This is a genomic window from Spirosoma foliorum (genome assembly GCF_014117325.1).
In the GTDB taxonomy this organism is placed as follows: domain Bacteria; phylum Bacteroidota; class Bacteroidia; order Cytophagales; family Spirosomataceae; genus Spirosoma; species Spirosoma foliorum.
The window spans coordinates 6,282,000-6,397,342 of the sequence record NZ_CP059732.1 but is presented as its reverse complement, the minus strand read 5'-3'; the positions used below and the strand labels follow the sequence as shown (position 1 = coordinate 6,397,342).

Genomic DNA, 115,343 nt, shown 5'->3' with positions numbered 1-115,343 from the left:
TGTCATTGTCGTAGAAGATTGGTTGAAAATCCAATAGGGCCTTTAGCGACCCTCATAGCCTTATAGTTTAGGCTATTACTTCAATAGACAGCGAAGTGCTTAGGCAGGCCTTAACGAAACCTTAGAATTTGGTTAGAAGCAGTTGTGGACTAAGGATCTGGTGCTTACGACCAACTTTTCACCAACTGCTTGTACAGGATTTGCACGCTTGTCTTCTCATAGTCGGTGGCTAGCGTCTGGTTGGCGTAGGTTCGTAATAATTCCGCTTGCTGACGCAGGATGGGTTTGCGTTCGTCGGAACAAGTTGCCACGTAAACCAGTGACAATGCCCGAAGCAATCGCCGAAACACGGCGTGGTTGCCTTTGGCATTGATGCGAGGCAAATCAAACGACAGTCGGATGTAATCCTCGAAATCCGTACTTCGCACCAATACACGCAGGTGCTGTCCATCTGAGCGCAACCGTGCCGGAAATTCACGGCGGGCCAGTCGTTCGCCAACCGCGCCGAGGTAATCAATCGCCATAATAGCGGTTGTGGTATCGTTAATGCCGGGAGAAAGGGCTTTCAGGGTAATGTCAACTAACTGCTGAATACCGAATGCGACGTCCTGCTCCACATTACGATGTCGCCCGATGCTGACATAGTCCATTAAGTCATTGGGCCAGTCGGCTTCGTCGGGTTCATCTCGTTCCATACCACTCCGAACACTAAAGAGTAAAGAACCTTCACCGATAAACGCGCCCATCTCTTTCTCGATCCGTAACACAACCCGGTGCCGGGTTGCCCAGCTCAGTAAACCGTTCGTATTAATCTGTTGGAGATAGCCCGTCTGCTTTGCAAAAACGGGTCGCCAGCCCGTTTGCTCGTCGGCGTAGGCAAGGGCGGCTTTGGCTTTTTGGGGATCATCAATCGGCTCCCCAAACTGATCGGGGAACAACGCATCAATAGCTTTATTGGTTTCGTGGAAAATGTGCTGGACAATCGTGCCGGTCTGGAGTGATTCGGCAATATGATGAATAAAGAAAATCAGGGCCGCCACGCCCCCTAAAGCCAGCAACAGACCCGCCAAAACCGCCGTTGACGGCACAAACTTCACTTCATCGGTTCCTCGAATCGTACCCAGCACAATCAGACAGTACGAAAACACCCCGACAAAATAGCCCATAACGACCTGATTGACCCGGTCGCGCATGAAGTTGCGCAGCACCCTGGGTGAATACTGGCTACTTACCTGGGAAATCGTGGATAGTGTTAGCGAGAAGGCCAATGCCGCTACCGTCAGCATAGAGCCCGAAATGGCCGATAGCATCCCTCGGGCCCCATCGGCACCAGAAGCGAATAAGAGCGGGAATTGCTTTTCGCCGTGCCAACTGGTGTGCGTATCAAACGCCACCAGGCCGTAAGCCAGCCCGAAGGAAGCCAATACCATCAGGCCCGGTACAAACCAGAGGGATTCCTGTAACTGCTGCCAGTATTGGCGAAGGCGGGTAGGCATAAAAATGTACAATGCAACTAGGTCGACATGGACAAGTCATTATCGAACAATAGGTCCTTTAGGCGAGTCGCGCTGGAGTACTTTGTTGATGGAATAGACTACCCCGTTTGTGGCTCTGACATCGGCCTGAATTACATCGGCGACAGTGCCCCGTCCGTCTTCCACGGTGATCTCATTACCCTGTTTATGAATAGTTAAAATCTGACCTGTCAGGTTGGTTAGCGTCTGGCCGTCTTTCAACTGGTCTGAGGTTATCCGACCTTTGATAACGTGGTAAGCGAGTAGGTTGATAAGCCGATTTTTGCTTGATGGTAGCAATAGTTCGGACAACGAAGGCTCTGACAGCGCCGAAAACGCGCCGTTGTTGGGGGCAAATACGGTATAGGGACCCTTGCCTGATGCTTGCTCAAGTAAGCCCGACGCTTTTAGCAACTGGAGCAGGGTCGTGTGGTCGGGAGACTGGGCCGCACTGAGTGCCAGATTGGCCCCCGTCTTCACGCCACTAGCCTTCAGGGTTGCACCAGGCATTGTGGATGAGGGATTGGTCTGTGCCGCCGTGGGTTTAGTCAGGGATAGTAACAGGCCCGCAGTGAGGTAAAAAATAAGCGAATATGTACGTTTCATAATCAACCAATTTTGGTAGGTTAGAACTGGGCAAACCAAAGGGTCGGCTATCGTTTTAACCTTGTGGCAGGTTGATTGTTTTTTTTAGTTGAATGACTAGTTAGGAATTCATACTTAACACAAACAATGGCTAAGGCAATTGTGACGTTACGTTTACTACCCTGTTGATTTAGCTCTTTTTAGCGAAAACTAACTGGTTATTTTTGGGTTCTTCATATGACCTACAGCCTCATTACACACTACACCCGATTAATCTGTATAGAATCGACTCAACAATGTTTTTCGTATATTAATCAGTGCTAACCGAATTCTATGGAAACCTATTACAATCCCGAAGACCTCAAAAAATTTGGACAAATCGGTGAATTTCAAAAAGAGCTTGCCGATAAATTTTTCTCCTATTATGGCTCTGTATTCGCCGAAGGGGCGTTGACGGCTCGCGAGAAGTCGCTGATTGCGCTGGCAGTAGCGCACACAGTACAGTGTCCCTACTGCATTGACGCTTATACGACTGATACGCTCGAAAAAGGCTGCTCGGAAGCCGAAATGATGGAAGCGGTTCACGTCGCGGCTGCTATTCGGGGTGGTTCGTCACTGGTTCATAGTGTCCAGATGATGAACAAGGCAAAAGAAATATCCATGTAAGAATAGGGGAGGAACGGGAGGAGAAGGACGAGGGGGAAAAGGGAAACTCCATCCTCCCCCTCGTCCTTCTCCTCCCGTTCCTCCCTTTGTTTATGAAATCCCTTAAAGCCAGCGGACATCCCTTAGCCAACTCAGCAGTTCAGTTACAGTCGTTACAGAGCGAAGTGGCTGATACATTGCAACTGCCGTCGTTTCATCAGAAACTGGCAGGGGCCGGGCTGTTTCCATTACAGCCACTCGAACCTGCTGTTTTTCAGGTTAATGTGGGGAAGATGTGCAATCAGGTCTGCAAACATTGCCATGTCGATGCCGGTCCCGACCGTCAGGAAATCATGACCCGCGAAACGATGCAGCAATGCCTCGATGCGCTGGCCAGAACGACGATCCCAACGGTCGATCTAACGGGTGGCGCGCCCGAAATGAATCCGGATTTTCGTTGGTTCGTGGCCGAAATTCGGAAGCTGGGACGGAAGGTGATGGTCCGTTGTAATCTGACCATCATCGTCGCTAACCCTAAATACCAGGATTTGCCCGAGTTTTTTCGAGAACATCAGGTCGAAGTGGTTAGCTCCCTGCCCTTTTATAATGCTGATAAAACCGACCGGCAGCGGGGCAAAGGCGTTTTTGATAGTTCGATTCGGGCAATGCGGATGCTGAATGCCGTTGGGTATGGACAGCCTGATTCGGGTTTGTTACTTAATCTGGTGTATAATCCCAACGGGGCGTTTCTGCCTGGTTCGCAGGAGAGCCTGAAACGCCAGTTCAAGCGGGCGCTACTGGATGAATTCGGTATTGTGTTTAACGACCTATACGCCATTACCAATATTCCCATTAGCCGGTATCTCGATTATCTGATTTCGTCGGGTAACTACAATAACTACATGGAGAAGCTGGTCAACAGCTTTAATCCGGCTGCGGCTGCAGGCGTAATGTGCCGAAATACGCTCTCCATTAGCTGGGACGGCTTTATCTACGATTGCGATTTTAATCAGATGCTGGATTTAAAAGTCGCCAGCCCGGTGCAGCACGTACGGGATTTCGATGAACGTGCATTGAATCAACGGTCTGTTGTAGTTAACCAACACTGTTACGGCTGCACGGCAGGAGCGGGGTCGAGTTGTGGGGGAACAACCGCCTGAAAAACCTATGAAACGATATGATTTGCTGGTCATTGGTACTGGTTCGGGCGGTCTAAGCATTGGCCTGACCATGCACGAACTGGGTTTTAAGGTGTTGTTCATCGAAAAAGATGCCCAAAACATCGGGGGCGAATGCCTGAATACGGGCTGCGTACCCAGCAAAGCCCTGATTCACGTCTCCCGGCTGATCCATCAGGCAAAAGAGGCTCAGGAGTTTGGCCTAACAAGTACTGGAAAACCAGATTTCGAGCGGGTCAAGCAGTACATCCAGGAGCGAATTGCGCTGATCCGAAAGCACGAAAATGCAGATTTCTTTCGGGAGCAGGGTATCGACGTAGTGATCGGTACAGCCCGCTTTACGGGAAAGGACCGTGTAGAAGCGGCTGGTGTAACCTTCACGGCCAGGCGGATTGTCATCGCCACCGGTTCGCAGTCCGTTCCGCTTCAGGTTCCGGGCGTTGAGCAGGTCACCTTGCAGGATAACCAAACTATTTTTTCGATGGATACCTTGCCGAACCGACTGCTGGTCGTTGGGGGTGGACCGGTTGCCATGGAATTGAGTCAGGCGTTTCATCGGCTTGGTTCGCAGGTAACTGTCGTACAGTCGGGTGAGCGGATTTTAGACAAAGAAGCGCCAGAGGTATCTACCTTATTGCTGGATCGCCTGACCCATGAAGGGATTGGGATTAGACTACAAACAAAGGTTATCGCCTTTGAATCGGCTACCTGTGCCATCCTGGAAGATAAAGCCGGTACAAAAAGTAAACTTGCCTTCGATGCGGTGTTAGTCGCCATTGGCCGTCAGGTCAACGTGGATGCCTTAGAGCCCGAAACCGCCGGTATTAAGACCGAATCCGGCAAGCTAAAGCTGAATGATTACCTGCAAACAACGAACCCAAGGATCTATGCCATCGGCGACGTAACGGATCAGCTTTATTTTTCGCACACCGCCGAAATGCAGGCACCCATTCTCATCAATAACTTCCTGTCGCCCTTCAAGCAGAAAGTTTCCTACAGGCATTTTTCCTGGGTAACCTTCACCGATCCCGAAGTGGCCACCTTCGGCCTTTCGGAACAGCAGCTTACCCAGCAAGGGATTGCTTATGAAAAGATCGACTACGGATTTGCCGAAGACGACCGGGCAGTCATCGACAGTTATACGTATGGCAAACAATGGCTTTATCTGGCCAAAGGTAATAAGCTGTTTGGTAAGCGTAAGATACTGGGGGGTAGTGTTGTAGCTCCTCTGGCGGGCGAAATGATTCAGGATTTGATTCTGGCCAATACGTCCGGGTTGGGGGCTGGGGCTATTCAGAAAAAAATCTATCCATATCCGGTGGCGTCGCGTGTCAGTAAGTCAGCTTTGTTAGAACAGTTAAAAGGCAATATTCCGGTCTGGGCGAAGGCTATTCTTCGGTGGTTGTATTGACGTTTGTTTGCCGAACGGGTTTCGCACCGTTCGGCAGTTTCCAGTCCCGCTGTTTGCCAAATGGCATACGAAACAAGTACCACAACGTCAGTTCCTTTTCATCTCGATAGGCCGGAACACCCAACGTAACGTCTTTCTGGGCAATGTCCATTCGGTGGCTTCCGTGGAGCCGATCCCAGATGGAAAAAAGCGTTCCCCAATTTGAATTGAACTCATCGCGGACAATGGAATGGTGAATACCATGCATGCGAGGAGTTACGAAAAGAGTATTCAGGCTACGGTCCACTTTAGCGGGCAAACGCCAATTGGCATGATGAAACTGGGCCGCAGTGTCAAAAAACACTTCGTATACGATGGCTGACCAGAAACTAATGCCCATCACCCCAACAAGTGCGACTCGAAAGAGAACGCTCAACAGTAATTCGCCAACATGAAAACGAACGGCTGTTGAGACATCCATGTCCAGATCAGTATGGTGTACATTGTGAAAACGCCAGAGCAACGGTACCTTGTGCGTGGCAAAATGCCACCAGTAATAGGCATAATCAAAAGCCAGAAATCCCAGCACACCGCCTACCCAGGCCCCAATGCTATTGGCAGGAAGCAACCAGTTTAGTAAACCCACCTGATGATTATGCGCCCAATGGGCAGCCAGTAGCGGAATTGGCAATAAGGCCAGCCGGAGGACAACAAACGTAGGTAAGGCAAGGCCAATGTTTCGAATCAATCGGCGAAGGAGTTTAAAATGTAGCCGACGTAATGGATGACGCCATTGCAAAAGCAGCATGAGTGCGAAAAACAGAACCAGTAACGGTGAGCCGATGGAGTCGAAGAAGGGAATTGTGGCCATTATCGTATCGGCAATCTATTTGTCGCTGTTATACCCGCTGATTATGGCAATAAATTCACCAATGATCTGCGCTTTGTAGGGGTTCTGTTCTTTTAGAATTAATGCTACGGGGTATTTTTCTCCATCAATATTACGAATGATGTCATCATATTTGACGAAGTCATCCTTTACAAAAAAGTAAAACCAGTAGTTGAATTTTCGTTGCCGGGTCAGTTGCCGACCATCGGATGAGTCGCAGATATAAATCGTGATTAACTCATCATTTTGCTCATAAAATTCAGTGAAGATTGCCGCCACTGTATACGAAGTGCGCTCATCAAAGATTGGCTCTAAATCGGTTGGGTTATCGGCGACAAGGATTGAAAATTCATACACATAGGAAGCAAACGGGCTAGCTTCATCAAACAGATAAGGTGTAGGTATGAACTTTACTTCATAGACGATTCTATTGATGGTTTGAAAAACGTAGCTGTTTTCTGAGCCACCCATAAAATCAAATTCATAATTCATTCTTTTCCGGTATTATAATGCCTTTTGCCGCGTTTCGTTCGCGTAATTTTTTTAGAATATCCTGGTATTCAGGGGTTCTAACTCTGGCTTGTGTTTCTTCTTCGGATAGCTTCTTGCGCTCCTTCCAGCGGTCAATCAACTTCGAGACGTTGGCCTGACGTTCTTCTGGCGTTAGGTTCGGCTGATGAATGAGTTCCATATGTTCCACGATTTATAACGTACTCAAAGTTAGTGTTTTCTATTCATTTCACCGATTGGACTCAGCTGAGTTGTTTTCCTACCGAATATCTTCGTACAACTGTTTCAGCTTCTCAGCCGAGTAGCCAATACCCCACAAAACACCTACATAAAGAAAGAGGGCGTTGGCCCGCCAGAATCCCCATTTGACCAATCGCCTGTCCGACGATTCGACCACGCGGTTTACTTGCCGGATTCGCCCGAATCGCACCAGACGAAGCAGCATATCAGCTTCTTCCATAATGGGTAACTCGTCAGAATAACCCCCACAGTCAAGAAACTGCTGCCGTCGGCAAAAAATAACCTGATCGCCAAACAGCAATCGGGCACCCTTGAAAAAGAATAGATAGGGACGGAAAAAGAGCGGGGCGTAGTAGGTTTTAATGAAGTTGTGAAACGACGTAATCCAGCGGGTTCGCAGGGGGCCGCGCATCAGGGAAATAAAGCCGCCTGCTGCAATGTTGGGCTGGGCCAATGTTTCGCGGATAACCAGTAATGCATCATCGGGCAGTGACGTATCGGCATGCAAAAAACACAGGTACTCGCTGGTAGACGCCTGAACACCCAGATTCATTTGGTAAGACCGCCGGGCTACCGGGCTTTGTATCAGGTTGATAGTTGGATGGCCTGCCAGCGCTGTTTGTTGCTGGATTTGCTGTTGAATGATCGAAATCGTTTGATCTGTACTGCCTCCATCGACCACAATCAATTCGTCTGGTACAGGGTGCAATTGCCGAAGCTGCCGGAACGTTCGGGCCAGTGTCCGTTCTTCATTAAAGGTTGGAATAATGATGGCGATACGTGTCACAAGCTGTTTTACCGAATAACTGTTTTCCCGATCAGAGAGTTTACCTTGTGCCTGACCTGAAACGGGTCCCTTGCCCCAGAAGACAACTATGTTTCGCTTTATACCCAATGTGCTGTTAAAGCAGCTCTATACCCGCAGTAGTTTACAAAATACGCCAACTGGATTTACCTTTTCGCTGAAGAACCGCCTGGCCGACGCTCAGTTTACGGGTCTGACGCAGGTTCGTATTGACGGACAAACCTACCCTGCCGATGCCTTTACCCTGGAACTGGATGGGCAGGAAGCTATCAGGGTCAGTGCCATATCCACCAAAAACCCACTCAAATTTCCCCTTCGCCGGAAGGTCAGGGTTCAGGCAATTGCCGCGCCCTTGGCACCCGGTCGTCATACCATTGAGGTGATTCTGCAGTCCCATCCATTTGGTACGTTAACGATTACGATTGACGATGAGTTACAAGGCGGTCCGGATCAACTTCAGGAGGAATCAATATTGAAAAATACCACTATACCGCGTCATCCGGTCGATGATATGGTGCCGGAAATTATTCAGGAACGGCAGGATTTTCTTCGCCAGTATACCCAAACCTCGCCTAAGTACCTGACCAACGTTGCGTTTGATCCAACTCTTGTCCGGGGGAACTGCGAGCAATTTGTCGGCGTCGCGCAGATTCCCATTGGTCTGGTTGGCCCCCTACGTATCAATGGCGAACACGCTCAGGGTGATTTCCTGATTCCGTTAGCAACTACTGAAGGTACATTGGTAGCGTCGTATAATCGGGGTATAAAGCTGCTCAATCAGTGTGGTGGCGTTACCTGTACGGTGATCGACGAGGGTATGCAACGGGCGCCAGTCTTTGTGATGCGGGATGCCCGAGCCGCTCGTGATCTGGCCCGCTGGGTAGCCGATCATGAATCGGAGCTACGCCTAGAAGCCGAATCTACATCGCGTTTTGCCAGACTCAAATACATCACACCTTATCAGGCAGGACGCCTGCTTTTTCTGCGGTTTGGCTTTACAACGGGCGATGCCGCGGGTCAGAACATGGTTAGTAAAGCAACGCTGGCGGCCTGCAATTTTCTTCTACAAAAGGTTGAAGGCATCGAGCATTTTTACCTGGAATCCAATATGGCAACCGATAAGAAACCGTCGTTTGTCAATACATTGCAAACACGGGGTAAGCGGGTAACGGCCGAGGTTACTATTCCCAAAGAGTTGCTGCTTCGGGAATTACAGGTTGAGCCCGAACAACTCGATCGGCACGCCCGTATCGGTAATGTGGGTGCGTTTATGGCTGGAACGAACAATAACGGCCTACATTCGGTCAATGGGCTGGCGGCTTTATTCATCGCTACCGGTCAGGATGTAGCTTGTCTGGCAGAATCCTCGGCGGCTATTACGACTTCCGAGGTATTGCCCAACGGCGATTTATACGGCTCCATTACGTTGCCTTCGCTCATTGTAGGCACTGTGGGTGGGGGTACCGGTCTGCCAACCCAGCAGGAATGCCTGAGCATACTGGGTTGTTCCGGTACGGGCCAGGTGTATAAATTCGCCGAGATTGTGGCAGGTGTCGTGGCGGCAGGCGAACTGTCGCTGGCCGCTGCCATCTCCTCACTGGACTGGGTATCGAGCCATGAATCAGCCAGACAGTCGAAAAATTAAGAATGACTGAAATGGGGTTTTTCCTCATAGCCGATCAAGCCGACCGCCATCAATGCGCACCTCCGCTCCCTGTACAAACGCGGCATCATCCGATGCCAGATAAGCAATTGTAGCCGCTACGTCCTCTGGTTTACCGACGTCTGTCCGATCAATTTTTTCCACCCCTGATTTTACGTTTGGGTTGCTCCACAACATGGGCGTATCAATGGCACCAGGCAGAACGGCATTGATACGCAGGCCTTTGGGTTTTCCTTCCAGCGCTGAGGAGCGTGTCAGCGATAATACCGCAGCCTTGGCCGCTGCATAGGGAGCCACCAGGGGTTCGGTTTCTAGGGCGTGAATACTGGCCACATTCACAACCGTACCGCCGGGTTTCATATGCAGAAATGCCTGTTTGGTGAAGTAAAACGCACCCAGCAAATCGACATTCAGGATGCGTAGCCAGTCCTCACCCGTCAATTCTTCCAGCGCCTTGAATTGCATAAGCCCGGCATTGTTGACAATCACATCCAGCCTGCCAAAACGCGTCAGTGCTCCCTGTACGGTGGCTTCTACCTGGGCTTCGATGGACACGTTGCAAACACTGCCCCAAACATCAGGCGCGCCAGCTGCTTTTACATTGGGCAAGGCTTTCGTAAGGTTATCTTCGTTTAGATCGGCCAACACCAGCCGGGCTCCCTCCGAAGCCAACCGTATGGCTATCGCCAGGCCAATCCCGCTGGCCCCACCTGTAACAATCGCTAATTTATCCTGAAATCGCATTGTATTACGTGTCGCTTTGATTGGTTTTAGAAACAGTGTTAGCCACATTCTGACGAGCTACTTTGGCATCGTTCTGCTTCTGGTGAGCCCAGGGTTGCTCACTCTCACTGGGCATGATAATCGGCACCTCCAGACAGACACTCTGGGCGGGCAGTACCTGCCTCCAGTCATTAATAAGCTGTTTATAGGCCTGGCCAACAGGGCGAATCTGTCGGTTGAGATCGCACAGACCCAGCGGGTTGACGTTGCCGTTGTTTTCCCGCAAGGCCGAATCCCAGTCAACCTGGTCGGTGAGCGAATACCAGGTAAAACCCACCATCGGCACGCCATCATTGCGAACCCGTAATACGTTGGCCCACTCCTTCCAGAGCCAGTTCACGGCTTCGTCGCCGTTAGGCCCCTGCCATAGATTAGTTTCGGTGTGCATAACGGGTAGTCGATATCGGTCGTGGTATTGAGTCGTAATGACGTGATAGCCAAATACTTCCCCTGAGCCTCGGGTACTTCCATCTGCCGATACCCGGTGCTCATTGGTCTGATAATAATCATTGCCCATAATGCAATACTGCTTCAGGTTATGACCCATAAAGAAGTGATACTCATCGCGGGTCATGCCGTTGTCCATCAGGTATTCGTACATCTCCGAATCGACCCGGCGGCCATAATTAAGATCGAGCGACAGAAAACGTTTGGCATTCAGGATCTCGGCGGGTTTGATAGCCGCTGGATTTTCGGCATGAAAATACTCCGACGATTCACTCTGAATAAACAGAGCATTGGGTCTTACTTCCAGAATGGCGCTCATGGCCAGTACGTTCGCTTTAACAATATGCTTCAGGGCCCTCACAAAAGCGGCATCACTCCGTAGTTGCTCATTCCACCAGCCATACAGAGCCGAAAACTCAGCGCAGACGTACATTTCATTGACGGGGGTATAGAGTTGAACCCAGGGAAACCGCTTCGCGAAAGCGTGAGCATAGTCGGCAAAAAGAGTGGGAAAATCGGGATTCTGGAAATTGCCAATCCAATCGGGTACACCAAAATGACACAGGTCTACAATGGGTACTATGTCGCGTTTTCGCAATTCGCCAAACGTTTCATCAGCAAACGACCAGTCGTATTTTCCTTCGCCCAGAAAAGTGGTATGGATAGGGGGGCCGTAGCGCAGAAAGTGAATGCCCAGTTCCTCGACCAGGTCAAAGTCCGTTCGCCAGTGCTGATAATGACCGCATTTCGCTAATTCATCCTGACGATAGGTGCCTCCCTGAATTGTCGGGTTGCTATTTTCAATGCCTGTGGCAAACATAAATTGAGTGACCATGCTAGAGGAAACTGAGGTACAACCAATGGATCTGGCTACTGCTGCGTAATTCCTTAACCTATTCTCGTTAGGAGTGTTTACTAAACAGGATTAAGAGGAGATTAAGCCCATAATCCTGATTTTTCGTTTCGTTAAGAGATCCTTAGACTAATCGATTCTTTACCAATAACATAACGTCATGAGTTTATTGCCCTGACCAGACGGGTGCCTTTAAATCTAATTCAACATGGAGCAGACTTCGTATCAGAATCCGCTGGTGGCTACAGATTTTCCGGATCCGTCGGTACTTTTCGTCAACCAGATGGGCTACTACGCCTATTTTAATTAACTGGTCGGAGCCAACCGGAGCGTTGGTAAATCCATTAATCACTTAGCTGACCAACCAATGCCTTCATGAGAGCCGTCAGCTTCGGTTCGGCAATACCTGCAGCCGCGATGATTTTGGTGATGTCAGCTTTTTCCAGTGAATCGGGTAAACACATATCTGTAATGACCGATGCGCCAAAAACGGCCATTCCCATTTGATTGGCCACAATGACTTCGGGCACCGTCGACATGCCTACGGCATCGGCTCCCCATTGGCGAAGCATTCGGTACTCGGCCCGTGTTTCGAGTTGTGGTCCTGTAACACTTACATACACCCCCCGCTGGAGAGGAATTCCCAGGTTAGCAGCCAGTGTAAACGCCTGATCGATCAGGGATTTGCTATAGGGTTCGCTCATATCCGGGAAGCGGTCACCGAATTCGGGTGGATTGGGGCCTACCAGTGGATTTTGGGGTAGCAACAGGCTGATATGGTCGTCAATAACCATCAAATCAGTCGTTTGGAAAGCTGGATTCAGGCCTCCGGCGGCATTGGACACCAGCAATGTCCGAACACCCAGCGCGTGCATTACCCGCACCGGAAAGGTGACCTGCTGCATGGAATAGCCCTCATAAAAATGAAAGCGCCCCTGCATCACCACAACCGGCTTGCCCTCCAGCGTTCCCAGAAGCAATTTACCCGAGTGAAACTCAACCGTCGATAGCGGAAAGTGTGGAATCGTTTCGTAGGGTAGCGTTGTTTCAATTGTCAGTTCTTTGGCCAGGGCACCGAGACCAGTGCCCAGAATAATCCCAATCCGGGGTGTTCGTTGTGTTTTTGACTGAATAAACTGGGTCGCCTGCTGAATTTGTTCAAGCATGGTAAATAGAGTAGTTGGCCTAACTTTTTCTGCAAGTTAACCGTTTGGCAGGTAGCCGCTGCTTGAAGCTCACGCATTTATTACCTAAGCGTATGACCGCCAACCGTCTTATTGTCTTTGTAAAAAATCCGATTCCGGGTCAGGTAAAAACCAGGATCGCCCGCACCGTGGGAGATGCCAGAGCAGTTGAGGTATATAGCCACCTGTTGGCCTATACTCAACAGCTAGCCCATTCCTTTGCAAACGAGTGCGTCGTTTATTACGGTGATTTTATCAACCCAGATGATGGCTGGAATCAATACCCAAAGTATCAACAAACGGGTGCTGATCTGGGTGAGCGAATGGCCAATGCGTTTCAGGAACAGTTTGCCACCGGCGCAAATAAGGTCATCATCATTGGCAGCGACTGTCTCGAGATAACCCCCGATCATATCAACCAGGCCATTCGGGTACTCGATACGGTAGACGTAGTCATCGGCCCGGCTACCGATGGGGGGTATTATTTACTGGGCATGAATCAGCTTCAGGCGTTTTTATTTCGGGACATGCCCTGGAGTCAGCCGGAGCTTTGCCAACTCACGGAACTAGCTATTTTGCAACATAATCTGACCTTCGCCCGACTCGGCGAGCTAACCGATATTGACGAATGGGCAGACTATGAACGGTATCTGTAATCCATCCATTACGAAGGACAACAGCTGATAGATGTGAAAGGCGACTTATCAGGAACGCTGCTGAATGCTAGTGCTTTTCCTGACGAGTCATTATGAATTTCCGGTGAAGTAGTTTGATGCCTTTATAGATGGTTACGTTTATGACCTGCGGCCTGGACATTTCCACCTCAGCGCTTAAAGAAATCCCAGTCTTTGGGTGAATTAAGCGTCCCCCAGCCCAAACCTCTCCATCGAAACGGAGGTCACGGATGAGAAGGCTATCTTTCATTAAGCCGAAGTTTTGCTCGCCTGCCTGGTCAACTTCGGCTACCCGGGCAAAGTAAAGACCACCTTGTCGGTAAATATCAACGCTAGACCCCTTGGAAGGGAATTGCCACCGGCCTATAATTCGGTCTGCGGGTTGGTCCGCTTTTGCACCAAGCAGGAAGAAAAGCAGTACAACAAACCATAGTGGACACCGACGGATGAATATAGCTTTATGTTCATTTGAATTGTTCACAATAATTTAGATTTGTTGACACCAGGTAAAATTATAGTTTTTTCGAGAGTATTCCGATCTACTCCCAACCGCCCCCCAACGCCCGGTACAAATCCGTCAGGGCCAGGAACTGGGACTGCTTGGTGGTGATGAGCGCCAGTTCGGCTTCCAGCACGCTCCGTTGGGCCGTGATCACTTCCAGATAGGAGGCATACCCACCCCGAAACAAATCGTTTGATGTCGAGACGGCCTGTTCCAAAACGGCTACTTCCTGCGCCTGCAACTCGGCCACCGAACGGTAATTCTCGACGCCCCGCAATTGGGTCGACACCTCGCTGAAGCCCGTCAGAATAGCCTGCTGATACCGATACAACGATTCCCGGCTCTGTGCCACCGTCTGCTGATAGTTGGCTTTCACGGCGCGTCGATTCAGGATGGGGGCCGACAAACCACCCAGCAAACCCGCAGCCAGGGACGCCGGGTTGAACAGCACCCCCGTCCGGAAGGCGTTTAGACCTAAATAAGCTGTCAGGTTCAGGCTAGGCAGAAACTCGGCTCGGGCAACGTCGATGTCAATATGGGCGGCCTGAAGATCAAGTTCTGCCTGTCGGATGTCGGGTCGGCGAACCAGCATCTGCGCCGGGATACCCGTCTGTACCTGGCCGGGAAGGTCGCGGTCCTGGAGGGATTTTCCCCGGGCAATAGGTTGCGGATAGCGACCCAGTAAGCGGTTTAACTGATTCTCATGATCGACAATCTGCTGGCGTACCTGCCCCTGCCGACTTCGGGTATTCAAGAGTTGGGCCGAGAATTGCTGAACGGCCAGTTCTGTGACCCGACCCGCTTCTTTCTGGATGCGGACAAGCTCCAGCGCATTCTGTTGATAGTCAATGTTTTTCTGGAGAATTTCCAGTTCACCATCCAGGGCCAGCAGGGCGTAGTAGTGCCGGGCAATTTCAGCCACCAGGGCGGTTATCACGGCATGGCGGCCCTTCTCCGACGCGAGCAGGCGCAGGTAGGCCGCTTTTTTTCGGTTGTGCAGCTTGCCCCAGATGTCGATTTCCCAACTGCTGCGGGCACCCAAAAAATAGTCGGGAGTAGGGTTGGGCGTTAGTTGCTTGCCCCGAATATTATCCGATAAATTGGTATCGTAATTCCCAACCCCGTTCATGGTGTACTGCCCGTATCGGTCAACTCCCGCCGACGCCACGGCATTGACCTGAGGGACCAGCGCCCCCTGGCTATACAGGAAGGACGCGCGGGCCATCTCGATCCGTTGGGTCGCGATCCGTAGATCCAGATTACTGGCTAAGGCGGTGTCAATCAGCTGCGTCAACTGGAGATCAGCAAAGAACGTCCGCCAGTTTTGCCGGGCAATCCCCGTCGAATCCGATTGGCCTGCAAAGGAAACAGGTAGGGGCCGGTTGGCGGACTGAAGTACAGTATTGGGTAACTGACAACCGCTTAGGAAGAGTAGACAGGTAACACTACACGGAGCCAACATAGCCCGTATTCGGTGTAATGGCTTGATTGCCGCGATATTACGTGTTGGCTTATTTGGGGATGACTTTTCCATTGACGTGCGTTTGGGTGGATAGTTCAATCATGTCGATTTCGGTCGCCTGCGCGTGATGATCCAGCGGGTCGTCATCAACTGGCGGCTTGGTTTGAAAGCGTTCGGCGAGTTTGGCGAAGAACACGTACAGACCGGGTACAATGACCAGTCCGAACAACGTACCCGTCAGCATACCCCCGGCCGCTGCCGTTCCAATGGATCGGTTGCCCAACGCACCCGCACCCGTTGCCAGGCAGAGCGGAATCAGGCCCGCGATAAAGGCGAAGGAAGTCATCAGGATCGGGCGTAAACGGGAAACCGCACCCTCGATGGCTGCTTTCACAATCGGTAAACCTTCCTTCTGCCGCTGGCTGGCAAACTCAACGATCAGAATGGCGTTTTTACCCAGCAGGCCAATGAGCATCACCAGTGCTACCTGCGCGTAGATGTTGTTCTGAAGGCCCATCAGGTAGAGAAAGAAAAAAGACCCGAATATGCCCGTGGGTAGCGACAGCAGGACCGACAGCGGCAAAAACACACTTTCGTATTGCGCCATCAGCAGAATATACACGAACACTAAACAGATCGCGAAAATGTAAATCGCCTGGTTCCCTGACTCGACCTCCTCCCGCGACATACCCGACCACTCATACGCGTAGCCTTTGGGCAACGTCTGAGCAGCTACTTCCTGAACAGCCCGGATCGCGTCACCGCTGCTATAGCCGGGGGCCGCATCGCCATTGATCATGGCCGAGGTGTACATGTTGTAACGGGTCAGCTGCTCGGGGCCGTAAACGCGCTCCAGGGTAACGAAGTTGGCATAGGGTACCATTTCGCCCTGGTCGTTCTTGACCCGCATGTTCAGCACATCTTCGGGTTTGGTTCGGTAACTGGGGGCCGCCTGCACCATCACTTTATACATCTGCCCGAAGCGGATGAAGTTGGACGCATAATAACTGCCCATCATCGTTTGCAGCGTACTCATGGCGTTGTCGATGGAAACGCCTTTCTGGGACGCTTTCTCCTGATCGACATGCAGCAGATACTGGGGGAAATTAGGATCGAAGCTGGTAAAGGCATCGCTGATTTCGGGCCGTTTTTTCAGGGCCGCTATAAAATCCTGCGCGGCCTTAGCCGTTTGATTCAGATCACCACTGCGGCCCCGATCCAGCATACGGAGCTCAAAGCCACTCGAATTACCAAAGCCAGGTACGGTAGGGGGCGGGAAAAACTGAATCGTCGCATCGGTAATCCCTTTGGTTTTTTCTTCCAGCGTGGCAATCAGTTCCTGCATCGACTGGTGGCGCTCCTCCCAGGGCTTGAGGTTAATCATGCCCATGCCATAGGAAGCCCCCGCCCCGTCGGTCAGCAGGCTATAGCCCGCCAGCGTTGATACGTTCTCAACCGATTCCTGCTCCGAGGCCACCGCTTCGATGGCATCCATGACTTTCTCGGTTCGGTCGACGGTGGCCCCGGCGGGCGTGGTCACGTTGACGTAAATCATGCCCTGATCTTCGGTCGGGATAAAACCGCCCGGCAGCACAATACTGATGCCCCAGGTGGCCACGATAAAGAGCAGTAACAGCCCCCAGGTGATAACGCTCCGGTTGGCCATCCGACGGAGTAATCCCTGATACCTACCCGCCAGCGATTCGTACCCCCGGTTGAATTTGGCAAAGAAGCGACCCAGCAGCCCTTTTTGCTCGCCGTGTACGGGGCGGAGCAGAATCGCACAGAGAGCGGGCGTCAAGGTCAGCGCATTGACACCGGAGATGACAATCGCAATGGCCAGCGTGAGCGAGAACTGCCGGTAGAAAATACCCACCGGCCCCGACATAAAGGCGACCGGAATAAACACCGCCGACATGACGAGCGTAATGGCCACGATGGCGCCGGCAATGTCACTCATGGCCGAAAAGGTAGCGGCTCGGGGCGTCAGGTGGGACTCCTCCATTTTAGCGTGAACAGCCTCTACCACCACAATGGCATTATCGACCACAATTCCGATGGCCAGCACCAGGGCAAACAGGGTGAGCAGGTTAATCGAGAAGCCGATCAGGCTCATAAAGGCAAAGGTGCCGATCAGGGCCACTGGTACGGCCAGCGCGCAGATCAGCGTGGACCGCCAGTCCTGCAAAAACAGGAACACGATGATAAACACCAGCACAAAGGCTTCGATCAACGTACGGACAACTTCATGAATAGAGGCATCCAGAAACCGCGACACGTCGTAGGCATAATTGTAGGTCATGCCGGTTGGAAACGAGCTTTCTTTCAGTTCGGCCATCCGCGTTTTTACATTGGCAATCACATCGCTGGCGTTGGAGCCGGGCCGTTGTTTGAGCATGATGGCCGCCGAGGGACGTCCGTCGTTTTTGGAGAGAACGCCATAATCCAGCGAGCCGAATTCCACGTCGGCCACATCTTTCAGGCGCAGGGGAGAGCCGTCGGCGTTGGTGCGCAGGATGAGGTTTTCGTACTGAGCCGGTTCAAAAAACTTACCCGTGTAGCGGAGTACATATTGAAGCGTTTGGGGATCGCGGTCGGCGCTTTCGCCCGCTTTACCCGGAGCCGCTTCGACATTCTGCTTGCGAATACCGGCGATCACTTCGTCGGGCGATACATCATAGGCGGTCATGCGGTCGGGTTTGAGCCAGACCCGCATGGAGTAATCCCGGCTGCCCATAATGGCCGCAAAACCCACCCCGTCAATCCGCTTCAGTTCGGCCAGCACATTGATGTCGGCGAAATTGTAGATGAATTTTTCATCCACTTTTGGATCATCACTGACAATATTGAGGTACAGCAGCATGCTGTTGACCTCTTTTTCGGTCACGACCCCCGCCTTGATGACTTCTTCGGGCAGCTCGTCCATGACGGTCGTCACCCGGTTTTGCACGTTTACGGCCGCCAGATCGGGATCGGTCCCCACTTTAAAGAACACCGTGATGAGGGTCGTGCCATCATTGCCCGAAATGGACGTCATATACGTCATGTTGGGCACCCCATTAATGGCTCGTTCGAGCGGGGTAGCCACGGCCTTGACGCAGACATCGGCGCTGGCTCCCGTGTACCTGGTGGTTACGGTGACCGATGGGGGCACAATGTCGGGAAACTGTGTAACGGGCAGCCCCGTCAGGGCCAGCACGCCCATCAGCACAATCAGGACCGAAATGGCGGTGGAGAGTAAAGGTCGTTTAACGAATATAGTAAACATAGGTATGGGGAGTCGTTACGAGTCATTTATTAGCGGGCCGACGCATAGAGGGCCTGTAGGCGTTTGGCGGGAAGTGCTTTCGGGACAATGCGCATACCATCTTTGAGGCTCTGAATTCCCTCGTAGACAATACGATCGCCAGGCTTTAGGCCCGATTGAACGATGTAAAACTGGTCGACCCGGCTGCTGGGGATAAAGCTTCGGCTTCGGACTTTATTGGATGCGTCAACGACATACACGAAGTTTTTGTCCTGCACTTCAAAAACGGCTCGTTGAGGCACCAGAATGGCATCGTCCACGTCGGTCTCCAGCCGAATTTTGCCCGTAGCCCCGTGCCGGAGCAGGCGTTTGGGGTTGGGGAAAGTAGCCCGGAACGCAATGGTACCGGAGTTGCCTTCGAAGACCGTTTCGGTGGTTTCGATTTTGCCTTTATAGGGATAAGGCGAATCATCGGCCAGCAGCAAGTCGACTTCCCGAACGGTCGTTTTTTCGGGGTCGAGCCGTTTTTTGATGAAGGATAGATATTCTTTCTCCGATACATTGAAATAGGCATACATCTCCCTCAGGTCGGAGAGGGTAGTCAGCAGAGCGCCCTCTTCAATCAGGCTACCCCGTTTGAAGGGAAGTCGGTTGATAACCCCGTCGAAGGGAGCCCGAATACTGGTCAGCGAGACATGAAACCGGGCTTTGTTCAGGGCGGATCGGGCTCCATTGATACCCGCCCGGGCGGTTTCCAGTTTCGATTTGGCCAGCTTTAGCTCAGAAGGCGAAATCACATTTTTAGTGACCAGCAGTTTCACCCGGCCCATTTCCACTTCCGCTGATTCGGCCTGGGCCATCGCACTCTCCAGACTGGACTGTGCCCGGTCTACTTCCACCTGATATTCAGTTGGGTTGAGTTGAAATAGCAGCTGTCCTTTATGAACGGGCTTTCCTTCATCGACCAGAATCTTATCCAGATAGCCCGCTACCCGGGCCCGGACCTCCACATTCTGCACGGCTTCCAGGTTGCTGGCATAATCGTGATCGAGGGTGGCATCCTGTTGGGTTAACTGAATGACCGGGAGTGTTGGCGCCGACTCCTGCTTTTTCTCGCTATGAGCTGAGCAGGAGGCCAGTATAATCGTACTAAGTAAGGCAAGTAGGCCTGAATAAGATTGCATAAGGGAAAGTGGTTGGTTAGGATGTAAATGATCCTTTTGGTATCGCTCTGCCCAGTTTTCTGACTGAACATAAGGATACCATCGGCAAATAGGCTAACACGATTAAAGGCTAGCTTAGAAATTTCTTAGAATTTACTTAGAATAACTGCCAGAGGACTGATGAAAAAGGCTTGGTAATCAATATTATCGTAATAATTATCTAATCTATATTAGAGTTTTCAGTGCGAGGTTGATGCAAAAAATAGGGCCTCCCGGCCCTTCATCGTTTTGATACGGATGGATTTTTATAGTTTGTTTTTTATATTTAGAGTATTTAATTATACTTTTGAAATGAAATAAAGGTTATTTATAGTAATACTAATATTTTGAAAAAATAAACTATGTATTTCTTTATACATACGATTAAAAGCAGCCTCTGGGTATGTATTTTCGGTTGTCTATATCTCATTGCAACTCTCGCTCAAGCTCAAACTAACTATGTGGAAAGAACAGCCAATTCGTCGTCTCCAAGTATTAACAATACGTTGATTGGGACTAATGCGGGGAATCTAACTATGACCGGCTGGCAAAATTCCTTTGTAGGTTATCAGGCGGGCTACAATAATACGACAGGTGTGCAAAATTCCTTTGTAGGTTACAATGCAGGTTATGCAAACACGACAGGCAGTGCAAATTCCTTTATAGGAACTAACGCTGGCTATTACAACACGACTGCTTGGCAAAATTCCTTTGTAGGCTACAATGCAGGTTATGCAAATACGACAGGCAGTAATAATTCCTTTTTAGGTTACCAGGTGGGCGCTTTCAATACCACTGGCTCTGGTAATTCTTTTATAGGAGCCTCCGCGGGCTTTTTTAACACGACAGGTGCTGCGAATTCGTTTTTAGGAGCCACTGTAGGTTACAACAATACGACAGGCTCACGAGATTCCTTTGTAGGATACAATGCGGGTTATGCAAACACGACAGGTGGTGATAATTCTTTTGTTGGTGCTTATGCAGGCACTACCAATACAACAGGGAGCTCAAACTCCTTTTTAGGAGTTAGTGCAGGCTATGCCAATACGACAGGCTATCAAAATTCGTTTTTCGGCTACCAAGCAGGTAAAAACAATACTACCGGTAGTAATAACATTATTATTGGTCCCCAATCCGGTACAACAATTACAACCAGTGACGACAACGTGCTCATGGGCTATAACACTCAGGCAGGCGATGGTAGCGGTGGGCATCATGTCATAATTGGTGGAGAGGCTGGGGCAGGTCAGTGGGCAGGAGTAAGTAACACCTTGATTGGTCACCAGACCCGTGCTGAATCTATGGTTCTGCACCATGCCACCGCCATTGGAGCTGGAGCTACCGTACGCGTGAGTAACGCAGTGGTGCTGGGAAATGAAGCTAATGTAGGTATCGGTACTAGTTCACCTACAGCCCGGCTCCATATTCGTAGCCCTAAGGACCACGAGTCAGGAATGCGTCTGGAACAGTTGACCAGTGGGAGTCCAACTATAGCATCGACCGACAAATTTCTGAGTGTCAATGAGCAAGGAGATGTGGTGCTGGCTCGCTATAAGTTGCGGATTAACCATCCCGATGAGTGGGCAGATCGTGTGTTTCATCCAGATTACAAGCTAATGCCATTAGTGGAGGTGTCGCGCTACGTTCAGCAGTGGGGTCATTTGCCGAGAATTTCCTCGGCAGAGCAAGTGCTTAAAGAAGGAGTGGATTTAACCAAGTTGAATGCTACTTTATTGGAGAAAATAGAGGAATTGACCTTGTATAGTATTAGGTTGGAGAAGACCAGTCAGCAACAACAGGCGGAATTTGCAATTGTTAAACGAGAGAATCAACAGCAAGTAAAGCGTATCGAGATGTTAGAGCAACAACAGCAAGAAATTGCTAAACTAAAACGGTTAGTGAAGCAACTAATAGCTAAATAAACGTTTTTGCGACCAACACAAAACCGCTACTAGAGATCATAGCTCTGGTAGCGGTTTGAATCGGCATGTTCAACTATGAAAAAGTAATGAGTTTATTGACTGTCTGCTTCAGGAGCAGCAATCTTGGCTAAGTCCTTATTTTCCGGGAATAATGAAAGGCCTTTCTTCAGCCATTCAGTTCGGGCATTATCGTCTTTGGTAACCAGTTCGTTGTAGGAAATCATATACTTGAAGGCCAGCAACAGGTCTTTCTTATAGCGATTCCGTTCTTCTTCTTTATCTGAAACCATGCTAATGAACTGCTCGAAGTAGGGCTTCGCTTTCCCATTCCGAACGGCTTCTTCGGGAGCGTAGGCATAGTAGTTCGCTTTGGCCCTGTACAACACCGTTGGGGCATAATCAGGGGAGGCTTTTTGCGCTAGTGCCAATGCCGAATCGGCCAGGGCGAAGCGCACCGTGTCTCGTACTAACTTCCCGAGACTATCCCGCTGAAAACCCAGCGTATAGTTACTCATCCCATAACGAAATAAATCCTGCACATCCGCTTTGAAGTGATGCTTTGCGGCCGAATCCAGGGTGGCTACTGCTTCGGGGTGTTTCTTGGCCCGGTAATAGTACTTGGCCATGACGCTATACAGATTCTCGGTCGTATCGAAGGGAGCAGCTTTGGCCAGATAAGTCACGCCAATGGAGTCATTGACTGCTTTTAGTGAATCACTGCCGGGATTTTCGATACCCATATAAGCCATGCCGAGGTATTTGTAATCGTCGGGCATAGCCTTTCCCGGTGCTTTTTCCAGGAACGTACTAATATTTTGAATGGCTTTTTGCGGTTCTTTCAAGGACGAATACGCCCAGCCTTCAATTCGGTACACAATAGGATTCTGGGCTAATGCGGTGCGGTTGCTATCGATCAGGTTGACCGCTCGCTGATAATCTTTAGCCAGAAAATGAAACTGAGCCTGCCGTAACAGTGTCTCCTGACGCTTATCGTTCGATACGTTCACGTACTGATCAATGTAGTTGGCGGCTTCTTTGTAGCGGTTGACCAGGAAATACAGTTCGGCTAACTGGTTGTAAGCAGGAGCGTAGTTGGCACTGGCTTCAATGGCTTTCTTATAGTTCTCCACGGCCAGATTCAGGTTGCGGCCCTGCCAGTAAATATCGCCGATCCGTTGGTACACCCGCGATGGGTTCATGCCCAGTTCAAGGGCACTTTCGTAGCGGGTGACGGCCGTACCCGCATCTTTGTTTAGATAATACGCATCGCCGAGGGCCAACTGGATAGCCGGATTTTTCTTGTCCCGATCGGCTGCCCGGTTCAGGTAGTCAATGGCTTTTGCGGCATTGACTGCTTTTGGATAGCGGGGCTTAATGGAGCCGTCGCCGGGGGTTAGATAGCCTGTGTAGGCTTCCCCAATTCGAAACAGAATGTCGGCGTTTTTGCCTTTACTCCGGCTGATGACTTCCTCCAGTTTAGGGTCGGCATTTGCATTATCGTTTTGTACGAGGTAGGTCAGGGCCGAGCCTGTTTGGTTTAATGGAATCCGTTTGTCATCCATCGAAATGCCTTTATAAAACCAGGCACGGGCCGAATCAGGTTTGCCTGCCCGGAGATAGCCATAGCCAGCGTCGAATATAGTTTGATCCGATGGGCTTTGCTGAGCCGTTCGACTCAGGACTTGGGCAGCTTCTTCGAAGCGCCCCAGGCTCATTAATGTATTGGCATCAGGTGTTGGCGTCTGGGCAGTAACGCTGCCCGCCAGCCCCGAGAGAAGTAATATTGATAGGTGCGTTTTCATGTTGCTTAGGATTTGTTCTTCAACCAGATGATTGTTTAGTGCATCTCTGAAGTCAGGGACAAATTACCACCCAGACCTAAGAAGGGGCTTAAAGACTGCTTAGAATTGGCTTAGAAAAAGACGAAATCCAATTGCTAAAAGAACCAGAAACTGTCCCGGAGTCGAAAGTCAACGGAGCCTAAATAGGCGTTTTTGGTGTAAACCGATGCCCGGTATATACCCGGCTTCAGGGTTTTGTCAGGCGTTAAACGGATCGAGATTCGTGTTGGCTTTCCAGTGAAAATCACCCGTTGAATGGCATGAACCGGTACAACTTCATTGACTGATTCCAGAACAACCGTTTCGGTACGTAAGGGCGGCATTACCGGATTGTGCTGAGGGTCGGTCAGGCTTACGAATACTTCCTGAATGGAATCTACTTGTAATTCCGGAGGTACATTGAGCGAAATAGTTACTGTATTTACCTTTTTTGCTTTCGCGGTTTCTTTATGATTTCCCTTGGTGGATTCAACCATAAACTCATCGCCTGTAATGGCCGAGCGAGGAACCTTTGTTTGTAAGGTCGTATTCAGATCATTTATTTTTTGTTGTAGCTCTTTTGCTTCTTTGAGTAGTAGCCCATTCGAATCAGTTAGCCAACCGATTTTATCATTCATGGCAGCCAGCTGGTTTTCTAAACTATCACGAATGGTTGTCATCGAATCCAGATTTCGATGAAGCCCATGAATGGTGCCTGTCCGCAGCCTGTTTTGCTGACGAAGTTGTCTCTCCACGGCATCCCGTTGGTATAATTGGCCATGTAAGGCACTGATGCGTTTACCTAGCGATTCGTTCTCACTAGTGGCCGTTTCCAGTTGACTCGTTAGGCTGCGAACGTCGCCTTCGAGTTGAAGTTTGACCGACAGGAGCGAATCGGCCCGCCGTTCTTCCTGATCAAAGCGGTCAACCAGGGTTCGGGTTTTATCCAAATACAGGCCACCAACCACACCAAGGGTGAGTAGCATGGCCAGAATAGCGGTCAGCGGTGTTGACGTTCGTGAAGTTGTTTCCATACGGATAATAATTTGTTGGCGTATTGGAGAATGAGACAAAGGTGATCCCCACTGGTTATAAAGGAATTAAAGACTTCTTAGAATTTGCTTAGACTTTGCGCTTCGCCTAATCATCTGCTTGCTCCTTACGTTATTATGACAAACTGGAACACATCATTACTGCATGGCGAATAGACCTTCTCGATACGCACAGGTACTGGCCTGGCTGGATCAGCACGTTATCAAGCGGTTATACACCGAGCGTGTGCGCCGGATTATACTCCAAAGCCTGCCGTTTTGGGTAGCCTCTCTGCTGACTGGTCTTGTTGCTGTTGGTTACGAAGAACTGTTTATATGGGCGGAGCAAACCAGTTTTACCTGGATTCAGGCTCATCCGATGCTCGTGTTTGTAACCACCCCGTTGGCCTTCCTGCTTGCGTGGCTGGTGGTCGCAAAACTGGCTCCGGCGGCACGAGGCAGCGGTATTCCGCAGGTCATGGCAGGTATTGAACTGTCAAATCCCAGGACGCATCACCGTACGAACTATTTGCTAAGTATGCGGGTAGCGCTCGTCAAAGTTCTCAGTAGTGTTGTCCTGCTGATCGGGGGTGGTGTTATTGGACGAGAAGGGCCGACTATTCAGATTTCGGCGGCTATTTTTCGGGCCATCAATCGACTGCAACCGGCGGGTTGGCCCCAACTGTCCCGACAAATTGCGCTCGTTACGGGCGGAGCCGCTGGGCTGGCGGCTGCCTTTAATACGCCACTGGGTGGAATTGTCTTCGTGGTGGAAGAACTGACCCAAACACATATTACCCGCTTTCGTACCGCTGTGTTTACCGCCGTAATCATTGCCGGGATGACCGCTCAGGCCATTCAGGGGCCTTATTTGTACCTGGGTTTTCCGAAAGTGACGGTTTCGACCGGCTGGTTTTTGGGCGTCGTTGTGCTGGTGGCGATGGTTTCTGGTTTAGCGGGGGCAGTGTTTGCTAAAGCGCTATTATGGGTCAATGCCTACCGGCGACGGTTCCGTACCAGTCGGGAGCAGGCTATATGGGTAGCAGCCTGCGGGCTGGTGCTGGCCGGTCTGGCCTACCTGGTTGGTACGGATGCCGTTGGTACGGGGAAGCCTATTATTAATCGACTCCTGTTTCAAAACGATCACCAGACACCCTGGTATCTGTTTCCAGTACGGTTCGCGGGTATGGCGCTCAGTTACAGCAGTGGGGCAGCGGGTGGGGTTTTCGCCACCTCACTAAGCGCCGGAGCCATCCTCGGCGATGCAATGGCCCGACTAATCCGGGTAACGCCCAGCGATACGAATCTGGTCATTCTGGTGAGTATGGTAAGCTTCCTGACGGGGGTCGTTCGCTCTCCATTCACGGCGGCTATTCTGGTACTGGAAATGACCGATCGGCATTCCGCTATTTTTCAATTACTGTTGGGTGGACTGATGGCGCAGGGAGCTGCATCGCTGGTAGATCCGGTATCGTTCTATGAGCACCTGAAAGCCGGATTTGTCCGCGAAACGATGGCGCAACCCTTTGTCAATGAGGTCAAGAGAAACGAAGTAGAAGCCGATTAGATTTTTTAATCGTGGTTAGGCTGGTTTTGCGAAAGTTTTATGAACTAAGTCGAAATGTATATTTAGGTTTGCAAATTTGCCCCTGTTTTATCGCTATACATTCGAAAAACTGTCATTATGTCGCTGCAAGTATGTGTTTATTGTGCCTCCAGCAATCAAGTTGCTCCTATTTATTTCGAGGCTGTTGATCAGTTGGCCATCAATTTGGTTAACCATCAGGCAACGGTCATTTATGGGGGTGGTGGTATTGGTCTGATGGGTAGGCTGGCCGATAGTGTCTTAAGTCGGGGAGGGCGTATAGTCGGTATTATGCCTGAATTTATGCGTACCGTTGAATGGGCTCATAAAGGGGTCAATGAATTTCGATTCGTAGACGATATGCATGAACGCAAAAAGGCTTTTCTGGATGGCACAGATGCATTAATTGCACTGCCCGGCGGCTGTGGTACTTTAGAAGAATTATTAGAAGCCATTACATTAAAGCGATTGGGACTATTTACCAAACCTATTCTGATTTTAAACACGAACCGGTTTTATGATCCTTTAATTGCCATGCTTGAGCGATGTATTGACGAAAACTTTATGGCTCCTGTACATCGTCAAATGTGGACAGTTATTGACAATCCGAGTCAGGCAATAGAAGCCATTCAGCAAGCTCCGATCTGGGATGCCGAAGCTATTAAATTTGCGACATTAGCCTAGTTGTGGTTTGTATGACTGGTATTCGATCCATTGTATCCGCTATCTATAAGGTTGTCACTAACCTTTATTATCAGGTGGGTACAGCCGCCGAATGAGCCGCTCCATGGTCAATCCCTGTACAATTACGGAAAACAAAACGACTGCATACGTAATCGTCACAATGAACTCTTTCTGTGGTAAGGAGCCATCAATGGACAGCGCCATCGCAATGGACAGCCCTCCCCGTAGCCCACCCCAGGTCAGCATAACAGGGGCATTCCTGTCGAGGTCCAGCCAGCGATGAGCCAGCGTAAAGGGAATGAGAATGGCTACATACCGGGCTATCAGGACCAGGAGCACGACTAGTAAATAAATGGACCATTGTGTTATCTGAAAATCAATCAGTAGCAGCTCAACGCCAATAAGCACAAAAAGTAAGGCATTTAGAATCCCATCAACCAGCTCCCAGAATTTGTCGACGTACTCCTCGGTGAGTTGACTCATGGCGTCCTGCCGACGGCTATGTCCACCCACCATAAGACCGGTGACCACCATCGCCAATGGGCCCGAAATATGAAGTTTCTGAGCAAGTAAGTACCCACCCATAACCCCGGCTACCGTGACAATCACTTCGGTCTGATAGTGGTTGATCGAACGTAAAACCAGGAACATCCCGTACCCTAAAGCAAGGCCAAATACTATACCGCCACCGGCTTCTTCGAGAAACAGCAAGGCGATCTCTCCAGCACTTACACTGTCGGCTCCGTTGAGGACAATTCGATAAATAGAAGCAAACACGACAACCCCTACGCCATCATTAAAGAGTGATTCGCCCACAATATTGAGCTTGACGCTGTCGGGTAGTTTGAACTTAGACAAGATGCCTAATACGGCGATTGGATCGGTGGGTGAAATTAAAGCCCCAAACAACAGGCAAAGCGGGAATGACAAAGCCAGGTCGAGATGTCTGGTCAATAAATAAAGACCTGAACCAACCAGAAAGGTACTTAGTAAGACCCCCACAAAAGCAAACAGCATAACCGAGCGTCGTTCAACATTCAGCTTGGCAGAATCGGTATGGAAAGCGCCGGCAAAAAGCAGGAAGCTTAACATCACATCGAAAAGCGCTTTACCAAAGTTAATGCCGGCAACAGTCTGACGAACAGAGGCTAACTGGTCAGGATAAATTGAGTTCAGGCCAAGTAACAGGACAGAGAAGCCCAGCGAGCAAACCATAATGCCAATGGCATCAGGAAGTTTAAGCAGTTTTGTGTTCAGGTAGGCAAACACTGCCGAAGCAACAATAAGTAAAGTAATGAGGGTAAATAGATCCATAATTGAGTAGTGGAATTGAGCAAGATTACATTAACTTTCCATTAAAACCGCATCTTGTTTTGTGTTAGTGACTAGTAACCGCATGCATAAAGAATGACTGTAGACGACCAAAATGAACCCCGATTTAATAAATCCAACCCCTTAACTCACTTCAGCTCCTTTCTGCGTGAGCGGTTTAGCCTGGAAGAAGATAAAGAAGACGAAACGGATGTCATACAGGCTATTAGTCGAGGAATCGAGTTTCGGGGCATTAATTTGTGGACACTAATTTTTGCCATATTCATTGCCTCTATTGGCCTCAATATCAACTCTCCAGCTGTTATTACTGGGGCTTTTCTTATCTCTCCTTTAATGGGCCCTATTATGGGTATTGGCCTAGGCGTTGGTATCAATGACTTGACGATGATCCAACGCGCGTTAAAGAACTTAGGTCTGGCTGTATTTATTAGTTTGTTAACTTCCACGCTCTATTTTTTCGTAAGTCCTCTGCACCTGGCTCAATCTGAATTGTTAGCTCGTACATCGCCCACCGTCTGGGATGCACTTGTGGCCTTTCTGGGAGGACTAGCTGGTATTGTTGCCGGTTCGCGACGGGAGAAAGTGAGCAATGTTATTCCCGGTGTAGCCATCGCCACCGCTCTGATGCCTCCCTTATGTACAGCAGGCTACGGATTAGCTACCGGTAATCTATATTATTTCGCGGGCGCATTTTACCTGTTCCTCATCAATGCGATATGCATCAGTATAGCCACATTCCTGATCGTCCGATTTTTGGGTTACCATCAGAAACAATACCCTACGCCTGAGGTTGAACAGCGCGTTCGGCATACGATCTGGTTCGCTGTAATCATTGTGGTGGTACCCAGTAGCTATCTTGGCTATCAAATTGTTCGCAAAACCATATTTGAAGAATCTGCAAAGCGATTTGTTGCAACGGAATGTAACTTTCAGTACCGACAAGTTATTCAGTACGCAGCTCGATTCAATCGTCAGCAGAGTACACTAGAACTCTCACTAGTGGGCGAGCCGCTACCCAAAGACTCGATCAACTTACTACGTTCCAAAATGCCTGCTTACGGCCTGGGCAATGCCAACCTGATCGTTAAACAAGGAAGTTTTAAGGATACCGAAATTGATGTGGATGCCCTGAAGAATACAGTTACCGATCAGGTCATTAAATACAGTCAGTCATCCATTGCCCGTAAAGACCACATCATTGACTCGCTGCGTCGCTACATTGACCTGACGCAAACGTCGCGGCTCCCAGTGGCCGATCTGCGAAACGAACTCAAGACACTGATGCCTGATGTACAAACCTTTACCGCTGCAAGATCGCTGGTTTTGAATGCGACCAGTAACAAACCCGATACGGTTATGCTGGTGTATGCCCGTTTTTCGCGCCGTCATACAGTGGGCGAAAAACAAAGGATTGAGCGCTGGCTGCAAAGCCGGACAAAAAGCAAAAAGATAAAACTGCTGGTTGAATAGCGTAACGGATGTCGCGCTGTTAATGCAATAGATTGGGAATATCAACCACCCAGGCAATCAGTAAGGTCAGGAGTACTAACGCACTGATCAACAAGATTAGCCAGTCTGGTTTGGGGGGCTTCTCATCGTAAAAATACCTTGATTTAGTGCGTCTTTCCGCCTTACTAACAGGCGCTGGGGGAAAGAACGGGGTATAGGTAAGCGTTTGGCTTTCAGTAGTCATCATGTCGGTCAGTTTATATTGCCTGGCAGGTTTCTTAGTTGCCAAAGATGCCCTGAGCGACTTAAGATTAACTGATAAACTCCTTAGAATCTGCTTAGAAAAGACGTACTTACCGTGGCAACTTGATCGTAAATAGCGTCGGCTGGCCAGGCATAGAGCTAACGCTGATCTGCCCTTGATGCAGGCGAATGATCCGCTCAACGAGCGATAAGCCGACACCGTAGCCGCGCACATCGGCCGTTTGTCGGCTCCGATAGAAGGGTTCAAAAATATAGGGCAGGTCGGCGGTTGGAATAGACTGGCCGGTATTCTGAATACTAATGTTCAGACTGGCGGGGTCAAAATTTACGTGGATCAGCGCCTGTCCGTCGTCAGAAAATTTGCAGGCATTTTCCGTCAGGTTTTTTAGCGCCGTGGCCAGTAAGGTTTTATTGCCCTGAACGGCTAGCTGGTCAGGATCATCAGGCAACGCACCCAGTTCTATGTTGACCTGATAACGGGGATTAATGGCCGTCACCTGGTCGCGGATATCCCATACGATTTCGTCCATCCGCACCGTATCGGTGAGTAGCCCAATGGCATCCTCCTGGTTGACCTGCGAGAGTTGCAGTAATTCGTGGGTGAGGGCCGCCAGGTCGCCTACGTCATCCAGGACGGACCGAATCGTTTGCCGGTAAGCGTCTGGTTCCCGCTGATTTAACAAACTGACTTCCAGTTGTGAACTGATTTGAGTGAGTGGGTTTTTCAGTTCGTGGGATACGTTGGCCACAAACATCCGCTGCAACCGAAAGGACTCCGCTACCCGGTCCAGCAATCGGTTAATCGTGGCCGACAATCGACTGATTTCATCATCGTCTTTAGTAACGACTAAGCGTTCATCCCGATTCCGCGGAAATATATCACTGACAATCTGGTCAATCTGCTGCATGGGTTGCAGCGCATCGCCCGCAAAAAACCAGCCTGAGAAGGCAGTCATACCGGCAATCAGGACAAATAAACCCGTTAAAGCCCACAGAAGACGCCGTAAAAATTCATCCCCGTAGCTATTTTCAGCGCTGGCAATGACCACGTACTGCCCCGAAGCCGTCATGAATCGGGTACCCGACAGATAGTACCCACCTTGCTGAAAATCCTTTTGTTTAGTCTGCCGAATATCAGCCAGCACAGATTTCGGTATCGTTATAAGCAGACTTTCGTTGGTAAGAAAAATGAGCGAATCCCGGCCATCGAACACCATGATTTTTTGATTCGGCAACTGATCTTTCCGGATTCGGCCCAATTGCTGAATGAGTTTAGCGTCCAGCCGATGGCGGATGAGCATATCCCCCGTTGTATTGGCTTTTCGGTCGAGTCGCCGGTAAAAATCGGAGGAAATAAAATACCAGCAGAAGGCATAGATACTCACAAACGCCAGTAGTAAAATACTGGATACCAGGCTTGTAAAGCGTAAGGTGAGTCGTTTGCGAATCGTCATTACTCTTCTTTAAACATATACCCCATGCCGAAATGCGTATGGATCAGCTTGGTCGGGAAGTTTCGATCGATCTTTTTACGAAGGTAATTAATGTAGACCTCCACGACGTTGGTGCCCGTATCGAAATTCAAATCCCAGACATGTTCAGCAATGGCTGGTTTCGATAGCACACGGCCCTGATTGCGCATGAGAAATTCCAGCAAGGCAAATTCACGGGCGGTTAGCTCAATCGGTTGCTCATCGCGCGTGACGGTTTTAGCATCCAGATTCATCTCAATACCCCCATACCGCAGGGTTTGGGCAGTCAGCGACACCTGCGTACCCCGCTTGGTAAGGGATCGCACGCGGGCTAGCAATTCGGCAAACTGAAAGGGTTTGGTCAGGTATTGATCGGCCCCGGCATCGAAGCCCGAAATTTTATCGTCGGTTTCGCCCAGGGCGGTCAGCATCAGAATGGGAGTGGTTAACCCCTCGGCCCGTAACTGTCGGCAGAGTTCATACCCATTCAAACCGGGTAAAATCAAATCAGTAATAATGGCGGCATAGTTATTTTTCAGGGCCAGTCGTTTGGCAATCAGCCCGTCGTAGGCGATGTCGACTTCGAACTGACTTTCCTCCAGTCCCTGCTGGATTGCCTGTAACGTTTTGGGCTCGTCTTCAACGACCAGTAGTTTCATACGTAGTAAAGCTAAAGGTATTTTGCTTGATTATAAGTCGGCTTATTTCAATGAAAAGTGAACCATGTTCACAGGTAAGTAAGCACATAATCAGCCTATTGTTTTGGTTCTAATCAAATTCTAAGGTTTCGTTAAGTTCCTCCTTATCACTTGACTATAGGTTGCCTGAATTAAGCGTGTATAAGCGCTTATTCATGCCATTGGCCCCTACGCCCACGTTCTCACTGATTGGGGCGGGTCAATGGTCATGAAAAAGTAAGCCCGCGCGCTCCACCATAAACCCGAACCAGGATGATGACGTTTTTTATTATTGTCAGTATAATTCTTGTACTAGGCGTGCTAAGTTATTTGACCAGTGCCTGGTATGGCGTTAAATCGTCCAATACGGACAAATTACCGCCTTATTACGAACATTTACTCCGACAGTTAAAAGAAAAAGAAAATCAAGCTGAAGGAGCCGAAGAAACGGTTAAAAAAGAGGAAGTCTCCAGTAACAGATAAACTAGTGAACTGATCATCCACAAGGAGTCAGAAAACATACCGATCAGTCAACGTAAAAGCCAGTCTAACGAAACACTGGCTTTTTTTGATGTACGGTAGGTAAGGAATCAGGCTTCAACCAAGACATCATTCATTCGTTGTAACAGCGCTTCTACGTCCTGTTGCCGGGCTAGCCGATACCGGGCAAACGATACGCCCGAACCCACTTTCAGGGTGTAAGCCCAGTTGGGCAGCTGCCGAAACATATCTTCGTCGGTGGTATCATCGCCAATGCTGATGATAAAGTCATACGGCTTTTGCTCGGCAATCGTTTGGGCTACCGTTCCTTTGCTGTGTTGAGCGGGTTTCACTTCCACCACTTTGTTGCCCTGAATAACGGTTAAGGGTATGGAGGATGCCACTCGCCGGAGTTGGGTGGCCAGGTCAATAGCCTGCCCTTCTACCTCCTCGCTCTCGGCCATTCGGTAATGCCAGGCAATGGCCGTTTCTTTACCCTCAATAAATGAACCCGGAAAACGATCCACAAAATGATCCATGGTTAAGCGAACCGGTTCGACCCAGTCATCAGCCGATAAGTCGAGTCGCTGCCAGGGCTGATCCGGTTTTTTCAGAAAAGCTCCGTGCTCCGCTACCAGATGAACGGGAATACGGGTAAAGGTCTTTTCCAGAAACGACCGATTACGACCGCTAATGACCACTACGTCACTGCTTTCGGCTAACTGGACAAGTATCGTTTGTAAAGAATCGGAAGGCCGGGCATCGGCGGGGTCATTCACAATAGGGGCCAGTGTTCCGTCGAAATCAACTAAGAGTAGTCGCTTTCTTGCGTCGCTAAAGGCGGTCATGAATGGCTGAATGGGCAAATCTGTTTCTAAATCGGTTGGGCTGGTTATCATATCGTTGAATGCAGTAAAAAAATCATGGCTCCACCGGAAAACATTGTGATTTTGCAGGTGCTTTCGCATGTGCCCTAAACGCTTTTCCTGTTCGGCCGCGGGCATGAGTAATGCCTGTTTAATGGCATCGGCCACTTCCTGGGTGTCGGTTGGATTGATAATGATGGCATCACGTAGTTCCTGAGCTGCCCCGGCTAATTCGCTTAAAATCAACACCCCTTTGAGGTCGTGTCGACTGGCGACAAATTCCTTACAAACCAGATTCATGCCATCGCGAATGGGCGTAATCAGAGCAATGTCGCAGGCGGTGTACAAGGCCAGCAGCTCTGTAAAGGTCAGCGACCGGTACGAATACACGATGGGTCGCCAGCCGATGGTGCCAAACAGACCGTTGATGCGCCCAACCGTTTCTTCAATCTCTCGTTTAAGTTCCTGATACTGTCCAATCTTATCTCGCGATGGCACCACCGTCATTACGAAGGTCACCTGATCATGCCAATCCGGATTCTGGATCAAAAATCGTTCGTAACCCTGTAATCGGGAGGTAATGCCTTTGGTGTAATCAAGTCGGTCAACCGAAAAGATGATTTTGTTATGCCGGAGCAGATTTTTGTAGTGTTGCTGGGTGGCAAAAACCTCCGTTTCCTGCCCGCTTTTATTGAATTTATTAAAATCAATGCTGATGGGAAAGGCGTTGACGCGAATTGAGCGGTCGGGCAAAACGATGCGCTGCCCAATAATGGGTAAGTCCAGCACTTCTGATACACTCTGCAAGAAATGCTGAACATAGTCGGTGGTGTGAAACCCCACGACATCGGCTCCCAATACACCCTGAATGAGTGCTTGCCGCCAGGTTCGGGGGAGCAGTTTTATAATCTCGTAAGTAGGAAAAGGGATATGAAAGAAGTAGCCAATCGACGTTTCCGGCATGGCCTGTCGGAGTAAATCGGGCAGTAACATCAATTGAAAATCGTGAATCCAGACGAAATCGCCGGGTTCGACCAGCGCGGTTAATTCTTCCAGAAAACGCGTATTTGCCTGTTGATAACAATCAAAATCGTGTTCTTTAAAGGAGGCATAGGAAGGGAAATAATGGAATAATGGCCAGATCAAATCATTGCTAAATCCTTCATAAAAGCCTTTATGCACAGCCTCATCCATAAAAACCGGATGCGCCACAAACGTATCATTTTCCAGGGCAGAGGAGTCGAGTTGTTGAAGGGACGAATCGCCGTGCCCGATCCAGTGAATTTTGGTGGCTGATTTTCTCTGATTCTGGCCCATCTGTTCAGCCATTGACAACACGGCTGAAACCAGACCACCTGAATTCTGTAGCAGTTCTGGACCTTGATCCGTTTGTTGTATCGTAAACGGTAGGCGATAGGAAACTATCAGTAATCGATTAAACGAGGAATTAAACGTTTTCATGGTGTTGATGCGCTACTGAACGCTCAGTGTAGACTAACAAATGACGCATCAACGACTTAGAGGGGGCTTAAACAAATCTTAGAAACTCCTTAGAAGAGCCTAATCAGGTGGAAAAGACCGAGAAATGGATTTGCAAAAAAGAGTTGTGTAAGGGAATAAAAATGGAATTTCGTAAAGGGTCGAAAAAGAGGTCAATACATAAAGGACAATTACTGAGCCTTACTAGTACTTTTCCAATTTAGATTCTATAGTTTCTGTAGATTCTATCGATTCTGATAATCAGGCATCTAGTATCAAAAGAATCTAGTAGAAACAATAGAATCTATTTTGGACGAGCACTAGCAATTAACGCTACTTTTTTAACTGATTGATTGGCGGACCTACTCGTTTAAATCCATGTTCCTCCCGAAACTTGTCCTGTTCGGCTTCACTCATCGTTTTGAGGGCTCCTTCGCTTACCTTTTGGAAAAACGCTTCCATTTTACCCGCTGGCTGGAACGTCATCAATAACCGGCCATCACCCGAGCCCACTTTGGCAAAACAATGCGGTACGTTTCGCGGGCCAAACACAGTATCACCCGCCTTTGCCTGGTGGATTACATCACCCACCTTAATTAAAAATTCTCCTTCCAGCACATACCACATTTCATCCTGATCAAAGTGAGTGTGAAGAGCAGGTCCTCCTTCTTTAACACGGCTGGATTCATAAACGTACAGATCCCCATTGGTATCTTTAGTGGATACTGTCGTCATAAAAGTATCCCCATCAAAAAGGGAAATGGCATGATTAAATCGGTCTTTCCCCGAATCGACTTTAAATCCTTTGTCAACACGGTAATTTTTTAGGGTCTCTGCTGCCCATAGGAAAGGAGAAGCCAGAAAGGCAACTGTTGCCAAACCGGCTTTCAGAAAGTTATTTCGTTTCATATCAGTTCAGGTTTTATTATCAAGATTAGGTCATTCCTACGAATAAACGAGTAGTTGCAACACCGATGGTAAGCTGTTTAGCCTACGGTCAATCAAGACGGGAATTAGTAACTGATACTGACTTTTGTAACAGCCACGTCATTATGATAAGCAAATTGAAATCTATATCTAGTTTGCTTAGTAAAGCTTAGTCTATCCCTTCGTTAAGCTTAGCGTTTTGGCCTGCGAATATGCGCCAACTGCCCTCTTTGTTGGTTAAGAGGATCGTTCGTCGAAACCGGAAGGTCTGGCCCGGATAGCGTTCATCTCCAGTTAGATCCGTGCGGACATGAACCAGGGCCATATCCGGTTTGAGGAAGGTTATGTCCTCAATGGAACGGGTGGTAAACTGAGTCGATTTGAAATAGGTCGAATGGGTGGTTTGATAGTGCTTTTCAATCTCAGCGCGGCCCTTATAATAGGCACCAAACCAGTTGACCCAGGTGGCATCCGTATGGTATTGCTCGGCTAAGGCTTTAGCATCATGGCGGTTCCACGCCTGTTCATAGTTGGTAATGACTGATTTGATGGCTTCCTGGGTTAGTGTCTGGTTGTCCTTTTGGGCACTAGCTAAGTGAGCGAATAAGCCCAAAAGGGCGATTAGGGCCAATACTATCTTTTTCATGATAAAATGAAGGTATATTTTTATTAGTAAGATGGATGAGACCAAGTTACTCTTGTCTGTCTACCATACTGTTCTCTTTTTATTCAAGGGTATAGGTTAATTGCCCCACCTTTCGATGGATATGTGCTGTTGTATACCCAATAACTGCCCACCCATAGGTCTAATCATTAAATAACTTACTTTCCTGTATACCAAACTGTAACCGGTATACTCAATTTGCTTCTACTGACTAGGTTGGGTAAAGAGCGACCTCACTACCTCTAAGCAATTTCTAATCAGATTGTAAGCCCATTCTTAGTCTGATCCATCAACTTGCCGAAACGTCAGCCCATCTCAATGGATTAGCCTGATAAGCCAGAACCGTTTCATGCCTTTTTTGCATACGGGCTACGGGCATGTAAAAATGAACCTTAATCAGACACACATGATGCCAACTACTAATATGGACCTATCCGATAATCTTCTCTGGTATAAAGACGCTATTATTTACGAATTACACATCAAAGCCTTTCGCGATGGCAACGGCGATGGAATCGGTGATTTTCAGGGCCTGCTCGAAAAACTAGATTACTTACAGGAGTTGGGCGTTACCGCCATCTGGCTGCTGCCGTTCTATCCGTCACCCCTGCGCGATGATGGCTACGATATTGCGGATTATTACACCATCAACAAGTCGTATGGCGATATCGAACAGTTTAAAACCCTGCTCAATGAAGCCCACCAGCGCAACCTGAAAGTCATTACCGAGCTGGTGATTAATCACTCCTCCGATCAGCACCCCTGGTTTCAACGTGCCCGAAGAGCACCCAAAGGAACACCCGAACGGGATTACTACGTCTGGACTGACGACCCAACCCAATACAAAGACGTTCGGATTATTTTTCAGGATTTCGAGAAATCTAACTGGACCTGGGATCATGAAGCGCAGCAGTATTACTGGCACCGCTTTTTTCATCACCAGCCCGATCTGAATTACGACAACCCACTGGTCCAGGAAGAAGTAGTCAAGATGATCGACTACTGGTGCGAGCTTGGTGTGGATGGGTTTCGGCTGGACGCCGTTCCGTATCTGTTTGAACGGGAAGGAACCAACGGCGAAAACCTGCCCGAAACCCATGCCTTTCTGAAAACGCTGCGGAAACACGTTGACGATCATTTTCCCGGTGTTGTCTTTCTGGCCGAGGCCAACATGTGGCCCGAAGATTCAGCGTCGTACTTTGGCGAGGGTGATGAATGCCACATGAACTACCATTTTCCGGTAATGCCCCGCCTGTTTATGTCGCTTCAGATGGAAGACCGGTACCCAATTACCGATATTTTTGACCAGACACCCACTATTCCCGGCAATTGCCAATGGGCTATTTTCCTGCGTAACCACGATGAACTGACCCTCGAAATGGTTACCGACGAAGAGCGGGATTACATGTATAAAACGTACGCTAAAGACCCGAAAGCCAAAATCAATCTGGGTATTCGGCACCGACTGGCCCCATTACTAGGAAACAACCGGAAGAAAATCGAACTGATGAACAGCCTGCTGTTTTCGTTGCCGGGCACACCTGTTATTTACTACGGCGACGAAATCGGGATGGGCGACAATGTCTACCTGGGGGACCGTGATGGCGTACGAACCCCCATGCAATGGTCGCCGGATCGGAATGCGGGGTTCTCAACGGCGAATCCCCACAAGCTATACCTACCCACTATCCTCGACCCGGAGTATCATTATGAATCGGTCAACGTAGAAACCCAGCGACAGAATACATCGTCGTTATTCTGGTTCATGAAGCGGATGATTACACTGCGCAAAAAACACAAAGCCTTTGGCCGGGGCGACCTGAACTTTCTGCCTGTCGAAAACCCCAAAGTGCTGGCTTTTACGCGAACCTATGCCGACGAAACCCTCCTGATCGTCATTAACCTCTCGAAGTTTTCGCAGCCCGCCCAGATTGAGTTAGCTGGGTTTAGTGGCTACGTACCGGTTGAAGCGTTCAGTCAACATTCGTTTCCCGTTGTTTCTGAAAATGAAACGTATTTTTTTACATTGGCACCCCACGATTATCAATGGTTCGTGCTGGAAAAAAAACGTACGGACATAATCCCTGCTTTCCAGTTGCCGACAATCAATGTAGCACTATGGGGACAGATTTTGAACAAGGGCACCCGCGAACAACTGGAAACAAAGGTTTTGCCGGATTATTTACGCCGAACGGACTGGTTTAGCGAGAAAAAGCAGCCCATGCGGAGCCTCTCTATTCTGAATCATGCCCCGCTTCTGCTCCCGGTCGGCTCGGCCTATATACTATTACTTGAGGTAACGTATGAACGGGATTTGCCCGAAATCTTCCAGCTAATCGTTGCCTTTGCCGGTGCGTCACAGGTTGCCAGGCTTACCCACGATTACCCACAGGCTATACTGGCGAATCTGGCGCTTGGCCATGAGTCGGGTATTCTTTGCGATGGGTTGTATCTACCTGAAGTTCAGCAGGCGCTTCTTAACAAAATGACTGAAAAAAGCAGGCATAAAGAAGGGAATCTGGCATTTCAGTGTACACCGGCGCTGGCCAGTTACGTTCGGGAACACAGCGCTATAAAATCAAAATTGGCTACGTCCAGCCATCATTACGCAGCCATCACCTACGACCACTGTTTCCTGCTGAAATTCTATCGGAAGGTTGATATGGTCATCAATCCCGATACGGAACTGACTCGTTTCCTGTCCGAAAACGCTGATTTTCCTTATGTTCCAAAATTTGCCGGAGCCATAGACATGTTTTCGGGTGGTGAGCCCATCCTGTTGGGCGTGATGCAGGAACTGGTTGCCCGGCATGGAGACGGAAAAACGTACGTACTGGAACGGATCAACAACTTTATCGAGCGTGTTCTGGCCCGCAATCAGCTCCAGTTAGCGACGGCGGTTGATAGCCCACGCGGAACCTTGAGTCAACCCCTTGCCCTTACCGACTTACCCATTGAAACACAGGAGTTGATCGGCCCACGGGGTGCTGAACAGGCCCGGCTGCTGGGTACCCGTATCGGGCAGATGCACCGGGCACTGGCTTCTGATCGTACGCATCCGGATTTTGCCCCGGAAGAATTCTCCCTGCATTATCAGCGGTCACTGTTTTCGGGTTTACAGTCGTTGGTGCGCGAAAGCTATCAGAGCCAGCAACGGAATCTACAACGTCTTCCTGACGATGTACGAGCGGAGGTTGAGCAGATGCTGGGCCGAAAGGAGGACGTACTGAGCCTGCTGAAGCGGATATACAGCAAAAGGCTGGACACCAGCAAAATTCGAATCCACGGCGATTTGCAGTTGGAAAAAATTCTGCTCACGGGCAAAGATATTGCCATCCAGGATTTTGGTGGCGATCCGACCCGAAGTTATAGTGAACGACGGCTGAAACGGTCGCCCCTGCGCGATGTTGCGGCCATGATTCGCTCTTTTTATTACGTAGGATACGAAGGTTTTTTGCGGACCAATCAGGTAACGGATGATGATCTGGGTCGTATTCTACCCTACGCCGAGTTCTGGGCGCATTATATGAGTGGTTTCTTTATGCATGCGTATCTGGAAACGGTTCAGGGGAGTTCGTTTATCCCAACCGACCCGGACGATCGGCAAATGATGCTGGAAACGTACCTGCTCGAAAAAGCCATTACCGATTTGAATCAGGAACTCAATCACCGTCCCGATTGGGTGCGTGTTCCCTTGCAGCTTATTAAATCCATTGTCAAAGCACCTGTCCCGATTGTTCTTGAACCGGAAGAGGTGTAAGTATGACCGAAGAGATACGCCCTATCTCCCGGATAGGGCGTATCTGAATAGGCCTGACCGATGAAAACGAAGTATGAAACTACCAATAAAACTGATTTTACCCCCTATCTTCTTTTTGTTTAGCCTGACTCCAAACTGGAGCCAGCAGGTCTCGAAAAAAAAGCATACGTTGTTACCCGGAATCTGGCTGGCCCCGATGAACAGTTTGGGGCTTTATTCGAGGCCGTTCAGATGAAAGCCGTTTTCCCGGACTCCAAAACCTTTGCCGATTGTACGCCCAAACTTCCACCAGAAACGATTCTGTCGAATTACGAAGTGGCCCGCCAGCGGAGTGATTTCAATTTGAAAGCGTTTGTGTTACAGAACTTTACGTTACCAATAAAGCCTGCGTCGGGCTACACCAGCAAAGCCGGGCAATCGGTTCAAGAGCATATTACTGATTTATGGCCCGTGCTCACCCGCCCTGCATCGCTAACGTCTAAAGCAGCTCAGCAGACCGGTTCGCTGATTCCGTTACCAAAGCCCTACGTAGTGCCGGGCGGACGTTTTGGCGAAATTTATTACTGGGACAGTTATTTTACGATGCTGGGGTTGCGGGCATCGGGCCAGACTAGTCAGATTCGGAACATGGTCGACAATTTTGCCTACCTCATCAAAACGGTTGGTTTTATTCCCAACGGCAACCGGACCTACTTTTTAGGGCGCTCGCAGCCACCGTTTTTTTCGTTCATGGTGAACCTGCTCAGCGAACTACGGGGCCGCCGGGTACTGATCAATTACCTGCCCCAATTGCAACAGGAATATGATTTCTGGATGGATGGGAAAGACCAGCTTACGGCCCAGCACCCGGTTCACCGGCGGGTGGTGCGGCTGGCCGAAGACGTTTACCTGAACCGGTATTTCGATGATAAACAAACACCCCGCCCGGAGTCATACCGGGAAGATGTACTACTGGCCCGACGCGCCAAAGATCCGAAACTACTGTATCGGCACCTTCGGGCCGGGGCCGAATCGGGTTGGGATTTCAGCAGCCGATGGTTGCGTGATGGCAAGAGGCTCCAGACAATCCATACAACAGATTTTATCCCGGTCGACTTGAACTCGCTGCTCGTTCATCTGGAACAAACCCTGGCCGAAGCGTACCGGATGAAGGGTGATGATGCCCAGTCGAAAAAGTATCTGCAACTGGCTCAGCAACGGCGGGAGGCTATTCAACGCTACTGCTGGAACGCGAAAAGTCAGTTCTATTTCGATTATGATTTTGTAGCCCGAAAGCCGTCGACGGTTTATTCACTAGCGGCTGTTTATCCGCTTTTTGTAAAAATAGCGACGCCTGTTCAGTCAATGGCCGTAGCTCGGAAACTGGAGCAATCCTTCCTGAAACCCGGCGGTTTAACCACTACGCTCGTCCGCACGGGCGAACAGTGGGACGCACCTAACGGCTGGGCTCCCTTACAGGGGCTGGCTATTCGAGGACTGCGAAACTATAGACAGCTACCACTGGCTACTAAAATTAAAATGAATTGGGTGACTGAGAACTTGCGCGTCTATAAAGCCAGCGGTAAGATGGTCGAAAAGTACGACGTTATCAATACAGCCACGGCCAAAGGGGGCGAATATCCCAATCAGGATGGTTTCGGCTGGACAAACGGGGTGTTGTTGAAGCTGTTAAGTGAGAAATAATCCATCAAATAATCAGCCTCACTCCACCCAGTTCCTCAACGCGGTACTGGAATCGCTGGCCGGGAGAGCCGATAAACATGAAGTTGGTTGGAATCTGCCATTTGGTGAATAACTCCTGGATTAATCCCCTTAGTGCCATACTCATATGAGTGGTCATCAGTAACGCGGGCTAGTATGGCGTAGAAGGTAAAGTAATCCTACACACGTTCAAACTTTTTGGGTCTTGTCGTAGTCAGTCAATTCATTGCGGAACCAGACTTCCTGTTGCCGGAATGGGATGGGTGTATTGACCGGTTATTAAATGCCTGGCTCGTTGGCCTTCACCAGCCAGTTGTCCATTTGCTTAGGAAGCCTGCAACTGGCCCTCGTTTTTTGCCTGATTTCAGGAGCTTCCTCAAACCAGCCCCACTCTTCTAGTCGGGCTAAAAAGACGTCAATCAGAAACCGTTTCCTGCGAGGGTTTGCTCTGTCCAGCAAGGGCTTAATAATGAGTGGATTGGCCACTACATAAACCTGGCAGGGGTGACCGATTTGGCCGAATCCTTCAGCTTCTAATCGGTAGGGTAAGCCGTATATAAACCTGGGGGGCTTCTGAACCCATTGATCAGATCCCAACTGACGGAAGTTTTGACGGGAGGGATTTTCGTACAGATGAAATCGAATCAGATAGTTCATGATGCGTATGGAATAGAACTAAAGTCAGAAATGCCCCAAAAATAGGATTAGCTACATGCCGCTTATACTAATGGCACCAGTCATGTATTGCTGAGTATTAGGGGCCGTTAAGCCGGACTAAATGCTGACGTTATGGCCTGAAAAAGTCCGTCTGCAGGTTGTTGCAGTGTACCAGCAATAGGTTGCGGTTTGATTGCTAATACAGGCACTTTAGCGTGATTGACAATCTGCTCAACAAACGGGCCGAATAAAGAAAATTTACTGGCCGTGTGGATGTCGGACGTAATAACGATCAGGTCGGCCTGTAGTTCACTTGCTTTTTGGCGTATCGTATAGGGAACTGAATCCGTTTCCACCAAAAGCATATCGCCGTTGATTTTATCAAGCGTTAACCGATTGTTCAACGTTGCGAGAACGCTTGTTAAGATTTCATTTTTCAGCTCATCATGGCGGTCAAGTAAACCAAGAACAGTCAGGTGTGCGTTATTTTTAAGGCTAATTGTCCGCGCAAGGTCATATTTGTCGATAGTGCCCGGAATTGGCCGAACCGGGAAGATGATTTCCCGGAAACTGGTCCATTTTTGGTGATTAGGAACCGTCAGTACGGGGCAAGCGGCTGCCTTAACAACCCGGTACGCTTCCAGCCCCATAAAATAAGAGCGCAAGCCAGACGTACCATGTGTGCCGATCACGATTAAGTCGGCGCTGAACTCAGCGGCTGCCTCCACAATTTTATCGCATACTATACCCGTTTTGCAGTCAAATGAACAAGATATAGAATGCGTAGTGGATATGGTTTCGGCGAGTTGGCGTAACCTCAGGATTTCTTTTTCACTCGGAGATTTGCTAAAACCATCCAGCAGATCACCATCTTCCCAGAGATAGTCATCCGAGTTCGATTTTGCCACGTGCGCTAGCCGTATTTCGGCATTATGACGCTGAGCCATAGCCACGGCTAAGTCTAAGGCATTAAGCGCTGTTTGGCTGTAATCAATTGGAACCAGTAGTTTTTTTATAGGGCTAGTTTGCATGGCTTTGAGGATTTAGATCGATTTAAACTAGTTGGTACTGAATCCAAGTTCCACCGCAATGCTTAATAACTGCTTAATGCCCGATTAGAATTTGATAAGAAAGTCCAGCTTGTTACGCAAATAGTTATGACCGCGCTTTATAAACCACGATCGATTCGGGCTGTAGAATGAGCGTGTCCTCATCCGAGAGAAAGTCTAGAGAAGCTACAGGACCGCTCCAAAGCGGGTCGGCCGAATCGAGTAATTTCTGCCAGTTTTTTCCCAGAGAAGGCAACGTAATCGGCTGATCTATCTGAGAAAAGTTTAGTAGGCAAAGTACGTGATTGTCTCTACACCAGCGGTGAAGGATCATCGTCTGCTGGTCTTGCCGGTGATTGATTTCTACCTGTTTTGGATTCAGATGGTAGAGTGCCGGTTGTGATCGGCGTAAGGCGGTAAGGGCCTGATAAAAGTGGTAGAGAGTTTTATTGGGAACCTGCTTCAGTAATTCCCACGAAAGGGGTTTGTTATCGGTCAATAGAGCTACTTTATCCGTAGCGTGAACGGCAGGAAACGCACTGGTTTGTAATGATTCCGAAAACGGATTCGTAGCCCCCCACTCTTCGCCCATGAAAATGGTCGGAATATAGGGGCTAACCATAATGGAGCCGGCCGTAAGTTTTAACAATTCAAGGCTAATGACCGCTTCTTCTTCAGGTAATTCGTGATGACCCGTCTGCTTATACTGTTGGGAAACTGTAAGCAAAGGCGCTACAGGTTCAGTTTTTGCCTGTCGTTCAAACAGTTCCTCAAGAATTGACGAAAAATGGGTATCATATGCAAAATCCTCCCGGTAGGTTTTTGCCTGGTGATCACCGCTTCTGTCGGTGAGGTAGTAACTCCGGCAATCGTCGTTGATCGTTGCTAACGGATCACTGCCAACTTGCTGACTCGTTGGACTATACATGGGTATTTCGGTCAGACCCTGTTCGATAAGCAGGTAGTACTGACGACCCGTTAGGGCTGTCAATTTATTGGTGTGTTCCCGAATTTCCTGTAGAATTCGCTCAGAATCACTAAATGAATCCCCTACATCCAGGCGAATAGCGTCGGCATGAAAATCACGGAACCACATCAAGGCATTCTCAATCAGGTAACGCCGATACGCGTTCTGCTGGATAGTAGTGAACTGAGTGGCTTTAGCCTGACTGGTACTTTGTTTTCTGGGAATATACGTGCTGATGTCCCGATTACTGGTTGCCCCCTGATCGATAGAATTTGGAATTATGTCCAGTATGACCGCAATGCCCTCATAATGACAGGCATTGATCAGTTGTTGCAACTGGGTAGGGCCTCCATACGAAGCCTGTACGGCATAAATAAACGATTCCTTATGTGGCTGGTTTGTTGACTCCGGAAAGGGCGCGACGGGTCTGATAACAAGCGCGTTGATGCCTAGTTTTTTCAAATGGCCCAGTTTGCTGATGATCGCCTGGAGCGTGCCATCGGTCGTAAAAGTGTGAATGTCGAGTTCATAAATAATGTACTCATTGAGGGGCGGGTTGATCCAGGAGGAATCTTCCCAGTAGAATTTGTCCGTATCTACCGCCTGAGAAGGGCCATATACGCCCTGAGGCTGCAACAGCGATGCCGGATCAGTATATTCCTTCTCATTGTCGAGCACAAACGTATACAAATCGCCAGGTTTGATTTGGTCAGTCTCCAACTGCCAATAACCTGAATGATCGTTTATTAACGGAAGGTGTACAGGCTGGTCATGGATAGCTACCGCCACCTGTTTGGCCAGCGGAGCCCATAAAACTACAGTCGCCTGCTGTTCTGTAGAAAAAGTGACCCCAAGGGTTCGTCTGTTTATATCGAGCTGATTCATCATAGGGTTTATACATAGATGCGGTAAGCAGATAGAGCTACTTATTAAAGCTCCGCTTAACCAGTCAAATTGAATCGCGCGTTGTTCATTAAGTACGACTAATACCGTAGAAATTCCCGGATGTCAATCTGTTTTCTGATCATCTAGGCGCGCTTCCAGACTTGAAAACCTAATACAATTACAGCTACAACTGAGCGTGTAAGAAGCGATCCTGTAAGACAAGTTATCATAAGCCTGTCATCGCATGGTTTAAGTTGATATAAATCAAAGAACGCAGGGGCAATTTAGAATCACCTTAAGCAAGTATTAGAAAGTACTTAGAGAATAGATTGACTGAATTGAGGATGCTTAATCACGCCATCCGGCTTTTTCTGTGAATCCTGACAGATAGTTAACGCATTTACTCCTGGGTAAGTGGCTCAAAATGGTGTGGCCGTTATGGGTACGGAACGGTTAGAATTTGGCTGTCAATTTACCCTCAACCCGTAAAGGGAGTTCAAGCTTGATTCAAATTAAGCTAAGCTCCCTTTACGGGCTGGGGGAGTGCCACATAAACAAAAAGGCTTATATTACCAGGTATTGAGTTTCGACGTCAACTGGTTTGTTTCCAATCTAATCATAAGCGGGTTTATCAATGCTCGGCTTGTTGTCTGGATTGCGATTCGGATTCATAACCCGCACGTTTTCGCCTGGCTCATCGGAGCCATCCATGTACTTATCCGTCAGTTCCTGATTGGGAAGTTTCTCGTCGGGTAAATCGCCGACAGGTTGCTCGGTACTTACCCCACTGTGCCCTTCCGCCGATTGGTTTTCCAGCCCATTGGGCGAAATGGCCTGTTTGGCCCGGATGATATCTTCTCTGTCTTCGCTTGCCATATCGTGATTGAATCGTTTAAATGTGTATTGATAGTAATCTGTACGTTATACCGCCCGTTCAATCAATTCATCCTCCGAAACGGTCTCTATGTTGACAGGCTGCTGTTTTTTTTGTGCCACGGCAATAGGGCTACCATAAAGATAAAAGAGCTTCTGTCGAAGTCCACGGGCTTTTCGCACGTCATTCACCATGTCGATGAACTCGTGAAAATTGATGTGTATTGGATTCGCTTTGTTGCCAATATTTGTTGTAATACCGTAGATCGGCGCTTCTTCTTCGGGCTGGTAGGTTCCTAGTAGCCGATCCCAAATAATAAACGTAGCCCCGTAATTTTTATCGATGTACTTCTCCTGCGATCCATGATGTACCCGGTGGTTAGAGGGCGTGGCGAAAATAAATTCGACCCAATTCGGCAATCGACGGATGTACTCGGTATGCACCCAAAACTGGAACAGGACGGCTACCTGGCTAACCGTAAAGAAAATGATGGGGTGAAAGCCGATCAGGGCTACGGGTAGAAAAAAAAATAACCTTCAAATTCTGAATCCAGCTCAGACGGAATGAAACCGTCAGATTGTAATGCTCACTGGAATGATGAACCACATGGGTTGTCCACCAGAATCGACGTTCATGCGAAATGCGGTGCGCCCAATAACTAAAAAAATCAAAGATGAGGTAACAGGGAATAAACGTCCACCACTGAAGTGACATGCGCCAGGGAAGTAGGTTGTAAAGCCAGACTACCCCATACAGCAGGCCGAGTTTCAGACTGGTTCCAATCACAACTGAGCCTAAACCCACTAAAATAGACCCAATCGTTTCCTGTTTATTATAATAGGGCTTCTCCTGTAAATGCGTAATCAGGATTTCTACTCCGGTCAGTAAAAACATGACCGGAGCTGCCCAGACAATAAGGTCTGGTGCCGCTTTTTCGACGGTCCACAGTCGCTCTAAAGGAATTACTGGTGCACCAAATAAGACTTCGTGCATACAAAAGAAAAATTAAGAATGTTGAGTTGACAGACGTTGCGGAGTTGTAACTAAAAACATCGGCTGCCCACTAGCAAGGCTCCCTAGGGAGAGAGTACGTTTAGTTTTTGCTAACTTATGTGAGGTCAACCCGCTTAGCCAGTGTTTGAACTGGTAAGCCGGATTGATCTATTCAGATTTCTCCCAGACTAGTTGTTATCGAGCCGGTCGCCAGCTTCGTCAAAGGCATTGCCAATGGAACGTCCTGCTTTCTTGAAGCCTGCTTTAACGTCCTGCCAGGCATCAGCTGTTGCATTTTTAGCCTTGTCAATATCTTTATTCAACTCCTCTCGCTCCGTTTTTAATTTTTCTACTTGACGGTTCATTGTCTTGTCGGCTTTGTTGCTTTTCTGGTCCAGTTTGTTACTTAACTCGTCGATTTTTTGATCGAGTTTATCCCGTTGTTCCTCTAGGTTAGCAACGACTTTATCCCGCTCGGTCTGAAAATTAGCGGACACTTCCTCAGCCGTTTCTTTGGTATCTGCCTTTATGGCATCCCCCGTGTTTTCTATAGCCTCTTCGGTTCGAGACTCCTCCGATGTACTATTGCAGGACTGAAGGCCGGTTAATGACAACGCAAGTAACGACGTGATTGTTAGGGACTTAAGTGTTCGTGTTTTCATGTTCATAACGTTCGAATTAATAAGGTGTACTAACTGGCTTCAAAGTACGACTTGTCGTCTTGGAATGAGCTTAGATAAACCTTATAAACTGCTTAGAATAAATCTTATTTGCAGTACATGTGGTGATTATGAACGCCTGGGGCTATGGCTCCACTTGTTTCAAATAGGCAGTTGGCGTAGAAATTGAAGATCGCTTAAAGCCAGTATTAATATGGAGTTCTCCAATTGTTGGCCAGTACCGATAAGTGTAAAATCAAAGTCGGCTTGGAAACGCTAAAAGGGCGCAAAACGCTTGCTCAGCTCAGCAGCGAATTCGGCATTCATGCCAATGCACAGTGGCCCTGTCAAATTACTTAGTGGAAACAACAAGTCCTGGAGGGCTTACCCAATCTGTTCAATGGTCCAGCAAGTCCGACAATTGCCGAGCACGAGCGAGGGCAGATCGAAGTTCCGCTGTTTCAACAAATCGGCTAACTCAAAGTGGGCAACGCCCCATTTAAGGAGTAGACAGATGAAAACTACTTCGTTTCAGGCGCGAGGGTTTATTTAGAAAATGAACCGAAGTCCTGATTACTATACAAAGGCTAAATAATCCGACTATCGTTTTAAACTCCCTTTCCTTCGTAAACACCTCCTTACCGATCCTATCTGAGTACGCTACGGTAAACGCTTTCTTGGATAATGATAAGTCCGGCAAGTTAGCCTTAGAGCGGCTTAAGAAAGAAGGTTTGAATGTTCGGGACTGCTCCCATTATTACCCAAATAGTAAAGACTTCAACGATCATCTAATGAATAATCACATTACCTGATATGTAGGTCTATACCAAAATAGGCTTTTCGATGGCTTTAGGCAGGCTTTTGGGAGGCTATAGACGGTATAAAGAAGGTCTATAAGATGACTATCGAATGACTAAACCAGTTCTTTCACAGATTTAACGCGTACATTGACATGAAGACAAACAATAAAATAAAAGAAGGTAAGAACGGGCTTCGTAACTACCAGTTTGAGCGAGTACAGAAGGGGAAACGGATATATAGTCAAAGGTGGCCCGGTAGCTATCAAGAATTCACTAATTTCTTCTATACTAAAAAATGCTTATACTGTAGTAAGGAGTTTGAAGGAAAAAGGGTTGATGCGACTTTTTGTTGTCAGGGTTGCCAGAAGGCTCATCTGAGATTGCGAAAAGCTATAGATAGCCTTACGAAAAAATAATATATTAGCTCATAGGTAAATTATAAAATGTATAATCATAGAAATGTTATGGCATTTCTATGATTAACAAATAACCCTTTGAACTTCATTTACATTTTTTAGATATGTAAAATATGCGCTTTTTGTAAAGTCATCCTCTATGAGTAGAAAAGTTTCAGAATTTACAAGCTCTATTATAAATTCAATTACCCAGATATTGTCAATTTTTAATGAATTGATAATGCTTATAAAGTATTTAAATAATAGAGGAACTTTCGCGAGAATCATTTTAAATTCATTAGAAACTTCATGATTGTTTTTCCAAGGATTAGTTTCTGAAAATAATAGTATCAAGAATTTGCTAATTCTCGCTTCGTTAGAAATATAGTTTACATTAACAAGATTTTTAAAATTTATTCTAGTCAATAATTCTTTTGTTGTTTTTATCGCTAATTCGTCACCGGCCAATAAAATATAGCCTAGTAAAATTATCGAATTATTGGCACAGTCTAGATTTAGAAAAACATTCAGAATGTCAACGAATTTTTTGTAAAAAATTTGATTTGGAGTTTCACTAAATAAAAAATGATAGAAATGTTCGAAATTGTCTAAATGAATTTTAGTGAAGCAATCATTTTGCTGTAAAGTCTCGTAAATTACTTGTTTGTTGCCATCTGTAATAATATAAAACCAACACAAAATAAAATCAGATTGATTGATAAATTTGAAATTTATGTTTTCATTTGCAAGAAGTCGAGTTATTAAATCAATATCTATTGCTTTAATTTTGGTTTTTTGAAATGTTTTATTTAGACCATAAATACTGATAAAAGAATTAAGAGTGTCGATATTCAGGTGGCCATGTTGTAGATTAAGTGCCTCAATAATTTTTTTTACTGAAGCATCACCTTCATCTATTCTAAAAGTCCTTGAGCTAGCTAGTTTTAGTTTAATATCGTCATTTGTACTAGTAATAAGATTATTTTCCATGTTTACAATATCTTCATCTTTGATTAAATTAATTTGTTGCAAATAGATATTTGTATTACTAAAGGTATTGTTGCTAGATTTCGTAATAAAATTAAATAACCAATCATTTGTAATAGTAGAAGAAAATTTTTCTTTTACTGGTAGACTTTCTAAATCCAATGAATTGAAAAAATTAATTAAATTAGATAAAGTTGGATAGAATAAGTAAGTAAAATATAAATATAGATAGGGTATATTATACTGTTCGCAAATATTTTTTAGAACGTATATGTTAAGTGTATTTTTGCTTTGTGTTAGTAGTAGAGTAACCTCTATATGGCCATAGCTAAGGAGAGTATTATTTTTGAAACAACCATATGTTATACTTTTAGACTGCCTAGTAGTCAAATAAATTGCTAATCGCTTATTTGCAATTTTCCCAACGATAGTGTTGACAATGTCTTTATTAAGCTCTTCCCTTGTATCTAGTGATATTAGTATAAATTCCTCAATAATCCTTTTAATAATAATATTTCTTCCGTTATTAATTTCTGTGTCAAGTAAATTAATAATAAATAATGACTTTCCAAGCTCTCGAATGATAATTTTCTCAAGACTTAACTTCGGATATTCGAGAAGGATTTCTGTGAATAAGGATATGAATCTGTCATCAATTTCTTGAAACTTGTATAGCTTGTCAATTAACACTAACTTCTGATTTTTATTCACCGAAGAATATAACATATCTTTTATTTGTATAGCTTTTTCACTACTTGAAGTAGCTAACATCATACAAGAGACTTCACAAATTGTAGAATAATATTGGACAGTATTTTCTTTACTAAGCCTCTTCTTGAGGAAAATATTAACTATCCAATCTTGCTTTAAACTATTATCTAGTTTATTGAACTTGGCGTGTTCATTAATTAAAGAAATATCTAATAGAGGTTCAAGAAGAGTTACAAATTTGTAGAGGAATTTTTTAGCATCGTTTATAATGCCTTCTGTTAATATATCTAATGAAAGCCAGGAACCACTTTTTATTGATGCCTTTATATTATTATAACCTGCTGGTAATCCTAACCCATTTAATTCCTCGCAGATTGCAAAAACATCGTTGACTAAATACTCTTTATTAATACGAAGATATCCAATTGAAAATATCAGTGTATTTCGCCAATAGGCACTTGTTGCAATGTTTAGGATGTTTGTGCGAATATTTTGCTCGCTAGTGTCCATATAGTAAATAGCGGCAAAAAATTCCTGTAATGACCTAACTACAAATCCAACTTTTTTATCTTGAACCTCAGTTATAAACACTAGCCTATGAGTTATTGTATTTTTAAAATCATTAATAAAAATATTTATTTCTTGATCTTTCCATGCCTCACCTTTTAGATACTCACTAATTAAATCTTCAAACTTATCTAAATCCATATTTGAATATAAATTGTTAGATTTCTCTGCATTTGATTGTAATTGAAATCCTAATAGATTATGAATTTGATTAATTTGTGTTTCATACGCATTAATTAACTTAGATACTTTTTTTTGTTTTTCTCTATTATATATAGTATCATAATATTTTTTAAATAACTGATATTTATTAATTGAAGGCTCTCCTCCAGAGGTTACAAGAATTGTCATTATTGTTGCCTGTAATGGAGTCCTCATTAACCGACCCGTAATGTCATTTTTTAAGGCATCACTTAAGGTTTTATAATAATCTTTTATAGCATCTGGTGATGATTCTATATTCTTCAATAATTTTTTTAAATATTCTAAGCAGGTCTCATCAGGCATTTCAACTAATGTTAAATGCTCATAAATATCTGCATTGAATTCTTTTGTGTAACCTTGCGGCCTAGTTGTAGATATTATTAATGAGTCGCATTGCGCATCTTCAAGTTCAATTTCTATGAAATCATTAATTTCTTTTATTACAATGGCTCTATTGGAAGAAGGTGGTACTTCATCTAAGCCATCGAAGATAAATATAAAAGAAAGTTTTTTTAATATATCTCTCAAATTGTATAAATCTATTTCTGCATCAGCAATATTGTTAATTCTATATCTTATATACTGTATGACTGAAATATTATTGTCGCCGGATTGCTTATCATTTATCCATCCTGCGTAATCTTTTAAAATTATCTTAATTGGAAATCTTAAACAATTTAATTCTGGCAAATTAGCTGTTCGACATTCTTTAAGGAAATTATCAATATTACTTATTCTCTTTTTAGTGTTGGATTTTAAAAAATGAGCAGTATAATATTGACTTATAAATTGAGTAATAGTAGATTTTCCTGCTCCCGCTCCACCTATTATTACAAATTTATTCGCCGAGTTTTGTGACCTATTTAAATTGTTTCCAGTTTTAAGTAAAAAATCTACAATTTTGATCTTTTGTTTATCATATGTGTTTGTAATCCTTTCTGCATATAGATCTACAAAGACATTTTCTAGATTTACAGTCCTTACTAAATCTCCAGCTTGTATTAATTTAGACTTCAATTCATTTGTGAATTCTTTTTGTAAGTATAAATTGATTAAATTTATACTACGCGCCGATTTATTAGATTCATATTGAAAGTATTCATAAACGGAAGATAAAATATCTCCAGATAAAATGAAACTAGAATATGAAGTGGCAACATCTCTATTATTGTCTAAGAATTTTGTTATCTCATCATATCCACCAATAAATATATTTGGAATCTTTTTTAGGTAGATCTTTTTGAACTCTTCTATCTTGTCTCTTCCGCCTGTAATGGCAACTGGCGTCAGTGTTGCATTTGTAAGAAATATATAATTATCAGGATATTTATATCCTTTTTTGCCAAACTTTTCAATATCTTTTTTGAGGTTTTTTTCTACCTAGGCATAATCATTCGTTCCATCATCCTTACTCTTATATTTTGCTTGGATAACCCAATAGCCATTCCATTGCTCCGTAGAATTAGGAAATGCGGCTTGGCCATTAAATGTAAGTTCCCTCGCCCCATCCTTTCCCGCTCCAAATACCAAGGCTGTTGTACCTAGAATCTTTTGCATTAATGATTGTACTAAATGCTCAAAATCATTGGAATTAAGGCCGTAGAGATTGTAGTTCATTATCTTGGTAAGAGTAAGTTGGTGTTTTTAACACTGCTAATATAGAATTTTGATTTATGAAGATGTGCATAAGATTCGTAGAACTGTCCTACAATATACTTTAGTTGATATATAGGTTTTATTAAATTAATCTTTGTAGTTAATTCATAAACCTATTAAAGACGTCGTTGCTTTAAAGAAGTATAAATATTCTTCCGAGCTGTAAGTGTTACAGGTTGTGACATATTAAAACAAAAAAGCCCCAAAACAGGCGTTTTGAGGCTTTTTGCTCCCGAAGCTGGGCTCGAACCAGCGACCCTCTGATTAACAGTCAGCAGATTATTGGTTTGATATGGTTTAATATGTTTTATAATGATCTGATTATTAGTAATTTATAAGGTATGTAATTTTATAATAAACCGTTTAAATACGGATTTCTTGTGCAAATCTTGTGCAAATTTTTTGTATCTTTAATTCATGAACACAAACGTCGTGATTTCCTTAGATACACGCCGTGCCAAAAAGGACGGCACTTTTCCGGTCATTATGCGACTAGGTCATAATGCCCAAACAACCTCTATCCACCTAGGGGTAAGCGTTGCTGAAAAGGATTGGGATGAGCAAAAACGGAATGTTAAGAAAACTTACAAGGGCGTAAGTTCTGCAACCCGATTGATCAATCAGATTGACAAGGCGAAGACCGATGCGATGGACATTATTTTCAAACTCCAAGAATTAGGCATCCTTCAAACCTTGTCGATCACCTCCTTGAAAGATCGGATCACACAGAAAGAAGCAAAGGATTCGTTTCTGCAATTCGCCAGTCAATGCGTAGATGAATTGATTAAGGCGCATCGGGTTGGTACGGCCAGATCGTATAAAGGCCTGATCAGTGTTTTGAAAGAATACCGCAAGGGTAAGGATCTATTGTTCAAGGAAATTACATACGATTTCCTATCAAGATTCGAGACCAATCATAAAAGTAAAGGCAATGGCGCTAATGGATTAGCTGTCTATATGCGGACAATTCGGGCCATTTATAACAAGGCTATAAAGTCTGGGGTAGCCGATAAAGAATTGTATCCGTTCGATGACTATAAGATTAAGACTGCTCCGACGGAAAAACGGGCTTTGGACGGAGAGTTTCTCAAAACGATCATTCAATTGGACATTCCTGCCAATCATCTATGCTTCAATACGCGGAATTATTTCGTTGCCAGTTATATGATGTACGGAATGAACTTCGCGGATATGGCCTATCTAGAAAAAAGTTCTGTAGAGAATGGTCGAGTCCGGTATCGCCGAAGAAAAACGGGCAAGCTGTATGATATAAAGATTACACCGCAGCTTGAAAGCATATTGGTTCACTACATGCAACAAACTCCCGATTCCAAGTTCGTCTTTCCGATCTTGAAACGGGACTCGCCAACCCTTCGTGAGAAGGACATCCAATGGGCCAGAAAACGATATAATAAAAAGCTGAAGCTACTGGCCTCACTATGTGGTATTGACTCAAACCTGACAAGCTATGTAAGCCGACATTCATTCGCGACCCAGGCCATGCTACATGATATTCCGCTTACGGCTATCAGCACTATGCTTGGACATTCCAGCGTAAAAACCACCGAAATTTACCTCAAAGGGCTACCGGTCAATATCTTGGACAATTACAATGAACGAATTTTGGGATGAGTTGATTATTAGTCCGTTAAATAAAACGGGCATGACTAAAAGTCAGTATTTAGGCGGTTCGTATAGCTTTTGCCGGTAGACTCGCTATTTTGGTCAAAAAAGCACAATGGAAGTTATCTGTCTACACGATGACGCTTTTTACGCCTTGATCGACAAGGTTCTTGAACGGGTTCACCAACAGCAAACTGTCAGGGAAGATAAATGGATTTCAGGCAGCGAGGCCATGAAGAAGTTGCGTATTCAGAGCAAAACAACTTTGCAGAAACTGCGCGATGAAGGAAGCATCCGGTTTTCGCAGCCTGAGAGGAAGATCATCTTGTACGACAGCGACTCTATTAACGATTATGTATCTCGCCACACTAAAGAAACCTTTTAGCCATGATAGAAGACGAAGAAGAGCCATCCCCTGAGTTTTTGAGAGGGTATAATCATGGCTATCAACTGGCCAAACATGAGCCGGAGCTATTAGAAAAACTTTTGAAGTCTTCAAACGACAATACTCCAAACGATTATAGTAGGGCTATGGTGCATGGGAAAACCCAGTATGAGCATGAAAAGCTCGTTGCTGAAATGAAAGCCATTCGTGAACGACAAAAGCAGACATTAAAGCGAAAACGCTGAATAAATTGAATGTTAAATAATTGGCGTTGTTGGAGCTAAGTACTGCTTATTTGTAATATAATCATCTACGTTTCTTAGTAAAGCTTCCATATATTTCTTTACATCTCTCTGCATAGTATTTAGCTGATCCATTCCATAAACTTTACCTATCTCATCAAAAGACTTATTACCATGAGCTAAATCATTTCTATTCGTTTTAACAGGAAGTAATTGGCTTCCATCTGCTCTAGGATTATTAAAACCATATTCCTTGGCCACATCTCTAATTCGGCGAGCATCCAAATTTCCAGAGAATAGATCATGCTTGTCAAACGTTTTGACCACTATATCAACTGAAAGTTTTGAGAAAGCAGGTAATATTCTATCAGGATTCGTTCTTCTCAAATTATTAATTACAATTCTCCGAACTTCATTCCGACAGGTGTCAAATTCAATAGCATTCGTTTCTAAATCATCGAATATTGCCTGAATGGCATTCTTAGTTGTAGATTCAATCAAGTTATACATTAATAAGAAGCAACTGGCTTTCAGAGTTTTAATCCAAGAGTCGCTATCTAAATCTGCCAAACTTGTTCCCGTAATTGGTACTATATTTATAGTATTTTCATCAAGTTTAGTAACATATGCGAAATAGTTCTCTATTTCTTTAACTCGATCCCTAAAATCGCGCATAACGTCACTCATCACTGGACTAGGCATGGATTACTGTATTTTTATATAACTTTTTGCCGAAAGTTATGCATTTGACTGTAATAATTTATCACGAACAAATTCAATTCGAGATATGACCTTAGGGCGGGAATTACTGGCATCAGAAGTAGTGAATTTTTTGAAATCAGCAGAGGATAACCAATTTACTGATTTAGGAGATAAAGTAGGATTCATTCTTAAAGCTAAGGCTGTTCCCACAGAAATAGCTTCAAATCTAATCCGAGGTGTGCGCGAGTGTTTGGCAGCTTTAGCAAATCCACTAGGAAAATATTGATCAACAAAAGTTAGCATTCGCTCGAATTCAGCTTTCATCTGCTGACCAATAGTTGGATTAAAACCTTGCTTTGCTTCATCAAGCCATTCGTCTAAAAATTCTCTTACAGAGCGATCAAATTTAGCATAGCGGTCAAGGTAAGCAAAAAAGCGCAGTACAAATTCTTCACGTTCGCGCCTTTTTTCTGATGTTTCAGAAAGTGGTGCAAGCTTTTTAAATAGCGGTAGGGCGGCACATTGTTCTATTAAAGTAATTAAAGGACCGCTGCTAACGCCACGGCGAACTTCCATGTCTTTAAGAATATCGCTGCCCGTATTTATACGTTCAAATATATCACGGCGAACCTCTTCATCGGCTTTATGGGTCAATTCAATCATTCGCATAGTTCTCCTGTTGAACCTTCGCTGCCGTGCAAGTGGTAAATCTGAAAAACGGAAGTTGTTTAAGTTGGTTAGCTTTTCAAGGCCAGTTAACACCAGTTCATTATTTAGAAAAGCGGCTAAGGTTCTGATTCGTTGCGATCCATCAACAATTTCGAGCCGACCTTCGCTATCGCTTAGATCAGCAACGAAAATGTAAGGGATAGGCAAGCCTATCATAACAGACTCAATAAATTTTGATTGACGCTTTGTATCCCAAGAGAAATCTCTCTGATAGTCAGGAACAAATAGCTCATTTTCATCTGTATCTCTGCCAGTCATGTATTTCTGCACAACTGTTTCGACCGGATATTCTTTTGTGTTGTAATCTACGATCCGTTCTTTCTCAATTATTTCCTTTTCGGCAATCTCTCTGGCCTCATCAGAAATTGGTGCTGTTGGCATTTTCAGGTATGGTTACAGTTGTTTGGCTTGATGTAAATTGCTTTAAATGATTCATGATTGTCTTTCCGACAACTTCACCAAGCTTAGGAGGAACAGCATTGCCAATCATTTTGCCAATAGTAGCGAAAGAAACATTCTGATTAGGGGCGGTAAATATATAATCATGTGGGAATGATTGGAGAATCGCTCCCTCTCTCAAGGAAATCGCTCTATCTTGGTCTGGATGACCAAACCTACCATTACCAAAACCAAAATATTGAGTTGTAATAGTAGGCGAAGGTTTGTCCCATTCCATGCGTCCATAAACACTTGGATAAGTAGCTCCACTTTTAGATCGATGGCAATCCGCTCTTAAATCAATGGGCCAATCTCGCCAACTACCCCCGGCTTTTGAGGCTCTAATACGCCGTAAATTAATAGGCGCTAGTTTAGAACTCTTATGAAACCTATCCTTTGGAGATTCATCACCAGCTCTTAAGGCTTCTAAATTTCCGATTGCACTTCTTACTGTTGGATAATTTTCTGAATGATATTCAGGTGGAATAATGCTAATAGGGCCTAAACGAGAAGCAAACAATACTAGCCTTTCACGTTGTTGGGGTATTCCATAGTCTGGGCAAAATACAATGGAAGCTGATATGCTGTATTGACTTTCATGCAACTTGAGCAGGAATTCATTATATACTTGATGACTAGCTAGTTCTGGAACATTCTCCATACTAACTACATCAGGTTTGATTTCCTGTATTAGGTCTGCGAATGATCTTACTAATTCCCATTTTTGATCTTTTGCAGATTTATTTTTGCGAGTGTATTTTGAAAACGATTGACATGGAGCGCATCCAACCAAAATTTTATAGTTATCTGGTGGATATAAATCACTAACCTGTTGAGCCTTTAGCTCACTAATATTTTGTTCAATAAATTTTGACCCTGGATTATTCTGTTCATAAGCGTATTCACAGTCTGTGTCTATATCAAAGCCAGTAGTAACGTTGATGCCTGCTTCTCGAAGGCCATAAGTTAGTCCACCCGCTCCACAGAAGAAGTCAATTGCTGTATTTTTAATTGATGTTAATACGGGGGAGGGCTGTGTAGCTTCGGCTAGTTCAGATATAATCATACCTGTTATAATAAATTTGCCACTAATCTAATGCAATACTTGCATAGTTATACATATCTTACTTAGAATATTTTAATAAATCATTTGAAAAGTATAAGTATTGTTGTTTTTTTCATAGATAGCCTTCTTCTACTATTCGATTTTATATTATGAATACATGATCATAATATAAATAAATTTAACAGTTATCGTCTAAAACCGCGCCGATGCTGTTGTTGGAATTTTTGCTCTCGTTTTTCACGGGTCTGTTGAGCTAGCCTTTTTACTTCATCTTCATCGACAGGCTGGCCTTTTATAGGCTGAGATCGTTTGACTTCTTGCCCTCCGCCCGTGCCTTGTTGACCCCCGGTTTGGGTTGAGGTTTGTTGCTGTCGGTAAGCCTTTATCATGTCAGCCGCCTTATCCTGGCTTTGAGAAATATCAGGTGATGGCTCCGGCGGGGTTGGCTCTCCTAAATATTCACGCTGTTCCTGAGCAAAACGGGTTTGTACATCTTTGACTTTCTTTTCGTGGAGTGTTTTGAGCCGATCTAATTGGCCATCATACTTGGCCTTATTGTAATGATCGTTTTGCAGTTGCCGGATCGTGGCCTGATCCGCGTAATACTCCTGATTGAGCCGTTCAAGTTCTTTGTCCTGTTGGGCTAAAAGATCGCTGTACGACATAGATATGCATCTTAAATGCCTGATTTGCAAATGTATGAATTTGTAAAGAGAACCGGTACATTAAGAATGATCTTGTGGAAGGCGAGCTCATGATTTTTGCTCATGCGTGTATTTTTCCTTCCAGTAGTTAGCCTCCATCTCAGCTTTATTTTTTTCTGATGTTAGCAGGGCGATGGTTAAGTTAGCCTTTTCCAATTGATGACGGAGTTCCTGCTCTGAATACACAATGTTGCCTGTGCCAACTACATTATTGTTTGTACAGTTACTAAAGATATTGGCAATTTGTTCTCCGTGGGAAAGCAGGCTGATGAGATCCATTCCTAGTACTTTGGCAATCTGCTCTAAGCGAGAATGACTAATATCAGTCTTATTCCGCTCTATGTTGCTATAAGCAATGGATGAGATGCCGATTAAATCGGCCATTGTCTCTTGCGAGTAACCTTTAATTGCACGTAGGCTCCTAATCTTTTCACCGATAGTCATGAGAGTAGCCATGTTAGATTATTATAAGTGTAGCTTTAAATTCTTAAAGTCAAAATTAGCTTAGATTTTGTCTTGTGCTTCTATTATTGCTAAAAAATTAGCCTGTTAAAGGCCAGACTAAAATCTAAACTTACTGCCATGACAACGATAAATCAACAAAGCCTCTTATTCGATGATGCCTCTGTCATCAAGCATCTCTTCGGGCAACATGAATTGACTATTCCATCCGCAAATGCCAATTGCGATTGTATCAGCTATTCTTCAACCGCAGACGATGATGAAGACATTAGTACCAATCAAATCACCACAACTGCTGCTTAGAGCTATTGATGATCAACATGCCTTTGTCGTCAATTGTGCTTATCCGAATTCACTGCGGATTCTCAGTCGAGCACAGTCTGACATTCTAGCGGCTATTGATAATCAGACTTCGGTATCAGCCCTAAGCGAGAAATTTGGTATTGCGGCTGATACAGTTGAGGACTTTTTAAATTTGCTGGCTCGAACCGAAATCATCCGGTTTGACCAGCAGTTTAGTTCACCCCGAAAACCGAGTAGCCCTAAGTCGCTCAACTTCTGGATTCACACCACCAATCGGTGTAATCTGACCTGTAGCTACTGTTACATCTCGACGCTCAACACCACGTCAGGCATGTTGGAGACGACCCGTCAGCAGTTGTTAAACAAGATGGTCGAGACGGTTCACAAACGGGGTCTCAAGTCCATCAAATTGCGCTTGGCCGGAGGAGAACCCCTCAGCCAGTTCAAAGCCTGGAAAACCTTTATTCCACGGGCCAAAAGCACCTTGCAAGATATAGACTGTCAGTTGGAGTGCTCGTTTATTACCAACCTGACCATTTTAACCGACGAGATATTGGCCTTCTCAAAGGAATATGGTATCAGCTATGGGGTTTCGCTGGATGGGTTAGATGTAGATCATGACAACACACGCACCTTTAAATCAGGAGCAGGGAGTTTTGCGCTTATTGATCGGAATTTGCAGATACTACTTGCTCATCAGCTTCCGGTATCGACCAATACGGTGGTGACCAACAACAACCTGACGGGATTGCCGCGTCTAACGCGTTACTTGATCGACCTGGACGTTCCGTTTCGTTATTCGATTGTCAAAGGTGAAGCCATTGACGCGGAATTGCTGGACAAATACCTGTCAGAATCCTATGGGTTGATGAAAGAGGCTATCGGGCAGGGCTGGCGTTTTTCTCACCGTCATCAATTCTGCGATCTCAAACCGAGTGAGTTAGGCTTTCAAACCTGCGCATCGGGTTTTTCCGGCGGAGCGATCTATGTGGATGGCACAGTCAATTATTGCCATGTCCATTTTGGCGATGCCACCCAGCTATCGTATAGCCTCTTCGACACGGATATGGATTTGGTGGATATGATCCAGCAGGGAAGCCATTATGAAGAGATGAAATCTCAAGATTGCCAGTTCTGCCGTTACCGGTCAGTTTGCACCAGTGGATGTCCGGTGTATCGGGTGAATGGCAAAGACCCCCAATGCAGCCTGTATCATCGGTTTATTCCCTTGATTTACGAATTGCAGGCGCGGGAACGATTGAAATTATTGCAGGATTATAGAATGATAGGCTAACCGGAAAGCATCTTTTGGTAAGAAGGTGCTTTCTGCATCATAAGCGTTTGCATCATGGGAGGCGAACTTGGCAATTTTGATTTCAGTGTTAGCATTGCTGGCCACATTTTATCAATTGTATCTACAACGGATTCATAATGAAAAGTCGCTTAAGCCGCTGGGACAAATTGTATTGGAAGACCAACGAAAGACACTTGCCGTTCATTTACGCAACAACGGATTAGGACCTTTAATCATCGACAAGCTGAGCTGTAGTAAGAATGGAGTGTTTCATGCCGATTTGGAAGAATGCCTTGCTCTGGCACCCAAATCCTATCTGTTTGCCCCAACCAATGACTCGGTTACGCGGGTTGTGTTGCCCAATTCATCGCTAACGATTTTTGAAACGCGCTTTGATGAATATGAAGATAACGCAGCCATTGAACATGCCCGTAAGCAATTGGCACCGATTACCTTGAAAGTGCAGTTCCGTGACATCTATGATAACAGAACAACACTTGAGCGTGATTTTCAGTGGTTTTTAAGGTATGCCAATAAATAGCAAAACTGTAATCAGCATAGAATTACAGCTTGTGTAAATGCTCCTGAATTTTGGCTAGAATAGCTAAAAACTCTGGCTGTCCATTATAATAGAGTGATGAGGTACCTTCATAGCGGTTTTTAAACTTTGCTCTTAGGACAGGATCATTCAATAAAAAAGCCTCGTTTTCGGCTATTGGAACAGCCAAGTTTGCTTTCGGAAATCGGGCTTGTTTGTGTTGCTCATAGGCGTCAGTACCAATAAAGGCGAGTACTTGTTCATTGTCTAATAATTGAGCAACGTCATAATATTGCCTCATAAAATTAACACGAACTTCTCCGCCTTGCTGTTCCTGACGAAACTTCGTCGCAATCGTTTGCAGTTTTTCGACGAAGGTGTAGCCAGGATGATAACAAAGGATATCGACGGCTCGATTATCGATGATACTAATTTTGGGATTCGCAATCGCTTTGTCGAATGCCCACGATGAAATCGTTAGGGCTTGATTGGGACGAACGGTGTCAAAGCCCGCTTCAAGCAATATCCCTTCCTTGACACCGTCAATCGTTTCGGTTTGGCTTTGGTATAATAATCGTATACCGCCACTGCGATAATGTTCCGTGTCATCAAAATTAGTGTCTCGTTCGACGGATAGAATACCCTCTATTTTTATGTTAGCAGCCAGCCAATTGTAAAAGACTTTTCGGCCTTCTACGGCCTGTTTCTTGGTATTTTTAGGGTTTTCATTAACCCCTAGTGCAACCGGAGCTTGGATATGGATGTCAATATCTTCGGAAAAACGGTCGATGATCTTATAGCCTTTCGACAGGGATGTTCCGCCTTTTAACTCGAAATCGAATTGCTGTCTTTTTAACCCATACAGTACATGCATGATCCAATAATCCTTTTCGATCAAACCGGCTTGAATGCCTGTTTCGTCTTCAAGGATACGCAGTAAATCTAAAAAATCCCTGCGTTCGTGCAGATAACTAGTGGGCATAGTGGGACTGTTCGCTAGTTTGGATGAAGGGTTCTAATAATTTCTTGGTTTTCACATGGCCGTATTCTGAAACCGCTTGTTTCAACTTGTTGGTATCCATTGTTAAGGCCTTTGTAAATACGTTTTTTAACACATGATTTTGATCCTCAGCCAGTGTGTCCAGATTATTGAGTAGGTCCACTAATAAAAACTCTTGTGTGGCTTTTTTAGGGAAGTGCGGTTTTTTACGGAACGAAAAGTTTCGATTGCCCAGTTTAAACTCGCCATGACGCTTGTGGTTGTAGACAATCCGTTGGTTATAAAGCTGTGTGGTGCCGACTCCCAAGCTATTATAGCTATTAGGGGACGTTAACAGGAACCGATCATCGTTTAAAAATCGGCGCACCAGGATTTCTTCGTTTGGCGGTGTTTGGCCAAAAACGGTTTCTTTGGGTACGTAGTACATGCCTGGTGCCAGTTTTTGCAACGTTCCGTCTGCAACAAGCTGATCTAAATGACGATCAATCGACTTTGACCATTTTGCCAAATCGACTCTCCGATAGACTTCCCCCTTTTTTAGGTGGCTTTTGAGTTCGTCTATTTTCATGGTGACCTCTTTATTTTATTGTAAGTATAGCTCAGAGGAAACGTAAATGCAAGAATATTAATTCACAATTCATGCAAAGATACAGGGTAAATATATGATTAATAATGACTTATGTTAATGTAAGTGTAAATAAATGATCTAGAAATGACCTATAAGCGAGAATAGGAGTTGTTTATAGTGTAGGATGATTTGAGCCACTCGAATATTGATAGGGCCGCTCAACCGAAATACAATAGCTTGATTTTGTTACTTGATCATCATGATTGATCGATTTAGGTGCTCTGTACTTTGCAGACCCATGTAGCTTATTTTTGTTTTCTAGGCAAAATTATTTTGCGTCAACTGGTTAATGGGTATGTGAAGGATCGGAAAGAAGGATTGTCTTGTCAATATTAATTTTTTACTCTGGGCGAGGAATGCATTATACTTGCCATGACACTACTAGACTATTGAAAAAATACCCTAGTTATACAAAAGATGAGTGAGAAAGATAGCTATTGAGATAATACCGTATTTATAATAGTGCTAAACGTAATTCGTATCATGCAACTGCCTCCTTTTTTACCCAATTGTCACCAAAATTTAGTACTTTTTAAGTCTGATAGCTAAATTATAGCTTCCACAATATTCTTTTGTTGATATGCACCCTTCGAAATATGATGCATTTATCGATCAATTGGTTGCCACTAACACTAAAGAAGAGCTGAATCAACTAATTTCAGCTAATAACTCCTTATTAATCCCGCAGTTGGAGGAGCGAGTTTTGGAGCGGATTCAGGCTAATGATTTGCCTGCTGATATCCTACCCTGGATTACAAGCCTTATAACAAGGCAACTCGCTTCGCAGTGGTTAACCTTGGCTGATGAACAATATGAGGCTTTTCTGGAACAGAATAAAAGCTGGATGCTATCTGATACAGCCTACCAATTTCTAATTGATATGGCTCAACATTACACAAATGATGCAGAGCATATTGAACATCGAATTATTCTTTTAATCGATTTTGCCTTCCAAACCTATTTTTCCTTAGAGAACAAGCAAAATCGAGATCGATTGCTCTTAGGGGCTATAAAGCTATTTAGCACAGAGTGGCTTAGAAAAAACTTCCCTAAGGAGTGGGCTAATTTTAAACAGGAAATTGGCATAGCCTACATGCGATCAAAAGAAGGGAATCGAGCTCAGAATGTGGAAGCGGCCATTAAAGCTTATCAGCAAGCCCTGACTCTGCGAACTCGACACGTGATGCCCATTGAGTGTGCTCTAACTCAACTTCTTATTGGCTTGGCATATCAAGAGCGCATTGAAGGAGATCGGGCTCAGAATATAGAAGCGGCTGTTGAGTCCTTTCAGCAAGCATTGATTGTATTTACTCAACAAGCTTGGCCTGATAAGTGGGCTATCATTCAGTTCAACTTAGGTGATGTATATCGAAAGAGCATACATGGGGATCGAGCTCAGAACCTAGAAATGGCCATTAAGTCCTATCAACGAGCTTTGACTGTATTTACACAGCAGACTGAGCCTTATGACTGGGCTGACATCCAGCAAGGCTTAGCCCTTGCGTATCAAGGGCGCATTGAAGGAGATCGGGCTCAAAATATGGAAGCAGCCATTGAGGTATACCAACAAGCCCTGACTGTATTTACCCGGCAAACTTGGCCTGATAAGTGGGCTGATATCCAGAACAACTTAGGTATTGCGTATCAAGAGCGCATTGAAGGAGATCGGGCTCAGAACTTGGAAAAGGCCCTTGAGTCATATCAACGAGCTATGATTATATCTGCTCGGCCTGATAAGTGGGCGGACACTCAGAATAACTTAGGCATTGTATATCAAAACCGTATCAAGGGCGATCGGGCTACCAATATTGAGTTAGCCATTGAAGCCTATCAACAAGCTCTGACTGTGTTTTCTCAACAAACTTGGCCCGATAAGTGGGCTCGTACTCAAAATAACTTAGGTAGTGCGAATCTTGTTCGTATCCGGGGGGGGCGAGCTCAGAATCTTGAAGCAGCTATTGAGGCTTTTCAACTTGCCCTAATTGTGCGCACTCAGCAGTCCATGTCTTTTGAGTGGGCCAATACCCAGCACAATTTAGGTCTTGCATATTCTTTTCGTATTCAGGGGGATCGAGCTCAGAACTTGGAAGAAGCCATTGAGGCCTACCAGCAGGCCTTGACGCAATTCACCCAGCAGGCTTGGCCATATGATTGGGCGACAACTCAGAATACATTAGGCCTTGCTTATTTTTTCCGTATCCGGGGGGATCGAGCTCACAATCTGGAAACAGCTATTATAGCTTTTCAGCACGCTCTAAAAGTGCATACTCAGCAAATTTGGCCAGTCGAATGGGCTGGAACTCAGCAAAACTTAGGCAGCGCTTATAGTGAGCGCATTGAAGGGGATCGAGCTCAGAATGTAGAAATGGCTATTGAGGCCTATCAGCAAGCCTTGACTGTACGCTCTCAGCAAGCAATGCCCTACGCTTGGGCTGAGACCCAACACAACTTGGGCAATGCAAATCGAAACCGCATCCATGGTGATCAGGCCCAAAATTTGGAAGCGGCCATCCAAGCTTATCAATTAGCCCTGGTTGTACGCACCCAGCAAACTATGCCTATTGAATGGGCTACTACACAATATGTTCTTGGATTTACCTATCAAAACCGTACGAAGGGGGATCGAGCTCAGAATGTAGAAATGGCTATTGAGGCCTATCAGCAAGCATTAACAATATTTACACCTGACTTACTACCGATCCAATGCTTTGAAACTTCTCACTTACTTGGTGAGCTATTCTTTCAAGAGTCTCAGTGGACAGCGGCTCGACAGGCGTTGGAGTTGGCTCACCAGGCTGCTGAGCACCAAAGACAACAACAGTACACTTATAGTCGGCACCTTTTAGCTCAGCAAACCGCCAACATGTATGCTTACCTAGTCGATATTTGCCTGAACTTAGGCGATAAACAGGCCGCCTTAGACTATGCGCTGGCAGCTAAAGGCAGATCCGATGCAGAACGACTGGGGGCTGCTCAGCCATTAAACCAGTTGGTTGCCCAAAATCCTACAATGGCGAATTACTATCAGCACATTCGCCAATTACAGCAAAAGCTAGAGCAACTCAGTATTCAATTGCGGAGTTACTCCAAGCCAGTTGCACACAATCAGCGACTTGATGAAAACGATGAACGACAATTCCGCGCCCAGACTATTCAACAGATCATCCAGACACGGCTTGCGTTACGCCAAGCTCTAGAAGAGCTTAACTTTCGCTTTCCTCTAATCACTAGTGTTCAATATACCCGCAGCCTCACTGCTGCGAACCTGATTAGATTGGCAAATGATTTAGAGGCCACCTTAGTGCAGTACTTCCAGTGCTATAGAGGTTGGGTAGCCTTTATCGTGACTGCACATCAAGTATACGACTGTGTAAGATTACCCGAAACTCTGCAGACAATTCTCGAAGAGCAAGTTGATACAGATGCTGTTCTCTCTAGTTATCAAAGCAAGTTTCCTTTAAAAGAACGACTCTACTTTAAGTCTTTGTATCAAAGATTAATAGCTCCCTTAGAAGACTTTTTACCAGAAAAGGGTCAGCTATTTATTGCTCCTGATGGAATTCTTAAGCGAATACCCTTTGGAGCCTTATGGAAACATACATCAAATAACCGACTGATTGATCGATTCACATTTAGTGTAGTACCTAGTATGTCGTTTCTATTTACGCTCTTCCAACAAGCTCAAACAAGCGAAGTAACTCCTCTGCCCCCCTCAGACTATTTATTGAGCGTTGTCTATCCAGGTGATGATCCCTTATTAAAGACTTATCTTACAGAGGTATATCCTGAGTCAGTTGCCATTGCTCAGCACTTCATACAAGTCGAGTGGCTACATGATGAAAAGGCACAGCCGGATCGTCTAATTGAGCTCTGTCAACAGCATGCCTACTCCGCCATCCATTTTGGCTGTCATGGGCAATTTGATAATTTTTTTCCAGAGCACTCCTGTTTGCTATTGAACGGTCAACTAACTGTCCAACAAATTGTCAATCGGCTACGATTGCAAAGATCTCCATTGGTAACCTTGGGAGCTTGCCAGACGGGTATGACTGAGAGTACTACGGGAGGAGATCAGACGGGTCTTAGCCAAGCTCTATTTATGGCTGGCGCCAAAACAGTCTTGGCTAGCCTTTGGTCAGTGAATGATGAATCGACACGAGTTTTATTTGAGCATTTTTACCGCAAGCGTGCAGAGTTTGGTGTTTCAGAAGCAGAGGCTTTACAGTATGCACAACAGCAGGTTCGTCAGTATCCTGAGTGGCAAGATGCTTATTATTGGGCAGCCTACCAGATAGTAGGTTTGCCGGTATAAACATTCTAGATGCTATAACTATGCACATACCAGCAGTCTGTTACTAATAAGTATCTCTCCGAAAAGCGTCTAATAAACTACGGAAAATCGGTGGCATTAAAAGCGCAATAGTAATCGCAGTAGCAACACGCACGAGAAGTTCCTGGCTATAAGTTGTAGGTTGTTGACTAGAGCATAGCCATTTAATGAGATTACTGGCATCCGTGTTACTATATACTTGTAATACTCCTAATAACAAACCCAGAAAGGTTATTATGGATTGCAATCGTTTGTTAGATAGCTCATCTGCTTGGGTTAGCTTAACTCGATAAAAATCGATAGAAGTATTAGTGGATGAACTAATTGCTTTTAGTTTTTCCGTAAAAAGTCGTACGTCATCTGCATTGTTCTGCATTAACTTAGTTAGATGCTGAAATATTTGATTATCATACAGTTGACTTCGAGTAATGGTTATATTTACTAATTGTTGTTGCAAAGTAGCGTTAACAGCTTCAGCTAATGGATGAATCTTTATGAGCTTACTAACATTGTTCGATAAGGTATTAAGAGCTAATTGTTGATTCTCTGTCTCGGAGGTTTCATAAACAAATGCATTGTCCCAAAGGAGTCGTTCAATTGTTTCATCCCATTCGGATCGAAATAATTGTAATTGAAATGCATGAGCAAATGCCTTATGAGCAAATATTTCGATTTGACTCAATCGACTGTTCGGAGAAAAGCACCAATTATTGAAAGCAGCATCATTCTTACGCATGAGTAGCCAATAAACTAAGCCTGCATCTTTTCCTAAACCGGTTGGTACATCAATTAGGGATATGAATCCAAAATCTTTATTATTAATAATTTTTGTTACTCCGAAAGTAACCTGCTTAATTACTTGTACAGGATTATCTACGAAACTTTTTACTGTTTGTTGCAAATTGGGTTTTAATTGATAAAATATTTCATTCATCAATGGTAATTCAGCTATATAATCTGCCCCATATACTAAGGAGTAGCCCCAAAACTGATCAGACTGATTAATTCTTAATTGTTGTGGCGCATCGATAGGAAGAAATATATCTGCTTTCTTGATAATCTCTAACAAACGCTGTCGGAAAAATGTCCAATCTTGGAGCATGTTTTGCCCGGTTCTTGCTTGAATAAGTTGTACTAAAGCAATTTTGGCACGTTCCAAGGGTCTTGGCTCATCAGGTATATTAAATAAAAATAATTGAATTAATTCAGATTCATTGACCCATTTCCACTGAGCCTCCATACCAAATAGCATTTCCTCTTCAGATTGTGAGAACAACGAAAATGTATTAGCACATATTTGGGCAAACGTTTTGGCTTTTTCTCCACTTAAGTAGAAGCTAGCACACAAATAAGGATCATTTAATTCTTTCTCCTCAATCAGTCTGGATGGTTTCGATTCCAATTTATTAGTAGCTACGTGGTCAAAAATTAAGATTTAGCTTTTTGATTTAATTGGCTACACAGTTTTGTAATGATAGGATATACATCATTGACGAGCCTATGAGCCTGTTTCGCTAGTCGACCTTGGATTTCTAAATCAGTTGTCTTTAAAAATGGAGTTTCTAGTGAAGCAGGCGAAAGTCGCTTGACACTAAGTTTGTGACCCTTACTCTGCTGAAAGATAGAAGGTTGGATATTTAATATATTTGCCACTTTAGGATACTGAATTAATAACCTTATTGATTCAGTTGCTAAGTGGACATATATATCAACTTCTGACTTTTCAGTAATAGCCCATTTCTCAAGCAAGTTATTAAACTGATCAGCAAGCCTATGCAATTCTTCTGGATCCAAATCGGCTACGACTTCGTCAAAATTTTCTTCAAAATCGCTCAAATGGCCTATTGCATTTTCAATGAATATATAAGAATCCATTATTGTAATATTTAAAGGTTTTAGTTTGTTTGCCCCATGATTTGAAAAGCTGCCCAATAATAAGCATCTTGCCACTCAGGATACTGACGAACCTGCTGTTGTGCATACTGTAAAGCCTCTGCTTCTGAAACACCAAACTCTGCACGCTTGCGGTAAAAATGCTCAAATAAAACTCGTGTCGATTCATCATTCACTGACCAAAGGCTAGCCAAGACTGTTTTGGCGCCAGCCATAAATAGAGCTTGGCTAAGACCCGTCTGGTCTCCCCCTTTGAACGTTCTGGATAGTCCCGTTTGACAGGCTCCTAAAGTTGCCAAAGGGGATTGCTGCAATCGTAGCTCATTGACGATTTGTTGAACTGTCAGTGACCTATGTAATATTAAACATGAATATTCGGGAGCTTCTTTCTCGAATCGGCCGTGACACCCAAAATGGATTACAGAGAATGCCTTCTGCTGACATAATTTAATTAATTGATCAGGTTGAGCTTGCTCGTTGTCAAGTTGCTCTGTATGCATAAAATGTTTTGCAACCTCGATTGCTTCTTTATATGCATGAGTGAGATAATTTCGATCTGAGGGGTCATTGCCCGGATAAACAACACTCAGCAGCCGATCTTGACGCGCCAATGGATCAATCGATATGCTCTTTCGTTGCTGGAATAAATTGAAAAGAAATGATAAGCTAGGTACTAACGATAAAAGAAATTGATCCATCAGGCGATGAGTGATATTTTTCTTCCATAAAGCTCCGAAAGGTACTTGATATAAAATTCCTTCAGGAGCAATAAATAGCTGACCCTTTTCTGGTAAAAAATCTTCTAAGGGAGCTATTAATCTTTGATAAAATGATTTAAAGTAAAGCCGCTCATGCATAGGATGGTCTTCTTGGAAGCTATTTAAAATATTATAATTATCATTAGATAATAAATGTTTTTGTAAGAAGGTATCTAAATCAGCAGGGAATTCTACACAATTTACTGATCGATCGGCTGACACTATAAATGCTATCCAACCGTTCCAATGCCTAAAGTATTCAATGAGAGTAGCTCCCATCTCGTTAGCTAGTTCTTGCATCTTTTGAGCAGTAAGGCTTGGTAAAGGTTGAACACTAGTAGACCTAGGAAAGCGAAAATTTAATCTTTCAAATGCTTTTTGTAATTGAAGACGATACTGCAGAATTTGTTCGGTCAACTTTATCCATTGTTGTTTTTTTTCATCCTCGTCAAGCAACAGATCGTCATTAGATGGTTTAGATAAGATTTCTAACTTAAAGCTCAGTTCATTTAAAATCTGTTGTAATTGACGTATACTTGTATAATCATCAGCCATTTCTGGATATTTATCTAAGAGCTGCTCTACTGTTTGTAGTAATCCAAGCCGTTCTATATCAGATCGTCCTTTTGCCGCAAGTATATATTGAAAAGCAGCTATTTTATCGTTTAACTGTAAACAGACACTTATTAGATAGGAATAAAGGTCTGCAGTTTCATCTGCTAGTCGCTTACGATTAGGTAAATACTGCTGTTGGCGACTGTATTCAGCAGCTTGATGAGCTTGTTCAAAAACTTTACGTGCTTGTCCCCAATCTTCTCTTTTAAAGAATAGCATTCCCAGAATTGTAGCAGTTCTAAAACTTTGCAATGGAAATAAATGCGGGTTAAAAATACGTAATGCTCTTTGAAAGGAATTAATAGCAAGGTCTACATTCAGCAACTGATCGCCATTAATATTATCAAGATAAGCGATTCCTATATTGTGCTGGGTAGTAGCCCACTCTACTGGCAGGGCTTGTTCTGTCCGTACTTGCAAGGCCAGTGCGAACGATTTAATAGCGAGTTGTAAATTTTGTATTCTATCGCCAAATATACGTGCGCTGTAAGCATTGCCTAAGTTGTTTTGAGCTGTTGCCCAGTCTAGGGGTTGGTCTTGTTCAGTATAAACTTTGAGTGCTTTCTGAAAAGCGTCTATTGCTAACTCAATGTTTTTTTCTTGATCTCCTAAAACACGGTTACGATAAGCATTACCTAAACTATTCTGAGTGACTGCCCATTCCTGGGGTAGAGAATAAAACGTAAAAACTTCAAGTGCCAGACTGTAAGCTTCAATAGCTAACTCAATATTATCAGCTTGATGCCCGTTAATACGATCACTAAAAGCATTACCAAGATTTAATTTGCTCATTGCCCAAGCTAGAGGCAAATCTTTCTTGTTTCTTATTTGCAAGGCCTGTTGAAAGGCTTCAATAGCCAACTCTATATTCTGTGCTAAATCTCCGCTAATTCGCGCGCGATAAGCTGTTCCTAAATTATTCTGTGTATTAGCCCATTCCAAAGGGAAATCGCTCTGTTTAAATATTTTAAGAGCATATTGGTGAGCCTCAATTGAAAGTTCTATATTTTGTACCCGATCCTCTCTGATTCGTATACGATAGGCATTGCCTAAATTATTCTGTACTCCGGCCCAGTCTAAAGGGAAATCACTTTGAATATACACCTTGAGCGCTTGCTGGTAGGCTTCTATAGCTAGTTCAATATTGATAGCTTTACTGCCTTTAATACGTTCAGAATAAGCACTTCCTAAATTGTTCTGAGTCATGGCCCAGTCCAATGGTAAGTCTTTGTAGGTATATACTTTGAAGGCCTGCTGATAAGCTTCAATGGCTAGTTCAATATTAGTAGCTCTGTCTTCTTTAATCCGAGCACGATAGGCGTTCCCTAAATTATGCTGGACCATGGCCCACAGCTGTGGTTTGTCTTTCTGATTATAGACTTTGAGCGCTTGCTGGTAAGCTTCTATAGCTAGTTCAATATTAGAAGCTCTTTCTTCTTTAATCCGTTCGGTATAGGCATTACCTAGGCCATTCTGAGTCATGGCCCAGTCCAATGGTAAGTCTTTGTAGGTATATACTTTGAAGGCCTGCTGATAAGCTTCAATGGCTAGTTCAATATTAGTAGCTCTGTCTTCTTTAATCCGAGCACGATAGGCGTTCCCTAAATTATGCTGGACCATGGCCCACAGCTGTGGTTTGTCTTTCTGATTATAGACTTTGAGCGCTTGCTGGTAAGCTTCTATAGCTAGTTCAATATTAGAAGCTTGATCCCCTTTTTGCGACTGAGCATATATACTTCCGAAGATATTTTGAGCGAAAGCCCAGCCAGTTGGACTCACTTTTAAAAAAAAGTCAGATTTGAGGAACTGCCCTATAATATTCATTACCGGCCAAAATATAGATTTATTTGCTGATTTAATGGCTTAGCAATTCTGGCATAAAGAATAATACATAATGATATATTTAAATAATACAATAGTAGATGGTCATTTTTATATAATTGATCTGTGAACTGGATTTTATATTTTACAAACCCTTACTGTCTAATTATCAGACTGTTTACATCTTTATAAATATTTTAAACTTACCACCATAGTGGTGGGACCACTACTTTAAATGTACGGCAATCTTATATTCTATTGGTAAGCCTATACTAACGGAAAAATAAATTTATAAGCAAAAGCTATCAAAATCAATGAATATATTGGGGTAATTATCTAAATATCAGCACATTAATCCATAAGGTAAAAACAGACATATTGAACTACAGATTGTCAGCTGTATGAATAGCTTTGTCTTAACTGTAATAAGGTAGCGATATAGAAGTATAGTCACCATTTGCTAAATTTATATACATACCCAATAAAATAATTACCTCATTTCCCTTAGTATCAGTATTAATTTTTAACATATATAATTCACCTTGGTAAGACAAAAAGATTTAACTGTATCCACATTTTTTCAAAGCATATAATTATGGAGTTTCAAACAGATTTTAATTCTAGTTTAGGAGAAAGTCTTGATGAGGTTAAAGAGACTCGTGATAAGCTCTCTACAAAATTAGCCCATATAGTTAATCTTATCGATGCTTCGGAAGTAGAAAGTGCAAAAGCATCTGGATCATTAGAGCTGGGCTCTATTTCTCAAGACCTTCTTACAATCTCTGATAGCTTAAAAAAAGGCGTATTCAGACTACTTGTTTTGGGGGATATGAAGCGTGGTAAAAGTACATTTCTTAATGCTCTTCTTGGCGAAGATCTACTCCCTCGCGATGTAAACCCATGCACAGCGGTCCTTACGACATTACGCTACAGTGATGAAGGAAAAGAAGGTGTTACAATATACTTTAATGATGGTAAAAGTCCTCAAGTGCTTTCATTTAGTGATTTTAAATCTACTTACACAATACCAATAGATGAAGCTTCACGATTTGCGGAGGAAAATCGTGAAGCTTTTCCCGATGTTGAGCAAGCAGTCATATATACTTCTCTACCTTTGCTTAAAAGAGGGATAGAAATTATTGACAGCCCTGGCTTAAATGATACCGAGAAACGAGATGAATTAACTCTGACACATATCCGAGAATGCCATGCAATTCTTTTTGTCGTCAGCGCTACACAACCTTGGACTAGAAATGAAGAACGTTACCTTGAAACCTATATATTAAATCGAGGATTAACTGTCTTTTTTCTAATTAATATGTGGGATGAAATTGCCCGCCGTCTTGATGATCCTGATGATAAAGTTTCGGTGGCTCACGCTGAAGAAAAAATTCGAGCTGTTTTTCGTTCAAATCTAGAGAAATACTGTAATGTTGATGGCGTAAATATCTACGATCAAAGAGTTTTTGAAATTTCAGCATTAAAAGCTTTTTTAGCTCGAAGAAAAAATCAAAGCTTAGACGGTACAGGTTTTGTACCTTTTACAAAAGCTCTTGAAGAATTTTTAATAAAAGACAGAGCAGCAGCAGAGTTTGGTACTGCACGTGCAGTTGCACGCTCTGCCGATCGGCGTGTACGAGAAGCTGTCGATTTGAGGATTCCACTTCTTTATGAACCTATAAATGAACTTGAAAGGAAGATTACTGAGATTCAACCAAAATTTGACCAGCTTCGACAATTGCGTGATGAATTTATTAAAAAGGTAAATACTGTTCGCGATAGGCTTGCAAATGAACTTTCTAATTCTTTTTACACCTTTTTTTTTGGGTTTATCTACAACTTTTGAAGAAGACTTTGGGCAATATCAGCCCGATTTAGGGTTTGTAGACTTTCTGTTTCGTAAAGAAAAACGGGCTGAATTTGAAGCTAACTTAGAAGCGGCTTTTGAACGCTATCTTAGAGGAAAGATCTCAGAGTGGACACGGGTTGCTGAAAAATCTGTAAGAATTGAATTAGAAGCAATCGCTTTATCTGCTCGAGAATACTCTGTTTCATATGAAAATACTGTTGATTCAATTGGAGAAATTCTTACAGGAGGTTCCAATAAATCATCTATTCATATGGATGACGGCGACACTCCCCTGTGGCAAAGAATTTTAGCTGGTGGTGGCGCAGCTATAATGGGAGATTTAGCCGGTGTAGTTTTGGCAAGCAGCGGTATTTTTGATTGGAAGAAAATAGTGACAAATTTAATTGCAGTAATCGTTACTGGTGGATTAGTATTAGCTATAACGGGGACTCTATTAGGGCCTATAAGTCTAGCATTATTAGGACTTGGGGTTGGCGGTTATCAAGCTGAGCGTGCTCGTCAAAAAGTTCTTCGTACTATGGCGGAAGAGATTAAAAAGTCATTGCCCAATAGTGCAACTGAAGGACGACTACAGGTCTATCAAAATGTATATAATCAATTTTCTAATTATTCACAAGATGTTGAAAGTAAGCTGAGTAAGGATATAGATGAAAGAAAAGGAGAGCTAGATAATGTACTTGCTTCTAGAAAAAAAGAGCAAATAAATCTTGATATAGAAGTAAATAGATTAAGTGCATTTGCGAAAGCTACTCATATTGCACGTGAAGAGGTTGAGGATATACATGATAATTTTTTTAAGAATTAACGTGTATGGAAAAAACTATAGCGTCTTTATGGCCTCTTTTAGAGGAGGCCATAAGAATTATTAATCCTGACAAGTTAGGCAACTATCAACAACAGCTAGTTGCCTTGCAAAACTTATGGAAATCTGAAGAGGTGCATATTGCTATTGTTGGACCTTTTAATCAAGGAAAGTCGACTCTCCTTAATGCACTTTTAGGTCAAAAAGCTCTGCCAGTTGATTTAATACCTACTACGGGCTCTGCCATATATATTCGATATGGGAGTTCGATTCATGTTGATATATTATTAAAAAATGGGGAACGTGTTACAGGGAAAGATACAGATTTACTTAAGCAGTATACAATATTAGATGAAAATAGACAGCGGCCTAAAGTTGACCATGTGTCAATTAACCTTCCTCATTCAATTCTTGAAATGGGTGTATGTTTAATTGACCTCCCTGGAATCAATGATCGGGAAGACCAAGAATCATATATACGTAACGAAGTACTGATGGCCGACGTCGTTATTGTTATGCTGAATGCAAAGCAATTATGGACCCGCTCAGAAGTGGATTTTATGGAATCTTGGTTACTCCCTTACGGCATTAAAGGGATTATTTTTGTAATTAATTTTCTTAGCCTTCTTAGTGAAGATGATCAAAAGAAAGTCTGGGAAAGGTCAATGAGTTTAGTGGAGGAATTTCTTTCTAAGCTCGACACCCCAATTAAAACAAATCTTTTTAAAGTAGATGCTCTTCCTGCTCTTCGATCAATTCACAATGGAAATGAAGAAGGCCTTCGTGAGTCTGGACTGCCTGTTTTTAAAGATAACCTTGTGAAGGTTATTGAAACACTACAAGATAATTTGTCCCAATGGAGAAGTAGTAGAGTTTTTCTACTTGTAGAGCATATTACTAATACACTTTATGAAGAGCTTAAATTTTCAGAATCTCAATTTAATAAAATCTCTTCTATTCGTTTAACTAAAATAACTACTGAAACTAAACAAATTGTAGAGACTAGCAATATTGTTAAGAAGAAAATAAAAAATTTAAATAAATGGTCTAAAGATATTGTTGAGGATTATAGCGAAGAATTAGCTGGTGCCTTGCGAGATGGTACATTTTCAACTTGGAAAGTTGGCCAAGTCCAACGAATAGAAAATTATTTTAAAGATATATTAGCTAGTGTCAATTCGATATCAATTCTCTTATCTTATGAATTCAATATTTCTCTGGCTATAGAGCTGCCATCTAAACCAAAAGTATACCTGCCGTCTAAGCCTGTTGAAAAAAATAATAATGGTAAAGCAGCTGGGGGGGAGCAACCGGTGGTATGTTATTAGGAGGAGCTATCTTTGGCCCAATTGGAGCAATTGTTCGAAGGCATCATTGGAGGTATGGTAGGAAAGGCTGCCGAAAATTCACAGAAAGAAGAATATGAGAAAGAACTATCAGCTTATTATAGAGAATCTTATTCTGCCTATATTGAATCAGCTTCCGATTATCTTGAAAAAGTACAAAAAAAACTTATTGAGCTTTGTAAGCGTTTGGACTCAGAAAGTCAGTTATATCTAAATAGTTATACCTCGCCAACAGAGACATATGAAGAAAAATATTTTAAAGAACGTGCTGCGCAGATTAAATCTCTAATAATGCGTTTAAATAATGATTTTACGCTAAACAAATAGATTGAGTCCCTGATTTTTACATTCCTTAACGACAAGTTTTATGGAGGATTTGGAAATTAGAACTCCGAATACATAAAGATCGTACATCTAGACAATTCGTAATATATCAATTATTGATTCGTGAGTAAGTTTGTAGATCTTTACTTTATTTAAATTGTTGATAACTAGTTATTTATTTAGATGTAAACTTTACAATGCTATTTACGGATTAATAAGATCCCTCTATTTCCAAACACGTTGAATGTAAGCCCTGTGTAACCCCATGATATATATTGCGATGATAGTGTTATAAATAAGTATTTGATTTAAATGGTGGGCCCGGCCAGACTTGAACTGGCGACCAGACCGTTATGAGCGAACTGCCCATAGCTCTCCAGATATACCTCGGAAGCGTATGTAGTAAAGTAAAATTTAGAAGAAATAATTTAGTGTAGCGCCAGTGCCATTATTAGAGACTACGAAAGCAATTACCAAGGAGAAGTTGTGGCGTGACATTTAAATAGATTATTAATCAGTAAGGCTCTATGCCAAAGTCGGTTCTCAGGCTGTCAATAAGAGACAGTTACTCTTCGGTTTTAGTCACATAGACGAACTGATCGAAGGATTTTCTTAAGAACAAAGAGTTCATCTGTTTAACGACACGTTCGTGTATTAATGCACAATTTTAAGGGCAAACCATATTTTTAATATAGCTTGCCCAGTGTTTAATAACTAATTTGAGAGAATCTCAACTATTTAGAGCCAACTGAAAATAGGCCTAATTAGGGCAATTTAAGGCGAAATTAAATCCACTTTCAATCAATAACTTGCTAACGAGAGTAGAGTACAATTATGAAGATTATTGTTTCAATATACGGTTTGCTGAAATTGCGTAGCTGAACGAAAATTTGCTATTAGCGCTTGTACGGTGCGCCGTATCTCCTCCATAGGCCAGATTTACCCACCCACCCAGAAGAGGAACTTTGATTTCGCTGATGATAGCGAAGTGCGTCCAGGCTTCATTGAGCGTTGCATCCTGACTGTAATTTGACCACAATCCAGCGATTTCTCCCGATACCGCGAAGCTTTTACAAATAAAAACGCGTAACCGCCCGCCAGCGACATGCCGACTAGTTTCACTCTGGTTGCTGGTAGCGCTAAGGACTTTTGAAGTTTTCCCTGTGATACTTAACTGTCCTTTTTTGCCAATCGGTATACCTGATGCCACCCAAATACCCCACCGATCCGCCTTAAGTTGATCGGATTGAAAACTGCCGTTTACCGCCTTGACCATGTAGGCTGCTCCAACGTCAACCTTAAAGGCATTCCAACTGTCTTTTAGTATATTCTCCCGCTCTGTATCGGCGTTTAGCATACCCAGCTCTGAGGCTTGAGCCGCTTGAATGGCTCGTTGATTAAGCTGGTCCTGCGTCATGTTAAAACTGGGCGGGGTCGGCAGGGAACCGAGTCCGTTTGCATACGCTGTGACTAATCGGTCTATATAAGCTCGGTTGGCGCGTGGATCTCCCTTATCAATAATTGTTGTACGAAGGCCAGTGCTAAGGTAAGCATCATCGCCCGTAACAGCCGGTGCTGTTCCAACAGCGACAACCGTTCGCCACAAAATTTGCTTCAGCTTGTTGTTTTGATAGGCCGCCAAATTGCCTACCCAATACGAAAAGGGCCTAATATCGGCCGCTACGCCCGTCTTTAATTTACCGTCACTAATGAAGCTTGGAATGGTCGTGTAAACATCTTTGGGCGTGACCAGATTGGATGTTTCCGAGGGCTTGCTGGGTAAAAGCTCAAAGGCAGGCGATACGGGGATGCCATAGTTGATGGAATTGACCAATGACTGTGGATCCTGACTAAAAACAGGCCATGAAGCAATGGCAAAAAAGTATAAAGCGCAGGCCTTTATCCGTTTAACTAGTCTGTTCATTAGCTGGCGAAGTGATAAGTTGAAAACGGTACAAAAAGGGAACGTTTTTGTCAGCTAGCTTGCCAAACCCGCCAATTGATGGTATTTCAGAATGCAATATTTTGCCATCCTGGGTTACTGTTACCACGACCTGGTAAGGAGTTGGGGGATCATCGTTATGACTCAACACGGCGCCTTCGACTAAAAACTTTTTAGTGTTGATTACCGATGGAGCTCCTAGTGGTACTTCCGAAGCGGTTGTTACAAACATGCCCGCTTTGGTATCAAATGTATCTTTAGCGTCGTAGCGCCAAACAATACCTGCCAGGCTTTGGGGAAATTTCGGGATGGCTACCGTAACAAAAACAGGTCCACCCGATGAGCTGATAGGAATAATAGCCAGATCATTCATGGTTAGTTATATTCTTGATAATAACGGAGCATTATTGGCGAAGCTATTCCCGAAACTAAACCCTGGTTCAGTAAGGGTTGATAATCTATCAATGACTGAATCGGCTACTTTTTGCCGTACGGCATTACCCGTATCGTAGGTCGTTAAGCCTAATTTTTTAGCATTTTGCTGATATGTTAGACTTTCGTTAGCTTTTTGCTGCGAACGAATGTCTTTAACAGCTTTCGTGTAGCCAAGTACATTGTTCCACAAAGACGAGCCGCCACTGGCTAAAAGCCCAATGATTGGAACAGGTAGCTTTACGGCTCCCTTACCATCACCAAAAGGAATTGCCCCCTTGACCAGCATAATTAAATCATAGGTAGCAGATGAGGAGAGGGATTCTTCAACAAAAAAGGCGGTTAGCCAGGACGCAAAAAAAGCGATCAATAGAACCAGAATGCGTCTAAGTCTGTCAGCGACCAGGTCGGTCTCTTGGGCATCCGTCTTTTTTTTCATCGGCTAACCAGACAGGGAAAGCCGTTTTAGCCATTGTAACTACGCGTTCGCTGGCAAGACTAATGGCCAGCAGCAGCGTAGCCATTTGACTGAGGGCATCAATTGACATGGTGTTAGGGGAGTAAGCGTGAGTAATTGTGAAGTATGTTAGATTTAAAGACCCCTTTCCGTTTTATTCGACTTAGGGGGCAGCAACCGCTGAAAGGGTACGTCCATAATGGACAATAGCTATTTAAAACACTAATTATCAGTGGTCATTGAAAACAGTCAGTCAACCCGTCTAAGACCTACAGGAAAGTTGCGGCTATTTTATTACTTGATGGGAGGAATGAGGCTAATCAGGTCACCCATGGTAAATTTATCGAAAACGGAGACTGCCTTTGGATTACCAAATTCGGGGACAAAGGTTGCGTTAGAACTTAAAAATGAATCTCCGTCGCCCCACATCAATCCAATCAATACTTCTGCTACAATTCGTCCACCAACAGGTCCTAAATGAATAGGCGTATTGTTTTTTGCGTCATCTGTAGGAAGATTCTTTACCGCTTTGACCCATTCATGCTGCGCTTCAGCTAAAATATAGAACCATAACGGCGCTTTACCAACGAATGCGGGAGCGATATTGGCGATTGATGAATTTTGGTCTTTTCCTTTAGGTAATCCGTCTGTATTGGCTTTGCCAACCAGCAGATCGACGTCGCTGATCGGCGTGTAGCCCATCTGACGGGCTACATCTTGACCTGACGGTAAGCCAAGTCGACTACCCCGGATTAAGTTTCGGAGCGCCAGCATATTAATTTCTTTTCGCGCTGGAACGGAGCCGGGTACGTCTACTGGGGTACTCGTCCCTTTAATAGAAAACTCGGGTAAAGCCCCCAAGGGTGATACCAATGAGCTATCTATTTTATAGGCTGGTTGAACGCGCGTAGGCCCTTTCGTGTCGGGCGAAAGTTTATGATTAGCCGTCTCGAAAAATAGGTTCCAATCGATACCCCAGTCTGATGGAAACTCTCTGAATCCATTTAAACCATCATTTTCAACGGGAGCAAACACCATTTTTCGGTGGTCCAAGCCTTGGATTATCGTTTGGCTGGGTAAGTTTTTGGCACTTAATCGATACACCGGCCGCACCATCGAGTGGCCAAAACGATAGGCCGCTACGCTAAATTCTACTGGCATAAACGGTTTTTCTTTCCAGTGGAAAAAATTTAGTTTGGGTTTGTCTTCATGGATGGGCTTTCCGCTTTTGAGATGTGGTAAAATGGCCTCAACCATTGACCGGCCAACAATGCGGGGTAGAAAATCAAACAGAACAAGCCATTGATAGTGCCACTGTACACTCTTTTGAATCTGCTCGAACAAGTGAGTGGGGTGCAAATCCGCAAGGTGGTTATGAAACCGTAAAAAGAGGCCTTGCAACTGCGAGACAATGACGTTTTCGTCATTACGCTTGTCGCCGATTAAAGCCCGCTGGTGAAACCGAGGTAAATCACGCGTTAGATTTCGCTCAGGATCACCCCCTGTCAAGAAACGGTCACTAAGTAGAAACTTTCGCCCGTCAGGCTCGTAAAGATAAGGCTGATCACTGGGGCCTCGACCGTAAAGATTATCCAGATCAAGGGCTGGGGTCCTGAAGTCCACTAAGCCATCAGGGTCCGTTTGTTTGATTTGAATACTCATCGGATCAAAGGTAATGTCATGATCGATGAACTGTCCGAAATAGGTGTAGCCAGCCGGAATGCCAAAATTTTCTTCATCATCATTTTGGGCTTCCTCCGTAACTGCGGGTAGATGCGTAACCGGATCTTTCTCCTGTTCCGCAGTCATGGCGGTAGCTAGCTTTAGGAGATCATCATCCTTAAAGACAGCTGGGGGCAGGTTACGGAATATCCGCCCGAAACGGCCTTGGAAAAGCGTTGAATTAACCGTGGAGTCTAAGCCGCGTAAGGGCGCACCGTGTCCCGTATTCGGACGTTGTAGGTTTAAAGTAGCCATGAATAAGATTAATTAAGGTCAGCTATTGCTTAAGAACGGATGTAAAATTGGGCAATGGCTATACGCTTAACCCCGGGAAAATCCCCCTATTTGCACAGGGAAAAATCAGGTTATTTTTTTGCGTCTGCCTCATAGGATTGTAGACGCTAGTCAACGTAGTTGATTTAGATTTGAACGCTGAGCTCAAATGGGTGTTTGGCTGGGGTATTACTAGAAGGTTGTTCGATCAGGTAAGCTGGCTGGAAAGGAGTATAAAATAATATAAGAGCATTGCTTTTATATTTTGCAAGTCGAGGATAACCCACTAATTTACAGCACCTAATTACTTCTTCTATTCGCCATGACAATTGCCGTTGTTGATGACCATCGACTGTTAGCACAGGCGCTGTCCGACCTGATCCAAAAATTTGATGGCTATGATTCCTTATTTGTGGCTGACAATGGTCGCCAATTAATCGGCTATCTTAACCGGCAACAAATTCCTGATCTTATTCTATTGGATTTGAATATGCCCGAAATGGATGGATTCGAGACAGCACACTATTTGCAGCAACATTATCCGCAGGTGAAAATCATCGCACTTTCGATGCTTGATCGGGAAGAGCATGTCGCCAAGATGGTACGCTATGGGGTTCGGGGTTATTTGCAAAAAGGCTGCCGTCCTTCCGAATTGCGTATCGCACTGGATGAAGTGAGCCAGAAGGGATATTACTACTCTGAATTTCTAACGACTAGGTTAATTCGGAACCTGACTCCAGGCGAGCCGGGAAATCATACGGGCATCCCTCAGTTAAGTGAGCGGGAGATTGAATTTCTTAGACTTTCGCGCAGCGATTTAACCTACGTGGAAATTGCTGATAAAATGTGCGTAGCTCCCCGAACGGTTGATGGATACCGGGAATCATTATTTCAGAAAATGAACGTTAAAAGCCGTACGGGAATGGTACTAGAAGGGTTACGGCATGGCCTAATTGAGTTGTAGAACGTAAAGTGTGACTAAGCTAAGACCTAGTGAAGATCTATCTTAAAGCCTACCTCTCATAGCGCTGCATTCCTAGAAGTGTTCCCAATTAAGTTGGCTCAATAAAATGCCCACAAGTACGGGCACTATGCCGTAGGCTTAATTGCGTATTCATGGTAAAAAAATTGGCTGATCTCTATGGATACCGGGCTTTTATGTGGACATACCGGGGAAAAATCACAGCGTAATACGGGAAATTTCCCCTGTTGCGCGAGGCCAAAGCGCAGTACCTTTGACCATAAGCTTCCCGCATGAAGAATATCATCACCATGACTATGCGACAAGCAAAACATCGCTTAACGAGAAAATCCTGAAGGAATATGGGTCAACTAATAATCAATTAATCTTAACATCAACTTGCTTCAGATAAGCTAAGCTTTTTAGATGACCTTACTTAAGGAGTATTCCACGATTTTGTTCTAATTCTTTCGACTATGCAGCCCCTTTACTTGCTTCTCCTTTTTGTAACTGTAGCCAATCCGGCTACGAACCAGCGTCCACCAGCCAGCAAAACCATTAAATTTAGCCAGATTGATTCCGCGACGGCAATGAATAGTTACCGGGCGAATTATAAAAAAGCCCCTATGGCTACTATTAAGAACTTGTTTGGGATAAAAGCAGGGGCTGCTCATACCGGGCCGGATAATATGCTGGCCTCCGTCACGTTTACCCGGCAAGATCTTCTGGTAAGACCTAACGCTTACTTGAAATTTTTCAAGGGTACTATCCCCGACTTTTCATCTGTGCTGCCTAATCCAAAGGATTTTGATGGATTCAGGATCCATGTAGGCATTGATATGTCTACGGGAAAGCCGCTGATGGCTTGTTTGCTAACCTTCGGAAAGGTAATTGGAGGGGCTACGAAGCGTCCGGCGGCTACAAAGCCTAAAAAGGATCAAAAGCGTACGGAAGATCATGACGGATTTGTTCAGGATAACCTCAAATTAGGTATCTATAAAATAGAAGGGGGATTCTTTCAATTTGACGACTTTCCCCTGCTCTTAGAACCTGCTCTAAAAAAGGGAAAACGAATACCATTTACACATTTGTCCTGCAATCCAGCCTGTGATGGAGATGCCTTGCTATAACTATGGTGACGACGCTGATTTATTCCTACATAATTTCAGCGGTTATAGGCTTAGTTTGCCTACCTAAAATAGGCAACACTGCCTTTAAGATACTGGCTATTTTCTGGGCTTTTTCAGTAACAATCGACTTAGGTATTGAACGTTTTGATGCAGGAGATGGGCGGCTCATCCGCCTTTACTATTGTTTATATTATCTAATCGCCTTAACGGTATACGTTTACGTTTTTAATGCGAACCAGACTCGGCGATCGATACGATACTGGCTACAATGGCTTTCTGTTGGCTTGTTAGCCATTGTCGTTAGTGTCCAAATTTTAGAAAATTTACAGGACCACACGGCGGCTAATACAGTATTTATTGCTCAAGCCTTTGGCGTTTTTTGGGTCGTTCTTCCTTATTTTAGCGATGTCCTGGTCAGCCGAAATTATATTGACCTGTTCAAAGAGCCCCTGTTTCTAGTGGCTTCAGCGCTGCTACTTTATACCAGCGGTAACCTAATCGCTACCGGATTTTTTCATCAGCTTTTTGCCTATTCCAAAGAACTAGCCCGTCATTTGTACAAGCTCAATTACGGCATGAATATAATTATGTGCGTTTTATTTAGTGCCGCCTTTATTGTATCGACAAAGAAAACAAGGGCTTTATCGAATGAGTATTAGCTATTTACCGATTGTCGCTACCCTGGCTCTGCTTGTCCTGGCAATCGCTGTAATCAGTTTTGCGCTTCGTTATCAAAAAAGGCAGTTAGAAAACTTCCAGGAGAAACAATTTCTTAAAGCTACGTTTGAACAGGAGACATTGAAGTCCCAAATTGAAATACAAAATCAAACGTTGCAAAGCATAGGTCAAGAATTGCACGATAACATTGGGCAAATATTGTCGCTGGCCAAATTAAATATGGACATCTTGGAAGAAACGTTGCCAGTACCGGCTGCCCAACCCTATATTATGCAGACCAGTGAACTGATTGATCAGGCGATTCAAGATCTAAGGGAGTTATCAAAGAGCTTGGACGAAGATTATGTTCAGGATTTTGGCCTTCAGCAGAGTATCGCGCATGAATTGCAGCGTATAAGTAGGACAAAACGCTTTAATGCTGAGTTGCTCGTTGATGGCGAACCTACCTCGCTCGGCCAAAAACGAGAAATCGTGTTATTTCGCGTTGTGCAGGAACTGCTCAATAACGCAATTAAACATTCAAAAGCAAGCCAATTAATCGTTGCGCTTTCCTACACATCAATCCAATTTAACTTATCGGTCAGCGATAATGGCGTAGGTTTTGATTGGACATCCGTTCAGCAGAGTGAAACAAAAGGATCTGGTATCCGCAACATCCAGCGTAGAATAAATTTAATAGGAGGAACTTGTCAATGGAAAGCTACGCCTGGAGAGGGCACTAGGATTTCAATTGCCATACCTTTGGGTATAGAATAGAAGACAAATGCAGAAATCATATTCGCTAGGGTTGCTAACAGCAGGTAAAGAAAAAATCATATCTGATTGGCTAGAACCGGGCCCCTAGCGGGTGTGAAGATGGCGAAGTATCTTGTAAGGGGGCTAGTAGGTCTTAGGTAGCTATTTCTATACAACACATATCTAACTTGCTGAAAAAGAATAGCTTGAAAATAGCCTACTTAATTCGTCCTGACTTAAATCTAGAGCCGCCAAACGCCGTTTCACTTGCCGTACGTTAGCTTCCCTCGTTTTTTGAGCTGTGTCTTTGATCTGAGTTTTCCGGTAGGGCTCCACTTTAGTAATCATGTTCCAAATAATCATCGCCAGTTTTCTGGCGGTAGCGGTGATGGCTGCGACTCGGCCTTTCTTATAGGCAATCCGTTTGAAGAAGCCACTCAGTTCATGATTAGCCTGATTGCCAATCGAGTTAGCCGCCTGCCGTAAGGCCGTAGCGATATGAGATTTGCCAGTGGGGGTACGATGACTAAGTATACGGCCACCGCTGATTTTATTATTGGGCACTAACCGCAGCCAACTGGCAAAGCTTTTGGCCGAGGAAAACTTATGAATGACCTTCCCCAAGGTAGTTAACAGACAAAGAACGGTATTATAACTGATGCCCGATATGGCAAACAAATCAGTTTTAAAATACTGATACGCCAAGTTGGATAGGTCAAAAGCAGGGGTATGCTTACTGGTTTTTTTCTCCTGTTTCGATAGTTTCTTCTCCGCTGGTTTCGACACCGACTCTACGGGAACACTTCGTCGTAGAGCCTCTTCAATGACTTGGTCACACGGCAGCAGGGCGTTTTGATAATGTTTGTAAAAATCCAAAGACGCTTGCAATTCAAACAACAGCTCCTGTCGCCACGACCCATGAAGCGACTGGGCAATTTCCTCTTGAGACTTTTTCATCCGCACATCCACTAAAGAGGCTAAATAGTAGGGATCGCGGTTTCCGGCCAGAATGGCTTCGATAATGGCCAGCCCAGATTTTCCCGTAATGTCCCGAATAGCCACATCCAAGCGAACATTCATCAACCGAAGCGCTTTCTGCATTTTATGGGTATAGGTAGCTAGCTGTTCAATCAGATGTTGCCGATGATAGTAGTAAGTGCGTAGTTCCTGGAGCGTATCACTGAGCAAAAAGCTACCCGATAGTAAGCCCAGAGAGTGAAGTCGTTGAATCCACAGACAATCAATGACATCCGTTTTTCGGCCCTGCACATTTTTAGTCTGACTACTGCCTACTAATAGCACGTTAAAGCCCGCTTGCTGGAGAGCATTGAACAGGGTTTGCCAGTAACTACCCGTGCTTTCCATGGCGACCGTAGTAATCTCATACTGCCGCAAATGTTCAATTAGATGCTGATGATCCTGGGTGTAAACGCCAAACGATTTTACGTTTTCCTTGTCCTGATCGACGGCTACCCAATGCTCTCGAGAGCCGATATCAATGCCAGTGGCATGAGCATTGACAACTGGAAGCGTTGCAGTTTGCTTTCCCATACGAGTTGACGATTATAGGGATGAAATGGCTTCAGGGAATGGATCAGTGAATCAGGATTTTTCTATACGGGATTCTCGGAGGAGATCACCAGTGAATTCAACAAGTACCTCTTGAGAAGGCATTATCCATTCCAGCCCAGATTTCAGGAAGGACTGATACGTACCATTTATAGGTTGATGAGCTTAAGGCTGAAGCCCCACCAAGTTAACTAAAAGACACAGGTTTCATTAGCTCCTGTTGTCATGGGTATTCGATGGTACCCGCACAATCATTCGATTTTAGGACAAGATAAGCAACCGTTATGAACCTCATCAAATAAAGTTGGACAAAAGGGCTGAATAGAAAAAGTATATTGAATGTAACCCAGGCGTAACCCCATTACATACCTTCCGATCCTCAATGCCTAATTAAGTAGTTGATTGAAATGGTGGGCCCGGCCGGTCAGACTTGAACTGGCGACCAGACCGTTATGAGCGAACCCTTCAATGATTTTACAGACATATCTTGAAAGTATATGTCGCAAGTAAAAGTGTGAAGAAACAATTTAATGTCGCGCAATGGAATTATCATGGAAGATTATACAATCAAATTACCGGAGAAAAGCTCTGAGCTTCATATTTATATAGATGTTCAATCAGTAAGGGTCGCATATCTAAATCGGTTCGCAAGCTATCTACTAAGGACAGACTTATTTGATACTTTGCGAACTCAAGGTAGCGTTGCTTGGGGGACCAAATAGGGAACTAACCTAAATAGAATAGTAGTAAGCTTGAAGCTTTTGAATGGCCTAGGTTGTTAGTGTGGAGTCCTGTTCAAGTATTCGAGTTTGTCATTTTTCCTAGCGCGGTGTATGGATGAGAAGTTTTTATTTAATAGGCCAAAAACGCACCAGTAGAATAGTCTTATAAACTCAGGCTATATACTAAATGGGATAGCAAATACCCTTGGAGAGCTAAATTTTCCAAAATTGTTTTAAAAGTATTTTTTTACATATACTTAGAGGCTAAAATAATGACTAATTGATATATTATAATATGAAAATATTATGTTTCTATTAAAAAACGGGGTTTTTCCCGTTAATTTATAACCTCAATTTATGGTTATTCACTGCCTCAACATGAATGTAGCTGTTTGAATGCTTTCATTAGCGACTAATCCTCAGTCTTATCAAATAAGACTATACTCTTTTAGTGAAAATTTAAACTAAAACAAAGAAAAAGCCATGGCGATTTGTAAAGAAAAGTTAGTCAATTATTTGGAAGGTATCGGTTATAATCTGGTCAGGCTTCCAAGAACTAATATTCAAAATCTTGACATAATTATAAAGAATGAAAATTCATATGAAAACCTTGGTTCATTAAGCAGAGTTTGGTCATCCTCCCAAACTGTTCCCCAGCCGAAAACAGATGGAACTGCAGCCAATATTCAGCAAAAGCAAACGTCCTTGATTGACGTATCCGTTGGTTTGAAGGCGTTGGAAGGAATATTTTCAGGAATGGGATTTGCGGTTCCTGAATTGAATTTGGCTTTTTCAAACGTCAAAAAAATGACGATTAAATTTAATAACGTAACAGTTTCCACGATTGCTCCTTTTGAAATTGGAGCTTACTTAAAGTCGACGGATTCGAGCAAATTAGATGTGGACAACCCTTTTGTAAAATACTTTTTAGATGACGAATGTCCAATTTATATTATATCGGAAATCATAAAATCGAACTCAATTACAATTGATGCATATCTAGATTCAAAAACTTCGGGATCATTAGATATAGGTATCTTACAAAACGCTATAAAATCAAGCCCAAAAGTGAGTTTTGAAAAAGAATCAGATTCTTCCATTACATACGAAGGTAATGAACAACTTGTATTTGGATTCAAATGCTATCAAATTGGTTACTTTGAATCGGGTTGGGGAATAGAAGGTATGGGCGATGGTGTTTTTCTATCAATTGGTTCACACTCCGCTGTGCCTAAAACGGTCAAGCTTGAAGAATTTAGAAAAGTTGACATTAAGGATAAAATGTGAAGTAGAATAATATGGACAAATTTCTGACTATTAAACTCACATTGTCGGACTATCCCGGAACAGCAGACAAATTTATAAGCCGTATTGACGTTAGCCCATTAGGAGCCAGTCCCGGACAAGGTTGCGTTTTCACTTTACCAATCATCCTCAGCGGCATTACTTCTTTCGAAGCCTATTTCAAGACTCTAATTAATGAGCCAAAAGCTAGTCAGCAACTCAAGGAGTTAGGTATATCTCTATTCAAGTGTATATTTCAGGATGGAGTTAGAGACAAATGGAACAATATATTAGGCCTAATTAATTATGGGCAGAGTAATAAATTAAGAATTGCTTTTAATATACTATCAGAAAAGTTAGTTAATATTCCATGGGAATTACTCCATGATGGGAATGATCATTTACTAAGAATCAAACGTATTTCAATCGTACGAGTTATTGATGAATTAGTTGCTCCCAAAAAAGCATTTGGTCCAATCACTCACCCTCTATTAATTGTGGCAAACCCTGGCGGGTATTTTAATGCCGATGAGCATATTGAAAATATTTATAATGAATTTGTTCAAGCTAATATTTTGGAATCTAATATTAATGTGTTAAAAGATGCAACGAAAGACAATATATTTGAATTTTTACAACAGCATAGGGACGGTGACTTTTTATACTTCTTAGGCCATGGTGGACTAGATGAAAATGAGGAAGGCGTAATCCTACTACAAAGCGATACTAATCAAGAAGGTGAAAATTTAGAAGCGGCTCGATTAGCGGAAGGTTTAAACGATAGCAACATTCGATTTGTATATTTTAATTCTTGCTCAACAGGAGTTTCTGGTAGCGGAACATTTTCAGGTGTTGGACAAAAAATCATGTTGCGGGGAGACGTGGTATCCGTAATTGCCATGCAGGCCCCTATAAGTGCACAAAAAGGAATGGATATAGCAAAACTATTCATTCGTAAAATAATGCAAATTGAGACTATTGAGGTAGCTCTTTCATCCGTTCGAAATCAATATGTCGCCGATTCGTTCACTTGGGCTATTCCAATCATTTACACTTACTTACAGGGGCCGGAAGATTTTGAAAAAAATCAAGTACTTAGCCTTCTTGGTTCATTAATTCGCGAGGAAACATATGCTCTATGTATTCCGTCATTTAAGGAAACGTTGCTAGAAGAAGAGATCTCTTCAAAGGGATACAAAGCCCAGATCAATGTAAACGGCAATGATGTTAATAATAGTGAATATTATCATTATCCAGGGTTAAGTTTTGCGCAATCAGATATCAAAGCCGCAAACTATATTACCAACTTGCTATTAATGGTCACAAGTTATGATAATATCAAACTTCTCAAGGGATCTGCCATTCAAGAGGAAACGGCCTCAAAATGTATTTTTCTTTTCGGAAGCCGCTCAAACGTTTATGTCTCACAAGTTTTGAATGGCTATTCCCCTACATTTAGATTGTATTATAATAAAAAAGAATGGTATATTATCGATAAAGGTTATAATAAAAAATACTCAATAAATCCACCGGATCAACAATCTAGCGAGCAGTGGGATGCAATTGCAGACTATTGTTGCATTCAGAAAATTATTGCTACCTCGAAGGTATACTTTTTAATTTCTGGGCTAGGGGACAGAGGGACGATTGGAGGATGCTGGTGGTTTATTGAAAATTGGAAATTCCTACTACGTGAGGCTGGTACTGGAGAATTCAGGTATCTTTTGAGATTGCCTACTTCGATATATTCTGATATAGAAATAGTAACGAGAGAAAACAATGAATGGGGTCAAAGTATTGATGAATAATTTTATACCAACCACTCTTGCACTTCATAGTTTTGAGGTGTAACCGGTGGTGCGAATTTAAGGATAACAGCCGCAACGTTTTGATCGCCGAATTTAGCGTTAAGAAGTTCCCAATTGCTAGCAAAGTATAAACCGCATCCTTCGGTTGCTCGGCTCCCTAAACCAGCAATAACAAAGGTAGTTTTGCCTGGCTTCGATACTTGCGTAAATCTAGCAATAACACCGTAATCTGTTGTATTCTCATACTCTGTTCTACTCAATGTTGAAGGGTTTATGATAGAATAGTTTTCTCCAGACCCATTGCTGTGGATTGTCCAAGTTTCTCCAAAACTCATTGAAAAATTATTGCTTACTTCATAATTATCCAGCAACCTCTGAGTAACTTCATTAGACTTACTTCCAAAAATGAATACAAGCTCGGAAGAATTTATATTGAAGTTAAAATCTTCAGTATCCTTTAGGTTGATCTTATGGAGGTCGATAAATTTTGTAAGCAAATTTGATATATAAAAAGCTGACTTAGTATCTCGGTCAGTATATACTTCCCCAGGATAGGTAAACTCATTATTGCCAATACGTTTCGAAGTGCCTCCAAAATTAGGCAATACAAGATCAGCTTGGCTATCTGCAGAAGTCATAAGTAGGCTACCTAGAGCCTCAAATGAGCCGTTTTTTACGAAATTACCGGTCATGTTCGTAACTATACTGTTTCAGTACTTACATTTTTCCGTAAAAATAGCTATTTTTTTTGCAAAAGAGGATTGGCTACTAAGTCCATCAGATATATCCTCCATTCTTCCTTTAACTGGAATACTGCGTCAGGGCTGTCAGCGCTTTCATGGCAAAATTTTTTCAGATTTTTGCGGAAGGCTGTCCACGCAATTGTCCGATCTTTTGGTCTCCATCGCAGTCGCTGGAGAATATCGTATTTAGAGATTGAACCCTCCTCCAAAAGTATTTCGAGAATTCTCCGTAGCGAGGGTGTCATTTCAGGCATTGAAACCATTGTTTTTTCCATTTCAAAGAACTGTTCTTTGAAAACATTGGCTATATTCTTCCAATCGTACACTAGAATTGCCTTTTGCGCGAATTCTGAAGCAACCGCTTTTTCCTTTCCAATGTTATCCATAAGTGCAGTCAGACGTGAAGCAAGATTTCCTCTATGGTAAAACCAACGTTCATTGATATGTTTTTGGAGAACTTCAGGCATTGTCCTTAGAACTGGTTCTATCATCTCTGGAAAGAAACTTTCCTTGTTCATTAGTGGTACACAACCAGCGCAAATTGCTTCAAGTGTAGAAATAGACCAATGAGTGGCTTTGTGCGGTGCTACGACGATGTCACAATCTCCAAGTAACTTTAGATATTCAACCTTTTCCAATGTGGCTACTGTGAGCCAAGGCTTATGAGTGATAGCCCTTGGCAGGATAGCTTTGGATGGGTTAGTAGCATGTACAGAGAAATCTCCACGCTCTTCCCATACTTTTGGAAAAATTTTAGTTAGTAGGTTTCTCACACCAGTATAGTTTAATAGTCTATGATTGACCAGAATCCTGCAATGACTACTATTGCTGCCCCGATCTTTTAGTACAGACATAATTTCAGCAGCATCTATACCTGGTGGCAATACTTGTAATTTTGATCTTAACGAGTCAATTGTAGCATCATTAAACCATATTTGAGCCTGTTTGATAATTTGTTCCTTACCAAATTGTGAGTTTACACCAACCAATGTAGAAATCAAAGAGCCAGACAATGTTCCTAATAATGCAGGCTTATATGTTTCTCTTTTAGGTGTACCAGGTGGTCGAGTATCAAACCAATGAATGTAAGATAGGGCCGGTACACAATTGAACATTTGTCTGTTGAGAAAATTGAGTAAGGCCGGAGCTGTTTCCGGCTGGTTTAGAAAAAGAATGTCAATATCAAAGCGAGAAAAATCGAATGACGTATATAAATCTGCAGGATCAAACATAAAACTACCACCATGTAAACGGGGCTCGAGGTTCAGAGCGATAGGAGTAATACGTTGATGCTTCAAACTTGTGCCCCAAAGTTGTTCGTGTCTTCGAGGCACAAGTACATAAAAATGGATATCGATCTCAATAGTAACGATAGATAATAAGAGCTTCGATAAAAAATAAAGGCCGCTGTCGCCTTCAGGATTTACACCTGCTGAATAGTTGATTTGTGTAAGTATCCTAAGCGCCATTCTTTTTCCGTTGACTCTCTTCCCATGATTTATTAAATCTGCTTTTTAAGGCAGCAATTCCATCGCTCTTTAGTTTGTCAATATCTTCACCAAGACTTCGATAAAAATTGGGACTCGATACCGCACTTGCAGCCTTTTCTATTGCTTCTTTGTGTTCGCCAAGCCTTTGAAAACTCGCAGCGATCTTTAGCGCCTTATCCCAGTCGTCATCCGTCATAGCATCACGGATTTTTTGGAGCTTTGAAGCTTGATCCATATTTCAAAGTTTTTAACCCTTGTGACATATAATAAGAAGGTATTCTCAGTAAAGTATGATTTAATTTAGCAAAAGACATTGATGGGATGATCTCTACTGAATTTTTGGTTTATTGCGCCTAACATAAGAAATTAAGGCTAAATTAAGTCTTTTTTCCGATCTATGGGGTTGTAACAAACGGGCTTTTTCTATTAATGGCGACCCGGCATGTTTCTCGTAAAAGTCTAAAGTTAAGTTAATTGAACTCAAATATTATCATATTGATCTAAAATATTTATATTTTTCTATTCAACTCCCCTGTGACAGGCAAATCTTATTGATTGGTGTTTTTTTTAAATTTTAACATTAAATAATTCAGAAGTTACTCTTTAATCATCAAATTCACTACTATAAACCATCAAAAATTATGATTAATCAACAGCAAATGTCTCATATTAAAATGCGCTTAAATGAACAAAAGAACTGGCCAATGAGTGAGCATTATAACGGATTTCAGAAACAAAGAGGATTAGCCTTTCTTATTGGCAATGGTATCAATAGATACAAAGATGACGATAGAGCCCGGTCTTGGGAAGGTTTGCTTGATGATGTCTACAAAGATATATTTGGGGATCTCCCAATTGAAAAAATGGAGGGCTTTCACCTAACAGAATTCTTTGACTTGATGCAATTAAAAGCACGCTCTCTAAATGATTATAAAAGAAATTTTATTTTGTTAAAATCTAAGATTGCAATAAGCTTACAAACCAAACTTATCAGCTGGAAAGCTGATGAACACCATAAGAGGGTTATAAGTACGATTAGAGGTTGCGACTGTCCAATCTTAACTACGAACTTCGATAAGATCTTAAGCGATGCTATTGATGGAGAAAAATTTAATATGATCCATTCAAGCGAGCGAAAATTTAACAATTTTCATTCCCGTTATCCATGGACAGTATATTACGGTAGTAAAGAATTAAAGTATCATGGCGAAGACGAGTTTAGTATATGGCATGTAAATGGTAATGTCGATTATCCACAGAGCATCAACTTGGGCTTAACAGATTATATAAAAAGTATCACAAGAATCAATAAAGAATTGCCATCCCAAAAAACCGGCTTTCATATAAGTGGAAAGTTAAGTGGCACTTGGGTTCGTTTCTTTTTTTACAAGCCACTTTTTATTTTCGGACTAGGATTAGAAGAACAAGAAATTTTATTAAGATGGCTACTAATTACCAGAAAAAATTATTGGTTAACAAAAGGTTGGACATCTCATATGGGTTGGTATATTCACATTAACAATGATGGTATAAGGTCATTGCCTGGCCCTAAAAGAATTTTTTTAGAAAATGTAGGATTGGAGATATTGGAGTTTAAGAGTTATCACGAGTTTTATGAAGAATTCTGGAGCGAATTGGAAAAGTTTAGCAGAGCAGATATTCATTAATTATAAGCCATCAAGTAAATGTGGGCAGGTAGGAGATGAAAAAGTAAGGTATTTTGACGAATTTTTAACTCAAATCTTAGTCGTCCACTTTTACTTGACGACATACGTTTATCTTCAGCAGTATCTCTATTGTTAGAGTGTGATTTTTACGGCTTCTGATGACAATCAGTTAAGCGCAAAATGTGCTTCACAACTACGTTGCCTTCAAAAAACGCTTCCACGGCGAAGCGATTGGTCATCATGTTTTAATCATTTTTCGACGTAAGTGTAAAGATGAAATATTAGTTGAATGGTAAGATGGATTAGTTTATAATTTAGTTTCCTAATATGGGGGGCCAAGTGGGATAACTCTATAAGAAAAGTAATTGAAAAACATAATTTTCTGAAACACATAGGTGATCAAAATGGTATGCTGCTCGAGCATACGATTGTAGGTCTACTTAAACGACAATTTGCCCGACTTTGGATTCTTATCTAAGATTTTTGCCAACTGTAAACTGGGGGTATAGTTGGGGGTAAATTAGAATAATGACAATATATATTTACTTTTAATCATATACTTAAAACCAATTTTTGAATCCTAGCACCCCAGCCATTTAACTCTCTAATACAATCTAATAAAGCCTATAAAACCCTTGAAATACAGGCGTTTTTAATGGTATGATCCTCTAAAGCAGCCCAACGGAGAATAACCAAATCTGACAATTTTGGGGGTAAAGTCCGGGGTATAATTGGGGTAACGAAAAATCATACCCCCAGCGCAAAAAGGGAGAGAGATGTCATTATCCGACTTGGATTGTCGCCACGCCAAACCGGCGACGTCAGCTTATCGACTGTTTGATTCGGCAGGTTTGTATTTGCACGTGATGCCGACCGGCAAGCGAGTCTGGCGCTTGAAATACCGATTTTATGGCAAAGAGAAACTCCTGACATTGGGGACCTATCCTGGCGTGACGCTCATCAAGGCTCGCGAAAAAAGGGACATCGCCAAGCAAACGCTAGAAGCGGGCGTTGATCCTAGCCAACAAAAGAAAGACGAAAAGGCGCTGGCTCAGTTTAAGCAAGCACAAACCGTCCAATTGGTCGCTACTGAGTGGTACAATCGTAATCTGCCAACCTGGTCGCCTAGTTACGCCAAAAATGTGTTTAGTCGTCTTCAGCAAAACATATTCCCCTTCATTGGTCAGCTACCAGTTGCCAGCTTAACCGTTCAGCAATTATTAGCTTGTCTTCAAAAGGTGGAAGATCGAAACCGCAATGACTTAGCCCATCGTGTTTTACAAATGATGGGACAAATCATGCGCTATGCGGTCATTACGGAACGCGCTGACCGTGATATTACATCGGATATGAAAGGGGCGTTGAAAAAATACGTCAAAGGCCATTTTGCTTCTATTGAGATCGATGAGTTGCCTGATTTACTCAAGGCAATTGAACGCAATGATGCACGGCTTTTCAAGCAAACGGTCTTGGCGCTAAAGCTTATTTTATTAACCTTTGTTCGTACTAGCGAACTGATCAATGCTACTTGGGATGAGATTGATCTGGAGAATAAAGTATGGCGCATTCCGGCCGAGCGAATGAAAATGCGTAAAGCGCACATTGTTCCCTTGTCCAATCAGGTTATCTCGATCTTGGAGGAATTAGGTGAATTGTTCGGGAAACAAGGGTATATCTTACCCAGCGTTTTTCAAAAAAATAAGCCTATCAGCAACAATACGATTTTAAAAGCCTTAGATCGATTAAAATACGGCAAACTGATGACCGGTCATGGCTTTCGAGCATTAGCCATGAGTACGATCAAGGAAAAATTGGGATATCGCCACGAAGTGGTTGATCGGCAGTTAGCTCACCAGCCCAAGAGTAAAGTGGACAAGGCCTATGACCGAGCACAATTTCTAGCCGAGCGTACGAAAATGATGCAGGAGTGGTCTGATTATATTGATGCGCTTATGCGCTTCGGCGAAGCCAGTGAAATTAAGTGAACCGCTGCACGTTGCCCGTAAAAAGGACTAGATCTCTGTAGCTGGATAAGTACTGTCAAATCGCTCTATCCATTGCCGAATGTCATTAGCCTTCCAGGCTGTAACTCGGGGCGCTAACTTGTAGGGCTTCGGAAATTGTCCTGAGCGGCACCCATTCCACCAAGTGGCTTTGCTGACCGGGATCAATTGTAGAACTTGTTCTAAACGTAAAAATCCTGAAAGTTGATTGGTAACTAATGTTTCGTTCATGTAAGTCCTCCTATAACGAAATAACGCTAGCTTATTTATCACAGACTTTGGGCTGTATTGAAAAAAACATGGCGTATTAAACTCAGATGTAGATAAATAACTCTGGCAAGACGTGTAATCGAATTAAATGCGCTTGAACCTGCAATCGTCCATGACCTATATCCTGGTAATCGTATTATCAGCAATCGCGGGATGGCTGACTCGAGATCTTTTGACAAGACAAACAACCAATCAGATAATTTCCACTGATCAGCAATCCACTGATTCTAAATTTCAGCTTGACCCTAAAACGAGTGAGCGAAAAGAGAATCATACAAGAGGTATCAATCCAAGAAAACAGGATGAGACTGAAAAAATCCCATTGAGCATTGTTGAGTTGACGGAAGTGGAACGGGGAAAAAAAATTCAATGTGTATTTGTTGTATGAGGATGGTCAGAGATTGTGTGTGGTTATGGGATATTTCGAGGCTCAAGCGATTGCCATTGAAATGAATGCCTTAAAGGCGACCCGACCACTGACGTTCGATCTTTTACAAACACTCTTACTGGCAGGTAATTTCTCGGTGAAAGAAATCGTAATCGACGCCATTATCAATCAACTCTTTTATGCCACGGTTGTCTTGCAGACCATGGATGGCGAACTTGAGCTAGATACAATACCCTCGGACGCATTCGTAATTGCATTGAAAAATAAGGCTCCGATGTATATTTATAGAAGTGTTCTTAAGGCGTACCAAGATCTGGAGTTGAACAAATCCTGAATTGTCTGACCACGTTGAGCAACAGTTTATTCGCTATTCATACAAACGTGTGTTTTGCTAAACAAATCAAATAATCAGGTAAGGTTTGTCGCATAAATTGGGTTAGGGAGTTGGCTGGCTTGCCTAATGAATTTGTGTCACGCGTTCAATCATCAAACCATACTTTTTGATAGGCCATTGCATTGTCAGCAGCGAGGAGGAAGACTCAGTTTTTACATGGAGAAATTCTCATGTGTAAAATCTGGCTAGATGCCGTCAGCAACATCACGAAACGACTGATAAAAATAAATCCTGCGTGTTAAAAAGGGTCTTATTTTTACTACGCCAGTTGATTGAACATTAATGAAACCGTGATTCAATTGACAGACAAACCCAAAAGTATTTAGCTACTTCCTATTACGAACAGAGTCAAAATGACAATTGACTTCCTGTTTTTGTTTTGCAACAAGGAGATTTCATTAATGTCCCACAAAAACACGCTCAATCCCTTACTGAATCGAAAGCAGGCCGCGCAGTATCTGGGCGTTTCACCTGGTACGCTGGCGGTGTGGGATTGCACCAAACAAAAACCACTCAACCCCATTCTGGTGGGTAAACTGATCCATTATCGGCTGGCCGATTTAGATCAGTTTCTAGACCAGCGGCTCATGGACTAAAAAGCGGAAAGAGAACGTTCGGCAAAAACGTTCCCTTTCCTAGTCCCCGATCCCATCATCACATCCCCTTCGACGGAGCAGGCAATGGATTTAGAACATGCCAATACGATACCTATTTCCGAAATTCTAGGCAAGCTCGATCTTCAGCCCTTGAGGAGTGAAGGGCCTGTTCTTTATTATTCGTCTCTGTGGGGGCGAAAACATCAAACAACGCTGACCGTTCATACGATCACCAATCGCTGGTCTGATCCAAACATGTCGGATGGCACCTTGGTCGAGTGGGTTGTTCACTACCTGCGCTTTTGCGGGGAAGCCCATACGGAACGCGACGCGCTACGCTGGATCACCAACATGAGTGTCGGCTCATCGGGCCTTGTAGCTGCCCCGCCTGGACAGCCGCCCAGAGTAGACCTCCGGCATAAAAAGACGATTCAATATCCCGGATTGCTGCATTACCTGCACCGGGAAGGCATCGCTTTACCGCTTGCCCGGCAGTACCTAAAAGAAATCCACGCGCGTAACCGCCAGACGGGCAAGGATTTCATTGCCTTGGGTTTGCTCACGGTTGACGGTGGCTTTGCCCTGCGCACGGCTTACCTGAAACGCTCGATTGGTCAGCCAGCGATATCGTTTATTCGTGGCCGAATGCCAAAGCCCAAGGGCATTCACCTCTTTAAAGAAGTTCTGGATTTTTTATCCGTGCTGAGCCATCTTAACCGCACGACTTTGGATGAGGATGTGATCATCCTGAATGCCTGGTCCTGTCTGGCGCAAGTCCCTGCTTACATTCATCAGTATGGTTACCAGACAATGTATACCTGGCTGGATAATACGGAGCAGGGCCAGCAGGCAACGGCTTATGTGGGTCAATTTCTGCAAATAGAAGCGAATACCCGTCATCAACCGATGAACAAGTTATATGCCGCCCACCACTGCGTTCATACCTGGTATCGCCATCTTGCTCATCAGACAACGTGAGAGGCTCAGATGACCCAACTGAACCTGCAATCGCTATTTACGGTCAATGAAGTCGAAATTCACTACCGAAACAAAACGCCGTACCAGGATCGGATTCAAATTACCCGCTCTACAACGGCTTACGAAATCCTGCGCCACGCCTGGGATGAAAATAAGCTGGAATTGATCGAACAATTCAAGATTCTGCTTCTCGACCGGAAAAACAACTGTCTAGCGATATCGGACATTTCGACGGGTGGCATGAGTGCTTGTATTGTCGATCCCAAAGTCATCTTTGTGACAGCCCTCAAGGCCAATGCTTGCGGAATTATTTTGGCGCACAACCATCCGTCCCAAAACCTCCAACCCAGTCCACAAGATTTAACGCTGACACGGAAGTTGTCTGATTGCGGCAAGCTGCTGGACATTGCGGTTCTGGATCACCTGATCGTCACATCGCGTAATTATTACTCCTTTGCCGATGAGGGCTGTATGCCGCGCTAGCGGTCACCGGTTCAGTTTTCATTCTGCCAATGGTTGGGCTTGTGGGCCTGTACTCGACGCCACTCATTCACCAACCACAATTTTCCCAGTTCTTTGACCTTCCTCGCGAGACAAAATTCTAGTCGGTTCGCTTGCTAAATCGCCGTGTTGTTCATCCCCTGTAACCCCAACCATTGGAGCATGATACATGACCAAACCGATTACCCGCAAAACTTCATCAAGTCCTGCTGGGCAACCTCAACAAGATATTTACACCCGTGTCACCGCCAAGATTCTAACCGATCTTGAAAACGGCAATCTCTCCTGGCGTAAGCCATGGCACTCCGAGCATTTAGCCAGTCAGGTCATGCGACCTTTACGCTGGAATGATATTCCGTATACGGGCATCAATACGCTCATTCTTTGGAATGCTGCCAGTGATCAGGGGTTTACCTCGCCCTATTGGATGACCTTCAAACAGGCCACCGAGATGAAAGCGTCTGTCCGCAAAGGTGAGAAGGGGACGCAGATTGTCTACGCTAATAAGTTCACCAAAGAGGAGGAAGACGCCAATGGTGACCTCAAATCCAGCCAGATTCCCTTTCTTAAAAGTTACACCGTGTTCAACGCGTCGCAGATTGACGGTCTGTCTGATGGTTTTTATCAAACCCCCGAACCCGTTGTTATCCATCAACAAGCGCGTGATCAGGCACTCGAACAGTTCTTTGCGCAGACGAAAGCCGATATTTATACCGGCTCCAAAGCGTGTTACACACAGACCACTGACCGCATCCAAATGCCGCCGTACGAAAGCTTTGAAACGGCCAAGCGGTTTTACGCTGTTTTAGCCCATGAAATGTGCCATTGGACGAAACCTCCACACCGGTTGAACCGTGACTTCGGCAAAAAACACTATGGTGATGAAGGGTACGCGAAGGAGGAACTGGTTGCCGAATTAGGAGCCTGCTTTCTGTCGGCTGATCTGGGCGTTGAGCCGCAGCCGGAAGAACATCATGCGGCTTACATCCAATCCTGGCTAGAAGTGCTCAAAGATGACAAACGCTTTATCTTCCAGGCCGCATCCCACGCGCAAAAAGCGGTTGAATACATTCATGCGTTGCAATGCTCTTGAGTTGCGAAAATACAAACCCATGCGCTGGCTTGCGGATGATTTGGTTGGTTTCGTCAACGGCACCTTTCTTGGGTCGGTTGATAGAGCATGTCAGCTTAGCCCAATTGTCCGTCATGGCGCTTATCCCTCATTTTTACGAGGTAAAAATGATCTACGACTACGGGGAGCTGACACGGCCTATCGAGCTTTGTCCGCTGCTATCATCAACAACACAAGAAAGGAGATTTAATGATGACTACACCAACCGAAACTACCTCGAAAAGACCAACTCATTCGGTTTATATCCTCAAACCAAGAGCCGATTGCTCGGAATCGGATTGGATTAAAGTCGGTAGCGGCTGGGATCACGGCGATAAAGACGGGCTGAATCTGTCACTCACTGTCTTAGGCCAAAACATTCCAGTTATTATCCGCCGAAACAAACCGAAGGCCTAAAAGCCACAAAGCCGGAGAGAGTCATCTCTCCGGCTTTAGTTTTACCAAAAATGGGTTGACCTACATGGCAACCGACGTCCTGATCAATACAAGGCTGGCAGATACACCCGGAAAGTAGTTCCTTCACCTGGCTTACTGGTGGCCGTGATCGCTCCATTGTGATTGTTGACGACCTGCTGACAGATGGCTAAACCAATTCCGGTTCCTCCATATTCGTTCTTACCATGTAAACGCTGAAAGACTCGGAAGATTTGGTCTGCGTATTTTTCATCAAAACCAATGCCATTATCGCACACACTGGACGAAACACCCGGTTCGCATGAACCGTGACTTCGGTAAAAAACTATGATGATGAAGGGTACGCTAAAGAGGAACTGGTTGCCGAATTAGGAGCCTGCTTTCTGTCGGCTGATCTGGGCGTTGAGCCGCAGCCGGAAGAACATCATGCGGCTTATATCCAGTCCTGGCTGCACGTACTCAAAGACGACAAACGCTTTATCTTCCAAGTCGCATCCCATGCGCAAAAATCGGTTGAATACATCCAGAGATTACAGAGTCCGTAAGAACACCGATGTAAGCAACCTGGTTAGTAGGCTATGGACCGTTTGGAGGGCATGATCAAGTCTGCCTTCACTTGGAAGTTGGCTTTTTGATCAATAAAGAAAGGACAAACATTCATTATGACTATAAGCTAAACAGCAATTCCAGCTTATTATATAAGTATGACATCGAGCTTAAAGAACCGTATTTCTTAAATGACTTCATAACAATAAACAGGCTCTCATTGAAAATAGGATTTTAATAGGAATATTTTATATTTTCTATTATCACATTAATTGGTTTACTCCCCGCTAACTGGCTAGGATATTTTTTGAAAAGTTATGAAAGCAATATAAATGTTACCGTTAATAGTAGTGTGGAATACTTTTAGTATATCACAGTGATTTATATTGAAAGTGTATATTTATAATTTTTATAATAATATTACTATTAATGTTGTTTTAATGTAATCTTATTCAGATAATTGATGGTCAATAAGCAGTCCGCTTTCTAATCACCATAACCATCAACTTTTTATGAAAAAGAATTGTCTATTTCGCTCCGCTGGGGGCGGTGTTATCTGGTTGGCCTCTGTTTTCCTTTTACAAAGTTGCACCCGGTTGGAGATGCTCAGCGATGTATCCCAATCGGCGAATGCCAGTCCACAAAAAGGGGCTATCGAACTTCATTATGAAGCCGAGAATGTGACGTATCAAGAGCTTGATAAAGCAAATGCCTCCACGGCATTTGACAAAATTCACGCAATGGCAAACGCACATCGAAGTAAAATTGATCTGCAAATTTATGAAGATGGCACAAGTGCCTGGAAAATGACCAAACTAACGCCTAAGCATGATGTAAAAATCAATGATTTAACGCCTGTCAATCCAATGCCTCAAACACGGACAACACAGGTTGACCGATCAGGGATGGGATTCTTTTATGGCGATGATGGGAAGTTGCTCCATAAACATGCCGTTCCGACCAAATCCTTTGGGGATCTGGTCGCTCAGGTTAAAAAAAATCCAGAGGCTATATATTCCGCTTTAGGCGTCAAGCCAAAACAGCGAATCGATGAAATCATTGCCAACGCCAAGGCCAATGGGGCTATTGTGACCGATCTAGGGAACAACAATATCAGCGTCCGTCAATCGGTGGTAGAGGCCCAAATGCCATCATCCAATAGGGCACGGGTTCCTTCGTCGAACTATAAATCGGTTGATATTATCAATACCAATCTAAATGTCGTTGTTGGGTCGGCACTTTATGATGAAAATGAGAAATTAGTTAGCCAGGTCTATTATCGATATAAGATCAATGAAGAGAGAAAGCTAGTGCCAGAGGCTATGTATATGAAGACGTGGACAACCTTGGAAAAAACAGGGAAAACCGTCATTACGATTTCAAATACGTATTTCGATAATGTTTCCGAAACCATTAACATCGACTAACATGAAAACTAGACTACTTTATTTCGTTCAATTACTGGCTCTGAGTACTCTTTTCGTTGGAACTAGTTCTGCCCAAAACCGAGGTGTTGTCTGGGTCCACGGCTTAAATTCCACTAGTAGCGAATGGTCTAACTGGGATAACATTTTTAGTGCCGAGCGGCAAATAAATACCCTGAACCGAAGCAGCTACAATACCGATATTGGTGTGCAATCCATGGCCAACCAAGTGGTCAATAACTATGGGGCCAACAATCGAAATATTTATTTCGGGCATAGCATGGGCGGAGTTGTGGGACGGGATATTGACGTTCGGTTTAGTAATACCTTCGGCGGCATTGTAACGGCTGGTAGCCCCTTTGATGGGGCACGTATATCCAATGCAGCTCGTAGCGGGGAAGCCTCCAACATGATCATTGATGGAATTGACCGGGTTCTACAAGGTCCATCCAGACAATTAGGACCGGTTGCCTTTTTTATTGAGACATTTGTTGTGGATGTCATCGTTCGATTTCTTGATGATACGATCAACTTATTTGGGCTCCGTAATTTTGGCAGCCAGGGTGGGGATGACTTACAGGAATCCAGTGGCTATATGAACAATGGGATTCGTAATCAGCAAACATCAACGGCCAAAATTCATATTTACGGCAACGAGGACGGTCCAACGCCATGGCGTTTGGCCTCCCAGGCGATTGGCAATGGTGATGATGACCAATTTGTAAGTATTGTCCGTACCGCGGGCGATGTGTATGAGGCGGCCATGTGGATAAATTACGGGATTGCTGTGACAAGTGGTATATTCACGTTCGGGATTGCCGCAATTTACCCCGCTTGGGTGGGGGAAGGGTGGTCACAGGGTATGAACTGGTGGCGTTACGATTCAGAACGCAATTGGAATCATTTGATTGGTTCCGATATCCCATCGACTAAAACCGTGTGTTCGATGGATATCAACTGGCAGGGATTTAACAATTGCATGAATCAATATGCAGGCACGCAAGCTACTTATGAACAGTATATTAACTGTCAGAATCAGAATACGTACCAGAACTGTTATACCTACTATGCGTCCGTCAATGGACAAAGTGATGCTTTTATTAAAGCGCCTTCACAGACGGGGTATAATTCCAGTTGGTCAACTGGAGCGTCAACTATTGAAGCGCGTGGTGTCAACCATTTGGAGATGAAAAAGCACCCGCGTATGCGCGATATTTACAATGAGATATTTAATGGGAATCACGGCGGATTTTTTCAGACGCCTTAACGGTATGATCAAGTCTTTGTTTGTTCTCGGCTCTCTCTTTCTGGGCGTTTTTTCCTGCCACAAGCAAGAAGACTCGGTTTTCGACTCAACTGGGGTGGTTATCAAACTACCCCAGTTGTGGAAAACGTCCTTGTCAAATAATGGGGCTTTAGTTGAAGTCGTTTCTGAAGCTCAGGTAACTGATAGCCGTGGTAATTTTTTAGTTGGTGCAAATAGGGATAATAATCGCTACCTAGTAAGTCTCAATTCGGTGACGGGACACATTGAGTGGGAATGGAGTGATTTACTACCCGCATCGGCAAATGCTACTATCAAAGATCCACTTTCTATTAATGAGGGCGACTATTATCAAAAAGATGACCGAGTAACGTTTTTGCATGGTGGCAATACGTACTGTTTGAATCTTCAAAATGGAACGACTTTTTGGAAGCATCAACAAAATCTGCTTCGTAGCCCTCAGGTTGGTGGTATTGGTAATTTCTATTTTAATGCAGGTTATCCACCCACATCGAACCAGGGGGATATTTTATACATGGGGAATGTGCTGACGAATAATCTGGAAAAAGAACTTATTAAGCCTCAATATGATCTAACCGGAAAGCAGGATAATAGCGGGCAGAATGGTTGGATCAAGCGGATTATTCCCCTGACATTAAATCAAGATACCCTCCTATGCGTGTTGTATATGGACCCCGCCCTTGAAGGCTATCAGTATCGTTCCGCAATGGGCTTATATAATTTGACCAGGAACGTATGGGTTTATAACCGCAGCAACTTAAACCAAGCTTCGGCGAATACCAACATAACACATGCAAGGTTGTATCAAAATAAAGTTTATCATGCCTCAGGCCGAAGTCTTCACTGCCATGATTTAATGACCGGACGCGAAATTTGGGTTAAATCATTCCCGCAAGGGTTTGGGTCTTCAGGCTTTATTATTGTCAACGATAAACTATTTGCTAACTGCGAGGATACCTACACCTACTGTTTAGATGCGCAGACGGGCCAGCAAGTGTGGCAAGAAAAAAGTGCTGGTACGAGCAGTCCAATTAGTTATCTAAATAACGTTATTTATTTCTTGGGTGGTGGCGATGGCCGGTTGCATGCTATCGATGCCACAACTGGCAAGCATTTGTGGAAAGTCGTTTCTCCTGATGAAACGGTCAATTCAGGCGCTTGGTTTTATGGCACCTGCACAATTTTACCCGGTAAAGAGGGGGAGAAAGGCCGGGTGATGGCCACAACAGGTCTTAGTGCCTATTGCTATGAAGCTATTCGTTAGGATATTGCGTGAGATAGAGTCAGTTGGTAGGCATTTGGCTCTTTTCATGTCCGTATTATCCGTTTCTTAACTGATCCCACATTTACCATTCGGCTGTTTACTGACCGCTACCTGATATGTGTTTTTGAATGAAATCTATATTACTCGCTTTTGACTATTATTTCAGCCACCTGAGCAAACGAGGCCTCAGCTTCCAGTCGATAGCGCGGATTGCTAGCAGTAATGGTTTTAGGTATATGGGCCAACAGTAAATCGAATAGTAAGTCTAAACGGTATCCTTTTAAGGTCACAATTTGTCCGCTGAAATAAAGCATCATCATATTCAATGTATCGGTTACGACCAAATCGCCCGATATCAGATAAGCGTAATTAAAAAACGCCCGTCGTCCGTCTTCCCACACGAAGCAGAGATTACGCACACTACTATCGGTCTCATGCAATTCAGTGCTACCAGCATTGTAACCTGTTGAGCAATCACTAGTTGTTTCCATTAGCTTCTCTTGTGCGAAATTCGCTTTAAAGTATTGGACGGGGTGCATGCGGAACCGGCTTTCGCTGAATGACCTTAGGCTTATCTGGTGTTTCCATACGCTTGAGGACCGGCTGCACTTTCGGAGATACAGGCCGCGCCGTTCTGATCATCTGCTCGATAGCATTTCGTTTGGCCTTCCTGTGTTTCACCAGTTCCAATGCGGACAGACGATCCCCCAATGCAGAGGCATGAGCTAATAAAGCAGCTTTATCATCTGTATAGATATGCACACCATCTCGCGCCCGTGACACCGACACATAGAATTGGTTGAGGTTGGTAGCGGCAAAGGTGCTGGCCGGTTGGGCGATAAACACCTCATCGACGGTCTTGCCCTGTGCGGCATGTGAAGTCAGGCAATAGCCGTGGGCGATATGACCAAATTGAGTCGGAACGGTGTAGGTGGCTTTGCTGGCCTTGTTGTGTAGGCGCAAAGCCCCATTCGGCTCAATGGCGATCACCTCCAACATCTGCCCGTTCGTCAGCCGTTTTTTGTTTGCATCATATCCATTGCGGGTAATGCGTACTTTATCACCTTTGGCCAGCGCGATTTCGCCCGCTCGGTACACATCGAATTGCTCCATGCGGTCTAGGGGCAGGGATGTTTGCTGGCCACTGGCATCCTGAATGTGGACGATGCCATCGTCCGCACAATGAACCAACCACCGCGAACCACGCTCGATGCCAGCCAGTTTCTGATTGAACTGGATGACTTGCCCAGCGCGATAATTACGGGAATCACTTTTTTCCGCCATCGTTAGATTGGTGTTGACCAGCCGCGAAACGGTTGTTTCCACACTGGCAATCCGTCCGGCCTCGCGCAATGTCTCGCGAATGGCTTTGGTGACCCGTTCGCCTTCCTTGTGCGTCGGTGAAATCACCAAGGCCGACTTTCCTTTTTTCAAGGTCGCCAAATAATCATGGGCTAAAGTGGCAAAGGAGTTGGTGGGATCAAGGGTCTTAATTGCTTCCATGCTATCTAATACCGAAAATGCTTCTCCAACTTTATGATCCGCTAAAGCTTGCACGGCTTTGCGATAGTCCAGATGACGTTGCCGATAAATGCGGCTAACCTCAGCGGATCGGATACCCGCCACCGTATTGAGAATGCGTAACGCATCCCCCCGCATCACACTGCTATGTTGCCGCGTGTCGCCACTTAAAATCAGACGCGCGTTTTTGTCAGTAACCAATTGAAGCAGGGCCGTCATATCCTTGGTGTTTAACAATCCAGCTTCATCGACCCATAACACGCCATCGGCTAAAGCCACTTGAAGGTTAGGTGAGGACAACAGTTTGGCCACGGTGTCTGCTTCGCTAAACCCTTCTTCTCGCAACACGCCCCGTGCCGCTTGCGCCGTTGGTGCCACAACGGTGACTTTATACCCCGTTTCCGTGATCAGCCGAATGGCTTCGTTCATCAATGTGGTTTTCCCCGTTCCAGCCCGACCGCGAATAATCGACACGCGATTGGTGGTGGTCAGTACATGGGATACGGCTTCACGCTGTTCGCCTTCCAGTAAGATTTCAGGAGTAACCGGATAAAGCGGGAGCAGCAGGCCCTTGCTTTGCCCAGCCAGAGCCACCATCTGCTGTTCTTCACGCAAAACCTCTTTGGTGGTGCAGAGTGTTTTTGGGCCGTCCTTGACCCGGATAATCCGCTTATCGTCGGCAAAGCGTTTGGTAATCTGATCGACGGTCAGCGTTGGATAGCCCAATCCCTGCCGATAGGCCACTTCCAGAATCCGCCGATCCTGCATCACGGAAACCCGTTCAAACCGCATCGCCAACGCATGATCGATACAGTGTTTAGGCGAGGGCGGGGGCAAAAGTGGAACTGTGGTAAAGCGGATCGGCTGTTCGCCTTTACCCTTGTCACGCATGCCCAAGGCAAAAATCTGTTTGCGCCATTCTTGCTTGAGCTTGGCCATCGTCAGACCCTTCTGCTTCTTGGCGCGGGTACGCGCTCCCAATTGATCCAGTTCGGCCTGATCGGTAATACCGAGTTGGTTGGCAATCTGGCCGATTTCGTTGGTGCGCTTGGAAAACAGATCGATGATATGTTCCGGCACACCAGTGATTTCAAACGCCTTGTCGGTGCGACGGATGCGATAACCTAACTCAACCAGTTTATCGGCCAGTCGTTTGTGAAACCGCGCCTGGTAATACGGCATGTCGCGTTTAATATCCCGAAACTGTCCCGCCTTGAATTGCTGTTCAACCACATCCCACGTCACATTGAACACAAACGAATGACAGTGGAGGTGAGGATCAGGTACCGATCTGTCAACAGGTCTCGCCGTCTGGTGGATAAAATCCGCCCAGATCAGTTCGCCGGTTGACCGGTCTTCATCCATGCCATTTTTACGCACCCGCGTTTGCGCATCGGCCTCGATGTCCAGCATGGTGGCACGAACGCTGGCTTGAAACGCATCCAGAATATGATCGTCGTCGGTCAGCGCATGAATGATGGAAACGGATTTCGGACAATGGAAATTGATGTCGTAGCCAACCGTGCGATTGTCTTTTTTGCGTGGTGTGAGTGCCTGACCCGTGATTGGATTGATGTTTTCGCACAGGGCATGAAAAGCCTGTTTTGTCGCCATGCCCATAATGCCAAAACGAGCAGCGACGCGCCCATAAAAACGTCCAGGCTGTTCCTGATCGTTCAGGTAATAATCAGACTGGTGCAACGAGTCATTGAAATACGCTTTGGCTTGCCCAGCGGAGGTGCTTTGAATCATGCGGATCATGCCTGATTCTATACCTCAGAAATGTCCTGTGGCTGGTCAGATTGTCGGTTTGTTATAGCTGGTCACAATGGGATATGAGTGTAAAAGATCCTATGCCGATGAACGAGCGTTCTTACCCCTTTCTATGAACCGTCGCTCAATTGTGTCTTGATGTTCAGCACGTTGAAACATCGGAAACGTCATGAGGCAAGATGCGAATTTGATTGATGACCCAACATTTTGACCCCATTGCGGTTATGAGTGCTTATCGAAACTTCGCATGAATACCAATCTGAATAGGCCCACACCGCTTTCTCCACTGACGAAGGTTATACAAATAGCTGACCAAATCGAACAATTGCAACCTGGCCAGCCGGCCACGAGCCTGTTTAATGCCTTTAAAAGCGCTGTGTGGCAGTTGATTCAGGTCGCGGCCAATGCTTATTCGTATCGGCTGGCGTGGGCTATGGTGACTTTACATGCCCGGTCCGCCCTGCGTTCTTACGAAAATGGGCACAGCGATGCATTACGCCAATTGAAGCGGCTGATCAAGCAGAGTGTGACGCTATTGCCCTGAGTGGGTAAATGGCGGACACGACGCTGCCCTTGCTGTTTGCTTGGGACTAGAAGGCAAAATGGAGCTGAGGTGAGACGGTAACGGTGATCAGCGGTCAAACCGATAAAAACAGTGACGGCACTTGGTGCAGTAATAGGCCTTAAGGGGCAACCAATCGCCCCGCCCCTTCATCCAGCGTGGTCGACTGGTTCGGTCTGGATAGGGATTTTTGCAACGTGGACATTGTTTCGAAAAGGCCAGTTTTCGGCGGAATTGTAGCAGAAGCCAAGCTGGCGCGAGCAACGACAAAAGTAACGCGAACCGACTAGTCATGGGTTGTGGTAGGTAGAATTGCCTAGGCAAGATAGGTTTTATTCACTGCAAAGTAACGAACCAGGAGTTGATAAAATAGCTAACGGTATCGCAAGAACAGCCCTGCCAGGATTGTTTGTTATTCAGGATGCAATGGCATCTCTCCGAAATGCCCAAGAACTGATCAGATTGTTATAGATGGTTACAAAGCCCTAAACTTGGCTGTCCCAGGCATACTTTTTTACAGCGGGAATAGGGGGGGGCGGACTTCCGCGATGTGGAGGACGCGGGTTGGCTTAAACCTCAAAACCTGTCCCGTCCTGACATGCCAATCCTATGAAAGGCTGATTTTTAATCCGTCGTCCCGACTTATTTGTATGTCGTATTATTACTTACTGGCTACCGTGCCGATCTTTGAAGCCGCTAAAAGCATGGATTGCAATTTTGTGTATGGAAGAACGCATGTTAATTTTTCAGGCGGCCAATCATCTCTCTGGCTCCTGCACGATCCGCATGGATCGTAGATGGCAAGTGGTTATAACCAGTTGGCTCGATAAAAGCACCAATTCAAGTCAAGCCATAGAGTATGTCGCGACTGAGCTGGTAACTAACTATCAACTTTGTGCCAAGCGGCTCCTGTTGATTGAGCATTTCACAAAAGAGAATGAGCTGTATGCAGGTGGTGAAGCCTATTTTTTGCTAACCTTCAGCTGGCAGGGCCAACAGGCCAAAGTAGGCCACCGGTATCGATTGTCTGTTACGGAATTCTACAAAATCCAATCGGCGCTCATGCAAACTTGCTGAGATTGGGCGTACCGGTATGCTCGAACGTGTATCAAGCGTCAAGGATTTCATTTGAACAACCAGCTTATTAACTTTTATTGTAGGGAACGGATTAGTAGATCGGCATTCAAGTACGAGTGAACCTATTAATGAAAACCCGTCAGACATCTTCCCTAAGCTGAGCTTACCATTTCAGGATAGACTTAACACGGTAACGAGTGCTTTATCTATGCTGAGCCATATGAAGTAAGTGAGATGCATAATTTGCACAAACTCATTTTTTCTTATATTGCGTTAGAAACATTTTAACGCATTAGAGTTATAAAGGGGTTGAAAAATTCCGAAGAATTTATAAGATGTATAATCTTTCGCCCTATTATCGCTAAATCATTAAAAATGAAACCACACAAACTATTTCACATCAGTGAAGATCCAAACATTAGGCTTTTTAAGCCTCGTCCTTCACCAACTCAGTATGAAAAGATTAAAGGTGATGTAGTATTTGCAGTAAACGATACATTGCTTCATAATTATTTTTTTCCGCGAGATTGTCCTCGTGTAGCCTATTTCAGAAACGAAGTAACAGTAGAACATGATATTGAATCCTTTTTCAGTACTTCCCTTGCAGATTATATAATAACAGTTGAAGCCTCTTGGTATTATAAAATAAAAAATACCACTTTATTCTGTTATGAATTTGATCCAGAAACGTTTACTTTATTAGATGAAAATGCTGGATACTACATTTCTTATGAAACAGTTAAGCCGATTTCTGTTAAAAAAATTGACGACCTAATTGAAGAGCTATTATCAAGAAATATTGAACTTAGATTCACGCCAAATCTTTGGAAATTAGCTGATTTACTTAATTCCTCTACTTTGGGCTACTCAATGATAAGATTGAGGAACGCTAGGCCAAAAGTATTATAGTGGAACTCGATCAAAGGTTAATGATATTCCGTTTAATTGCTAGCGTTCACATTCATCTAAAAAGCCTTATTTGAGTTAATAAAGCGTTTGCATCGTCTTGTAATCCAACTGTTTAAACAAACTTGAGTATTCAATTATTGATACGTGAGTAAGTTTGTACAGTTGATACTGATTTTTGATACGTGAGTAAGTCTTTTGTGTACGGTGCTTTTACTTGAATGGCAAGCTATAAATAAAACGAATAGGAAGCCTTAAGGCAACGCTGTGTTGAACGGCATTAAGTGAGTTGGAAGCAGGCTGCAATCGCTCAGGCCTTTGGCTTGACTCAACCTTGGGTGAGCCAAACCTTGAAGAAATATCAGGAGCATGGAGCTATCACTCTGCAAGAAGGTAAGCGAACTGGAGCGCCAACCCGTTTATCGACCCAGCAACTGGGCCAATTAGTGCTGGTACTCAATAAGAGGACAAAGCATCATGGTTTTAAGAGAGCTGGTTAACTCACCCACGTGTCAATGCAGTCTTCAAAAACTTGTTTGGCGTCAGCTATGATCCTTCGCAAATAGGACCGATTCTGAAAAGGTAGGATGGAGTTGGCAAAAGCCACTCAGAGATGTCCATGTGGCCGCTCACTGGCGAGGAGCATAAAAAAGCTAACGAGGAGTGGCAGGTTGTTTTATATATGGATGAAGCAGCGTGCTATTTGTTGTCCCTATTAGCCTACACTTGGTCATCTTGAGGGCAAACACACGTAATCGTTGAACAAGAAGGGCGAACCCACTTGAGCTTGATTGCCGTCATTGCCCCGAATGGCCGGATTTATATAGATACCAGGATTAGTCCTTTACAATAGAAGATATTATTTGACCAAATGTGAGTAGTCATTTATCCGCTCAATATACCAGCTGAAACGAATGTATCTCAAGATTGTCAACGACGTATTATTTAGCTGAATTTTACGAGTCATTGAAGGAGACGAATCTAGCAGTTTTCGTAGAAGGCACCTGATTGCTATACCGTGTGTAACAATTCCAATCGTTGCTTCAGAAGGTAGGGATAAAAATGGCTTTATAAAATCATACATACGATTTTCCACCTCGAATTGGGATTCGCCATTGTGGCATTTATAATGCCAATTGTCAGCGTTCATAAGCTGAACGACTTCCTCTGTATATATCTGAGCACGCGGTTGGCCTTCCCAATCACCCATCCATTGTTCCTGAAGTTGCGCGGAAAGCGATGCTTGAGGTAAATCATTAATACGCCCAATAATATCTGCGGTCTGAATGGCTCGCTCAGCAATGCTTGAAAACCAATGGTCAAACTTAATACATTCGTCTTTTAATCGATAGCCAAGTTTTTCTGATTGAATAATTCCCACGTCAGTCAAAGGGTGATGGTTAGAGCGCCCACAAATTAAATGCAGGCTTCGATTTCCTTCACTTTGTCCGTGACGAATGAAATAAAATATAGGCATTTTTAAGGCGATCCAAATTCGGTGAAAGCATTTTTCAATAAAAAAAGAAGTAGTCTTTATTGCCAACTAATTCACGGGTCAATAAGGTAAGCCAACAGATTTGACATCAATTTAAATTTTTTACATGATTCTTATATAGTTTAAAACTTATTATTGAGAGCTTTTATCTTTTTTAAAATGTGTGGCCAAATTTCCGTACTCACCCTATCAAAAATATTTTCATTTTCGTTTATAAAGTTTATAAAAGTTGAGTTTTTAGAATCTATATGAGACTTAAAGTAATTATTATATACCTCTTGTATAGGCTCTAATTTAGCTAGCCTACCATAATGTTGGATACGTTGGCTTCGTTTTAAGAGTCTTGAATATGCTATACTGGGGTCAACTTCTATAAATAAGATTATATCAGGTTCAATCGTACAAAGTGTTTTGTGTAAGCTCATAGTCGTACTTACTGGAATCTGATATAAAACCTGATGGTAAACAGCATCGCTATATATGTAACGATCAGCTATAACAACTGTTTGTCTACATGCATTTTTAATATTGTATGTTGAATGCAAATTTTTATCTAACGCATAAGACAGCAAAATATCTTCAGGAGTACAGCCGTATCTATTCTCTCTAATATTTATAATTTGTCTGGATATATCAACATTCAACCAAGAGTGTTGACCAACAATAAAAGGTGTAATATTGATATTTTCAAATAATTTAATTAGAATATTTCTAACACTTGTTTTTCCTGCGCCGTCAATACCTTCTATAGCTATAAAAGGATATAGAGTGTTCATAATATTGAATTTTTACGGTCGAATGGAGAATTAAAAATGAAGAGGCTTCTATCCCAAAAAGGATACCAACATGCAACCAATTCGGAGGATAATGGAACTTCCTCTAATGAGTTAAGGTAAGACAAGATATTGCTATAACTGAAATATAAACTTGAATCAATTTCATCTAATTTGAAAAGAATGTTACCGCTTCTTAAATATAATTCATGTAATACCGACTTTGAAAATATTTGTAAAAGAGGGATATATTTTAGTAGCCCTTCTTCTGAATTAAACTTTGATAATTCTGTCCTAAGACATAAACTCAAGTAACTTTTAACAGCTTCCGATAGTAATATTTTCGCAAGTTCCTCAGTATTATAAGGCTTTCGTTCAAGTAAAATATAATTAGAAAAATTAGCACGATGTAGACTTTCATCAACAGCCACAAATCCAATAGCAAGTTTAAGAAAAAAGTCTAAATCAAAATCAGTAATATAGTTACAAGCTTTTTTTAAAATTTCACTATAAAAGTCATAATTATTATCCGAACAATATAATAGGTAATCTTTCTGCCAAACTGCTCCTTCTAAAGTGAGAAGATGATCACTTAGTCTTTCTGAACTAATTGTTTTAGCTAAGCTACTCACATAATTTTTACGTCCTAACACACTTAGATCAATTGCGCCTTGTTTTGTATGCCCTCTTGAGTCTGAGGTCAATTTAACGTGGTAATCGGGGTATGCTTTTAGTAGCTCTGGCTCAACAAATTGTAGAAAAAAATGAATACTTCTACCACTAATTAGGTGTGTATATAATCTGTTGTTCAGAGGAAAGCCTTCACGGAACAGCAAAGATTTATCAATGTGTTTATCAACACTCATTATTAAATACTTTTTAGGGATTAGTGTTAGCTAACCCCTAATAATACTATTTATTTAAATTAGTTACTTTTTGGTCTACTCTCATCATTAGGTAATTCTGTATTAGTAATTTGCTTACTCCCAACTTCATTCAATTCGCTCCAGTCTTTAGTAGACACCGCAGAATGATGTAACGTAGCTTGATTGTTCTTGTCTAGCATTCCTAGCTTTTTAACAGCCTTAACGAATGCATTATAATCGGCCTTGTTTTCCTTTTCCATCTGAATAAGATATTAATTGTGAAAACCTTTATTTCTGTAAAGCTAATGATATTTTCTCATAAAAAGCAGCTCTCGTATCCTCATTTTTTAAATGTCCAATTGCATCATTAACTTGTGGTAGAGCTTCTCGTAGTTTAGC

Annotated in this window: 106 protein-coding genes and 2 pseudogenes (2 of these 108 cut by a window edge); 47 read left to right on the top strand and 61 right to left on the bottom strand. The window is 44.1% G+C overall.

The genetic code is table 11. The features are described 5' to 3' along the window. From H3H32_RS26935 to H3H32_RS26925, 3 genes are all read right to left on the bottom strand, one after another. A protein-coding gene (locus H3H32_RS26935; RefSeq protein ID WP_182458844.1) for a hypothetical protein crosses the window boundary here: on the bottom strand, positions 1-6 show its start. Its footprint begins 555 nt before the window's first position; only the first 6 of its 561 coding nucleotides appear in the window; the start codon lies at positions 4-6; its stop codon lies beyond the left edge, outside the window. A gap of 158 nt (positions 7-164) precedes the next feature. Beyond that, positions 165-1,496, bottom strand: coding sequence for a DUF2254 domain-containing protein (locus H3H32_RS26930; RefSeq protein ID WP_182458843.1), 1,332 nt, complete (start codon positions 1,494-1,496; stop codon positions 165-167). Between the two features lie 39 nt (positions 1,497-1,535). Next, positions 1,536-2,120, bottom strand: coding sequence for a fasciclin domain-containing protein (locus H3H32_RS26925; RefSeq protein WP_182458842.1), 585 nt, complete (start codon positions 2,118-2,120; stop codon positions 1,536-1,538). 312 nt (positions 2,121-2,432) lie between these two features. Here H3H32_RS26925 and H3H32_RS26920 point away from each other — a divergent pair, with 312 nt between their 5' ends. The 3 genes from H3H32_RS26920 (at position 2,433) to H3H32_RS26910 (ending at position 5,333) form a co-directional block, all read left to right on the top strand. Next, positions 2,433-2,765, top strand: a complete 333-nt coding sequence (locus H3H32_RS26920; RefSeq protein WP_182458841.1) for an arsenosugar biosynthesis-associated peroxidase-like protein — start codon at positions 2,433-2,435, stop codon at positions 2,763-2,765. Positions 2,766-2,857: 92 nt separating this feature from the next. Further along, the gene (gene arsS / locus H3H32_RS26915) at positions 2,858-3,904 is read left to right on the top strand and encodes an arsenosugar biosynthesis radical SAM (seleno)protein ArsS (RefSeq protein WP_182458840.1); all 1,047 of its coding nucleotides are present in this window, start codon (positions 2,858-2,860) and stop codon (positions 3,902-3,904) included. 7 nt (positions 3,905-3,911) lie between these two features. After that, the gene (locus H3H32_RS26910; RefSeq protein ID WP_182458839.1) at positions 3,912-5,333 is read left to right on the top strand and encodes a dihydrolipoyl dehydrogenase family protein; all 1,422 of its coding nucleotides are present in this window, start codon (positions 3,912-3,914) and stop codon (positions 5,331-5,333) included. On the opposite strand, the gene H3H32_RS26905 is transcribed toward H3H32_RS26910, so the two are convergent. From H3H32_RS26905 to H3H32_RS26890, 4 genes are all read right to left on the bottom strand, one after another. Then, on the bottom strand, positions 5,311-6,183 hold the full coding sequence (locus H3H32_RS26905; protein ID WP_182458838.1) for a sterol desaturase family protein: 873 nt from the start codon (positions 6,181-6,183) through the stop codon (positions 5,311-5,313). The two genes, H3H32_RS26910 and H3H32_RS26905, sit on opposite strands and share 23 nt — an antisense overlap. 15 nt (positions 6,184-6,198) lie before the next feature. Further along, positions 6,199-6,693, bottom strand: coding sequence for a DUF6169 family protein (locus H3H32_RS26900; protein WP_182458837.1), 495 nt, complete (start codon positions 6,691-6,693; stop codon positions 6,199-6,201). After that, a complete protein-coding gene (locus H3H32_RS26895) occupies positions 6,683-6,892 on the bottom strand; it encodes a hypothetical protein (protein WP_182458836.1) in 210 nt (69 codons plus the stop codon). The genes H3H32_RS26900 and H3H32_RS26895 overlap by 11 nt, the downstream gene beginning before the upstream one ends. A gap of 78 nt (positions 6,893-6,970) precedes the next feature. Beyond that, the gene (locus tag H3H32_RS26890) at positions 6,971-7,738 is read right to left on the bottom strand and encodes a TIGR04283 family arsenosugar biosynthesis glycosyltransferase (RefSeq protein ID WP_182458835.1); all 768 of its coding nucleotides are present in this window, start codon (positions 7,736-7,738) and stop codon (positions 6,971-6,973) included. Between the two features lie 88 nt (positions 7,739-7,826). Here H3H32_RS26890 and H3H32_RS26885 point away from each other — a divergent pair, with 88 nt between their 5' ends. Next, positions 7,827-9,401, top strand: a complete 1,575-nt coding sequence (locus H3H32_RS26885) for a hydroxymethylglutaryl-CoA reductase (protein ID WP_182458834.1) — start codon at positions 7,827-7,829, stop codon at positions 9,399-9,401. A gap of 24 nt (positions 9,402-9,425) precedes the next feature. Here H3H32_RS26885 and H3H32_RS26880 read toward each other — a convergent pair whose 3' ends face one another. The 3 genes from H3H32_RS26880 to H3H32_RS26870 all read right to left on the bottom strand — a co-directional run bounded on the left by H3H32_RS26880 (position 9,426) and on the right by H3H32_RS26870 (position 12,668). After that, positions 9,426-10,163: an SDR family NAD(P)-dependent oxidoreductase gene (locus H3H32_RS26880; RefSeq protein WP_182458833.1), complete on the bottom strand. Its 738-nt coding sequence runs from the start codon at positions 10,161-10,163 to the stop codon at positions 9,426-9,428. 4 nt (positions 10,164-10,167) lie between these two features. Beyond that, a complete protein-coding gene (locus tag H3H32_RS26875) occupies positions 10,168-11,484 on the bottom strand; it encodes a family 1 glycosylhydrolase (RefSeq protein ID WP_182458832.1) in 1,317 nt (438 codons plus the stop codon). A 362-nt stretch (positions 11,485-11,846) separates the two neighbouring features. Then, positions 11,847-12,668, bottom strand: coding sequence for a purine-nucleoside phosphorylase (locus tag H3H32_RS26870; protein ID WP_182458831.1), 822 nt, complete (start codon positions 12,666-12,668; stop codon positions 11,847-11,849). Positions 12,669-12,760: 92 nt separating this feature from the next. Between H3H32_RS26870 and H3H32_RS26865 the strand changes: the two genes are divergently transcribed. Next, positions 12,761-13,342, top strand: a complete 582-nt coding sequence (locus H3H32_RS26865; protein ID WP_182458830.1) for a TIGR04282 family arsenosugar biosynthesis glycosyltransferase — start codon at positions 12,761-12,763, stop codon at positions 13,340-13,342. Between the two features lie 67 nt (positions 13,343-13,409). On the opposite strand, the gene H3H32_RS26860 is transcribed toward H3H32_RS26865, so the two are convergent. From H3H32_RS26860 to H3H32_RS26845, 4 genes are read right to left on the bottom strand one after another with little or no spacing between them, the layout of a single operon-like run. Continuing rightward, positions 13,410-13,841, bottom strand: coding sequence for a DUF2147 domain-containing protein (locus H3H32_RS26860; RefSeq protein ID WP_240543501.1), 432 nt, complete (start codon positions 13,839-13,841; stop codon positions 13,410-13,412). 58 nt (positions 13,842-13,899) lie between these two features. Further along, on the bottom strand, positions 13,900-15,324 hold the full coding sequence (locus H3H32_RS26855; protein ID WP_374191855.1) for a TolC family protein: 1,425 nt from the start codon (positions 15,322-15,324) through the stop codon (positions 13,900-13,902). Positions 15,325-15,373: 49 nt separating this feature from the next. Beyond that, a complete protein-coding gene (locus H3H32_RS26850; RefSeq protein ID WP_182458828.1) occupies positions 15,374-18,592 on the bottom strand; it encodes an efflux RND transporter permease subunit in 3,219 nt (1,072 codons plus the stop codon). A 29-nt stretch (positions 18,593-18,621) separates the two neighbouring features. After that, positions 18,622-19,755, bottom strand: a complete 1,134-nt coding sequence (locus H3H32_RS26845) for an efflux RND transporter periplasmic adaptor subunit (RefSeq protein WP_182458827.1) — start codon at positions 19,753-19,755, stop codon at positions 18,622-18,624. Positions 19,756-20,234: 479 nt separating this feature from the next. Between H3H32_RS26845 and H3H32_RS26840 the strand changes: the two genes are divergently transcribed. After that, the gene (locus H3H32_RS26840) at positions 20,235-21,695 is read left to right on the top strand and encodes a hypothetical protein (RefSeq protein WP_240543500.1); all 1,461 of its coding nucleotides are present in this window, start codon (positions 20,235-20,237) and stop codon (positions 21,693-21,695) included. A 92-nt stretch (positions 21,696-21,787) separates the two neighbouring features. On the opposite strand, the gene H3H32_RS26835 is transcribed toward H3H32_RS26840, so the two are convergent. Together H3H32_RS26835 and H3H32_RS26830 are read right to left on the bottom strand one after the other, a co-directional pair. Further along, positions 21,788-23,497 (bottom strand): tetratricopeptide repeat protein, encoded by a 1,710-nt coding sequence (locus H3H32_RS26835; protein WP_182458826.1) that lies wholly within the window; start codon positions 23,495-23,497, stop codon positions 21,788-21,790. A gap of 134 nt (positions 23,498-23,631) precedes the next feature. After that, on the bottom strand, positions 23,632-24,549 hold the full coding sequence (locus H3H32_RS26830) for a DUF8428 domain-containing protein (protein WP_182458825.1): 918 nt from the start codon (positions 24,547-24,549) through the stop codon (positions 23,632-23,634). Positions 24,550-24,712: 163 nt separating this feature from the next. On the opposite strand from H3H32_RS26830, the gene H3H32_RS26825 reads away from it, so the two are divergent. Together H3H32_RS26825 and H3H32_RS26820 are read left to right on the top strand one after the other, a co-directional pair. After that, complete coding sequence (locus tag H3H32_RS26825) at positions 24,713-26,113, top strand: chloride channel protein (protein ID WP_182458824.1); 1,401 nt, start codon at positions 24,713-24,715, stop codon at positions 26,111-26,113. A gap of 117 nt (positions 26,114-26,230) precedes the next feature. After that, entirely contained in the window at positions 26,231-26,815 is a 585-nt protein-coding gene (locus H3H32_RS26820; RefSeq protein WP_182458823.1) for an LOG family protein, read from the top strand. A 57-nt stretch (positions 26,816-26,872) separates the two neighbouring features. On the opposite strand, the gene H3H32_RS26815 is transcribed toward H3H32_RS26820, so the two are convergent. Further along, entirely contained in the window at positions 26,873-28,129 is a 1,257-nt protein-coding gene (locus H3H32_RS26815; protein ID WP_182458822.1) for a cation:proton antiporter, read from the bottom strand. Positions 28,130-28,222: 93 nt separating this feature from the next. Between H3H32_RS26815 and H3H32_RS26810 the strand changes: the two genes are divergently transcribed. Beyond that, positions 28,223-29,617: a TIGR00341 family protein gene (locus H3H32_RS26810; protein WP_182458821.1), complete on the top strand. Its 1,395-nt coding sequence runs from the start codon at positions 28,223-28,225 to the stop codon at positions 29,615-29,617. 19 nt (positions 29,618-29,636) lie between these two features. Here H3H32_RS26810 and H3H32_RS26805 read toward each other — a convergent pair whose 3' ends face one another. The 3 genes from H3H32_RS26805 to H3H32_RS26795 form a co-directional block, all read right to left on the bottom strand. Beyond that, positions 29,637-29,885 carry a hypothetical protein gene (locus H3H32_RS26805; protein WP_182458820.1) on the bottom strand — a complete coding sequence of 83 codons (249 nt, stop codon included), beginning with the start codon at positions 29,883-29,885 and terminating at the stop codon, positions 29,637-29,639. A gap of 64 nt (positions 29,886-29,949) precedes the next feature. Further along, the gene (locus H3H32_RS26800) at positions 29,950-31,314 is read right to left on the bottom strand and encodes a sensor histidine kinase (protein ID WP_182458819.1); all 1,365 of its coding nucleotides are present in this window, start codon (positions 31,312-31,314) and stop codon (positions 29,950-29,952) included. Continuing rightward, positions 31,314-31,991: a response regulator transcription factor gene (locus H3H32_RS26795; RefSeq protein WP_182458818.1), complete on the bottom strand. Its 678-nt coding sequence runs from the start codon at positions 31,989-31,991 to the stop codon at positions 31,314-31,316. The genes H3H32_RS26800 and H3H32_RS26795 overlap by 1 nt, the downstream gene beginning before the upstream one ends. A gap of 291 nt (positions 31,992-32,282) precedes the next feature. Here H3H32_RS26795 and H3H32_RS26790 point away from each other — a divergent pair, with 291 nt between their 5' ends. Then, entirely contained in the window at positions 32,283-32,492 is a 210-nt protein-coding gene (locus H3H32_RS26790; RefSeq protein ID WP_182458817.1) for a hypothetical protein, read from the top strand. A 107-nt stretch (positions 32,493-32,599) separates the two neighbouring features. Here H3H32_RS26790 and H3H32_RS26785 read toward each other — a convergent pair whose 3' ends face one another. From H3H32_RS26785 to H3H32_RS26775, 3 genes are all read right to left on the bottom strand, one after another. Beyond that, positions 32,600-34,816, bottom strand: coding sequence for a bifunctional alpha,alpha-trehalose-phosphate synthase (UDP-forming)/trehalose-phosphatase (locus tag H3H32_RS26785; protein ID WP_182458816.1), 2,217 nt, complete (start codon positions 34,814-34,816; stop codon positions 32,600-32,602). A 351-nt stretch (positions 34,817-35,167) separates the two neighbouring features. After that, positions 35,168-35,743, bottom strand: a complete 576-nt coding sequence (locus tag H3H32_RS26780; RefSeq protein WP_182458815.1) for a cupin domain-containing protein — start codon at positions 35,741-35,743, stop codon at positions 35,168-35,170. Positions 35,744-35,930: 187 nt separating this feature from the next. After that, entirely contained in the window at positions 35,931-36,407 is a 477-nt protein-coding gene (locus H3H32_RS26775) for an SgcJ/EcaC family oxidoreductase (RefSeq protein ID WP_182458814.1), read from the bottom strand. 427 nt (positions 36,408-36,834) lie between these two features. Between H3H32_RS26775 and treS the strand changes: the two genes are divergently transcribed. Next, positions 36,835-40,185: a maltose alpha-D-glucosyltransferase gene (treS, locus tag H3H32_RS26770; protein WP_182464488.1), complete on the top strand. Its 3,351-nt coding sequence runs from the start codon at positions 36,835-36,837 to the stop codon at positions 40,183-40,185. A 231-nt stretch (positions 40,186-40,416) separates the two neighbouring features. Then, positions 40,417-41,868: an alpha,alpha-trehalase TreA gene (gene treA, locus H3H32_RS26765; protein ID WP_240543499.1), complete on the top strand. Its 1,452-nt coding sequence runs from the start codon at positions 40,417-40,419 to the stop codon at positions 41,866-41,868. Positions 41,869-41,872: 4 nt separating this feature from the next. On the opposite strand, the gene H3H32_RS26760 is transcribed toward treA, so the two are convergent. From H3H32_RS26760 to H3H32_RS26730, 7 genes and pseudogenes are all read right to left on the bottom strand, one after another. Beyond that, entirely contained in the window at positions 41,873-42,025 is a 153-nt protein-coding gene (locus H3H32_RS26760) for a hypothetical protein (protein ID WP_182464604.1), read from the bottom strand. 140 nt (positions 42,026-42,165) lie between these two features. Continuing rightward, the gene (locus tag H3H32_RS26755; RefSeq protein ID WP_182458813.1) at positions 42,166-42,543 is read right to left on the bottom strand and encodes a hypothetical protein; all 378 of its coding nucleotides are present in this window, start codon (positions 42,541-42,543) and stop codon (positions 42,166-42,168) included. Between the two features lie 107 nt (positions 42,544-42,650). After that, the gene (locus H3H32_RS26750; RefSeq protein ID WP_182458812.1) at positions 42,651-43,574 is read right to left on the bottom strand and encodes a universal stress protein; all 924 of its coding nucleotides are present in this window, start codon (positions 43,572-43,574) and stop codon (positions 42,651-42,653) included. 124 nt (positions 43,575-43,698) lie between these two features. After that, positions 43,699-45,447: an alpha-amylase family glycosyl hydrolase gene (locus H3H32_RS26745; protein ID WP_182458811.1), complete on the bottom strand. Its 1,749-nt coding sequence runs from the start codon at positions 45,445-45,447 to the stop codon at positions 43,699-43,701. 609 nt (positions 45,448-46,056) lie between these two features. After that, positions 46,057-46,320, bottom strand: a complete 264-nt coding sequence (locus H3H32_RS26740; protein ID WP_182458810.1) for a hypothetical protein — start codon at positions 46,318-46,320, stop codon at positions 46,057-46,059. A 45-nt stretch (positions 46,321-46,365) separates the two neighbouring features. Next, positions 46,366-47,032 (bottom strand): annotated as a pseudogene (locus H3H32_RS26735) (sterol desaturase family protein). Positions 47,033-47,499: 467 nt separating this feature from the next. Beyond that, positions 47,500-47,973, bottom strand: coding sequence for a sll1863 family stress response protein (locus tag H3H32_RS26730; protein WP_309547113.1), 474 nt, complete (start codon positions 47,971-47,973; stop codon positions 47,500-47,502). 566 nt (positions 47,974-48,539) lie between these two features. On the opposite strand from H3H32_RS26730, the gene H3H32_RS38320 reads away from it, so the two are divergent. Continuing rightward, positions 48,540-48,782 carry a toprim domain-containing protein gene (locus H3H32_RS38320; RefSeq protein ID WP_182464486.1) on the top strand — a complete coding sequence of 81 codons (243 nt, stop codon included), beginning with the start codon at positions 48,540-48,542 and terminating at the stop codon, positions 48,780-48,782. Positions 48,783-49,249: 467 nt separating this feature from the next. On the opposite strand, the gene H3H32_RS26720 is transcribed toward H3H32_RS38320, so the two are convergent. Continuing rightward, a complete protein-coding gene (locus H3H32_RS26720) occupies positions 49,250-52,651 on the bottom strand; it encodes an NACHT domain-containing protein (RefSeq protein WP_182458808.1) in 3,402 nt (1,133 codons plus the stop codon). Positions 52,652-53,014: 363 nt separating this feature from the next. Continuing rightward, on the bottom strand, positions 53,015-53,251 hold the full coding sequence (locus tag H3H32_RS26715; RefSeq protein WP_182458807.1) for a hypothetical protein: 237 nt from the start codon (positions 53,249-53,251) through the stop codon (positions 53,015-53,017). Positions 53,252-53,707: 456 nt separating this feature from the next. Here H3H32_RS26715 and H3H32_RS26710 point away from each other — a divergent pair, with 456 nt between their 5' ends. The 3 genes from H3H32_RS26710 to H3H32_RS26700 all read left to right on the top strand — a co-directional run bounded on the left by H3H32_RS26710 (position 53,708) and on the right by H3H32_RS26700 (position 55,543). After that, complete coding sequence (locus H3H32_RS26710) at positions 53,708-54,922, top strand: site-specific integrase (RefSeq protein WP_182458806.1); 1,215 nt, start codon at positions 53,708-53,710, stop codon at positions 54,920-54,922. A gap of 106 nt (positions 54,923-55,028) precedes the next feature. After that, positions 55,029-55,298, top strand: a complete 270-nt coding sequence (locus tag H3H32_RS26705; RefSeq protein ID WP_182458805.1) for a DNA-binding protein — start codon at positions 55,029-55,031, stop codon at positions 55,296-55,298. 2 nt (positions 55,299-55,300) lie between these two features. After that, positions 55,301-55,543 (top strand): hypothetical protein, encoded by a 243-nt coding sequence (locus H3H32_RS26700; protein WP_182458804.1) that lies wholly within the window; start codon positions 55,301-55,303, stop codon positions 55,541-55,543. A gap of 12 nt (positions 55,544-55,555) precedes the next feature. Here the strand turns inward: H3H32_RS26700 and H3H32_RS26695 are convergent, their stop codons facing one another. The 5 genes from H3H32_RS26695 to H3H32_RS26675 all read right to left on the bottom strand — a co-directional run bounded on the left by H3H32_RS26695 (position 55,556) and on the right by H3H32_RS26675 (position 59,635). Further along, positions 55,556-56,242 carry an MAE_28990/MAE_18760 family HEPN-like nuclease gene (locus H3H32_RS26695; RefSeq protein ID WP_182458803.1) on the bottom strand — a complete coding sequence of 229 codons (687 nt, stop codon included), beginning with the start codon at positions 56,240-56,242 and terminating at the stop codon, positions 55,556-55,558. Positions 56,243-56,278: 36 nt separating this feature from the next. Beyond that, entirely contained in the window at positions 56,279-57,352 is a 1,074-nt protein-coding gene (locus H3H32_RS26690; protein ID WP_182458802.1) for a DUF262 domain-containing protein, read from the bottom strand. Further along, the gene (locus tag H3H32_RS26685; RefSeq protein ID WP_182458801.1) at positions 57,330-58,475 is read right to left on the bottom strand and encodes a DNA cytosine methyltransferase; all 1,146 of its coding nucleotides are present in this window, start codon (positions 58,473-58,475) and stop codon (positions 57,330-57,332) included. Before H3H32_RS26685 ends, H3H32_RS26690 begins: the two co-directional genes overlap by 23 nt. A gap of 185 nt (positions 58,476-58,660) precedes the next feature. Continuing rightward, a complete protein-coding gene (locus H3H32_RS26680; protein WP_182458800.1) occupies positions 58,661-59,140 on the bottom strand; it encodes a hypothetical protein in 480 nt (159 codons plus the stop codon). Between the two features lie 87 nt (positions 59,141-59,227). Beyond that, on the bottom strand, positions 59,228-59,635 hold the full coding sequence (locus H3H32_RS26675) for a helix-turn-helix domain-containing protein (RefSeq protein ID WP_182458799.1): 408 nt from the start codon (positions 59,633-59,635) through the stop codon (positions 59,228-59,230). Positions 59,636-59,761: 126 nt separating this feature from the next. On the opposite strand from H3H32_RS26675, the gene H3H32_RS26670 reads away from it, so the two are divergent. The 3 genes from H3H32_RS26670 to H3H32_RS26660 all read left to right on the top strand — a co-directional run bounded on the left by H3H32_RS26670 (position 59,762) and on the right by H3H32_RS26660 (position 61,779). Beyond that, positions 59,762-59,944, top strand: a complete 183-nt coding sequence (locus H3H32_RS26670; RefSeq protein WP_182458798.1) for a hypothetical protein — start codon at positions 59,762-59,764, stop codon at positions 59,942-59,944. After that, entirely contained in the window at positions 59,898-61,238 is a 1,341-nt protein-coding gene (locus H3H32_RS26665; RefSeq protein WP_182458797.1) for a radical SAM/SPASM domain-containing protein, read from the top strand. Before H3H32_RS26670 ends, H3H32_RS26665 begins: the two co-directional genes overlap by 47 nt. Positions 61,239-61,323: 85 nt before the next feature. Continuing rightward, positions 61,324-61,779 carry a hypothetical protein gene (locus H3H32_RS26660; protein ID WP_240543842.1) on the top strand — a complete coding sequence of 152 codons (456 nt, stop codon included), beginning with the start codon at positions 61,324-61,326 and terminating at the stop codon, positions 61,777-61,779. A gap of 22 nt (positions 61,780-61,801) precedes the next feature. Here the strand turns inward: H3H32_RS26660 and H3H32_RS26655 are convergent, their stop codons facing one another. Together H3H32_RS26655 and H3H32_RS26650 are read right to left on the bottom strand one after the other, a co-directional pair. Then, positions 61,802-62,758, bottom strand: coding sequence for a nucleotidyl transferase AbiEii/AbiGii toxin family protein (locus H3H32_RS26655; protein ID WP_182458795.1), 957 nt, complete (start codon positions 62,756-62,758; stop codon positions 61,802-61,804). Then, positions 62,748-63,344: a DUF6088 family protein gene (locus H3H32_RS26650; protein ID WP_182458794.1), complete on the bottom strand. Its 597-nt coding sequence runs from the start codon at positions 63,342-63,344 to the stop codon at positions 62,748-62,750. Before H3H32_RS26650 ends, H3H32_RS26655 begins: the two co-directional genes overlap by 11 nt. Before the next feature lie 640 nt (positions 63,345-63,984). On the opposite strand from H3H32_RS26650, the gene H3H32_RS26645 reads away from it, so the two are divergent. Beyond that, entirely contained in the window at positions 63,985-67,716 is a 3,732-nt protein-coding gene (locus H3H32_RS26645) for a CHAT domain-containing protein (protein ID WP_182458793.1), read from the top strand. A 43-nt stretch (positions 67,717-67,759) separates the two neighbouring features. Here the strand turns inward: H3H32_RS26645 and H3H32_RS26640 are convergent, their stop codons facing one another. Genes H3H32_RS26640 through H3H32_RS26630 form a run of 3 tightly spaced genes read right to left on the bottom strand, consistent with a single transcriptional unit; the run spans position 67,760 to position 72,824 of the window. Beyond that, on the bottom strand, positions 67,760-69,136 hold the full coding sequence (locus tag H3H32_RS26640; protein ID WP_182458792.1) for a hypothetical protein: 1,377 nt from the start codon (positions 69,134-69,136) through the stop codon (positions 67,760-67,762). A gap of 26 nt (positions 69,137-69,162) precedes the next feature. Then, positions 69,163-69,609: a hypothetical protein gene (locus tag H3H32_RS26635; protein ID WP_182458791.1), complete on the bottom strand. Its 447-nt coding sequence runs from the start codon at positions 69,607-69,609 to the stop codon at positions 69,163-69,165. 20 nt (positions 69,610-69,629) lie between these two features. Further along, positions 69,630-72,824 carry a CHAT domain-containing protein gene (locus tag H3H32_RS26630; protein WP_182458790.1) on the bottom strand — a complete coding sequence of 1,065 codons (3,195 nt, stop codon included), beginning with the start codon at positions 72,822-72,824 and terminating at the stop codon, positions 69,630-69,632. Positions 72,825-73,416: 592 nt separating this feature from the next. On the opposite strand from H3H32_RS26630, the gene H3H32_RS26625 reads away from it, so the two are divergent. From H3H32_RS26625 to H3H32_RS26610, 4 genes are read left to right on the top strand one after another with little or no spacing between them, the layout of a single operon-like run. After that, positions 73,417-74,667 (top strand): dynamin family protein, encoded by a 1,251-nt coding sequence (locus H3H32_RS26625; protein WP_182458789.1) that lies wholly within the window; start codon positions 73,417-73,419, stop codon positions 74,665-74,667. Continuing rightward, the gene (locus H3H32_RS26620; protein WP_182458788.1) at positions 74,612-75,496 is read left to right on the top strand and encodes a hypothetical protein; all 885 of its coding nucleotides are present in this window, start codon (positions 74,612-74,614) and stop codon (positions 75,494-75,496) included. The genes H3H32_RS26625 and H3H32_RS26620 overlap by 56 nt, the downstream gene beginning before the upstream one ends. Positions 75,497-75,501: 5 nt before the next feature. After that, positions 75,502-76,821 carry a dynamin family protein gene (locus tag H3H32_RS26615; RefSeq protein ID WP_182458787.1) on the top strand — a complete coding sequence of 440 codons (1,320 nt, stop codon included), beginning with the start codon at positions 75,502-75,504 and terminating at the stop codon, positions 76,819-76,821. Between the two features lie 12 nt (positions 76,822-76,833). Next, a complete protein-coding gene (locus H3H32_RS26610; RefSeq protein ID WP_182458786.1) occupies positions 76,834-77,166 on the top strand; it encodes a hypothetical protein in 333 nt (110 codons plus the stop codon). Positions 77,167-78,004: 838 nt separating this feature from the next. Here H3H32_RS26610 and H3H32_RS26605 read toward each other — a convergent pair. The 5 genes from H3H32_RS26605 to H3H32_RS26585 form a co-directional block, all read right to left on the bottom strand. Further along, the gene (locus tag H3H32_RS26605; protein WP_182458785.1) at positions 78,005-79,087 is read right to left on the bottom strand and encodes a hypothetical protein; all 1,083 of its coding nucleotides are present in this window, start codon (positions 79,085-79,087) and stop codon (positions 78,005-78,007) included. Continuing rightward, on the bottom strand, positions 79,071-79,478 hold the full coding sequence (locus H3H32_RS26600) for a hypothetical protein (RefSeq protein ID WP_182458784.1): 408 nt from the start codon (positions 79,476-79,478) through the stop codon (positions 79,071-79,073). The genes H3H32_RS26605 and H3H32_RS26600 overlap by 17 nt, the downstream gene beginning before the upstream one ends. Positions 79,479-79,484: 6 nt before the next feature. Then, a complete protein-coding gene (locus H3H32_RS26595) occupies positions 79,485-79,976 on the bottom strand; it encodes a hypothetical protein (RefSeq protein ID WP_182458783.1) in 492 nt (163 codons plus the stop codon). Then, the gene (locus H3H32_RS26590; protein ID WP_182458782.1) at positions 79,933-80,085 is read right to left on the bottom strand and encodes a hypothetical protein; all 153 of its coding nucleotides are present in this window, start codon (positions 80,083-80,085) and stop codon (positions 79,933-79,935) included. The genes H3H32_RS26595 and H3H32_RS26590 overlap by 44 nt, the downstream gene beginning before the upstream one ends. A gap of 203 nt (positions 80,086-80,288) precedes the next feature. Then, on the bottom strand, positions 80,289-81,971 hold the full coding sequence (locus tag H3H32_RS26585; protein ID WP_182458781.1) for a peroxidase family protein: 1,683 nt from the start codon (positions 81,969-81,971) through the stop codon (positions 80,289-80,291). Positions 81,972-82,311: 340 nt separating this feature from the next. Between H3H32_RS26585 and H3H32_RS26580 the strand changes: the two genes are divergently transcribed. The 4 genes from H3H32_RS26580 (at position 82,312) to H3H32_RS26565 (ending at position 85,514) form a co-directional block, all read left to right on the top strand. After that, on the top strand, positions 82,312-82,953 hold the full coding sequence (locus H3H32_RS26580) for a response regulator transcription factor (RefSeq protein WP_182458780.1): 642 nt from the start codon (positions 82,312-82,314) through the stop codon (positions 82,951-82,953). A 473-nt stretch (positions 82,954-83,426) separates the two neighbouring features. Next, the gene (locus H3H32_RS26575; protein WP_182458779.1) at positions 83,427-84,080 is read left to right on the top strand and encodes a hypothetical protein; all 654 of its coding nucleotides are present in this window, start codon (positions 83,427-83,429) and stop codon (positions 84,078-84,080) included. 2 nt (positions 84,081-84,082) lie between these two features. Continuing rightward, complete coding sequence (locus H3H32_RS26570) at positions 84,083-84,739, top strand: hypothetical protein (RefSeq protein WP_182458778.1); 657 nt, start codon at positions 84,083-84,085, stop codon at positions 84,737-84,739. Further along, positions 84,729-85,514, top strand: coding sequence for a sensor histidine kinase (locus H3H32_RS26565; protein WP_182458777.1), 786 nt, complete (start codon positions 84,729-84,731; stop codon positions 85,512-85,514). Before H3H32_RS26570 ends, H3H32_RS26565 begins: the two co-directional genes overlap by 11 nt. Before the next feature lie 162 nt (positions 85,515-85,676). On the opposite strand, the gene H3H32_RS26560 is transcribed toward H3H32_RS26565, so the two are convergent. Next, positions 85,677-87,044, bottom strand: a complete 1,368-nt coding sequence (locus H3H32_RS26560) for an IS110 family RNA-guided transposase (RefSeq protein WP_182458776.1) — start codon at positions 87,042-87,044, stop codon at positions 85,677-85,679. A gap of 1,223 nt (positions 87,045-88,267) precedes the next feature. On the opposite strand from H3H32_RS26560, the gene H3H32_RS26555 reads away from it, so the two are divergent. Continuing rightward, the gene (locus tag H3H32_RS26555; protein ID WP_182458775.1) at positions 88,268-89,071 is read left to right on the top strand and encodes a gasdermin; all 804 of its coding nucleotides are present in this window, start codon (positions 88,268-88,270) and stop codon (positions 89,069-89,071) included. Between the two features lie 11 nt (positions 89,072-89,082). Next, the gene (locus H3H32_RS26550; RefSeq protein ID WP_182458774.1) at positions 89,083-90,876 is read left to right on the top strand and encodes a CHAT domain-containing protein; all 1,794 of its coding nucleotides are present in this window, start codon (positions 89,083-89,085) and stop codon (positions 90,874-90,876) included. A gap of 2 nt (positions 90,877-90,878) precedes the next feature. Here the strand turns inward: H3H32_RS26550 and H3H32_RS26545 are convergent, their stop codons facing one another. The 3 genes from H3H32_RS26545 to H3H32_RS26535 are packed head-to-tail and all read right to left on the bottom strand — an operon-like array spanning position 90,879 to position 93,344. Beyond that, positions 90,879-91,568, bottom strand: a complete 690-nt coding sequence (locus tag H3H32_RS26545) for a hypothetical protein (RefSeq protein WP_182458773.1) — start codon at positions 91,566-91,568, stop codon at positions 90,879-90,881. 47 nt (positions 91,569-91,615) lie between these two features. Continuing rightward, the gene (locus H3H32_RS26540) at positions 91,616-93,088 is read right to left on the bottom strand and encodes a glycosyltransferase family protein (protein ID WP_182458772.1); all 1,473 of its coding nucleotides are present in this window, start codon (positions 93,086-93,088) and stop codon (positions 91,616-91,618) included. Further along, on the bottom strand, positions 93,078-93,344 hold the full coding sequence (locus H3H32_RS26535; protein WP_182458771.1) for a hypothetical protein: 267 nt from the start codon (positions 93,342-93,344) through the stop codon (positions 93,078-93,080). The genes H3H32_RS26540 and H3H32_RS26535 overlap by 11 nt, the downstream gene beginning before the upstream one ends. Before the next feature lie 406 nt (positions 93,345-93,750). On the opposite strand from H3H32_RS26535, the gene H3H32_RS26530 reads away from it, so the two are divergent. Together H3H32_RS26530 and H3H32_RS26525 are read left to right on the top strand one after the other, a co-directional pair. After that, a complete protein-coding gene (locus H3H32_RS26530) occupies positions 93,751-94,776 on the top strand; it encodes an SIR2 family protein (protein WP_182458770.1) in 1,026 nt (341 codons plus the stop codon). Between the two features lie 776 nt (positions 94,777-95,552). After that, positions 95,553-96,761 carry a tyrosine-type recombinase/integrase gene (locus tag H3H32_RS26525; RefSeq protein WP_182458769.1) on the top strand — a complete coding sequence of 403 codons (1,209 nt, stop codon included), beginning with the start codon at positions 95,553-95,555 and terminating at the stop codon, positions 96,759-96,761. A 27-nt stretch (positions 96,762-96,788) separates the two neighbouring features. Here H3H32_RS26525 and H3H32_RS26520 read toward each other — a convergent pair whose 3' ends face one another. Then, the gene (locus tag H3H32_RS26520; protein ID WP_182458768.1) at positions 96,789-97,010 is read right to left on the bottom strand and encodes a helix-turn-helix transcriptional regulator; all 222 of its coding nucleotides are present in this window, start codon (positions 97,008-97,010) and stop codon (positions 96,789-96,791) included. A gap of 151 nt (positions 97,011-97,161) precedes the next feature. On the opposite strand from H3H32_RS26520, the gene H3H32_RS26515 reads away from it, so the two are divergent. From H3H32_RS26515 to H3H32_RS26480, 8 genes are all read left to right on the top strand, one after another. Next, the gene (locus tag H3H32_RS26515) at positions 97,162-97,437 is read left to right on the top strand and encodes a hypothetical protein (protein ID WP_182458767.1); all 276 of its coding nucleotides are present in this window, start codon (positions 97,162-97,164) and stop codon (positions 97,435-97,437) included. Continuing rightward, the gene (locus H3H32_RS26510) at positions 97,421-97,771 is read left to right on the top strand and encodes a bifunctional nuclease family protein (RefSeq protein WP_508614166.1); all 351 of its coding nucleotides are present in this window, start codon (positions 97,421-97,423) and stop codon (positions 97,769-97,771) included. Before H3H32_RS26515 ends, H3H32_RS26510 begins: the two co-directional genes overlap by 17 nt. A 461-nt stretch (positions 97,772-98,232) precedes the next feature. After that, the gene (locus H3H32_RS26505) at positions 98,233-98,427 is read left to right on the top strand and encodes a helix-turn-helix domain-containing protein (protein ID WP_182458765.1); all 195 of its coding nucleotides are present in this window, start codon (positions 98,233-98,235) and stop codon (positions 98,425-98,427) included. 84 nt (positions 98,428-98,511) lie between these two features. After that, entirely contained in the window at positions 98,512-99,405 is an 894-nt protein-coding gene (locus H3H32_RS26500; protein WP_182458764.1) for a DUF8464 domain-containing protein, read from the top strand. Between the two features lie 9 nt (positions 99,406-99,414). Further along, on the top strand, positions 99,415-99,888 hold the full coding sequence (locus tag H3H32_RS26495) for a JAB domain-containing protein (RefSeq protein WP_182458763.1): 474 nt from the start codon (positions 99,415-99,417) through the stop codon (positions 99,886-99,888). Positions 99,889-100,075: 187 nt separating this feature from the next. Beyond that, positions 100,076-100,999, top strand: coding sequence for an ArdC family protein (locus H3H32_RS26490; protein ID WP_182458762.1), 924 nt, complete (start codon positions 100,076-100,078; stop codon positions 100,997-100,999). 19 nt (positions 101,000-101,018) lie between these two features. After that, entirely contained in the window at positions 101,019-101,228 is a 210-nt protein-coding gene (locus H3H32_RS26485; protein WP_182458761.1) for a hypothetical protein, read from the top strand. Further along, the gene (locus H3H32_RS26480) at positions 101,228-101,434 is read left to right on the top strand and encodes a hypothetical protein (protein WP_182458760.1); all 207 of its coding nucleotides are present in this window, start codon (positions 101,228-101,230) and stop codon (positions 101,432-101,434) included. Before H3H32_RS26485 ends, H3H32_RS26480 begins: the two co-directional genes overlap by 1 nt. A gap of 83 nt (positions 101,435-101,517) precedes the next feature. Here H3H32_RS26480 and H3H32_RS26475 read toward each other — a convergent pair. Beyond that, positions 101,518-101,730: pseudogene (locus tag H3H32_RS26475) on the bottom strand (sensor histidine kinase); the annotation flags it as partial. 30 nt (positions 101,731-101,760) lie between these two features. Here H3H32_RS26475 and H3H32_RS26470 point away from each other — a divergent pair. The 4 genes from H3H32_RS26470 (at position 101,761) to H3H32_RS26455 (ending at position 105,971) form a co-directional block, all read left to right on the top strand. Next, on the top strand, positions 101,761-101,997 hold the full coding sequence (locus tag H3H32_RS26470; protein WP_182458759.1) for a zincin-like metallopeptidase domain-containing protein: 237 nt from the start codon (positions 101,761-101,763) through the stop codon (positions 101,995-101,997). Between the two features lie 513 nt (positions 101,998-102,510). Further along, positions 102,511-103,425, top strand: coding sequence for a hypothetical protein (locus H3H32_RS26465; protein ID WP_182458758.1), 915 nt, complete (start codon positions 102,511-102,513; stop codon positions 103,423-103,425). A gap of 1 nt (position 103,426) precedes the next feature. Then, complete coding sequence (locus tag H3H32_RS26460) at positions 103,427-104,689, top strand: lipase family protein (RefSeq protein ID WP_182458757.1); 1,263 nt, start codon at positions 103,427-103,429, stop codon at positions 104,687-104,689. A gap of 4 nt (positions 104,690-104,693) precedes the next feature. Then, positions 104,694-105,971, top strand: coding sequence for an outer membrane protein assembly factor BamB family protein (locus tag H3H32_RS26455; protein WP_182458756.1), 1,278 nt, complete (start codon positions 104,694-104,696; stop codon positions 105,969-105,971). Between the two features lie 140 nt (positions 105,972-106,111). On the opposite strand, the gene H3H32_RS26450 is transcribed toward H3H32_RS26455, so the two are convergent. Continuing rightward, positions 106,112-106,462 carry a hypothetical protein gene (locus H3H32_RS26450; protein WP_182458755.1) on the bottom strand — a complete coding sequence of 117 codons (351 nt, stop codon included), beginning with the start codon at positions 106,460-106,462 and terminating at the stop codon, positions 106,112-106,114. Positions 106,463-106,487: 25 nt separating this feature from the next. After that, a complete protein-coding gene (mobF, locus tag H3H32_RS26445) occupies positions 106,488-109,244 on the bottom strand; it encodes a MobF family relaxase (protein ID WP_240543497.1) in 2,757 nt (918 codons plus the stop codon). Positions 109,245-109,512: 268 nt separating this feature from the next. Here mobF and H3H32_RS26440 point away from each other — a divergent pair, with 268 nt between their 5' ends. Then, entirely contained in the window at positions 109,513-109,809 is a 297-nt protein-coding gene (locus H3H32_RS26440) for a hypothetical protein (RefSeq protein WP_182458753.1), read from the top strand. 87 nt (positions 109,810-109,896) lie between these two features. On the opposite strand, the gene H3H32_RS26435 is transcribed toward H3H32_RS26440, so the two are convergent. Beyond that, the gene (locus H3H32_RS26435; RefSeq protein WP_182458752.1) at positions 109,897-110,121 is read right to left on the bottom strand and encodes a hypothetical protein; all 225 of its coding nucleotides are present in this window, start codon (positions 110,119-110,121) and stop codon (positions 109,897-109,899) included. A gap of 429 nt (positions 110,122-110,550) precedes the next feature. On the opposite strand from H3H32_RS26435, the gene H3H32_RS26430 reads away from it, so the two are divergent. Next, positions 110,551-110,904 (top strand): hypothetical protein, encoded by a 354-nt coding sequence (locus H3H32_RS26430; protein WP_182458751.1) that lies wholly within the window; start codon positions 110,551-110,553, stop codon positions 110,902-110,904. A 375-nt stretch (positions 110,905-111,279) separates the two neighbouring features. After that, the gene (locus H3H32_RS26425) at positions 111,280-111,813 is read left to right on the top strand and encodes a DUF6886 family protein (RefSeq protein ID WP_182458750.1); all 534 of its coding nucleotides are present in this window, start codon (positions 111,280-111,282) and stop codon (positions 111,811-111,813) included. 856 nt (positions 111,814-112,669) lie between these two features. On the opposite strand, the gene H3H32_RS26415 is transcribed toward H3H32_RS26425, so the two are convergent. The 5 genes from H3H32_RS26415 to H3H32_RS26395 all read right to left on the bottom strand — a co-directional run. Then, complete coding sequence (locus H3H32_RS26415; protein ID WP_182458748.1) at positions 112,670-113,353, bottom strand: histidine phosphatase family protein; 684 nt, start codon at positions 113,351-113,353, stop codon at positions 112,670-112,672. Positions 113,354-113,427: 74 nt separating this feature from the next. Next, positions 113,428-114,081: a dTMP kinase gene (gene tmk / locus H3H32_RS26410; RefSeq protein WP_182458747.1), complete on the bottom strand. Its 654-nt coding sequence runs from the start codon at positions 114,079-114,081 to the stop codon at positions 113,428-113,430. Continuing rightward, positions 114,078-114,944: a hypothetical protein gene (locus tag H3H32_RS26405; RefSeq protein ID WP_182458746.1), complete on the bottom strand. Its 867-nt coding sequence runs from the start codon at positions 114,942-114,944 to the stop codon at positions 114,078-114,080. Before H3H32_RS26405 ends, tmk begins: the two co-directional genes overlap by 4 nt. Before the next feature lie 59 nt (positions 114,945-115,003). Beyond that, complete coding sequence (locus H3H32_RS26400; RefSeq protein ID WP_182458745.1) at positions 115,004-115,204, bottom strand: hypothetical protein; 201 nt, start codon at positions 115,202-115,204, stop codon at positions 115,004-115,006. Between the two features lie 28 nt (positions 115,205-115,232). Continuing rightward, positions 115,233-115,343, bottom strand: partial view of an aKG-HExxH-type peptide beta-hydroxylase gene (locus H3H32_RS26395; RefSeq protein WP_182458744.1) — the final stretch only. The gene runs 801 nt beyond the window's last position; only the last 111 of its 912 coding nucleotides appear in the window; the start codon falls outside the window, past its right edge; its stop codon occupies positions 115,233-115,235.

Excerpts from the sequence above, each read along its gene's own strand:
- H3H32_RS26930 (WP_182458843.1), bottom strand. The coding sequence starts at position 1,496 with ATGCCTACCCGCCTTCGCCAATACTGGCAGCAGTTACAGGAATCCCTC.
- H3H32_RS26925 (WP_182458842.1), bottom strand. The coding sequence starts at position 2,120 with ATGAAACGTACATATTCGCTTATTTTTTACCTCACTGCGGGCCTGTTA.
- H3H32_RS26920 (WP_182458841.1), top strand. The coding sequence starts at position 2,433 with ATGGAAACCTATTACAATCCCGAAGACCTCAAAAAATTTGGACAAATC.
- arsS (WP_182458840.1), top strand. The coding sequence starts at position 2,858 with ATGAAATCCCTTAAAGCCAGCGGACATCCCTTAGCCAACTCAGCAGTT.
- H3H32_RS26910 (WP_182458839.1), top strand. The coding sequence starts at position 3,912 with ATGAAACGATATGATTTGCTGGTCATTGGTACTGGTTCGGGCGGTCTA.
- H3H32_RS26905 (WP_182458838.1), bottom strand. The coding sequence starts at position 6,183 with ATGGCCACAATTCCCTTCTTCGACTCCATCGGCTCACCGTTACTGGTT.
- H3H32_RS26900 (WP_182458837.1), bottom strand. The coding sequence starts at position 6,693 with ATGAATTATGAATTTGATTTTATGGGTGGCTCAGAAAACAGCTACGTT.
- H3H32_RS26895 (WP_182458836.1), bottom strand. The coding sequence starts at position 6,892 with ATGGAACTCATTCATCAGCCGAACCTAACGCCAGAAGAACGTCAGGCC.
- H3H32_RS26885 (WP_182458834.1), top strand. The coding sequence starts at position 7,827 with ATGTTTCGCTTTATACCCAATGTGCTGTTAAAGCAGCTCTATACCCGC.
- H3H32_RS26880 (WP_182458833.1), bottom strand. The coding sequence starts at position 10,163 with ATGCGATTTCAGGATAAATTAGCGATTGTTACAGGTGGGGCCAGCGGG.
- H3H32_RS26875 (WP_182458832.1), bottom strand. The coding sequence starts at position 11,484 with ATGGTCACTCAATTTATGTTTGCCACAGGCATTGAAAATAGCAACCCG.
- H3H32_RS26870 (WP_182458831.1), bottom strand. The coding sequence starts at position 12,668 with ATGCTTGAACAAATTCAGCAGGCGACCCAGTTTATTCAGTCAAAAACA.
- H3H32_RS26865 (WP_182458830.1), top strand. The coding sequence starts at position 12,761 with ATGACCGCCAACCGTCTTATTGTCTTTGTAAAAAATCCGATTCCGGGT.
- H3H32_RS26855 (WP_374191855.1), bottom strand. The coding sequence starts at position 15,324 with ATGTTGGCTCCGTGTAGTGTTACCTGTCTACTCTTCCTAAGCGGTTGT.
- H3H32_RS26850 (WP_182458828.1), bottom strand. The coding sequence starts at position 18,592 with ATGTTTACTATATTCGTTAAACGACCTTTACTCTCCACCGCCATTTCG.
- H3H32_RS26845 (WP_182458827.1), bottom strand. The coding sequence starts at position 19,755 with ATGCAATCTTATTCAGGCCTACTTGCCTTACTTAGTACGATTATACTG.
- H3H32_RS26835 (WP_182458826.1), bottom strand. The coding sequence starts at position 23,497 with ATGAAAACGCACCTATCAATATTACTTCTCTCGGGGCTGGCGGGCAGC.
- H3H32_RS26830 (WP_182458825.1), bottom strand. The coding sequence starts at position 24,549 with ATGGAAACAACTTCACGAACGTCAACACCGCTGACCGCTATTCTGGCC.
- H3H32_RS26825 (WP_182458824.1), top strand. The coding sequence starts at position 24,713 with ATGGCGAATAGACCTTCTCGATACGCACAGGTACTGGCCTGGCTGGAT.
- H3H32_RS26820 (WP_182458823.1), top strand. The coding sequence starts at position 26,231 with ATGTCGCTGCAAGTATGTGTTTATTGTGCCTCCAGCAATCAAGTTGCT.
- H3H32_RS26815 (WP_182458822.1), bottom strand. The coding sequence starts at position 28,129 with ATGGATCTATTTACCCTCATTACTTTACTTATTGTTGCTTCGGCAGTG.
- H3H32_RS26810 (WP_182458821.1), top strand. The coding sequence starts at position 28,223 with ATGACTGTAGACGACCAAAATGAACCCCGATTTAATAAATCCAACCCC.
- H3H32_RS26800 (WP_182458819.1), bottom strand. The coding sequence starts at position 31,314 with ATGACGATTCGCAAACGACTCACCTTACGCTTTACAAGCCTGGTATCC.
- H3H32_RS26795 (WP_182458818.1), bottom strand. The coding sequence starts at position 31,991 with ATGAAACTACTGGTCGTTGAAGACGAGCCCAAAACGTTACAGGCAATC.
- H3H32_RS26790 (WP_182458817.1), top strand. The coding sequence starts at position 32,283 with ATGATGACGTTTTTTATTATTGTCAGTATAATTCTTGTACTAGGCGTG.
- H3H32_RS26785 (WP_182458816.1), bottom strand. The coding sequence starts at position 34,816 with ATGAAAACGTTTAATTCCTCGTTTAATCGATTACTGATAGTTTCCTAT.
- H3H32_RS26780 (WP_182458815.1), bottom strand. The coding sequence starts at position 35,743 with ATGAAACGAAATAACTTTCTGAAAGCCGGTTTGGCAACAGTTGCCTTT.
- H3H32_RS26775 (WP_182458814.1), bottom strand. The coding sequence starts at position 36,407 with ATGAAAAAGATAGTATTGGCCCTAATCGCCCTTTTGGGCTTATTCGCT.
- treS (WP_182464488.1), top strand. The coding sequence starts at position 36,835 with ATGCCAACTACTAATATGGACCTATCCGATAATCTTCTCTGGTATAAA.
- treA (WP_240543499.1), top strand. The coding sequence starts at position 40,417 with ATGAAAGCCGTTTTCCCGGACTCCAAAACCTTTGCCGATTGTACGCCC.
- H3H32_RS26760 (WP_182464604.1), bottom strand. The coding sequence starts at position 42,025 with ATGACCACTCATATGAGTATGGCACTAAGGGGATTAATCCAGGAGTTA.
- H3H32_RS26755 (WP_182458813.1), bottom strand. The coding sequence starts at position 42,543 with ATGAACTATCTGATTCGATTTCATCTGTACGAAAATCCCTCCCGTCAA.
- H3H32_RS26750 (WP_182458812.1), bottom strand. The coding sequence starts at position 43,574 with ATGCAAACTAGCCCTATAAAAAAACTACTGGTTCCAATTGATTACAGC.
- H3H32_RS26745 (WP_182458811.1), bottom strand. The coding sequence starts at position 45,447 with ATGATGAATCAGCTCGATATAAACAGACGAACCCTTGGGGTCACTTTT.
- H3H32_RS26740 (WP_182458810.1), bottom strand. The coding sequence starts at position 46,320 with ATGGCAAGCGAAGACAGAGAAGATATCATCCGGGCCAAACAGGCCATT.
- H3H32_RS26730 (WP_309547113.1), bottom strand. The coding sequence starts at position 47,973 with ATGAAAACACGAACACTTAAGTCCCTAACAATCACGTCGTTACTTGCG.
- H3H32_RS26715 (WP_182458807.1), bottom strand. The coding sequence starts at position 53,251 with ATGAACTACAATCTCTACGGCCTTAATTCCAATGATTTTGAGCATTTA.
- H3H32_RS26710 (WP_182458806.1), top strand. The coding sequence starts at position 53,708 with ATGAACACAAACGTCGTGATTTCCTTAGATACACGCCGTGCCAAAAAG.
- H3H32_RS26705 (WP_182458805.1), top strand. The coding sequence starts at position 55,029 with ATGGAAGTTATCTGTCTACACGATGACGCTTTTTACGCCTTGATCGAC.
- H3H32_RS26700 (WP_182458804.1), top strand. The coding sequence starts at position 55,301 with ATGATAGAAGACGAAGAAGAGCCATCCCCTGAGTTTTTGAGAGGGTAT.
- H3H32_RS26695 (WP_182458803.1), bottom strand. The coding sequence starts at position 56,242 with ATGCCTAGTCCAGTGATGAGTGACGTTATGCGCGATTTTAGGGATCGA.
- H3H32_RS26690 (WP_182458802.1), bottom strand. The coding sequence starts at position 57,352 with ATGCCAACAGCACCAATTTCTGATGAGGCCAGAGAGATTGCCGAAAAG.
- H3H32_RS26685 (WP_182458801.1), bottom strand. The coding sequence starts at position 58,475 with ATGATTATATCTGAACTAGCCGAAGCTACACAGCCCTCCCCCGTATTA.
- H3H32_RS26680 (WP_182458800.1), bottom strand. The coding sequence starts at position 59,140 with ATGTCGTACAGCGATCTTTTAGCCCAACAGGACAAAGAACTTGAACGG.
- H3H32_RS26675 (WP_182458799.1), bottom strand. The coding sequence starts at position 59,635 with ATGGCTACTCTCATGACTATCGGTGAAAAGATTAGGAGCCTACGTGCA.
- H3H32_RS26670 (WP_182458798.1), top strand. The coding sequence starts at position 59,762 with ATGACAACGATAAATCAACAAAGCCTCTTATTCGATGATGCCTCTGTC.
- H3H32_RS26665 (WP_182458797.1), top strand. The coding sequence starts at position 59,898 with ATGATGAAGACATTAGTACCAATCAAATCACCACAACTGCTGCTTAGA.
- H3H32_RS26655 (WP_182458795.1), bottom strand. The coding sequence starts at position 62,758 with ATGCCCACTAGTTATCTGCACGAACGCAGGGATTTTTTAGATTTACTG.
- H3H32_RS26650 (WP_182458794.1), bottom strand. The coding sequence starts at position 63,344 with ATGAAAATAGACGAACTCAAAAGCCACCTAAAAAAGGGGGAAGTCTAT.
- H3H32_RS26645 (WP_182458793.1), top strand. The coding sequence starts at position 63,985 with ATGCACCCTTCGAAATATGATGCATTTATCGATCAATTGGTTGCCACT.
- H3H32_RS26635 (WP_182458791.1), bottom strand. The coding sequence starts at position 69,609 with ATGGATTCTTATATATTCATTGAAAATGCAATAGGCCATTTGAGCGAT.
- H3H32_RS26630 (WP_182458790.1), bottom strand. The coding sequence starts at position 72,824 with ATGAATATTATAGGGCAGTTCCTCAAATCTGACTTTTTTTTAAAAGTG.
- H3H32_RS26625 (WP_182458789.1), top strand. The coding sequence starts at position 73,417 with ATGGAGTTTCAAACAGATTTTAATTCTAGTTTAGGAGAAAGTCTTGAT.
- H3H32_RS26620 (WP_182458788.1), top strand. The coding sequence starts at position 74,612 with ATGAACTTTCTAATTCTTTTTACACCTTTTTTTTTGGGTTTATCTACA.
- H3H32_RS26615 (WP_182458787.1), top strand. The coding sequence starts at position 75,502 with ATGGAAAAAACTATAGCGTCTTTATGGCCTCTTTTAGAGGAGGCCATA.
- H3H32_RS26605 (WP_182458785.1), bottom strand. The coding sequence starts at position 79,087 with ATGAACAGACTAGTTAAACGGATAAAGGCCTGCGCTTTATACTTTTTT.
- H3H32_RS26600 (WP_182458784.1), bottom strand. The coding sequence starts at position 79,478 with ATGAATGATCTGGCTATTATTCCTATCAGCTCATCGGGTGGACCTGTT.
- H3H32_RS26595 (WP_182458783.1), bottom strand. The coding sequence starts at position 79,976 with ATGAAAAAAAAGACGGATGCCCAAGAGACCGACCTGGTCGCTGACAGA.
- H3H32_RS26590 (WP_182458782.1), bottom strand. The coding sequence starts at position 80,085 with ATGTCAATTGATGCCCTCAGTCAAATGGCTACGCTGCTGCTGGCCATT.
- H3H32_RS26585 (WP_182458781.1), bottom strand. The coding sequence starts at position 81,971 with ATGGCTACTTTAAACCTACAACGTCCGAATACGGGACACGGTGCGCCC.
- H3H32_RS26580 (WP_182458780.1), top strand. The coding sequence starts at position 82,312 with ATGACAATTGCCGTTGTTGATGACCATCGACTGTTAGCACAGGCGCTG.
- H3H32_RS26575 (WP_182458779.1), top strand. The coding sequence starts at position 83,427 with ATGCAGCCCCTTTACTTGCTTCTCCTTTTTGTAACTGTAGCCAATCCG.
- H3H32_RS26570 (WP_182458778.1), top strand. The coding sequence starts at position 84,083 with ATGGTGACGACGCTGATTTATTCCTACATAATTTCAGCGGTTATAGGC.
- H3H32_RS26565 (WP_182458777.1), top strand. The coding sequence starts at position 84,729 with ATGAGTATTAGCTATTTACCGATTGTCGCTACCCTGGCTCTGCTTGTC.
- H3H32_RS26560 (WP_182458776.1), bottom strand. The coding sequence starts at position 87,044 with ATGGGAAAGCAAACTGCAACGCTTCCAGTTGTCAATGCTCATGCCACT.
- H3H32_RS26555 (WP_182458775.1), top strand. The coding sequence starts at position 88,268 with ATGGCGATTTGTAAAGAAAAGTTAGTCAATTATTTGGAAGGTATCGGT.
- H3H32_RS26550 (WP_182458774.1), top strand. The coding sequence starts at position 89,083 with ATGGACAAATTTCTGACTATTAAACTCACATTGTCGGACTATCCCGGA.
- H3H32_RS26545 (WP_182458773.1), bottom strand. The coding sequence starts at position 91,568 with ATGACCGGTAATTTCGTAAAAAACGGCTCATTTGAGGCTCTAGGTAGC.
- H3H32_RS26540 (WP_182458772.1), bottom strand. The coding sequence starts at position 93,088 with ATGGCGCTTAGGATACTTACACAAATCAACTATTCAGCAGGTGTAAAT.
- H3H32_RS26535 (WP_182458771.1), bottom strand. The coding sequence starts at position 93,344 with ATGGATCAAGCTTCAAAGCTCCAAAAAATCCGTGATGCTATGACGGAT.
- H3H32_RS26530 (WP_182458770.1), top strand. The coding sequence starts at position 93,751 with ATGATTAATCAACAGCAAATGTCTCATATTAAAATGCGCTTAAATGAA.
- H3H32_RS26525 (WP_182458769.1), top strand. The coding sequence starts at position 95,553 with ATGTCATTATCCGACTTGGATTGTCGCCACGCCAAACCGGCGACGTCA.
- H3H32_RS26520 (WP_182458768.1), bottom strand. The coding sequence starts at position 97,010 with ATGAACGAAACATTAGTTACCAATCAACTTTCAGGATTTTTACGTTTA.
- H3H32_RS26515 (WP_182458767.1), top strand. The coding sequence starts at position 97,162 with ATGACCTATATCCTGGTAATCGTATTATCAGCAATCGCGGGATGGCTG.
- H3H32_RS26505 (WP_182458765.1), top strand. The coding sequence starts at position 98,233 with ATGTCCCACAAAAACACGCTCAATCCCTTACTGAATCGAAAGCAGGCC.
- H3H32_RS26500 (WP_182458764.1), top strand. The coding sequence starts at position 98,512 with ATGGATTTAGAACATGCCAATACGATACCTATTTCCGAAATTCTAGGC.
- H3H32_RS26495 (WP_182458763.1), top strand. The coding sequence starts at position 99,415 with ATGACCCAACTGAACCTGCAATCGCTATTTACGGTCAATGAAGTCGAA.
- H3H32_RS26490 (WP_182458762.1), top strand. The coding sequence starts at position 100,076 with ATGACCAAACCGATTACCCGCAAAACTTCATCAAGTCCTGCTGGGCAA.
- H3H32_RS26485 (WP_182458761.1), top strand. The coding sequence starts at position 101,019 with ATGCGCTGGCTTGCGGATGATTTGGTTGGTTTCGTCAACGGCACCTTT.
- H3H32_RS26480 (WP_182458760.1), top strand. The coding sequence starts at position 101,228 with ATGATGACTACACCAACCGAAACTACCTCGAAAAGACCAACTCATTCG.
- H3H32_RS26465 (WP_182458758.1), top strand. The coding sequence starts at position 102,511 with ATGAAAAAGAATTGTCTATTTCGCTCCGCTGGGGGCGGTGTTATCTGG.
- H3H32_RS26460 (WP_182458757.1), top strand. The coding sequence starts at position 103,427 with ATGAAAACTAGACTACTTTATTTCGTTCAATTACTGGCTCTGAGTACT.
- H3H32_RS26455 (WP_182458756.1), top strand. The coding sequence starts at position 104,694 with ATGATCAAGTCTTTGTTTGTTCTCGGCTCTCTCTTTCTGGGCGTTTTT.
- H3H32_RS26450 (WP_182458755.1), bottom strand. The coding sequence starts at position 106,462 with ATGGAAACAACTAGTGATTGCTCAACAGGTTACAATGCTGGTAGCACT.
- mobF (WP_240543497.1), bottom strand. The coding sequence starts at position 109,244 with ATGATTCAAAGCACCTCCGCTGGGCAAGCCAAAGCGTATTTCAATGAC.
- H3H32_RS26440 (WP_182458753.1), top strand. The coding sequence starts at position 109,513 with ATGAATACCAATCTGAATAGGCCCACACCGCTTTCTCCACTGACGAAG.
- H3H32_RS26435 (WP_182458752.1), bottom strand. The coding sequence starts at position 110,121 with ATGACTAGTCGGTTCGCGTTACTTTTGTCGTTGCTCGCGCCAGCTTGG.
- H3H32_RS26430 (WP_182458751.1), top strand. The coding sequence starts at position 110,551 with ATGGAAGAACGCATGTTAATTTTTCAGGCGGCCAATCATCTCTCTGGC.
- H3H32_RS26425 (WP_182458750.1), top strand. The coding sequence starts at position 111,280 with ATGAAACCACACAAACTATTTCACATCAGTGAAGATCCAAACATTAGG.
- tmk (WP_182458747.1), bottom strand. The coding sequence starts at position 114,081 with ATGAACACTCTATATCCTTTTATAGCTATAGAAGGTATTGACGGCGCA.
- H3H32_RS26405 (WP_182458746.1), bottom strand. The coding sequence starts at position 114,944 with ATGAGTGTTGATAAACACATTGATAAATCTTTGCTGTTCCGTGAAGGC.
- H3H32_RS26400 (WP_182458745.1), bottom strand. The coding sequence starts at position 115,204 with ATGGAAAAGGAAAACAAGGCCGATTATAATGCATTCGTTAAGGCTGTT.